95 protein-coding genes and 6 pseudogenes (1 of these 101 running past the window's edge) are annotated in these 115,343 nt (G+C 43.6%); 58 read left to right on the top strand and 43 right to left on the bottom strand.

What is annotated here, in order from left to right:
* Positions 1-449: 449 nt before the first annotated feature.
* Entirely contained in the window at positions 450-986 is a 537-nt protein-coding gene (locus LYNGBM3L_RS28110) for an NADPH-dependent FMN reductase (protein ID WP_008189403.1), read from the top strand.
* A 425-nt stretch (positions 987-1,411) separates the two neighbouring features.
* Here LYNGBM3L_RS28110 and LYNGBM3L_RS28115 read toward each other — a convergent pair whose 3' ends face one another.
* The gene (locus tag LYNGBM3L_RS28115) at positions 1,412-2,113 is read right to left on the bottom strand and encodes a Crp/Fnr family transcriptional regulator (protein ID WP_008189404.1); all 702 of its coding nucleotides are present in this window, start codon (positions 2,111-2,113) and stop codon (positions 1,412-1,414) included.
* A 70-nt stretch (positions 2,114-2,183) separates the two neighbouring features.
* Here LYNGBM3L_RS28115 and LYNGBM3L_RS28120 point away from each other — a divergent pair, with 70 nt between their 5' ends.
* From LYNGBM3L_RS28120 to trpE, 3 genes are all read left to right on the top strand, one after another.
* Positions 2,184-3,128 carry a DALR anticodon-binding domain-containing protein gene (locus LYNGBM3L_RS28120; protein ID WP_161603198.1) on the top strand — a complete coding sequence of 315 codons (945 nt, stop codon included), beginning with the start codon at positions 2,184-2,186 and terminating at the stop codon, positions 3,126-3,128.
* A gap of 1,066 nt (positions 3,129-4,194) precedes the next feature.
* A complete protein-coding gene (locus LYNGBM3L_RS28125) occupies positions 4,195-4,623 on the top strand; it encodes a photosystem I reaction center subunit II PsaD (protein WP_008189408.1) in 429 nt (142 codons plus the stop codon).
* 94 nt (positions 4,624-4,717) lie between these two features.
* Positions 4,718-6,250 carry an anthranilate synthase component I gene (trpE, locus tag LYNGBM3L_RS28130; RefSeq protein WP_008189413.1) on the top strand — a complete coding sequence of 511 codons (1,533 nt, stop codon included), beginning with the start codon at positions 4,718-4,720 and terminating at the stop codon, positions 6,248-6,250.
* A 78-nt stretch (positions 6,251-6,328) separates the two neighbouring features.
* Here trpE and LYNGBM3L_RS28135 read toward each other — a convergent pair whose 3' ends face one another.
* From LYNGBM3L_RS28135 to LYNGBM3L_RS49570, 4 genes and pseudogenes are all read right to left on the bottom strand, one after another.
* Positions 6,329-6,571, bottom strand: a complete 243-nt coding sequence (locus LYNGBM3L_RS28135) for a FeoA family protein (protein WP_008189415.1) — start codon at positions 6,569-6,571, stop codon at positions 6,329-6,331.
* 203 nt (positions 6,572-6,774) lie between these two features.
* Positions 6,775-7,137 (bottom strand): zinc ribbon domain-containing protein, encoded by a 363-nt coding sequence (locus LYNGBM3L_RS47965; RefSeq protein WP_229414748.1) that lies wholly within the window; start codon positions 7,135-7,137, stop codon positions 6,775-6,777.
* A gap of 121 nt (positions 7,138-7,258) precedes the next feature.
* Positions 7,259-7,723, bottom strand: a complete 465-nt coding sequence (locus tag LYNGBM3L_RS47970; protein ID WP_008189419.1) for a hypothetical protein — start codon at positions 7,721-7,723, stop codon at positions 7,259-7,261.
* 24 nt (positions 7,724-7,747) lie between these two features.
* A pseudogene (locus tag LYNGBM3L_RS49570) lies at positions 7,748-7,864 on the bottom strand (RNA-guided endonuclease TnpB family protein); the annotation flags it as partial.
* Between LYNGBM3L_RS49570 and LYNGBM3L_RS49055 the strand changes: the two are divergent.
* Entirely contained in the window at positions 7,849-7,983 is a 135-nt protein-coding gene (locus LYNGBM3L_RS49055) for a hypothetical protein (RefSeq protein ID WP_267872107.1), read from the top strand. The pseudogene LYNGBM3L_RS49570 and the gene LYNGBM3L_RS49055 sit on opposite strands and share 16 nt — an antisense overlap.
* Positions 7,984-8,004: 21 nt before the next feature.
* Here the strand turns inward: LYNGBM3L_RS49055 and LYNGBM3L_RS28145 are convergent, their stop codons facing one another.
* The gene (locus LYNGBM3L_RS28145; protein ID WP_008189421.1) at positions 8,005-8,484 is read right to left on the bottom strand and encodes a recombinase family protein; all 480 of its coding nucleotides are present in this window, start codon (positions 8,482-8,484) and stop codon (positions 8,005-8,007) included.
* 139 nt (positions 8,485-8,623) lie between these two features.
* Positions 8,624-9,115, bottom strand: a complete 492-nt coding sequence (locus tag LYNGBM3L_RS28150) for a photosystem I reaction center protein subunit XI (RefSeq protein WP_044495154.1) — start codon at positions 9,113-9,115, stop codon at positions 8,624-8,626.
* 912 nt (positions 9,116-10,027) lie between these two features.
* Here LYNGBM3L_RS28150 and LYNGBM3L_RS37275 point away from each other — a divergent pair.
* Positions 10,028-10,147: a photosystem I reaction center subunit VIII gene (locus tag LYNGBM3L_RS37275; protein ID WP_071986957.1), complete on the top strand. Its 120-nt coding sequence runs from the start codon at positions 10,028-10,030 to the stop codon at positions 10,145-10,147.
* Positions 10,148-10,299: 152 nt separating this feature from the next.
* On the opposite strand, the gene LYNGBM3L_RS34355 is transcribed toward LYNGBM3L_RS37275, so the two are convergent.
* Together LYNGBM3L_RS34355 and LYNGBM3L_RS28160 are read right to left on the bottom strand one after the other, a co-directional pair.
* Positions 10,300-11,637 carry a HEAT repeat domain-containing protein gene (locus tag LYNGBM3L_RS34355; protein ID WP_008189425.1) on the bottom strand — a complete coding sequence of 446 codons (1,338 nt, stop codon included), beginning with the start codon at positions 11,635-11,637 and terminating at the stop codon, positions 10,300-10,302.
* Between the two features lie 94 nt (positions 11,638-11,731).
* The gene (locus tag LYNGBM3L_RS28160; protein ID WP_008189427.1) at positions 11,732-12,136 is read right to left on the bottom strand and encodes an NIL domain-containing protein; all 405 of its coding nucleotides are present in this window, start codon (positions 12,134-12,136) and stop codon (positions 11,732-11,734) included.
* A 267-nt stretch (positions 12,137-12,403) separates the two neighbouring features.
* Here LYNGBM3L_RS28160 and LYNGBM3L_RS28165 point away from each other — a divergent pair, with 267 nt between their 5' ends.
* Positions 12,404-13,012 carry a thioredoxin family protein gene (locus tag LYNGBM3L_RS28165; protein WP_008189429.1) on the top strand — a complete coding sequence of 203 codons (609 nt, stop codon included), beginning with the start codon at positions 12,404-12,406 and terminating at the stop codon, positions 13,010-13,012.
* 192 nt (positions 13,013-13,204) lie between these two features.
* A complete protein-coding gene (locus LYNGBM3L_RS28170; protein ID WP_081431929.1) occupies positions 13,205-13,852 on the top strand; it encodes a DUF2062 domain-containing protein in 648 nt (215 codons plus the stop codon).
* 43 nt (positions 13,853-13,895) lie between these two features.
* Here LYNGBM3L_RS28170 and dndE read toward each other — a convergent pair whose 3' ends face one another.
* On the bottom strand, positions 13,896-14,291 hold the full coding sequence (dndE, locus tag LYNGBM3L_RS28175) for a DNA sulfur modification protein DndE (protein ID WP_008189434.1): 396 nt from the start codon (positions 14,289-14,291) through the stop codon (positions 13,896-13,898).
* Between the two features lie 390 nt (positions 14,292-14,681).
* On the opposite strand from dndE, the gene LYNGBM3L_RS28180 reads away from it, so the two are divergent.
* Both LYNGBM3L_RS28180 and LYNGBM3L_RS28185 read left to right on the top strand, forming a co-directional pair.
* Positions 14,682-15,494 (top strand): calcium-binding protein, encoded by an 813-nt coding sequence (locus tag LYNGBM3L_RS28180; RefSeq protein WP_008189435.1) that lies wholly within the window; start codon positions 14,682-14,684, stop codon positions 15,492-15,494.
* A gap of 87 nt (positions 15,495-15,581) precedes the next feature.
* On the top strand, positions 15,582-16,115 hold the full coding sequence (locus tag LYNGBM3L_RS28185; RefSeq protein ID WP_044495160.1) for a hypothetical protein: 534 nt from the start codon (positions 15,582-15,584) through the stop codon (positions 16,113-16,115).
* On the opposite strand, the gene dndD is transcribed toward LYNGBM3L_RS28185, so the two are convergent.
* The 3 genes from dndD to dndC form a co-directional block, all read right to left on the bottom strand.
* Entirely contained in the window at positions 16,105-18,105 is a 2,001-nt protein-coding gene (dndD, locus tag LYNGBM3L_RS28190; RefSeq protein ID WP_008189437.1) for a DNA sulfur modification protein DndD, read from the bottom strand. The two genes, LYNGBM3L_RS28185 and dndD, sit on opposite strands and share 11 nt — an antisense overlap.
* Positions 18,106-18,345: 240 nt before the next feature.
* On the bottom strand, positions 18,346-18,933 hold the full coding sequence (locus LYNGBM3L_RS28195) for a DUF924 family protein (protein ID WP_008189439.1): 588 nt from the start codon (positions 18,931-18,933) through the stop codon (positions 18,346-18,348).
* A gap of 21 nt (positions 18,934-18,954) precedes the next feature.
* Entirely contained in the window at positions 18,955-20,505 is a 1,551-nt protein-coding gene (gene dndC, locus LYNGBM3L_RS28200) for a DNA phosphorothioation system sulfurtransferase DndC (RefSeq protein ID WP_008189442.1), read from the bottom strand.
* Between the two features lie 702 nt (positions 20,506-21,207).
* On the opposite strand from dndC, the gene LYNGBM3L_RS28205 reads away from it, so the two are divergent.
* The gene (locus LYNGBM3L_RS28205; protein WP_008189444.1) at positions 21,208-22,809 is read left to right on the top strand and encodes a DGQHR domain-containing protein; all 1,602 of its coding nucleotides are present in this window, start codon (positions 21,208-21,210) and stop codon (positions 22,807-22,809) included.
* A 73-nt stretch (positions 22,810-22,882) separates the two neighbouring features.
* Complete coding sequence (locus tag LYNGBM3L_RS44490; RefSeq protein WP_154659945.1) at positions 22,883-23,038, top strand: hypothetical protein; 156 nt, start codon at positions 22,883-22,885, stop codon at positions 23,036-23,038.
* Positions 23,039-23,567: 529 nt separating this feature from the next.
* Here LYNGBM3L_RS44490 and LYNGBM3L_RS28210 read toward each other — a convergent pair.
* Together LYNGBM3L_RS28210 and LYNGBM3L_RS42005 are read right to left on the bottom strand one after the other, a co-directional pair.
* Positions 23,568-24,047 carry a DNA phosphorothioation-associated protein 4 gene (locus LYNGBM3L_RS28210; RefSeq protein WP_008189451.1) on the bottom strand — a complete coding sequence of 160 codons (480 nt, stop codon included), beginning with the start codon at positions 24,045-24,047 and terminating at the stop codon, positions 23,568-23,570.
* Positions 24,048-24,756: 709 nt separating this feature from the next.
* The gene (locus LYNGBM3L_RS42005; RefSeq protein WP_131827203.1) at positions 24,757-24,945 is read right to left on the bottom strand and encodes a hypothetical protein; all 189 of its coding nucleotides are present in this window, start codon (positions 24,943-24,945) and stop codon (positions 24,757-24,759) included.
* A gap of 406 nt (positions 24,946-25,351) precedes the next feature.
* Here LYNGBM3L_RS42005 and LYNGBM3L_RS28215 point away from each other — a divergent pair, with 406 nt between their 5' ends.
* Entirely contained in the window at positions 25,352-25,627 is a 276-nt protein-coding gene (locus tag LYNGBM3L_RS28215; RefSeq protein WP_008189453.1) for a hypothetical protein, read from the top strand.
* Positions 25,628-25,657: 30 nt separating this feature from the next.
* Positions 25,658-26,626 (top strand): Rpn family recombination-promoting nuclease/putative transposase, encoded by a 969-nt coding sequence (locus LYNGBM3L_RS28220; protein ID WP_008189454.1) that lies wholly within the window; start codon positions 25,658-25,660, stop codon positions 26,624-26,626.
* 218 nt (positions 26,627-26,844) lie between these two features.
* Here the strand turns inward: LYNGBM3L_RS28220 and LYNGBM3L_RS28225 are convergent, their stop codons facing one another.
* Positions 26,845-27,324 carry a DNA phosphorothioation-associated protein 4 gene (locus tag LYNGBM3L_RS28225; protein ID WP_008189456.1) on the bottom strand — a complete coding sequence of 160 codons (480 nt, stop codon included), beginning with the start codon at positions 27,322-27,324 and terminating at the stop codon, positions 26,845-26,847.
* 320 nt (positions 27,325-27,644) lie between these two features.
* On the opposite strand from LYNGBM3L_RS28225, the gene LYNGBM3L_RS28230 reads away from it, so the two are divergent.
* The 4 genes from LYNGBM3L_RS28230 to LYNGBM3L_RS28245 all read left to right on the top strand — a co-directional run bounded on the left by LYNGBM3L_RS28230 (position 27,645) and on the right by LYNGBM3L_RS28245 (position 30,798).
* Entirely contained in the window at positions 27,645-29,066 is a 1,422-nt protein-coding gene (locus LYNGBM3L_RS28230) for a DUF2252 domain-containing protein (RefSeq protein WP_131827205.1), read from the top strand.
* A gap of 171 nt (positions 29,067-29,237) precedes the next feature.
* Positions 29,238-29,555: a hypothetical protein gene (locus LYNGBM3L_RS28235; RefSeq protein ID WP_008189459.1), complete on the top strand. Its 318-nt coding sequence runs from the start codon at positions 29,238-29,240 to the stop codon at positions 29,553-29,555.
* Between the two features lie 120 nt (positions 29,556-29,675).
* On the top strand, positions 29,676-30,521 hold the full coding sequence (locus tag LYNGBM3L_RS28240) for a YdcF family protein (RefSeq protein WP_008189461.1): 846 nt from the start codon (positions 29,676-29,678) through the stop codon (positions 30,519-30,521).
* Positions 30,522-30,564: 43 nt separating this feature from the next.
* Positions 30,565-30,798 (top strand): hypothetical protein, encoded by a 234-nt coding sequence (locus tag LYNGBM3L_RS28245; RefSeq protein ID WP_044495218.1) that lies wholly within the window; start codon positions 30,565-30,567, stop codon positions 30,796-30,798.
* A 182-nt stretch (positions 30,799-30,980) separates the two neighbouring features.
* Here the strand turns inward: LYNGBM3L_RS28245 and LYNGBM3L_RS28250 are convergent, their stop codons facing one another.
* Both LYNGBM3L_RS28250 and LYNGBM3L_RS28255 read right to left on the bottom strand, forming a co-directional pair.
* Positions 30,981-31,208, bottom strand: a complete 228-nt coding sequence (locus tag LYNGBM3L_RS28250; protein ID WP_008189465.1) for a ferredoxin-thioredoxin reductase variable chain — start codon at positions 31,206-31,208, stop codon at positions 30,981-30,983.
* Between the two features lie 213 nt (positions 31,209-31,421).
* A complete protein-coding gene (locus LYNGBM3L_RS28255) occupies positions 31,422-33,416 on the bottom strand; it encodes a PP2C family protein-serine/threonine phosphatase (RefSeq protein WP_008189467.1) in 1,995 nt (664 codons plus the stop codon).
* A 536-nt stretch (positions 33,417-33,952) separates the two neighbouring features.
* Here LYNGBM3L_RS28255 and LYNGBM3L_RS28260 point away from each other — a divergent pair.
* From LYNGBM3L_RS28260 to LYNGBM3L_RS28270, 3 genes are all read left to right on the top strand, one after another.
* The gene (locus LYNGBM3L_RS28260; protein WP_044495164.1) at positions 33,953-34,384 is read left to right on the top strand and encodes an NfeD family protein; all 432 of its coding nucleotides are present in this window, start codon (positions 33,953-33,955) and stop codon (positions 34,382-34,384) included.
* Positions 34,385-34,691: 307 nt separating this feature from the next.
* Positions 34,692-35,684 (top strand): SPFH domain-containing protein, encoded by a 993-nt coding sequence (locus tag LYNGBM3L_RS28265; protein ID WP_008189472.1) that lies wholly within the window; start codon positions 34,692-34,694, stop codon positions 35,682-35,684.
* Positions 35,685-36,769: 1,085 nt separating this feature from the next.
* Positions 36,770-37,174, top strand: a complete 405-nt coding sequence (locus tag LYNGBM3L_RS28270; RefSeq protein WP_008189474.1) for a hypothetical protein — start codon at positions 36,770-36,772, stop codon at positions 37,172-37,174.
* 41 nt (positions 37,175-37,215) lie between these two features.
* On the opposite strand, the gene LYNGBM3L_RS28275 is transcribed toward LYNGBM3L_RS28270, so the two are convergent.
* The 3 genes from LYNGBM3L_RS28275 to LYNGBM3L_RS28285 are packed head-to-tail and all read right to left on the bottom strand — an operon-like array spanning position 37,216 to position 39,770.
* On the bottom strand, positions 37,216-38,406 hold the full coding sequence (locus tag LYNGBM3L_RS28275; RefSeq protein ID WP_044495167.1) for a TRC40/GET3/ArsA family transport-energizing ATPase: 1,191 nt from the start codon (positions 38,404-38,406) through the stop codon (positions 37,216-37,218).
* A 38-nt stretch (positions 38,407-38,444) separates the two neighbouring features.
* Positions 38,445-38,885 carry a C6orf136 family protein gene (locus LYNGBM3L_RS28280; RefSeq protein ID WP_008189478.1) on the bottom strand — a complete coding sequence of 147 codons (441 nt, stop codon included), beginning with the start codon at positions 38,883-38,885 and terminating at the stop codon, positions 38,445-38,447.
* 45 nt (positions 38,886-38,930) lie between these two features.
* Complete coding sequence (locus tag LYNGBM3L_RS28285; protein WP_008189480.1) at positions 38,931-39,770, bottom strand: DUF928 domain-containing protein; 840 nt, start codon at positions 39,768-39,770, stop codon at positions 38,931-38,933.
* 225 nt (positions 39,771-39,995) lie between these two features.
* Between LYNGBM3L_RS28285 and LYNGBM3L_RS28290 the strand changes: the two genes are divergently transcribed.
* The 3 genes from LYNGBM3L_RS28290 (at position 39,996) to LYNGBM3L_RS28300 (ending at position 45,469) form a co-directional block, all read left to right on the top strand.
* Positions 39,996-41,687, top strand: coding sequence for a transglutaminase-like domain-containing protein (locus tag LYNGBM3L_RS28290; RefSeq protein WP_131827206.1), 1,692 nt, complete (start codon positions 39,996-39,998; stop codon positions 41,685-41,687).
* A gap of 170 nt (positions 41,688-41,857) precedes the next feature.
* Entirely contained in the window at positions 41,858-42,631 is a 774-nt protein-coding gene (gene hisA, locus LYNGBM3L_RS28295; protein WP_008189482.1) for a 1-(5-phosphoribosyl)-5-[(5-phosphoribosylamino)methylideneamino]imidazole-4-carboxamide isomerase, read from the top strand.
* A gap of 546 nt (positions 42,632-43,177) precedes the next feature.
* Complete coding sequence (locus LYNGBM3L_RS28300; RefSeq protein ID WP_008189484.1) at positions 43,178-45,469, top strand: GumC family protein; 2,292 nt, start codon at positions 43,178-43,180, stop codon at positions 45,467-45,469.
* An 83-nt stretch (positions 45,470-45,552) separates the two neighbouring features.
* Here the strand turns inward: LYNGBM3L_RS28300 and LYNGBM3L_RS28305 are convergent, their stop codons facing one another.
* The 3 genes and pseudogenes from LYNGBM3L_RS28305 to LYNGBM3L_RS28320 all read right to left on the bottom strand — a co-directional run bounded on the left by LYNGBM3L_RS28305 (position 45,553) and on the right by LYNGBM3L_RS28320 (position 49,582).
* Positions 45,553-45,801, bottom strand: a complete 249-nt coding sequence (locus LYNGBM3L_RS28305; RefSeq protein ID WP_008189486.1) for a hypothetical protein — start codon at positions 45,799-45,801, stop codon at positions 45,553-45,555.
* Positions 45,802-46,398: 597 nt separating this feature from the next.
* A pseudogene (locus tag LYNGBM3L_RS28315) lies at positions 46,399-47,541 on the bottom strand (IS4 family transposase).
* Between the two features lie 325 nt (positions 47,542-47,866).
* Complete coding sequence (locus LYNGBM3L_RS28320) at positions 47,867-49,582, bottom strand: hypothetical protein (protein WP_008189495.1); 1,716 nt, start codon at positions 49,580-49,582, stop codon at positions 47,867-47,869.
* Positions 49,583-49,804: 222 nt separating this feature from the next.
* On the opposite strand from LYNGBM3L_RS28320, the gene LYNGBM3L_RS28325 reads away from it, so the two are divergent.
* Positions 49,805-51,460, top strand: a complete 1,656-nt coding sequence (locus LYNGBM3L_RS28325) for a glycosyltransferase family 39 protein (RefSeq protein WP_008189498.1) — start codon at positions 49,805-49,807, stop codon at positions 51,458-51,460.
* A 68-nt stretch (positions 51,461-51,528) separates the two neighbouring features.
* Here the strand turns inward: LYNGBM3L_RS28325 and LYNGBM3L_RS28330 are convergent, their stop codons facing one another.
* Complete coding sequence (locus LYNGBM3L_RS28330) at positions 51,529-53,133, bottom strand: glycosyltransferase family 39 protein (protein ID WP_008189500.1); 1,605 nt, start codon at positions 53,131-53,133, stop codon at positions 51,529-51,531.
* Between the two features lie 713 nt (positions 53,134-53,846).
* On the opposite strand from LYNGBM3L_RS28330, the pseudogene iscB reads away from it, so the two are divergent.
* From iscB to LYNGBM3L_RS28350, 3 genes and pseudogenes are all read left to right on the top strand, one after another.
* Positions 53,847-55,249: pseudogene (iscB, locus tag LYNGBM3L_RS28335) on the top strand (RNA-guided endonuclease IscB).
* Between the two features lie 333 nt (positions 55,250-55,582).
* Positions 55,583-55,909: a DUF4870 domain-containing protein gene (locus tag LYNGBM3L_RS28345; protein WP_044495225.1), complete on the top strand. Its 327-nt coding sequence runs from the start codon at positions 55,583-55,585 to the stop codon at positions 55,907-55,909.
* A 95-nt stretch (positions 55,910-56,004) separates the two neighbouring features.
* Entirely contained in the window at positions 56,005-58,005 is a 2,001-nt protein-coding gene (locus LYNGBM3L_RS28350; RefSeq protein WP_008189507.1) for an FAD-dependent oxidoreductase, read from the top strand.
* Positions 58,006-58,452: 447 nt separating this feature from the next.
* On the opposite strand, the gene tatC is transcribed toward LYNGBM3L_RS28350, so the two are convergent.
* On the bottom strand, positions 58,453-59,235 hold the full coding sequence (tatC, locus tag LYNGBM3L_RS28355) for a twin-arginine translocase subunit TatC (protein ID WP_008189509.1): 783 nt from the start codon (positions 59,233-59,235) through the stop codon (positions 58,453-58,455).
* Between the two features lie 72 nt (positions 59,236-59,307).
* Complete coding sequence (locus LYNGBM3L_RS28360) at positions 59,308-60,897, bottom strand: glycoside hydrolase family 57 protein (protein ID WP_008189510.1); 1,590 nt, start codon at positions 60,895-60,897, stop codon at positions 59,308-59,310.
* Between the two features lie 227 nt (positions 60,898-61,124).
* On the opposite strand from LYNGBM3L_RS28360, the gene LYNGBM3L_RS28365 reads away from it, so the two are divergent.
* A complete protein-coding gene (locus tag LYNGBM3L_RS28365) occupies positions 61,125-62,342 on the top strand; it encodes a histidine kinase (RefSeq protein WP_438941762.1) in 1,218 nt (405 codons plus the stop codon).
* Positions 62,343-62,483: 141 nt separating this feature from the next.
* Here LYNGBM3L_RS28365 and mutY read toward each other — a convergent pair.
* From mutY to LYNGBM3L_RS28380, 3 genes and pseudogenes are all read right to left on the bottom strand, one after another.
* Positions 62,484-63,558, bottom strand: a pseudogene (gene mutY / locus LYNGBM3L_RS50660) (A/G-specific adenine glycosylase).
* 82 nt (positions 63,559-63,640) lie between these two features.
* A complete protein-coding gene (locus tag LYNGBM3L_RS28375) occupies positions 63,641-63,988 on the bottom strand; it encodes a DUF760 domain-containing protein (RefSeq protein ID WP_008189517.1) in 348 nt (115 codons plus the stop codon).
* Positions 63,989-64,234: 246 nt separating this feature from the next.
* The gene (locus LYNGBM3L_RS28380) at positions 64,235-65,194 is read right to left on the bottom strand and encodes an RNA polymerase sigma factor, RpoD/SigA family (protein ID WP_008189520.1); all 960 of its coding nucleotides are present in this window, start codon (positions 65,192-65,194) and stop codon (positions 64,235-64,237) included.
* 159 nt (positions 65,195-65,353) lie between these two features.
* Here LYNGBM3L_RS28380 and LYNGBM3L_RS28385 point away from each other — a divergent pair, with 159 nt between their 5' ends.
* From LYNGBM3L_RS28385 to LYNGBM3L_RS28435, 14 genes and pseudogenes are all read left to right on the top strand, one after another.
* Positions 65,354-65,992, top strand: a complete 639-nt coding sequence (locus tag LYNGBM3L_RS28385) for a histidine phosphatase family protein (protein ID WP_008189522.1) — start codon at positions 65,354-65,356, stop codon at positions 65,990-65,992.
* A gap of 623 nt (positions 65,993-66,615) precedes the next feature.
* Positions 66,616-68,859: a sensor histidine kinase gene (locus tag LYNGBM3L_RS28390; protein WP_161603199.1), complete on the top strand. Its 2,244-nt coding sequence runs from the start codon at positions 66,616-66,618 to the stop codon at positions 68,857-68,859.
* Complete coding sequence (locus LYNGBM3L_RS28395) at positions 68,859-70,598, top strand: EAL domain-containing response regulator (RefSeq protein ID WP_008189527.1); 1,740 nt, start codon at positions 68,859-68,861, stop codon at positions 70,596-70,598. The genes LYNGBM3L_RS28390 and LYNGBM3L_RS28395 overlap by 1 nt, the downstream gene beginning before the upstream one ends.
* A gap of 42 nt (positions 70,599-70,640) precedes the next feature.
* Positions 70,641-70,766 carry a hypothetical protein gene (locus LYNGBM3L_RS49060; RefSeq protein WP_008189529.1) on the top strand — a complete coding sequence of 42 codons (126 nt, stop codon included), beginning with the start codon at positions 70,641-70,643 and terminating at the stop codon, positions 70,764-70,766.
* Positions 70,767-70,788: 22 nt separating this feature from the next.
* On the top strand, positions 70,789-70,986 hold the full coding sequence (locus tag LYNGBM3L_RS47985; protein WP_008189532.1) for a response regulator: 198 nt from the start codon (positions 70,789-70,791) through the stop codon (positions 70,984-70,986).
* Positions 70,987-71,502: 516 nt separating this feature from the next.
* Complete coding sequence (locus LYNGBM3L_RS39000) at positions 71,503-71,736, top strand: ATP-binding protein (RefSeq protein WP_161603200.1); 234 nt, start codon at positions 71,503-71,505, stop codon at positions 71,734-71,736.
* Between the two features lie 168 nt (positions 71,737-71,904).
* Entirely contained in the window at positions 71,905-72,672 is a 768-nt protein-coding gene (locus tag LYNGBM3L_RS28405; RefSeq protein WP_008189541.1) for a YebC/PmpR family DNA-binding transcriptional regulator, read from the top strand.
* A 91-nt stretch (positions 72,673-72,763) separates the two neighbouring features.
* Positions 72,764-73,675 (top strand): TRP family putative cation channel, encoded by a 912-nt coding sequence (locus LYNGBM3L_RS28410; protein WP_143764242.1) that lies wholly within the window; start codon positions 72,764-72,766, stop codon positions 73,673-73,675.
* Between the two features lie 392 nt (positions 73,676-74,067).
* The gene (locus tag LYNGBM3L_RS28415) at positions 74,068-75,126 is read left to right on the top strand and encodes a DUF4231 domain-containing protein (protein ID WP_008189544.1); all 1,059 of its coding nucleotides are present in this window, start codon (positions 74,068-74,070) and stop codon (positions 75,124-75,126) included.
* Between the two features lie 262 nt (positions 75,127-75,388).
* A complete protein-coding gene (locus tag LYNGBM3L_RS28420) occupies positions 75,389-79,534 on the top strand; it encodes a TIR domain-containing protein (protein WP_008189552.1) in 4,146 nt (1,381 codons plus the stop codon).
* 302 nt (positions 79,535-79,836) lie between these two features.
* Positions 79,837-79,998 (top strand): DUF29 family protein, encoded by a 162-nt coding sequence (locus tag LYNGBM3L_RS37280; RefSeq protein ID WP_008189554.1) that lies wholly within the window; start codon positions 79,837-79,839, stop codon positions 79,996-79,998.
* Between the two features lie 386 nt (positions 79,999-80,384).
* A pseudogene (locus LYNGBM3L_RS49995) lies at positions 80,385-80,659 on the top strand (DUF29 domain-containing protein); the annotation flags it as partial.
* Between the two features lie 163 nt (positions 80,660-80,822).
* A complete protein-coding gene (locus LYNGBM3L_RS28430; protein ID WP_008189558.1) occupies positions 80,823-81,398 on the top strand; it encodes a Uma2 family endonuclease in 576 nt (191 codons plus the stop codon).
* Positions 81,399-81,490: 92 nt separating this feature from the next.
* Entirely contained in the window at positions 81,491-82,735 is a 1,245-nt protein-coding gene (locus LYNGBM3L_RS28435; RefSeq protein WP_008189560.1) for an FAD-dependent hydroxylase, read from the top strand.
* A gap of 17 nt (positions 82,736-82,752) precedes the next feature.
* Here the strand turns inward: LYNGBM3L_RS28435 and LYNGBM3L_RS28440 are convergent, their stop codons facing one another.
* The gene (locus LYNGBM3L_RS28440; protein WP_008189561.1) at positions 82,753-83,376 is read right to left on the bottom strand and encodes a hypothetical protein; all 624 of its coding nucleotides are present in this window, start codon (positions 83,374-83,376) and stop codon (positions 82,753-82,755) included.
* A 419-nt stretch (positions 83,377-83,795) separates the two neighbouring features.
* Here LYNGBM3L_RS28440 and LYNGBM3L_RS28445 point away from each other — a divergent pair, with 419 nt between their 5' ends.
* Positions 83,796-85,274, top strand: a complete 1,479-nt coding sequence (locus LYNGBM3L_RS28445) for a leucyl aminopeptidase (protein WP_008189563.1) — start codon at positions 83,796-83,798, stop codon at positions 85,272-85,274.
* A 360-nt stretch (positions 85,275-85,634) separates the two neighbouring features.
* Here LYNGBM3L_RS28445 and LYNGBM3L_RS39010 read toward each other — a convergent pair whose 3' ends face one another.
* From LYNGBM3L_RS39010 to LYNGBM3L_RS28460, 4 genes are all read right to left on the bottom strand, one after another.
* The gene (locus tag LYNGBM3L_RS39010; protein WP_008189565.1) at positions 85,635-86,036 is read right to left on the bottom strand and encodes a helix-turn-helix domain-containing protein; all 402 of its coding nucleotides are present in this window, start codon (positions 86,034-86,036) and stop codon (positions 85,635-85,637) included.
* Positions 86,020-86,319 carry a type II toxin-antitoxin system HigB family toxin gene (locus LYNGBM3L_RS39015; protein WP_008189566.1) on the bottom strand — a complete coding sequence of 100 codons (300 nt, stop codon included), beginning with the start codon at positions 86,317-86,319 and terminating at the stop codon, positions 86,020-86,022. The genes LYNGBM3L_RS39010 and LYNGBM3L_RS39015 overlap by 17 nt, the downstream gene beginning before the upstream one ends.
* Before the next feature lie 26 nt (positions 86,320-86,345).
* Complete coding sequence (locus LYNGBM3L_RS49065) at positions 86,346-86,471, bottom strand: hypothetical protein (protein WP_267872108.1); 126 nt, start codon at positions 86,469-86,471, stop codon at positions 86,346-86,348.
* Positions 86,472-86,833: 362 nt separating this feature from the next.
* Positions 86,834-87,127, bottom strand: a complete 294-nt coding sequence (locus LYNGBM3L_RS28460) for a hypothetical protein (RefSeq protein ID WP_229414750.1) — start codon at positions 87,125-87,127, stop codon at positions 86,834-86,836.
* Positions 87,128-87,142: 15 nt separating this feature from the next.
* On the opposite strand from LYNGBM3L_RS28460, the gene LYNGBM3L_RS28465 reads away from it, so the two are divergent.
* Positions 87,143-88,867 carry an ABC transporter ATP-binding protein gene (locus LYNGBM3L_RS28465; RefSeq protein WP_008189569.1) on the top strand — a complete coding sequence of 575 codons (1,725 nt, stop codon included), beginning with the start codon at positions 87,143-87,145 and terminating at the stop codon, positions 88,865-88,867.
* A 10-nt stretch (positions 88,868-88,877) separates the two neighbouring features.
* Here the strand turns inward: LYNGBM3L_RS28465 and LYNGBM3L_RS49070 are convergent, their stop codons facing one another.
* Complete coding sequence (locus LYNGBM3L_RS49070) at positions 88,878-89,009, bottom strand: hypothetical protein (protein ID WP_267872109.1); 132 nt, start codon at positions 89,007-89,009, stop codon at positions 88,878-88,880.
* A gap of 278 nt (positions 89,010-89,287) precedes the next feature.
* Between LYNGBM3L_RS49070 and LYNGBM3L_RS28470 the strand changes: the two genes are divergently transcribed.
* From LYNGBM3L_RS28470 to LYNGBM3L_RS28480, 3 genes are all read left to right on the top strand, one after another.
* The gene (locus LYNGBM3L_RS28470) at positions 89,288-89,998 is read left to right on the top strand and encodes an ABC transporter ATP-binding protein (RefSeq protein WP_008189573.1); all 711 of its coding nucleotides are present in this window, start codon (positions 89,288-89,290) and stop codon (positions 89,996-89,998) included.
* Positions 89,999-90,356: 358 nt separating this feature from the next.
* Positions 90,357-92,723 (top strand): ABC transporter permease, encoded by a 2,367-nt coding sequence (locus LYNGBM3L_RS28475; protein ID WP_008189576.1) that lies wholly within the window; start codon positions 90,357-90,359, stop codon positions 92,721-92,723.
* 342 nt (positions 92,724-93,065) lie between these two features.
* On the top strand, positions 93,066-94,520 hold the full coding sequence (locus LYNGBM3L_RS28480) for an efflux RND transporter periplasmic adaptor subunit (RefSeq protein ID WP_008189577.1): 1,455 nt from the start codon (positions 93,066-93,068) through the stop codon (positions 94,518-94,520).
* Between the two features lie 394 nt (positions 94,521-94,914).
* Here LYNGBM3L_RS28480 and LYNGBM3L_RS28485 read toward each other — a convergent pair whose 3' ends face one another.
* The gene (locus tag LYNGBM3L_RS28485; RefSeq protein WP_044495179.1) at positions 94,915-95,289 is read right to left on the bottom strand and encodes a c-type cytochrome; all 375 of its coding nucleotides are present in this window, start codon (positions 95,287-95,289) and stop codon (positions 94,915-94,917) included.
* Positions 95,290-95,743: 454 nt separating this feature from the next.
* Between LYNGBM3L_RS28485 and petG the strand changes: the two genes are divergently transcribed.
* The gene (gene petG, locus LYNGBM3L_RS37295; protein WP_070395274.1) at positions 95,744-95,857 is read left to right on the top strand and encodes a cytochrome b6-f complex subunit V; all 114 of its coding nucleotides are present in this window, start codon (positions 95,744-95,746) and stop codon (positions 95,855-95,857) included.
* Between the two features lie 50 nt (positions 95,858-95,907).
* Here petG and rsmD read toward each other — a convergent pair whose 3' ends face one another.
* Both rsmD and hisH read right to left on the bottom strand, forming a co-directional pair.
* Positions 95,908-96,447 (bottom strand): 16S rRNA (guanine(966)-N(2))-methyltransferase RsmD, encoded by a 540-nt coding sequence (gene rsmD, locus LYNGBM3L_RS28490; RefSeq protein ID WP_008189583.1) that lies wholly within the window; start codon positions 96,445-96,447, stop codon positions 95,908-95,910.
* 73 nt (positions 96,448-96,520) lie between these two features.
* A complete protein-coding gene (hisH, locus tag LYNGBM3L_RS28495; RefSeq protein ID WP_008189584.1) occupies positions 96,521-97,177 on the bottom strand; it encodes an imidazole glycerol phosphate synthase subunit HisH in 657 nt (218 codons plus the stop codon).
* Positions 97,178-97,238: 61 nt separating this feature from the next.
* Here hisH and LYNGBM3L_RS28500 point away from each other — a divergent pair, with 61 nt between their 5' ends.
* Positions 97,239-97,748 (top strand): pyroglutamyl-peptidase I family protein, encoded by a 510-nt coding sequence (locus LYNGBM3L_RS28500; RefSeq protein ID WP_008189586.1) that lies wholly within the window; start codon positions 97,239-97,241, stop codon positions 97,746-97,748.
* An 84-nt stretch (positions 97,749-97,832) separates the two neighbouring features.
* A complete protein-coding gene (locus LYNGBM3L_RS44495; protein WP_044495181.1) occupies positions 97,833-98,051 on the top strand; it encodes a hypothetical protein in 219 nt (72 codons plus the stop codon).
* A gap of 499 nt (positions 98,052-98,550) precedes the next feature.
* Here the strand turns inward: LYNGBM3L_RS44495 and ylqF are convergent, their stop codons facing one another.
* Together ylqF and LYNGBM3L_RS28515 are read right to left on the bottom strand one after the other, a co-directional pair.
* Positions 98,551-99,417, bottom strand: a complete 867-nt coding sequence (gene ylqF, locus LYNGBM3L_RS28510; RefSeq protein WP_008189588.1) for a ribosome biogenesis GTPase YlqF — start codon at positions 99,415-99,417, stop codon at positions 98,551-98,553.
* Positions 99,418-99,558: 141 nt separating this feature from the next.
* The gene (locus LYNGBM3L_RS28515) at positions 99,559-99,975 is read right to left on the bottom strand and encodes a universal stress protein (protein WP_008189589.1); all 417 of its coding nucleotides are present in this window, start codon (positions 99,973-99,975) and stop codon (positions 99,559-99,561) included.
* A 191-nt stretch (positions 99,976-100,166) separates the two neighbouring features.
* Here LYNGBM3L_RS28515 and LYNGBM3L_RS28520 point away from each other — a divergent pair, with 191 nt between their 5' ends.
* Both LYNGBM3L_RS28520 and LYNGBM3L_RS28530 read left to right on the top strand, forming a co-directional pair.
* Positions 100,167-101,372, top strand: a complete 1,206-nt coding sequence (locus LYNGBM3L_RS28520; protein ID WP_008189591.1) for a phosphoglycerate kinase — start codon at positions 100,167-100,169, stop codon at positions 101,370-101,372.
* Between the two features lie 798 nt (positions 101,373-102,170).
* Positions 102,171-103,283, top strand: coding sequence for a ParA family protein (locus LYNGBM3L_RS28530; protein ID WP_008189595.1), 1,113 nt, complete (start codon positions 102,171-102,173; stop codon positions 103,281-103,283).
* A 132-nt stretch (positions 103,284-103,415) separates the two neighbouring features.
* Here LYNGBM3L_RS28530 and LYNGBM3L_RS47990 read toward each other — a convergent pair whose 3' ends face one another.
* Positions 103,416-107,537 (bottom strand): pentapeptide repeat-containing protein, encoded by a 4,122-nt coding sequence (locus tag LYNGBM3L_RS47990; RefSeq protein ID WP_008189597.1) that lies wholly within the window; start codon positions 107,535-107,537, stop codon positions 103,416-103,418.
* A gap of 281 nt (positions 107,538-107,818) precedes the next feature.
* Here LYNGBM3L_RS47990 and LYNGBM3L_RS28540 point away from each other — a divergent pair, with 281 nt between their 5' ends.
* Positions 107,819-109,117, top strand: a complete 1,299-nt coding sequence (locus LYNGBM3L_RS28540) for an MFS transporter (protein ID WP_008189599.1) — start codon at positions 107,819-107,821, stop codon at positions 109,115-109,117.
* Between the two features lie 719 nt (positions 109,118-109,836).
* Positions 109,837-111,846, top strand: a complete 2,010-nt coding sequence (gene nblS, locus LYNGBM3L_RS28545; protein WP_008189600.1) for a two-component system sensor histidine kinase NblS — start codon at positions 109,837-109,839, stop codon at positions 111,844-111,846.
* Between the two features lie 267 nt (positions 111,847-112,113).
* Here nblS and LYNGBM3L_RS28550 read toward each other — a convergent pair whose 3' ends face one another.
* On the bottom strand, positions 112,114-112,485 hold the full coding sequence (locus LYNGBM3L_RS28550; RefSeq protein WP_008189603.1) for a zinc ribbon domain-containing protein: 372 nt from the start codon (positions 112,483-112,485) through the stop codon (positions 112,114-112,116).
* A gap of 434 nt (positions 112,486-112,919) precedes the next feature.
* Here LYNGBM3L_RS28550 and LYNGBM3L_RS28555 point away from each other — a divergent pair, with 434 nt between their 5' ends.
* The 3 genes and pseudogenes from LYNGBM3L_RS28555 to LYNGBM3L_RS28565 form a co-directional block, all read left to right on the top strand.
* Positions 112,920-114,164 carry an RNA-guided endonuclease InsQ/TnpB family protein gene (locus tag LYNGBM3L_RS28555; protein ID WP_008189604.1) on the top strand — a complete coding sequence of 415 codons (1,245 nt, stop codon included), beginning with the start codon at positions 112,920-112,922 and terminating at the stop codon, positions 114,162-114,164.
* A gap of 17 nt (positions 114,165-114,181) precedes the next feature.
* Positions 114,182-114,730: a hypothetical protein gene (locus LYNGBM3L_RS28560; RefSeq protein WP_008189606.1), complete on the top strand. Its 549-nt coding sequence runs from the start codon at positions 114,182-114,184 to the stop codon at positions 114,728-114,730.
* 35 nt (positions 114,731-114,765) lie between these two features.
* A pseudogene (locus LYNGBM3L_RS28565) lies at positions 114,766-115,343 on the top strand (class I SAM-dependent methyltransferase); it runs 42 nt beyond the window's last position.

A 115,343-nucleotide genomic window follows, 5' to 3' on the forward strand; every position in this document is an offset into this window, starting at 1 on the left:
ATTTAATAATTAGATGCGGAAAGCCCACCTATGCCTTATCGGTCAAAGCATGATGGTCGAATTTATCGTTGCGGTCATGATCGACATACTCCGATCTGCTACAACAGGAGTTTGACAAAGTTGCTGCCAACTTGCTAGACTATACGTAGTCATAACGACTACGTATAAAATTGGCTTTCCTTGATAATTGGTAGCTTTCACGACAAAAAATCACAACTTAAGGTGCGACGCGAAGGTGCGACCCAAGGGCGCGAGCAATCCCTCGCGCCCTTGGAGGCGCGCACCTATAGCGAATTTAATTCTTAATGGGAAAGCGCACCTAACCTACTGAAACACTCAGCACTCAGCTTGGTTGACGGTTGACAGTCAACCAGACTAAGCACTCAGCAATCAGTACTCAGTACTAAGCACTCAGCAATCAGCACTATAGTTAAACAGAGGTTAGTGAGATGGTGAACATTGTTGGAATTAGTGGTAGTTTACGTCCTGAATCCTATAGCTATCAGGCTCTAGAGCATGCTATAGACCGAGTGAAAGCTAATGGTGTATCCACTGAAATCCTCGACTTGCGTCAGATGCAATTACCATTTTGCACTGGTGATAGTGACTATCCAGACTATCCAGATGTCACCCGATTACAGGAAACCGTGAAGCAAGCCGATGGCTTAATTCTGGCAACACCGGAATATCACGGTGGTGTGAGTGGTGTACTTAAAAATGCCCTAGATTTGATGAGTTTTGAACATCTCGAAGGGAAAGTTACCGGTTTGATTAGTGTATTGGGGGGTCAGTCTAATAGTAACGCTCTCAATGACCTACGGATAATTATGCGCTGGGTACATAGTTGGGTGATTCCAGAGCAGATTGCCATTGGTCAGGCTTGGAAAGCCTTTGGTGAAGATGGCAAGCTTTTGGATAAAAAACTCTCCGAGCGCTTCGATAAATTTGCTGAAAGTTTGGTAGCAAATACTCAGAAGTTAAGGTAAGCGCAAATCGGGTTAGGGACTTGGGTGTAAAAAAAAATACCAATTAAAGTAGGGTGGGCAAAGTATAGCAATTTCGGGCTTTGCCCGACGCGGGGCGCGTTCGCGCCCCGCGTGGCCTACGGCCAAACGCGAACGGAGCAGCCAGTAGCGCTGCATCGCTTTGTCCCTCAAATTTGGAAATTTGGAAACACCATTACACCCATTGCCATAAAAACATTTATATAAAAAAACTGGCTGTGTTGTGAAGGGTGTTACCCCTCACAGCACAACCAAGCTGATCATCAATTACGGCACAGGATGGCTGATTTGTGCGATCTGTTAGGTATATATTTATTAAAAAGGAATTTAGCATGGCTGTGTTGCCAGTTTGGCAGTAAATTAGATTTCCACTGCAATTACTCGAACACAAGCATCTACAAGTGTACCTAATTAGGAGTTATCTTAGGTACTGAGTCACCTGATAAGCAAATTAAATTATCCTTCTGAGTGTTGATGATTCCCCGTTGGCGAAGCTTTCCTATCAACCGAGTGACAGTCACGCGGGTGGAGCCAATGGCACTACCGATTTGTGCATGAGTTAAGGGAAATGGTAAGCAGTAACCTTGTTCACACGGTTCCCCGAACTCTTCAACCAATAATATGAGAAATCCCAAGAGCCGATCAATGGTTCGTCGCTGTCCTAAGGTACTCAGCCAGAGGAGTTTGCGTTGATGCTGAAGCCTAAATGCATCTAAGATCTCCCGTCGGAAGTGTGGCCAGTTGTCTAAGTCATCCCAGTACATCCATACCACAGCAGTTTGCTCAACGTGGGAGTAAGCCTGAAGTGTGAAGGGTGAAAGGGCAACAATTTCAAAGGGCTGACCGGCACCAATGAATCCTAAAAACGCTTCTTCCATATTCTGATGGGAGCATTGAGCTCCAGAAAAATTGGGGCTAGCGCTGACTTGAGAAGTACCCACCAAACGGATTGCCCCCCGCTCTACCAAATACAACAACCCAGGACGGGTAGGAATCCGCTCATCTTTGCTAAACGTCCTATAACGGTAGTGTTCCTGTCCCCAATCTAAGATCCTTTGCCAAGTTACAAAGGGTCGGGATGCCTCTAATGGGTCGGATGGTGAATACATAAGCTCCGAGCCTGATGGATACACAAGTTTATCTAGATCTTACATGGAGTCCAAAGTAACAAAAAATACCTTGAGAAGTAGCTCATGGCGCGTAAATTTGTCAGGTAATTCTGCTGCTCTGAGTACCCGATTACAACAACAGATATCGAGAGCAATAGTATATTCTGGTATTCCCCAGTTGATATTGGAAACGATTCCTTTAGAAAGGTGCTCAGATAATACTGGTGTAGCATATCGCTCAGCGATCGCTCTCAAGCTTTCTCGCGCCATGCAGCAAAGTCCTCTCGCCATTGCTCATCAGTTAACTGTATCTTTGCCAACCATAACTCAAGATGCTGGGAAACAAAACTTGATCGAATTCGAGGTTGAAGTAGCTCCCCCAGGCTGGATTAATTTTTGGCTGACAGATCAGGGGTTAGCAACTTGGTTACAAGATTGGATTCAACCTTCAACAGACACCCTGATTAGCTTTCGCCCTCAACAAGGTCAAAAGAATCTCTTGCCCTACTTAGAACTTACCACTCAGCACTCAGCACTCTTCTCACAAGATACTTCCAAGATCTTTAGAGTTCAGTATGCCCATGCTCGTTGCTGCTCACTCCTGGGCTTGGCTCATCGCCAGGGCTTAATCCAGATTCAGAGTATGGACTTGAAAACCTCTAAGGGACTCATAGTTGTGCCATATCCAATTCCCTGGTTAAAAGACGACTTAGGAAAAGGAACAAAGCAGCCGCTTATACAGTTGGTCCATCCAGCAGAAAGACTTTTGATTGGTCAAATCATGGACTTGACAGACTACTTTAGTGGAACTGAATCAAAGCATTGGCTAAAATTGGCAAGTTCTGTGAGCAATGCTTTTGAGCAGTTCTACCGTAGCTGTCGCATTTGGGGGGAGGTGAAACACCAGACCCCTAGGCTGGCTCAAGCAAGGTTAGGATTAGTGGGAGTAACTCAAGTAGTCTTGCGATCGCTTCTAGAAGACCAACTAGGTGTCCTTGCACCAGGTGAACTTTGACCGAAAAAAAAAATTTGCCAAAGGGGTTGACAAATCCAGAAAGTTTTCGGTATATTTACGGATGTGTGAGGAGCGAACCAGTCAGGGAACCGAGACGAAACACGGCCAGTCGTCGGTTCCCTTTCTGATTTAATTGCCGGATTTAATTTTCTGATTTAATTGGCCGAGGCAGATACCGCCAGTAGCAAAGCTGGCTTGATGCCCAAAGGCGGGCTCTTTGACAAAAAAAATGGGTCTCAAGCCCCGTCCTTCGTTCGACGGCTTTTAATAAAATTACTAGAATAGAAGAGTGGCCTAACACAGACAGGATTCGTCGGTACTGTCATAACCTCACGACGTAAAGCGATGTTAGCACCTGAGGCGCGAAAAACCTCATTAAAAACGTATGGATCCTAACAAATACCGCAAACCAGTAAAGTAAACCTTAAAAGATAAAAAGTACCGTGGGGCACACGGAAACTGAGGAAACTCAACGCTTAGGGAGATAAGCCCACTGGGGTTAGTTAAATTAGGCTAGGTATTTGGTTCTTAAACGGATATTTGGCTTAAGTATTGCCTTTGACGGATAGCTAATTTTAAGGCATGTCGAGGAACTAAGAATCCCCGTCCATAAGCGGGCGGAGAGTGTCAACTAAGCCAATAATTGACCATTACCAATAGCCAGGGCTGGGATTGATGAGGCTGGGATTGGTGATAAGCCCAAAATTACCAGATAGGCAAGTATAGGAGTATTTCAGTTAAAGAAAATTAAGGTTGGCAAAATTTCCACAACGATCAGGGTAGGGTGGTGTTGGTAGCCTCATGTCATTGCCTTGACGGGTAACTAGGGCTTATTTTGTGTGTTGTTGCTTGTTTTTGTTTGTAATAGCTCCTTTGTCATCAGCCGGAAGTCCCTTGGCAGAAGAAATCACAAATGACCAATCACTAAGACCAATCACTAAGACCAATGACTAAAATCACGAATAGCTAAAGAACTGTTACAGTTCTTGACAAAGTAGCCAGACAGGTATGAAGTCGATGATAGCATTCCCTTGAATGCCTTATTTATAGACACGAGAAAAAAACTATGGCAGAAGAACTGACGGGACAAACTCCCATATTTGGTGGTAGCACTGGCGGATTGCTGACCAAAGCTGAAGTTGAAGAAAAATACGCTATCACCTGGACAAGCTCAAAAGAGCAAGTGTTTGAAATGCCTACTGGTGGGGCTGCCATCATGAATGAAGGGGAAAACTTGCTCTACTTAGCTCGTAAGGAACAGTGTCTGGCATTGGGAACCCAACTGCGGACGAAATTTAAGCCCAAAATCGAAGACTATAAAATTTACCGGGTTTATCCCAATGGTGAAATCCAGTTTCTGCATCCTGCAGATGGGGTATTCCCAGAGAAAGTCAACGAAGGGCGTCCCTATGCAGGGAAAATAGACCGCAATATTGGCAGCAACCCAGAACCTGCAACTATCAAGTTCAGTGGGAAGGCAGCTTACGAGGTTTAATTAATCAGTGATAAGGTAAAGGGGAAAAAGTTGAACGTTGTGACCAACAGTTTCAGCTGTTTGCCGAATTTTCAACCTTGAGCTGAGAAAGACCATGATTTTCCCAGATTTTTCCCAATTTTCAACCGTAGCTCAACAAGGTAATTTTGTACCGGTAACCCAGGAGTGGGTGGCGGATTTAGAAACGCCAGTTTCTGCCTGGTATAAGGTCTGTGCTGGTCAACCCTACAGCTTCTTGTTGGAATCGGTAGAAGGTGGTGAAAATCTGGGACGTTACAGTTTACTTGGTTGTGACCCCCTGTGGGTATTGGAAACTAGGGGAAATCGCACGACTCAGACCAACCGGGATGGGTCAGTAACAGTATTTGAGGGAGACCCCTTTGAAACCTTAGGGAATTGTCTGAAATCCTATCAACCTGTAAATTTACCCCAATTGCCGCCAGGAATTGGGGGTTTGTTCGGTTTCTGGGGTTATGAGTTAATTCGTTTTTGTGAATCCCGTGTGCCAATTTATCCTCTACAGTCCAATGACTTGCCCGATGGATTGTGGATGCAAGTGGACAACCTGATTATTTTTGATCAGGTCAAGCGTAAGATTTGGGTGATCGCTTATGCTGATTTACGACAGGCCCAAGGAGATTTAGAGGCAGCCTATCAAAAAGCATGCGATCGCGTTCGTACTCTGGTCAACAAACTGCAAGGGCAGCTCTTAGGTAAGGACACAGTACTCCCATGGACACCTCCAAATAGTGGTACTCAAGAACTGTCTTATATAAGCAATACAGACAAGTCCCAGTTTTGCGCTAATGTCGAAAAAGCGAAAGACTATATCCGAGCTGGGGATATCTTTCAGGTCGTATTATCCCAGCGCCTCTCGACAGAATACAAAGGTGACCCTTTTGCCCTTTACCGTTCCCTAAGGCTGATTAATCCCTCCCCCTACATGGCTTATTTTAATTTTGGGGACTGGCAAATCATTGGATCTAGCCCAGAGGTAATGGTTAAGGCAACAGCTTCCCCAGAGGAAAAAATCCAGGCAACGTTACGACCAATTGCTGGAACTCGACGTCGGGGTCAAACTCCTCAAGAAGACGAAGCTCTAGCTCAGGAGTTACTCGAAGATCCAAAGGAAATTGCCGAACACATTATGTTGGTTGACCTGGGTCGGAATGACCTGGGTCGTGTGTGCAAGAGTGGTACAGTCAGAGTGGATCAACTGATGCTCATTGAGCGCTACTCCCACGTCATGCACATTGTTAGCAATGTAGTAGGGGAGCTGGATGCTAGTAAAACAGCTTGGGATTTACTGAAAGCTTGTTTCCCTGCGGGGACAGTGAGTGGAGCCCCCAAAATTCGGGCAATGGAAATCATTCAGGAACTGGAACCAGAACGTCGCGGGCCTTACTCGGGTGTCTATGGCTGGTACGATTTTGAAGGTCAGCTCAATAGTGCGATCGCAATCCGGACTATGGTAGTTCGCCCATGTGGTTCTGGTAAACATACCGTGTCAGTGCAAGCTGGTGCTGGCTTGGTAGCAGATTCTGACCCAGAAAAAGAATATCAAGAAACCCTCAATAAAGCTAGAGGCTTACTAGAGGCTATCCGCTGTTTAGACTTTGAGCAGTAAGCTATCAGCTAGGCGCGCCCCTGCAGGGAACGGGACGATAGCTTACTGCTAAAATCGCCCCTAACCGCTAACCGCTAACTATTCCTTCACAGGGTTAACTAGAATCATGCTAGCTTCTTGCCGTCGGATAGCTACTTCTGTGGTGGAACCAACTCGAATGTGCAACGGTCCCCCAAACCAGGCTGAGCGCAACACTTGTACCTGTCGATTAGGAATAATGCCAATTGCTTCTAGTCGATTGGCGAGACCTTCGACTTGCAAACCTATCTGAACTTTCTCGATAATGGCAAGCTTTCCAGGTTTTAATTCGGCTAAAGTCATTTAATTAATTAATAATTGGTTTGAGAAAATTCCGATACTTTTTAGCTACCAAAGTCTACCAAAGGCAGACCTTAGCTCGCCAATGCAAGGTGATTTCTCACCCAGGGTGTATCTACCAAAGCATGGCCGTAGGCCACGCTGCGCGAACGAAGAAATATTCCACGAGCGCCATTTAGATCTCGTTCGCGAAGCGTGACCTTTGGTCAATCCATCTTTTGGCCATCAATTCCTGACTTGATGATTTTACTCGCGCCGATCTTGACTAATTCACCCCTCCAGCTAACAGTTTTGCTGGTATAGGCTTCACAAACATCAACAACAGTTTTACCCGTTTCAAATGCTTTATGCTTGAGGAACTCTTTGAACCTGTAGTGAGCAAAGGAGAGCATATTGCGAACGGTCTTTGATCGAATCTTCCGATCTTGTCGTTTTGACATTTGAGATGTCTCAAAGGTTGGAAGTAAGATTACATCAAAGTTGTCTACCAGAAACCTAGCGGCTTTGTGATGCAACTCGTTGATTAAATTCTGTATTCTAATAACTATCGGTCTAGCCGCTTTTCTCATTCGACGTTTCTGCTTACCTTTTGCCTTACTGATTTTTGAGATCAGATTATCCAAGTGGTGGCATAAACGCTGAATTCTGGAAAAGTCACCATGGCCGATCTTGCCTACATAATTTTCACGCTCATAATGTCAAAAAAGTCCTGACACCGGTATCAAGAGCAACTACCTTACCTTGGTTCTCGGTTTTATTTCTAGTTACTTTGTGGGGAACTACCAGGTAATAGTCCCCATTGGTGCTAGTTAATCGACAGTCACAGATCTGATCCGGTAGTGTTTCAGCAAAGGTTAATTTACCTAATTTAGTGTGATAAATACCTTTGACTGAAACAGCCGACTTTGGAATGTAGCAAGACTGAAAAGGGTTCTTCCTAGAACGAAAACGAACTCGATTAATTTGCCCACTTTTATTGTACTTTTTTTTAGCTTCCTTTACCGCAGTGCAAGCATCCTTAATCCCTATAGATTTAATTTGATAAGGGACTTCCTTACACCATTCAGGGAGGCTATTTAAGATGTCAGTTTTGATGGCTTTCCAGTTAGCTTTAACCTCGCCATCCTTAAGTATTTCGACGGTTCTGTTAAACACATAACGGGACACTCCAAACCACTGGCGAATAGTTGCACGTTGATCAGCGTTTAGGAATAGTCGGATCTTCTTTGATTTTTGAACCGTACTTTCATTGTCCGTGGACTCTACAAGAGAAGACGTGAATGATGGACAGAAGATTGACCTTTGGTCATGGTTCGCGAGCGGCGGTAAGTTCTCATTCTAGACAACTTTTAGTGTCGTTGAGAACCACGAGTTTTCCACCGTTGAGACTGACCGGAGATGAAACCTTAGAGTAGTGCAGCCTTACTACAAAACCTTTACCCTATGCTGCATAATTTACCAACTATAAAGGCTGCACTACTCTTACGGTAACTTCTAACCAAGTATTCAAAGAGTTCAAACCCAAACCGGGTAAGTCTGTCTCTACAGGCAACAATAATTGTGAGCTTATCGCCCCGCATAAGTCGTTCCAGTATGGTTTTAAGCCCTTTGCGTTTGTAGTTGAGACCTGACTCGATGTCTTGGATGATTTCCGCTTCTGGGTACAGGGAATGCAGATCAGCGACCTGTCGATCAAGGTGATCCCACTGTTTTCTGCTGCTGAGGAGGCAGTAACAGATAGTAGCAGTTTGAGCCATGGGTACTTTTCCGAGGCTGAGTAAGCTTTCCGTGTCAAAGAGCCGGTAGCCGCTTGGGATTCGTTCACATTTGATCGTGCCATTGTCGGCATATTTCCGAAGAGTATTTTTGGAAAGTCCCGTCAGTTCGACCGCCTTACGGAGTGGTATTAGTGCCATCACTATAGTCTACCGAACCTTAGTAGATTTTGGTAGACTATATGACACTTTTAGTAACTGTCCACTAACCTTACTCTCTTGCTTAGCTATCGGCTTTCGCCGACCCTGCGCGATCAGAAACTCTTGTCTCCAGTCAGAGTTAAGAGGACCATACTCCACTAGCAATCTTTTGCAGTGGCGCTAGATGAGGTGTCAGGCATAGGAAATAGGCAAAAACTGCCCCGCCACAAGCACCAAGGAAGAAACCACTGGCAAATTCACTCCAGCCTTCTTTAGTTCCTAAGTCTTCTGGTGGATTGGGTGTGGTCAATGTTGCCTTAGGTTTGCCGGAGCCAGCCGCTCCATAAATAGATAAAGCAACTGTCAGAAGAGCCACTAAGCCAACTGTTGCCAGTAAACCAGCTGTGCTGGCATACTCTGTCCCACGCAACGGACCTAGTAAGGCAAACGGTCCATACAGAAAGTAGCCATGAGCCATACCAACTTCTAGACCCCGGCGATTGGCTGATAGCCCTTGACGGTAGGCTGGCAAGTTGTTGATGAAAGCTTTTGTGAAAGCAGAGGAATTAATTGGGGTGGCTAGATTACCCACTTGGGGATCTCCACCATGGTTAATTACATCCATCGTCATTGTAAATTTATCTCCTATCAAATCGGATAAACCCCTTGAGTAATCATACTTTAGGGGGGAGAAAAGGAACTGAAAGAATCAGCGCGAGTAATCGTCGCTGAGAAGCGCATCCTCTCGTAACGAATTATACGAGATATTGTTCTTTTTATTAACCTTTTTAGTCAATGGCAAAAATTTTAGCTTTAGTTCTTTACCGTAATATAACCTTTGTAAAACCATTGTAATCACCTAAAACCAAGGGTTTTGATGACTAACCCCCTTTCAGTCTCTTTGGTTTTTGTAACAAAAAGTAATTAATTTTTGTAAAGAATTTCGGTCAACTTTTGTTAAAAATCTTAATAATTATCCGACTGGCATAAACTTTCCAGTAATCTGAGCCATTGAAGAAACTGGGTCGTTGGTATAAGGGCAGGTTGGGATAACCCCTCCCATGCTACGAGGTGAAACGGGAAGTTAACCCAAATTGAATGGAGTTGTGTGCTTTTGTCTAGGTCAACGACAGGTGTTGATGTCAATAGAGGGATGGCAGACTGATTAGAATTGACTCTATCAAAGACTCAGCAAGGGCAGAAGCAATCATCAGGTTTTTGCCACAGGTTGTATGGGAAATTCCGAGGTAGATCTTGGTATTTCATAGTCCTGAAGCGTGATAGGATTAACTTGTCGAAAAAATCGATAGTAATCTACCCCTCTAGTAAGCGGGTATCTGCCGTGTTCCAGTCATCTGGATAACAGTGCTGGCTCTTTAAATATAGAGCAAAGCCCTGGCTCGGCAGTGTAAGACCGAGACTTACTTAGGTAGGTAGAGGCTTGCTTGAGATCAAACCGGCAACCAACACCATTCTTAATTGGGTTGGTGTGGTAAAAGGTTCAACTTGTTACTGTATTAATAGGCAAATAGGAAAATAAGATATGACAGGCGCATACGCAGCTTCTTTCTTACCAACGATGCTAGTCCCCTTCATAGGCTTAGTTATGCCTACTGTAGTTTTGGGACTTTTGTTTATCCACATTGAAAGCGACGCTGACTAAACAAGCTAGAAGTCCTGCAGGATACCAGCCCCCTTTTTTCAAGGGAGTATCGGTGAGAGTGGGACTCAATCATGGGGGTTGACTCCCGAGAAAGGGTGATCAATCCCCACATCCCTAGGGTTTTGGGCTATGCTTTTCGATTAGAGCACTCGTTAAGGCTTAGAGGGCTTTACAGTCTTCTGAGCAGGTTTGGGCTTAGGAGTTCGCCGATAACTCTTAAACTGACTAATCCCAGCACTGGCGGATTTAACCACATTACTATCTGGATCCCTTAATGCCCTTTCAAGCAAGGGTATAACTTTTTCAGATTTAATATTACTCAGGGCTTCAACAGCAGACTGTCGCACGGATGGTTGGGGATCTTGAATCAATTTGCCGATCAGCGGTATGGCCTGTTGAATTTCGGCTCTGAGTCCAAGACCCGCAGCAATTTTACCCAAGGCTGATGCAATTGAGCCCCGAATAAGGCTTTCAGGATGATTGATGTACTTACTTAACTGGGGAATATCCCTGGCTTGAGCATAATTTCCCAAAGCAGTTATGGTTTCATCCAAGTCCTGATCACTTTGGCTGGACTGATCAGTAATACTTGGGGTTTCTGTCAGCATTGTTTGCTCTGGCTGACTCGGCTCAGGCAACATTTCGTCCTTGACCACTGGTTGAGGCTCGTCTTGATTTGTTTCTGCCTCTTGTAATAATTCGACTAATTCATTACCAGTTTGCGCTGAAGTTTCCTCTGTTTCATCTAGGTTATTAACCTCGTCTGGTATTGGGGATTTATGAGCTTGTTCTAATTCAGCAATTTTTTGATGGGCTAACTCTAAATCAGCCTGATATTTCGCTTCCAAAGATTGCAGCTCTTGGCGAAAATTAGACTCAAGTTCTTCCTTTAACTGATGGGTAGCTTGTGTCAATTGTTCTTGATATTTTGCTTCCGAGGATTGGACAGTTTCCAGAAGACTAGCATCAAGTTGTTGCTTCAGCTCATTAGTGGTTTGGGTTAACTGAGCCTGATAATTTTCCTGTAAAGATTCGGCAGGAGCAGCAGCAGATTGCAGCTCTTGGCGAAAATTAGACTCAAGTTCTTCCTTTAACTGATGGGTAGCTTGTGTCAATTGTTCTTGATATCTTGCTTCCGAGGATTGGACAGTTTCCAGAAGACTAGCATCAAGTTGTTGCTTCAGCTCATTAGTGGTTTCGGTTAACTGAGCCTGATAATTTTCCTGTAAAGATTGGGCAGGAGGAGCAGGGCTAGACTCTAACTGCTGTTTGACTTCGGCAATTTTATGATTTAACTGCTCTCGATAACTTTCTTGCAGAGCTTGAGAACTTTGTTGTACCCTAGTCTCATACTTATTTTGAAAAACTTCTAATTTTCTGTCGGTTTGTTCGGATAGAAAATCCAGTTTATTTTGCAGTACAAAAAATACGATTGCCCCAACAACGGCTGCTGCAAGTATAGCTACAATAAGAATAATAATTGGGTTCATGAGGGCTCCTCTTGGGGTTGATATTTAGTTGATTTTATCTGAAAGTGTGCCTGAAGACAGGGTTGTTGGGCAATAGCTTAAGGCGTCTGAAATCTTAAAAATTTGTAGAAATGGCCTGAACAGGGCAAGTGGGGATACACTGCTCACAGACAATGCAACGCGATCGCTTAAACTTCAGTCTGAATGTCTCTGGCTCAAGAATCAGGGCTTGAGTGGGACAAACCCCAGTACATAAGCCACAATCGACACAACTATCCTCATCAATCAAAATCTCGCGACTTAGCAGGGAAACATCAATGTTTTGCGTCCGCATCCACTCAATCGCAGCATCCAACTCATCAATGTCGCCAGATAACTCTAGCACAAGTTTGCCGATTTGATTGGGAGCAACTTGGGCCCGGATAATATTGGCAGCCACATTAAAATCCTTTGCCAGTCGGTAAGCCACCGGCATCTGAATCGCCCGTCGGGGAAAGGTCAGGGTTACCCGTTTTTTCATTGTGATTTGTCAAACTTTATCAGTAGGCCAGTAAAAATAAACGTAACATTTGCACTTGTTTACAGTTCACTGTCAACAGTCAGCCGTCAACCGTCAACAAAAAACGTTTGAATCTAATCTACTTCTAAGTTACTCAGAAGTTACGCCCCAAACCCTACTATTGCTGGATTTATAACGAGAAACCGGGTTTTAAGGCTGTTGGTGCCTAAGTCTTGTTGTTGTAAAATGTAAACAATTATAAAGTTGTACCAAGAAAGTTGTAGCAAGATGGCTATTAATTCACCAGACTCAACTACACCATCATCCTCCCCTTCAGTACCCACTAGTGGCAGCCGGATCAGAAACTTTTTAATTGCCCTAGTAGCGATCGCACTGGGTATTGCCCTATTCTTGGGATTAAAAACTGAGACTAGTCTCGGTTCCTTGGAAGCCCAAGCCGAAGCATCTACCCCTCTAGAGGTTGCACTGAGCAATGGCAAGCCAACCTTGATGGAGTTTTATGCCAACTGGTGTACCAGCTGTCAAGCCATGGCAAAGGATTTGGGTGAAGTGAAACAGCAGTATAAAACCAAAGTCAATTTTGTCATGCTGAATGTGGATAACAGCAAGTGGTTACCAGAATTGGTCAAGTATCGAGTAGATGGTATTCCTCATTTTGTGTTTTTTGATGAAGCCAGCACAGTGATCGCCCAAACTATTGGAGAACAACCCCGTCAAGTACTCGAAGCTAACTTAGATGCAATAGTAACCCATGTGCCATTACCCTATAGCCAAGCTAGTGGTACGGTTTCGGATATTGACGATTCCCTATCAATTACAATAACGAATCAAGATGATCCTCGTAGCCATGGTAGTCAGGTAAAAGGCACAAGGTAAAAGGCACAAGGTAAAAGGCAACAAGCTTGCATAGAATTTATTGAGATTTTTGCAGCTTTATTTCCCCTTTTGGCCTTTGGCTTTAGCCCTTGAAGCTGATTTTCCGCTACAGTAAAGATTAGCTGCTGACTAATAATCTGCCCCAGAATAATCTGCCCCAGTTGCTAGAGGGTTGCTGATTGATTTGCGAAAATGTCTAGAAAATCCCTGTCAAGCTACCCACAGCCTTTACCCTCAGCCACCAAACCCCTTGAGCTAGGTAAACGAAAGTCGATCAGACCGAGGGGAACTTTTAGACGACGCCTAAAATACATATATTGGCGCTTAGTTCGTATGCAAGGAAAACCAGAAGCGATCGCACGAGGTTTAGCATGTGGTGTGTTTGCTGGGTTCTTTCCGCTGTTTGGTCTCCAGTTAATTATAGGGATTTTGCTGGCGGTACTATTGCGAGGTAACAAAATAGCTGCTACTGCTGGAACTTGGATTAGTAATCCCTTGACTTATGTACCGATTTTTGCATTCAACTTTCACGTCGGTGAATGGCTACTGAACCAGGATGAATTGGCTAATGTGAGTTTCCAATCTTGGCAGGAATTTACAGAATTGGGGTCAGAAATTATCCTAACCTTGTTCGTTGGTTGTTTCGCGGTTGGGTTGGTCTGTGCTGTGGTTAGTTATTGGTTGAGTGTGCAGCTGATCCATCGATTGCGGACAAATCGTTCCTTGCAGCATCAGAAAAAGCGATGTTCTCGAAGAGCCGCTACGGGAACGCACCGCATTGAGCACTATAGTTGTGAATCCTCAGTGCTGAGTACTGAGTCCAAGAGTGCTAAGTACTGAGTGCTAAGTAAGACTTCATACTTCACACTTTATCCTTCACACTTCATATTTCATCCTTGATAACAGCCACGGCAATCAAATCCTCAATTTTTTTAATAGTGGTATCCCCTGCTAAGTAACCAATACCTCTATGAAGGTGAAGGCGAAACTGATTCGCTAGGGTTTCTTGTTCCAAACTTAAGCCATCGTTATGGCAGCGTTGTTTGAGAGCAATCAGGAGCATATCAGCCATATCTCCTGCCATAACGCTCCAAGTGAGTTCGACGTTACTATCGGCAGGTATGGGAACCGGAGAGGGCATTGTCGGTTCGGCGAGGGAACGGCAGATTGCCCAGCGACAAAGAACATGCCACTGAGGGATTTTGGTTTGACGTTTGAGTTTAATCAGTTGGTCTTTGGCAGTTTGGGAAAGTGTGATCTGGTTTATTGGCGGTTGCATGAATAAATTAATGCTTAATTGCTTCAACTATTGATTCAAATATTGCTTCACCCTTTTTGGGAAAAGGTTAAAGGTGAAAGGTAGAAGGGAATTTACTTACCTTAAGTGATCGTCTTATCTGACGTTGATCTTTATTGAATCTTTACATTAATCTTCACCTAGTTAATTATACATTTAATCAAGCTCTATGGGTTTTCACCTAAAATTTTTTCAGTAGAATAAAAATTTTGCTGTTTACTACTACTCAACTAAAAAAGTGATCAATGTCTAATGCTGGCGCTGTAATTCTTGTCATGGGAATTAGTAGCGGCTAAAAGCTTTGCGCTCCTACAACGCCAGCTTGGGCGATGACTTGTAACATTCTCGAAACTGTTTCGCGTGCTTTTGATCATGAAAACAATCTTCGGTACACCGGGTGACGACATAATTTCAGCTAGCGGTGGTAACACTACTATTTTCGCTAGCACTGGCAAGGACGATCTTACCGTTTTCCAAGGGGGGAATAATACCATCTTCGCCAATGAAGGCAATCAGGGTGATCGGGTTAGCCTAGGTATGGGCAGCAATAATACTGTCTACACAGGCGTTGGCGATGATGTGATTACAGTCTTTGAAAGTAATGAGAATTTAATCTTTGCAGGGGAGGGGAATAACCAAATCAGCCTGGTTAAAAGTGACAACAATCAGATTTTTGTTGGTGCTGGGGATGACACAATTTTTACGGAAAGGGGGGATAATGAAATCTTTGCTGGTGAGGGGGATAACGTTATCACTACTCTCTTTGGTGACAATATCATCTACATGGGCACTGGGGATGACACAATTACTACTAAATTTGGTGATAATGTTATCTTCGCAGGAGAGGGAGATAACCTGATCGATGCTCAATCCGGTAACAATACGATCTACGCTGGCAGTGGTAATGACCAAATTACGACTGGCTTCGGTGATGATTTAATTTTTGCCGGAGTTGGCAATAATTTTATTAGTGCTGGCATCGGGAATGATACTGTTTTCGCTGGCAGTGGTATTGACGAGTTTTTGCTGTTAGAGGGTGAGGGAGCAGTTACTATTCATGGCTTCCAATCAGGTCAAGATGTCTTCCAAAATAATGAACTCAGTTTTACTGTTTCCGGAAATAATACCTTGGTATTTGCCCAAAGTGGTGATATTTTGGCAACCTTAATGGATGTACAACTATAGCCATCTGAATATCAAGATTCAGCTATCAGTACTCAGCAGTCACTAGAACTTTTTAGGGCAACTTGGCGTCTTTGATAGCAAATACCGATGGGATTTACCTCCATGTACATTCGTAAAACTGTCTTCGCCATTGCCCTATTGATTAGCCCGTTATTGATTACTGCTGGCTGCTATAATAATACAAAAGAGTTAGTTGAAGAACCACAGTTACTGTCAAAACCTCTTACCATCCAGCTAGTCCCAAATACAGACAAAGCAATTACTGCTGGGGAAACTGTCCAATTCGCTTTTAAAGCTGTTAGCGAGCCTGTCAATATCTTAGAGCCGATTCCGTTGAGAATGACTGTCTACCTACCAGATGGTAACCAAAAACAACTCATGGTCGATTTACAAAGTCCAGTTGTCTATTACCCTTGTGATCCTATACCAGGGGAAGACGATTCTTGTAACTATCCGAGGGTGGGTTTGGATCCTACTGCGGATCCTAGTCAGCCCTATCAACCAGGCCCTAGCATTACCTTGGAGCAAGAAGGAGAATACAGGATTACGTTAGACCCTGTCCCAGAAGCACTCCAAGACAAATTGCATGCAAAGTCAACAACATTTATGGTCATGCCGTGACCTGTTCTGAGTAGAAGTAACCCGATTCCACGGTTGTCCGATGTTTTGCTGGGTCATAATTTAGCAAATACTGTTGTGCGATCGCATCAGCGTCTCGTAATTGTTTAGCTTCGACCTTACCAATTTCGGTATCTGTAGACAGCAGAATCACCTGATGGGAGGCGGCGGGGAAGTAACGTTCCACTAGGTTGCTACGATGGGATGAGTCCAATCGTCCGAGGGGGGTATCAATGGCTACGGGTAGATTACGTCCAGAAACACGGGCGAGTCCCCACAATAATGCGATCGCTAATAATTGCTTTTCCCCAGCGGATAGACGATGTTTCGGTACAAGTTTTCCTTGTAGGTCGTACAGGGATAAGCTGAAGTTGTTGGTGTCGATGGCAACTCGATGGACTAGGTCAGATTTATGGAGGAGATAGAGGAAGCATTCGGTTACCTCATGCTCTAATTTATTCAGTTTTCTTAGAGTTAACTGTTCCCGGAAAACCTTAAGGCTCTGTTGGACTTTAGCAGATGCTGTAAGCATATGCTGATCATTTTTGCGGTCAATGGTTTCTTCACCATACCTGGCTAAGTCTTTTTTAGTTTGTGCGATCGCATATCCTAATTTATCGCAGCGGCGTTTGGCGATTTCGTAAGCTGCTTGAGCTTGAGCCAATTCCGTTTGTGCCTGTTTTAGTGCATCTTCGAGTTCTTGATAGGATTCCGGAGGAGCAGCTGTTGCTAGTTGTCTTTTAGTGGCATTAATATCTGCTTCCAGATTTTGGCGCTTAACTAATTGCTCTTCAGCTAATTGCTTTTGAGTTGGTTGGTAGTAAGTCAGGAGATTAGTTAGGGAATGAAACATTTCTTCCTCAGCTCCTAACCAAGCGTCTTTACCCTCTCCAGCCTCTTGCTCTATTTGTTGATTTTCTTTTCCCAAGAACGCTTTAATTTTATCAAATTTTTTAGCAGGCAACTTCAGAGCAGTCAATAAATCTATCAGACGTTGATCACGCTGTTGTAAAATATCTCTAGCTAGTTTTGCCTGTGATGCCCGCGATTCTTTTTCTGCTTGAGCTTGAGCTTGGGTGAGTAGGGGTTCAATTAACGATAGAGGCAAAATACCAGCTGCTAATTCCCTCATCTGTTCACGAATTTGTTCAGCTTTAGTATTGTAGTTATGGAGTTGACTCTCTAGTTGGTTCCGTTGGGCTGCAATTTTGCCACCATCACAGACAAATTTATCAAACGCTTGTTGCTGTTTTTCTCTGGTTTGTTCTAGCTGCTCTTGAGTAATCGCTAACTCTTGTTTAGCTAGTTCATAGTCTGATTGTTGAGAGGAGAGCTTTTTTTCGATATCTTCTAAATTAGACAGTTGCTGTTGATTCGCCATAGATTTACGTTTGCGCGTCACTAAAATATCAAGGTCAATGGCTAAGCGGTCAGCAAGTTCTAGACCAAGTAATGATCGAATCGCTTCCACAACAACCGGGGGTGGTGCTTCCACTTCTGCTAGTTCTTTAACCTGTTCCCCATCAAAAAGAAATAGGTTTGATATTCCTAAGGGCAAGAGATTTTCAATGTACTCGTCCCAAGTATTGGTTAGGGCAGAATCCAGCCAGTCTCCCTCTAAAATGCCTAAGTTATCCTTACCATCTTTCGGTTTTTTTGTCCAATTGCGTACAATCCGATACTCCATGGGCTGGTCGTTCTCGATATGTTCAAAAACTAATTCCACTCGGGTGTTGTCAATAGGTAAGGCATTGCGATTGACTGACTGAGTTAGAAAGTCGCTATAACTCAAATTGCCACGGGTGGAACATTGAGCGCGGTGTCCATATAAAGCCAGACGAATCGCATCCATCATAGTGGTTTTGCCACCACCATTCATACCACCGACTAGAATAATAGGTCGAGAGTTATCATCCCTTTTTGGACAGAGATTGATTACCTGACGCCCGAGATAGGGTCCAAAGTTTTCTAGGACAAGTTCAAGGAAAATCACCAGTTTCTCAAGTACGAAGTTGATTACAAAGTTTATACATAGATCGAGAACCACAAAATAATAACTGTTTATTGGCCTTTATAGCATTTTTTCAATAGGTGAGGTACCTTTGGAATTATAGAGATTAGGTAATAGGGAACATAGAAAAAATCCTGTGTACCTCATAACTATGATAAACGCTATATTTGCTGTTAATCGTCGAAAGTGAAACCGTTCAGAGTTAACGTTCGATAATTAACCCTAAAATGATGAACCGGGCAGCTTTATAAATTCCTCCTCTTCTGGAGTATTAATCCGACCAAGGATTTTATTACGATGGGGAAAGCGACCAAAACGTTCAATCACTTCTAGATGACGATAGGCATAATTAATTGTACTGGCACTATCGGGATCATCCTTAAGAGTCGAGAATAATTCAACACAGTAGCGCTGATGTTCGAGATTTTCGCTATGCTCAAAGGGTAAGTAGATAAACCACCGCTGAACTGGTAAGAGTTCTTTGTCAAAGCCTCGATCAACAGCATACTGGGCAGTAGACAAGGCTTTGGAGTCAGTGGCAAAAGCTTGGGGTTGACCCCGAAACATATTACGAGGAAACTGATCGAATAGGATAATTAGCGCTAGGCAGCTATAGGGTGATGTTTGCCAGTTATCTAACTCCCCAGCCACCGCTTGTTGATAGATGTCGAGGAAACGCGATCGCATTTCTTGGTCAAAGTCTGGATTCTTAGTAAACCAGACTTTGCGGGATTTACCATAATCTGCGTCATCCGGCTTACCAAACCAAAAATTTAATATCTGATTAGATCTATCCAAAGCCTTGATCATAAGTTACTCTAGTTTGAATGATTACGAATTGTGGACTGGAAATTTCAAGTTTGCCCAAGCCAGCTGCTTGACAGTGTCAACATCCCCTTCATCAGCAGCTGTTTTTAAATCTCGTTTCAAGTGAGCATTAGCGATCGCATCTTCTTTAGACCGAGAACTAGTGTCAAAGCACCGCTCCAAAGCCTCATAGATCCCAATACGACGAGACCTAGTCACATACTGGCGTTCTGTGTCTAGCAGTTTTGCCATTAGTTCGAGATGCATAGCATCATTGTCACAGATTTCTTCTAAGACCTGCCACTCATCACCACCAAGCAAACGATTTTCAGCGCCAGGACGGATGTCTTTGAAGGGTTCGCCAGTAACTTCTTCATAGATGCGGGGCAAACTATCATCAAATTCGTGTTTTTCTTCTAGCCAGATGCGACGAATCTCACTAAGTTCCTCTTTACTAATCAACGTGATGTCCCCCATATTTTCTGGACAATTCTGACGAACGTCAGTTTCAACAGTAAGCAATCTCCTCAGCCAATACTCCCGTGCTTCTTTGGTATAAGGACCAGGAATCGGCTCAACAGATATTTGTCCATCTAAATTCCGTTCATACAGTTGGACATTACCATTGCTACGTCTAAAATCTCGTCGCTCACGGTTTTCTCCAGGCTCCAACTCCTTGCGCAAATCCAGTAGAGGTTCCAGCCATTCCTTTTCTTCGTCATTATCAATCATTGCTGTCAGGGATTTATCCTGACTCACCAGTGTACAAACCCAGCAACCAAAACGAGAGCTACCACAACTAGGAGTAGAGGTATCCACAACTAATGGACATTCGTTATCAGCACTAGCCCCTCGATACATAGCAAATAAGTCTTTATTGCTGTATTCCCAGGGGTTTTGCCATTGCATGAGATAGAGCCAAACCTCATCATTTTGCCAATCTTCAATGGGGCTATAAACCAAGGAGTTTGGTAAATTCATATTAGGAGTTAGACGAGCACGTACTCGTTTAGCTTCCATTTTTTTCATCCGTCTTGCCCGTTGTTGGCTTTCAGCTTTGCGAGTGCCTAAAACAACAATAGCCTCTCCACTAGATCGGATAACATTCCGAATAAAACGGTTAGAGGGTTTAATTTTCAAACGTTCAGTACACCAGCGAAATTTACCCCGTGGAGCTGGGTAACCTTTACCAATTAAACTTACCCAGTAGGTTTCTTTAACCTCCGGTTGTAAGAGATGGGGTTCAAAGGGCAATCCTTGAGCTTCAGCTGCCAACTTAATCTGTTTTAGGGAATTGCGAACCCAAGCTGAAACAATGGGATTCTCTACTAACGTGTCTGTAGTGATGACATAGATAGTCTTAGTTCGCTGTTCTGGTGGCAGAGCTGCGATCGCATTCCATACCAGCTGTAGAGTTGCGGTGCTATCCTTGCCACCACTATACCCTATAACCCAGGGAATTGCATCCAAGCAGTATAACTGTTGAATTTCAGTGGTTAGAGCAGTAATCTCTTCCACCAGCTCAGCCACAGTGCGATTTTTTGGCTTATTTTCTGAGAGTTTGACCTGATTCATCTGACTTCACGGGAGTAGGGAAACCCCCTCTAGGCAAGAGCGGGGTGCTGACTCTCTGCTAAGACAAGGCTTGACAGATTAGTCCTTTTTTCGAGCTTATCCCAAGTTTTGAATAAAATTTCTTGACAGTGGATCTAACGTTTTTCTTCCTAAAATGGTATGATTAATAGTTTTACTCTATCGAAGCCCGAGTATAGGGAAATAAGCTAATTTGATCCTTAAAAACTTGTGCTAGTCTTAAAAATATTTATCGTAAGCATATGCGCTACGCGCACGCTACGCGAACAGCCATCAGCGGTCAGCCGTCAGCTAAAGGCTCATGCTACGGGAACAGCTTATAGCAATTCTCTATGCCATGAGGTACAAAGGGATCCCCCTAAATCCCCCTTATCAAGGGGGACTTTGAGGTTGAAAAGCGTACCTCATAAATCCTAGAAACGCTATATTTTATTCAAAAGCACCGATTGCGCTACGGGCACGCTGTGCGAACAGTAGCGTGGCACAGGCTTCGACGCTGGGAGGTAGCGCATTAGCTGATAGCTGATAGCTGATAGCTGATAGCTAAATGCTGATAGCTGATAGCTGATAGCTGATAGCTGATAGCTAAATGCTGATAGCTGATAGCTGATAGCTGATAGCTGATAGCTGAATGCTTACTATTTATCGATAGCTTCTACAACGCAGCATTATGGGTTTAAAACTATGGTGATCAAAAGTGCAAATCATCCCAATGACCTGGCCAAGCAAATTCTTGAACAAGAAAACCAAGATCGACAGGCGCTGGCGTTATTGCTCGATAGGCATCTGGCTAGAAACGATCAAATCTTGGTGCAGAAAACTCACATGGGCACTACAGAGGCATTTATTGGCTCAGTCACTCTGGAATGGTTAGCGATTCGGGTTCGCTACGCTTCCCAACTGCCGCTATTTCAGCAAAAGTTTGATCAACAAACGAACAATATCGTCAGAGATGCCGATACTATAGAAGCGCTTCAGCAGCGTCCTCTTGATTGGTCACGTCAAGCTGCTCTGGCTCAATATCTAGCAGCCCGCAAAACTCACAAGTTTCCCCCAGTCCTGGTAGTGCTTAGCTCTGGCTGGGTAGATAATGCCCAGGCTGCTCACTGGGATAAGAATCAACGCGCTCTCCAGTCGGCAGCTGAGTTCACCAGTTTAGATAAAGATGGCACAGTCGGACTGCTTGATGTTTCAGACCATGTTTCAATTTTTGCCTTAGACGGTCAGCATCGACTGATGGGAATCCAGGCTCTGATGGAATTGATTAAAATCGGTACGCTCCAGAAATATAGCAAAGGCAAAAAGCCAATCGGCTCCCTGATTACAGTTGATGACTTGATGGAGGAGTATCACATCTCGCCAGGTTATCTGCAAAGTCTAGCCACAGAAAAAATTGGTATTGAGTTCATTCCTGCTGTGGTTCAGGGAGAAACTCGTGAAGAAGCACGGCGACGCATCCGCTCGATCTTTGCTCACGTTAACCTGATGGCAGTAAGGTTGAGCAAAGGACAACTAGCGTTGCTCAATGAAGACGATGGCTTCTCAATCGTTGCTAGAAAAATTGCCATGAGTCATCCTCTGCTGAGGGAGATGGAAAATCGTAATCCTCGGGTTAATTGGGATAGTGCTACGGTTTCAGCTAAGTCAACAGTCTTGACTACTTTACAAGCTCTCAAACATATATCTGAGCTGTATTTGGGCTACCAATTCCCTCACTGGAAACCTTGTGAGAAAGGTCTAATTCCCATGCGTCCTGAAGATGAAGAGCTAGAGATGGGAACTAAGACATTGACAGAGCTTTTCGACTATCTAGCTAGTTTACCCAGCTATCAAAAGCTCGAACATGGAAAAGAAACACCTCAACTGCGTCGGTTTAACCATGAAAGGGGTGGAGGAGAAGGAAACATGCTATTCCGTCCAGTAGGACAAATCGCCCTAGTTCAAGCTTTGGGTATTCTAGTATTTAACCAGGATTTCTCTCTCAAAACCATCTTCGAGAAACTTCAAAAATACGATGGTTCGGGTGGCTTTAGTCAGATAGATCACCCACAATCCCCTTGGTACGGCATTTTGTATGAGCCAAATCGAAAGCGAGTACTAGTTTCTGGACGAGAGTTAGCCTGCAAAGTGATGTTATATCTTTTGGGTGGTGTTACAGAGCGTATGGAACGTGCTCAACTGCGCATAGCTGTAGCTAATGCCAGGAGTGTTAGCAAAGATCAAGCGATCAGCTTTGAGGGCAAGTTTGTGAAACCGAAGGAGGTAGGATTACCACCTCAGTTGTAACGGAATTACTAGACTTCTTGCAGAAGTCGGGAACAGGGAACAGCGATGCAGCGCGGTCTTGGGGGTTTCCCCCATGAGCGACTGCATCAAGACGGGAACAGGGAACAGTGGACAAGAATTGACCCAAAGCGATGCAGAGGTGCGACCCGTGGCGAATTTAATTCGCCTACGGAAAGCGCACCATTACGGTCTTGGGGAGGCAGCGCGGTCTTGGGGGTTCCCCCCATGAGCGACTGCCGTGGTTTCCCCCAGGAGCGACTGCATCAAGAACACTATCAGAACAATACTTTTGCAAGAGGTCTACTAAAATTAGCAATTACATCCCTGACAAATCCATTGCCGGGTGCATCTCATATTTGCTATTTGACCTGATGGGTGGAACGGGCATCAGGGGTGGAACGAGCATCAGGGGTGGAACCGGCATCTTGCCCGTTTCAATTCCCGGGCAGCAACCCAACACTGCTGAAGAGGCAGAAAATCACGGCGAGCTCTTGGGTGGTGCGTTACGGGCAGCAACCTAACACTGGCGCTCGGTGTTGAACATGATGGCAAGCCCGCCCCTAACGCACCCTACTGGACTGGCACAGCTAAAATAGTGCAATAGCTTTTTCAGCTAAACCCTTGTTAAAACTAGATCATGGTATTTTTATAAAGCAACATTTAAGGTGTGCCAGTCCACTACGCACCTACTGATTGCTGACAGCTGACGGCTGACAGCTGACGGCTGACGGCTGATAGCTGATAGCTGAATGCTGACATTACAAAAATCGACTCAAATCAAACTCCTGTTGCTCATTTTCTATAGATTCTTTCTTCTTATACCTATCAGTATTTAAAATTAACAAAAGTCGCTCGGAATAGTCTACTGCTCCCCGCAACTCATTGCGCAAAATATCAAGCCCTCCATTGGCATACTCCTCAAAAATATAGATGCGTTTTTCCTCAGACTCTTTATCGATAGAAGAGAGAATTTTAGTATCTTTAATCTCAGCGATCGCAATTAATTTAATTACTACCTCATATCCCCTTGAGACAAAAATTTCCAATCCAATCGGACCAGGTTCTCGTTTAGAAATTACCTTCAGGGGCGATCGCTTTTTACGCTTTACTCCTAAAGCAGCTGCAAACACCATCACATCAGCATAAGTCTGAAACGGTCCGGTTTTTCCATCGGAAGCGGTTAGGTCTTTCACCAAAGCCGCCTTATCTTTAGCAACCCTGATTCTGTTTCCAGCCATTGTCTTGGTGTCTAGTTTTATTGACACTCCCCGGTCTAAAGACACGGGGATTCTTAGTTCAACGAGCTGCCTTAAACCGCTATATCTTAATTTTTGACGTCGCCAAAAATTAAGCAATACTTAAACCGAAAACCCGTCAAGACCAAGAATTCAGTTCAATTTACAGCAGACCCAGCGGGCAATTCTTCCTAAGCGTTTAGCGAATTACTGGGAGTGCCTTAAAAAGTCTGTTTCCTCCCTTTTCACTCGGTTTCGGCGTGCCGGAGACGAAACCTTAGAAGAGTGGAGCCTTAATCAAAAAGGTTAAAACTTTTTACTCATAGCCGACTAACTATAAAGGCTCCACTCTTCTTACGGTAACTTCTAACCCCGCCGTACCGTTCTTTTCTCAAAATGTGCAAAGTAATGGTTCACACACCAACGGTTGATTGATGCTTGGGTTTTTAAGGAGGACTTTCCCTACCCTCCGGGCATTACTACTTTCAGGTCATGCAGTGGCGGGTCTCTCTCCCGGTTGCGCCTCGGTTTTTCAGCCTGTACCCATATTTAAAGTATACTCTAGTGCTAGACAATCGTCAACAGGCGGCGCTATTGCCGCTATTCCCTTTCATCCCCGCTCGCTTTGTGACGGGGTTTTCAGCGGTTAGACTTCTATAAATCTTATGCACAAGGCTAAGCGCAAAAAGCTTAACGTGTGCTAGTCCATTTATTATAGCAATTCTACGACTTGTGAGGTACAAATATCTGAGGTGCGACCCGTGGCGAATTTAATTCTTAATACGGAAAGCGCACCTAAGGTTTTAGGGAGCAGGGACTTCGGAGCAGGAAGCAGGGAGCCTCGGAGCAGGTAAGAGAGAAGAGGCAAGAGCCAATAGTCAAACCATTCTGTGTACCTCATGAGTCCTAGAAACGCTTTATACCTTATCGGCGTTGCTGATTCTGGGTATGGTTTCGCCCCCCTAGCGCCCCAATTTTGATGCTGTTGGCGAAATATAAGTTAACATCAATCAGCCGGATTAAGCCATAGTAAGCGTTAAAAAACTATCAGACATTTTCAGGGCTGATCACGGAATACCAAGTCTGTAAGTATTCAGCCGTCAGCCGTCAGCCGTCAGCTAAAAGCTCACGCTACTTGAGGTGCCGTCAGCTGAAGTAACTCAGCATTATTCCAATGCTTACCTGTTTTCTTCAAAAGCACCTCAAGAAGCGTGCGCGTAGCGCATTAGCTGATAGCTGATTGCTGACGGCTGAATGCTTACCCAAGTCAATAAGCCGGTTTAGTCTAGTAACGCCTACAGCTTCCGTTGCCTCAACCCAACCTACCCCATGTACTCAAGTCAGTCAACCAGGGCTATTTGCCTGTGCCACCTATTACCCATTACCTATTACCCATTACCTATTACCCATTACCTATTACCTATTACCCATTACCTATTACCCATTACCCATTACCCATTAACCATTACCCATTACCCATTACCTATTACCCATTACCTATTACCTATTACCCATTACCTATTACCCATTACCTATTACCCATTACCCATTACCCATTACCCATTACCTATTACCCAAGCTAAAATATATGTAGTCATACCAGCACACCAACCATGGCTACCAGACATATACGCTTTGATTGGGCCATCAAAAGACTACTGCGCAATAAAGCCAATTATGTAGTCTTGGAAGGGTTTTTAAGCGAGTTATTACATACACAGATCAAAATCCAAACTCTTCTCGAAAGTGAAGGCAATCAACAGACAGAGGAAGATAAAAGCAACCGTGTCGATATTCTGGCGGAAACCGAAAACTCCGAGTTAGTCCTGATCGAAGTGCAAAACAACTCCCAACTCGATTATTTTCATCGGATGCTCTACGGTGTTTCCCAGCTAGTCACCGAATATCTTGAACAAGGGGAAGAGTACGGTAAAATTCGGAAAATATACTCAGTGAATATCGTCTACTTTAACCTCGGTAAGGGAGATGACTATATTTATCGTCTGCGCTCGGAGTTCATGGGAGTGAATCAAGGAGATATCCTGGAACCTACCCTAGCTCAAGAAAGAAAATATACTATTGAAAAAGTAGCAGATATCTTTCCAGAATACTACCTGCTGAAAGTAAAGAACTTTAAGGGGACAGCGAAAAACCACCTAGACGAATGGATCTATTTTCTCAAAAACAGTGAGATCAAGGATGAATTTGGAGCATTAGGCATGGTGGAAGCCAAGGAAACCTTAAGAGTCAATAATCTCTCCGACCAAGAAAGAGCGGCATACAAGCGTTATATGGATAACAAAAGTTACGAAGCAAGTATCTTGAGTACCCAAGAATTTGAGGCGCAATGGCAAATCGAACAGATTGAACAGGCAAAAATTCGAGGTAGGGAAGAAGGAAAAAGAAGCTTACTATTAGGACAGTTGGAGCGCCGTTTCCCAGAAATAGCCTCACAACTGAGTGCAGCTATCGTTGGGTTGAATTCCCAGGAATTAGATAATTTAGCAGATGCCATGTGGGATTTTCAGACTAGCGCTGATTTGCTTGACTGGCTACAGGAACATTCAGGGTTTGCTGAATAAGTCTGTACTCGGTGCAGGTAGTCGGTGCTAAATTCAAAATTCAAAATTCAAAATTCAGAATTCAAAATGAGTGAAGTAAGCCCAATTACGCACCGGACATTTGATTTTGCGGTACACGTCAGTTCGGGATAAGCTGCGTAGCAGCTTACCATCTCAGCTGTAACGGAATTAGTGACAGCGCCTACAGTTCCCTATCCCGTAAGTGTAGGCGCTAGCTGTCACAAAAATCGACTCAAATCAAACTCCTGTTGATCATTTGCTATAGATTCTTTCTTCTTATACCTATCAGTATTTAAAAGTAACAAAAGTCGCTCGGAATAGTCTACTGCTCCCCGCAACTCATTGCGCAAAATATCAAGTCCTCCATTCGCATACTCCTCAAAAATATAGATGCGTTTTTCCTCAGACTCTTTATCGATAGAGGAAAGAATTTTTGTATCCTTAATCTCAGCGATCGCAATTAATTTAATTACCACCTCATATCCCCTTGACACAAAAATTTCCAGTCCAATCGGACCAGGCTCTCGTTTAGAAATTACTTTCAGGGGCGATCGCTTTTTACGCTTTACTCCTAAAGCAGCTGCAAACACCATCACATCAGCATAAGTCTGAAACGGTCCGGTTTTTCCATCGGAAGCGGTTAGGTCTTTCACCAAAGCCGCCTTATCTTTAGCAACCCTGATTCTGTTTCCAGCCATTGTCTTGGTATCTAATTTTAGTAAATCTTATGCACAATCCTAAGCGCAAAAAGCGTAAAGTGCGGTAATCTATGGATTATACCATATTTATCCCTGAAAACTCCCTTACCTAGCAATAAGCCAACCTTTTACGAACTATGAAACCCAGTAAGCTGTCAAGAAAACTAAACATGAAGAAACGTAAACGAATAGCCTCTTTAGGGATCTTAAATGAATTGTGATAATTTTTGATGCCATATTGCCTGTTCCCAGATCCGCTGTTCCCTGTTCCCTTTGCTATTAGAGATCTATTGCTTGATGTTTCATAGAGTAAGGTAATAATGATGAAGACTTGTAAACAACCAGTTTATGTGAGTGCGATCGCAATCCTACTTTTACTGACTAACCTATCCTGTTCCTCCCCCGACCGACAAGACCCCCCAATGAAAACCAAGGATCGTGCAACGGTAGTCGTGAAAACGATTGAGGAGGCAAACACTGGCATTTCCAAGCAAGATCGAGAAACTAAATATTGCAAAATGGCTTGTTCTAAATTTGTCTTCTACCGTGGCACTAACCAACTATTTTGGAAAGATTTCGCTGGGGATAATCGCCTCAAGGATTTTGGAAATGCCAAAACCAAGATTTGGTTATCGGGGGATATGCATGCCGAGAACTTTGGGGCATATGATAATAATCGAGGGGAAATCGTTTACTCACTCGATGACTTTGATGATGGAATTATTGCCGATTACCAATATGATGTCTGGCGCATGGCAGCTAGTTTAGCATTGGTCGGTCGTCAGAATGGTTTGTCTGCTGAGGAACAGAACAACGGGATTGATGCCTTTAGTGAGTCCTATCTTGATACTATGGCCTCCTATCGCGGTAATGATCGTGAACTGGAGACTTACTTCACTAAAGACAATACTTATGGGAAGTTGGATGACTTCCTAGAAGGAGTCGAAGCCAGCGAAAGCCGCCAAAAAATGTTGAAAAAATGGACAGAACTGGACCCAAATCAGCGTCGCTTCAATCTATCCAAGGTTAAGTTAGGCAAACCTACTGCTTCCGAGCGACAGGATATTGAGAATGCGATCGCAGATTATCAGAAAACCTTGACAAAAAAGTTTAAATATGATAAAAACTACTTCCGAGTCAAAGATATTGCGCAACGTTTACTGGCTGGCACTGGTTCCTTAGGAATACCACGCTATTATCTCCTGATTGAGGGTGAGACCTCTTCCCAGGATGATGACCGGATCTTGGACATTAAATTCCAATCTTCCCCTACTGCCTATGATTACCTGAGTCAGCAGGAACGGGAAAAGTATGATAAAAATTTTAACAATGAGGGTCAACGTCATGCTTTAGCCTATCGAGCCTTAACCAAGCACACCGATAATCACCTGGGCTGGATGAAACTTGGGGATGGGTATTACTCAGTGCGAGAGCGATCGCCATTTAAGGAAACCTTTGATATCACTGAGCTAACCAAAGAGAAACGTTTTGTTAAGCTAGCTGAACAATGGGGTCAAGTGTTAGCAACAGCTCACGCCCGAGCTGACAAAGATTTTGATGCTGCCTTAGTGCCTTATTCCATAGACAAACAGGTGGATGAGTTGACTGACGGTCGCCACAAGGAGTTTCGGCAATTGGTAAGGGAAGTGGCTTTGACTTATGCTGATCAAGTTGAGAAAGACTATGGTTACTTTCTCGAAAAGCTGAAACCCAATAGCTGCTCTAGCGGCACTTGTGACTAATCGTTTTAGTTTAATTGGCTTTGGTAAAATATAATGCGTTGATATGGCACAGGGGGAAGGTTAAATAACAGGATAAGCGGCAAAGGGATGGTCGCGAGCTAGTCCCTATAACCTATAACCTCTAACCTCTAACCTAGAAACAAAACAGCTACATACCTTATATTTAATCACATGAACGGTAAGAAAGACGGTTTTTTAAGCGGGCTTCAAATTTTGGTGTTTTTTATCTTAGCCCTTGCCTTTCTGGGATACCCAATCGAATTCAGCTTACTATTTGGTGGCATTGGCGCTTTCGCCGGTGGTTTGATAGTTGACTGGTGGCACCACCCAGACAAACCCAGGGACTCACAACCCCAGCAAGCAGAGTATACCGAGGAAGGTAGTTCTGACTTAACGGGCATCCGTTTAGCTGTACAAGAACGACAAGCTAGAGAAAAGAGCCGCTCAGAAGGGTCACTCAATCCTATTAGTAGATTTTTTAGACGTTAAGCAAGAGTAATTAATTATTGCTTATTGGTCAAAAGAAAATACCAAGAGATTTAAGCTAGGGCTAATCTAGAAGAACTTGCTTTGGATTGAGTACTTTCCGACTTAGAACTAAAATCTAACATGTTTCTATTTCTCTCAAAGCTATTGCCACTCTTTCTGTATCCCTTGGGCCTGGCTTGTGTGCTACTGGTAGTAGCTTTAGTAATGTCGTGGCGCAACCCTCGCTGGGTTCCGATACCGGTGGCTTTAGCATTAATTGTGTTGTTGGTCTCAAGTAATACTTGGGTGACTAACAGCTTAATACGCTCTCTGGAGTGGCAATATATTCCTAATTCAGAATTACCTGAGGCTGATGCGATTGTGATCTTGGGGGGAGCGACTAAACCACCTTTTCCACCACGACCTACTCCAGAAGTGGATGAAGCAGGCGATCGCGTTCTCTATGGTGCTCAGCTATACCGTGAAGGGAAAGCTCCCTGGGTGATTCCTGCTGGTGGTCGGATTGTTTGGGGTTCCAGTAGTAATAACTCTAGCCAACGACTTTCTTCCGAGTCTGGTCAATCCTCACAACGGTTGGCTCCTGAATCAGAAGACATGGCACAGATTCTAGAAGACCTGGGTGTTCCAAGAGCCGCTATCATTCAAGAGTCTAGGTCTTTAAACACTCACCAAAATGCGGTCAATGTGCGGAAAATTTTGGATCAGCGGGATTTTCCCAAGGTATTATTGGTAACTTCAGCCATCCATATGCCTCGTTCTGTCCTAGTGTTCCGGCGTCAGGGTATTGATGTGATCCCAGCACCAACAGATTTTCTAGTGTCCCAACATGAACTGGATGAACCTAGCAGCAGTAGTCAAGCTGCTTTGCTACATTCTCTGCCAAATGCTGAGCAATTGTCTAGGATTACCCGTGCTATCAAGGAATACATTGGTATAGTCGCTTATCGCATTCGTGGTTGGGTATGACATTATTGCTGAAATATTATCCTTGATTATTTGCCTAGTTACTATGCCAGAAGAATTCCAACGGATTGTCCCAGCACCACCACCAGCAGCCGATATGTTTGCCACTTACCAGCTAGCTTATGACTTTAGCCAGGAAGTAGAGCATCGACAAGAATTTGAAGACTATTGCCAGTGGTATTATTTTACAGCACAAAGCCATCAAGAGGAATTAGAAAAAATGCGCGGTGACATCAACATTTTTCGTTGGTTCAGTCGCCGCAACTCAGAGGTAGATTAGACTACAAGTCTAGCTTATTATCTTAAAAGATGGTTTAACTAATTAAAGTAAACACGGATAGTAATAGATATCAATAGATACAGTAAGAATCTAACTTAATCCTATCCGTGCAGACCTGTTTAAAAATCCCTGTGATGGTGATTATGATTGGTTTCTATAGTATTAGCTAATAATATAGCCGCCTAGGGGATAATTTCTAGTTCATCTTCACGGAAGTGAACTTTTTTAAATTTTTTGTCAAATTTGACTTGTATTGGTAAATTGGCGCTGACGGGCCTACCTTGCCACTCAGAAATTATTCCGGTAACTTCCCCTTCGAGACCTTTAATATCAAAAGGTTTATTTCTGTGTTCGGGATGGGTATATACCACAACTGATTCTTTGACTCGGACGCGATCGCCAACTTTCATATAAGTAACTCTAACTATTATACGGACATCCCTTACCTAAGCTAGGGTGGGCTCAGGCAACCTTCTTATTGTCTCACAGAGTGGGTTGTTTACATTTAGCACAGTTGTGAGCATCAACAAAATTTAGGTTTATTGGAATTGCTTCCCTGGTCTGATGCCGGTGATTATCGGTGAAAATTATAATGTAAGGTTTTTTCACCCTTAGTTTCACCCTTAGTTGTCTGGGAGCTCCTGCTCGGTAGGTGAAGACTGTGGTAGATTTGGATCGGGTGATGGTAAAAAGCGATCGCGCATTTTCTGGAAGCCCTCAGGAGCTAGTATCCATTGGGTAGTCAGTAAAATAGCCCCAGCACCAACTAGTATACCGACTACCCCCAGCAGCCCAAACAAGGCTCTTATCCAATCCCGGTATGAGCGGGTGGTTTCGGGTTTATTATCATTGGTTGTGGTTATTTCCGCTGGTAGTGATGGAGTCAGAGCGGTTTGCTGCCCCAGATTAACCACCTGTAGTTCTTTAGAGCTAGAGATGTCTCCCAAATTTAGCACTGTCGGATATTGGGGAGAGACAGCACAGTATGTTAGCACCACCGAAATGTCATCTTGACCATTATGTTTAAAGGCCAGGTCAATTAAAGACTCAGCCGCCGATTCCACGGAAAGTCGGTGGCTATTGACTTTTTCGGGTAAATCTCGACCAAATTTTTCAATCAAGTTGTTGTTGCTCAAGCCATCGGAACACAGCAGCAGCAAGCCATCTTCTTCCAAAATAAAGCGTCGCACAGTGGGACGAAGTAATTCAGCCTCCTTTGTCCCTAAGGCTTGAGTGAGTGCTTGTGCATCAGATCGCTGCAACGCTTGTCGATAAAGACTACGACCAAGCTTGACCTCCCGAGTAGCCACATCATCATCCACAGTTAGCTGCTGGCAATAGTCGGGAGTAAGCCAGTAAGCACGACTATCTCCTACACTAGCGATATAGATTTCGTGACCATTGGTTTTCCCTTCTGGTGTATTCACCATTTGGGGTAGTTGTAGCGCTAGGGTTAAGGTGGTAGCCATGCGACGCCGGGATTCTCGTTCTTGTTGATCGTTGCGAGAAGAAATCATGTTATTAGCAACCCGGATAATTGCTGATAGATTCTCAGTTACCAGTTCTGGTGTCATCAGCTCCGGATCTTCGTTCAACTCAGCCAGTAATGCCCGAACCTGTAATTTAATCGACTGTAGTGCTAACTGACTAGCAATTTCCCCCCCTTCGTGACCACCAATGCCATCACAAATAATCGACAGGTGGGGAATCAAGGGGTCTTGGGGTTGCTCTGGGTGCTTAATCAAGTCAGCCTTAGTGGGATAGCAACTGTCTTCATTGTGGCTGTGACTTGAACCAGTTGCGGTGATACCAGCAATCTGTAACCGCAACGGGTGCTGAGCAGCTTGCTCAAGTAATAGGTGATTAAGTTGGGATGCGATCGCACTTAAGGAGGGGTGTTCAGTTTGCAGGTGTTGGGCAATAGCTTGTAGCGGATCCGCCACAGAAACTGAAGCTGTGCGACACCAAGCTTCCCAGCACTCTCCTAGCTGTTTAAGACTAGCATCCACAGAGGGTTCACTCACAGAAGTCGGTTCGGCAGGGGAGTCTCGGGAAACCAATGTATCAAATCCCCTATCCTCTAGACCATTAGACGGTACAACTGGTGATAGACTCGTATCAGCCATTGTATCGCGATATAATTCCCGCAGTCGCAGCCGCCACCCTTCAACTCGCAAATTAGTTGGCACTAACAGGCTAGAAGCCACACCCAATTCTGATAAGGGTATCCATAATTCCCAAATTTGCCAAAGCCAATAGACTTGACGCACTGCGGTAGCAGAAGTCCACATCGACTCCATTGAGGGATATAAGTTGCCATTGGCATCAATGGGGGCATTTTCTAGCAAAATGACTACATCTTGACCAGGTGTAGACAGAAAATTCCGTTGCTGTGGCAACTGGCATATCCCATAAACCTCTGGCACATGGAGGCAGTGGGGATACAAGCGTAGGTAAGGAAGGATATGGCCGTTGATTTGTTCGGGAAAATCCGGTGGCAGTTCTGGCTGCATATCCTGCCAAATTTGCGGGGCAACTACCTGGTAGCGGTCTGCCACTTGTTCTCCAACTGGTAGCTCTACGGCAGCAGAACCAACTGCCCAAAGATAACGATCCACGGCTAATACCTATGAAGTTAATTTACGGCTATACGGTCAAATTCTAGACGGCTGAGATAAATTAGCATTGGTCCGCGCTTATGCCCCACGTCCCCACTTGCATGTCGGCGTGGGATGAATGGCAGACAAGAACTTTGATACTTTGTGATCATCTATAATGAACATAGTAGGGTAATCAAATTAAGAGCTAACCGCCACCTACTACCTAAAAATAGAACTTTTTTGTATTGTTCCGGCGCGGAGGGGCATCTCGTGTCGTAAATATTGCTTGCCGAACGCGCCCCGCGTGGCCTACGGCCTTGTATCCGTTCCCGTTGGGTGGAGTTGGCAAGAAGCCTACACTGACTCGGCGAGTTCAGTTTAGGAGTATGTCACAAGAGGGGTTGTTTGAGCTTTTAAACATTTTCTCTCAAAGTTGTCTAGTAGATTCAAGAAAATTAACATAACTCAGCAACCTATATCTTTGTCTGACGTCAGACAAAATAAATTAGAGTTACCCGCAACTACTTACCCCATACCCTGTATATTATGAGCCGATGGTAAGTTCCTCGATGCTTTGGCTAATTGCCGGGTCAATGCTGTGCTTAGTCGAGCTGTTTGTGCCAACAGCATTTGTTGCTTTCATGATGGGCATCAGTGCTTTGGTCGTAGCATTTGTGATCTCGATTTTGCCCATATCTTATACCCTACAAGTGGGGTTATGGTTGCTGCTTTCCACTGCCTCAGTCTTTTTATCCCGTCGCCTGATGCCCCCTGCTAGAGTGGGCAAAAATTTGGATGCGATGGAAGCTCAAACCTTGACAGAAATTCTGCCAGGGCAAACTGGGCGGGTACTCTATGAAGGCAACTCATGGCGTGCCCGTTGTGAAGACTATGCAGATGCGATCGCACCCAACCAAAAAGTCTACGTAGTGCGTAGGGAAGGCACTACCCTGATTGTTGTGCCTCATCACCTATTGCATGACTGAAGTTGATCGACCAAGGGTGCTCTGCCAGGTTCAGGGGATAGTGATGGGTTAATAGGGTGATGGGGTAATAGAGTCAACGGTAGATTTATTACTCCCCCTAGTGACTAGTTGTTGGGAGTCTCCCTTCTAACCCAGTCCACTGTTTTTTGACAAAAGATAGGTTAAAAAGTCAGGTTGGGCAGATGGGAATAGAGTCAGCTTCAAGCACTTGAGAATCAGACTAAATCAGTTTTCTGCCCTCCCCCACCCATCCGCTCCCCCTCTAACAACAAATTTGTAAAACACTACCAGAAATGGAGGAAAGAGCGTGTCACAGTGGTTTTTGCTTGTGTTTTTAGCTTTGGGCGGTTCAGGTCTTTTCGGTTCCGTCAAGATTATTAATCAAGGAAACCAAGCCTTAGTGGAACGATTGGGAAAATATAGTGGCAAAAAACTCGAACCTGGGCTCAACTTTGTCATTCCCGTGATTGAGCGGGTGGTTTTCCAGCAAACCATTCGGGAAAAAGTCCTTGATGTGCCACCTCAGCCTTGTATCACCTCCGATAATGTTTCCATTACCGTTGACGCTGTGGTGTACTGGCGGATCATGGATATGGAGAAAGCCTACTATAAGGTTGAAGACCTGCGCTCCGCCATGCAGAATTTGGTGCTGACCCAGATTCGAGCTGAAATGGGGAAACTGGAACTGGATCAAACCTTTACTGCTCGCTCTCAAATCAATGAAACCCTACTGCGGGAATTAGACATTTCCACTGATCCTTGGGGAGTTAAAGTCACCCGGGTGGAACTGCGGGACATTGTGCCATCTCAGGCAGTGCAGGACTCAATGGAGTTACAGATGTCCGCAGAACGGCGTAAACGGGCGGCAATTTTGACCTCTGAAGGGGAACGAGAATCTGCGGTTAACACTGCCAGAGGTAAGGCCGAGGCACTAGAGTTAGATGCTGGAGCCCGTAAAAAAGCTGCGATTATGGACGCTGAAGCCCAACAACAGGCAATAGTTCTGAAAGCTCAGGCAGAACGACAGCAGCAGGTTCTCAAGGCACAAGCCACTGCTGAGGCTCTCAAAATTGTGGCTAAGACTCTTGATAATGACCCGAATGCTCGTGATGCCCTCCAGTTTTTACTGGCTCAGAATTATATCGATATGGGTATGCAAGTTGGTACTAGCGAGAGTAGTAAAGTGATGTTTATGGATCCTCGCAGCATTCCGGCAACCATTGAAGGGATGCGTTCGATTGTCGGTGATGGAGACAAAGTTAACCCCAATTCCCTAGGTATTGACATGAATCAAAGGTAAATTTCAGTGTCAATTACCCATACCTAAACGGGGAGCACCGTTTAGGTGGGGCTTTTGCCTAAACCTAAAAAATCTGCCAATGAAGCAAATCGATAGCTGTTAAGACAGCCAAGGGATATAGGAGTCTATTGACAGCGGTTTTAGCCAACGAAGTTTTAACCCGTTGGCGGTGGTATAACCACAGAATACGTGACATACTCCCACACTGAACCGATAGGTCAGTGTGGGCTTCTTGCCAACTCCGCCCATTGGTTAGGATACAAGGCCGTAGGCCACGCGGGGCGCGTTCGGCAAGCTTTATTAACGATACGGTCAGAAGTTACCGCAAGAATAGGGCAGCCTTTATGGTTAGTCGGCTATGGGTAAAGAGTTAAAACTTTATGATTAAGGCAAGAGACGAAACCTTAGATCAGGTCGCCTTTATAACAATAGTTTTAAACCTTTTCTGCATAACCTACAACCCAAAAAGGCGACCTTATCTTACGGTAACTTCAAACCCTATTCTAAGGTTTCGTCTCCGGGATGCCCCTCCGCACCGGAACCATACAAAAAAGTTCAATTTTGAGGCACGTAGGTGGCGGTTAGCTCTTAATTTGTCTTCCCTACTATTTTCATTATAGCATTTTTCAACCTATGCAATACAGTTCCTGTCCGCTCTTTAGCCTCACACTCATGGGGTAGCATTGAGATGTGAGGCTAAAGAGCGGATGAAGCTAAATATTAGCTCAGTATTCTAGCCTACAAACAAGGTGTCTCTAAACTTATAGCCAGTGGTGGCGATATGCCCTAGGCATTTGCCCTATAAGCAATCACTCTCTTGGTGCGGGTTCTCTACTGCTTTTAACAAGCGCTGGGTTCCACCCCATGTTTCATTTGGCTTCCTGATGGGGTGACAACCCAGTTGGATAGATAAGTAATAGATGCACCCTGACTAATTCCCTCAGCTAAGAGCAGAGTATATCCTCTGTAAGTGGCTGAGGTTTTTTTGTGTTGATATCAGTTTTTACAAAAGATTTATGATATAAATATTTATAATAGTTAACATTAAATAACAATAGACTACCTAGAGGCAGGAAAAATTAACTATGGGACTCTTAGGCAATTTGTTCAACTCTCAGACCAAGTACGTTGATGAAGACAGCCAGGACATGGAACAGTCCATAGAAGCTAACCAGTCCCAAGAGTATTTCTTGGACACAGATGAAGCAAAGACCATGGGAAACATTGACTACATGCGCACCCCTGTTAAGGTCAAGAAATCCTTTCCCAAGACCAAGACTGCTGTTTTAAGCGGTGAAGTGGTAGAGCAGACCTCCGCTACGGATAAAGTCACCCTTTCCCAAAATCAGACACCTATGGCCACTTCTGAGACTGCTTCCCAGTCTGGAACTAAATTAGAACAAAACGGTCAGGTAAGCTCTCAACCCCGTCGCCCTGACTCAAGCCTGGATCCGTTCCTCAAAATGGCTCAGGAGCTCAGAAAGGGTTAATTTACTGCTGTGTAGATTGACTCCAACTCTACAGGGCTTGATCAGATATTAACTGCACCAGCGGCAAATTTGATTTTGAGATAATCCTCTTCCATCTTGGCTCCTGAAGGTTTCAGGGCAGCTAAAGCTTGGGGGAGGACTAAATTGCGGCGATGGTTACCAATGCGAACATTCAATTCATCTCCTGTTTGAGTAAGCTGTATTTTGTCTTTGGGGATACCAGGTAGGTACAGTTCTAGGCTGTACTCATTTTTATGCTGTATTACTCTAATGGTGTTTTCTTGGTAATACACTTGAGTGGGATCTTCTGAACCATACAGAGTTTCTTTGAGACGCTCCAACGCTTCAATACCGCACATCTCTTGGGAATAGAGGGGAACTTCTTTAATGGGTAAAGGCCGGAAATTGTCGTGAATTTCTTGGCGGTACTGTTGCTGATTTTCTTTCCAGCGTTGGAAAAATGGGTCAGTTACTTGGTCAGGAATAATCCGATTGGCAACAACTAGATCAGTGGCAACGTTGTATAGGCTTAAGTAAGCATGAGCTCGTAAGGACTCCTTAATCACCATTCTCTCAGGATTAGTAACCAGACGCACTGATGTTTGTTGGTTGTCAGTGAGTACCTTCTCTAGGGCTTCAATTTGTTCATAAAACTCATAGGGAGCATCCATGACCTCTTTATCTGGTAAAGAAAAGCCAGCAATGGGTTTGAATAACGGTTCAACCAAAGGTCTCAGAGCAACTGACATACTTTGTAGTGGCTTATAAAAACGGCGCATATACCAGCCACTGACTTCTGGTAAGCTCAGTAACCGTAGCGCAGTACCAGTGGGAGCTGAGTCAATAACCAGAACATCGAACTCGTCTTCATCGTAGTGACGTTTCATGCGGACGAGACCGAAAATTTCATCCATACCAGGAAGAACGGCTAATTCTTCTGCCTGTACCCCATCTAAGCCCCTAGCTTGCAGCACTTGGGTAATGTAACGCTTAACCGCTCCCCAGTTTCCTTCCAATTCCATCAGAGCGTCAAGTTCTGCTCCCCAAAGGTTGGGGCGAACTAATCGGGGGTCGTGACTGAGTTCAATATCAAAACTATCTGCTAGGGAGTGAGCTGGGTCAGTACTCAGAACTAGGGTTTTGTAGCCTAACTCGGCGCAACGCAAGCCAGTAGCAGCGGCTACAGAGGTTTTTCCTACTCCTCCTTTACCGGTCATCAAAATTACGCGCATGGTATGCTCCAGCTGTTCTGAGAAAAGTTTAGATTTATTTACTTTACATTACTGTACAAAAGCTGCTTAAGTACGTCCAGGCGTGAACAGTCCCAATAATCTATATGAGAAACAATTAATCCCTCAGCATTCAGCTTTAACTCGCTCCAGCCAGGAATAGTCATTCGCGGTTTCCAGGGTAATGGCGTAGTCCAGCTCAGAGTCCAGCGGGTTTTTATTGTATCTCCTGACTGGGAAATGTTTTGCAAATCTAGATGGGGCTCAAGGAACCAGCGATTGATAAAGGCAATCATTTGTTTGTAACGCTCAAGCCCGCGAAACTGGTTGAGGGGGTCTTTAAAATAGACGTCTGAGGCGTAGATGCTATAAGTTTGGTCAGCTGGGAACCTTTGATAGTCTTGTTGGATAATTTGGGCTATGGACTGACGAATCTCTTGTCGGTCACGGTCTTCAGTGTTATTATACCGATTTGTATTCATACGTTGTATTCATACAGGTATTAATAACCTAATATATTTCGTTATTTAGTTGTGAGTCGTACTGGCATGTTCAAACAAGGCTTTTTCAGCAATTGCACCTAACCCGACCGAATCCAGAAGTTTGTTCCAAGCTTCTGCCAAGTTCTCGTCATTGGGGCGCTGCCTTCGCAATTCTACCAGAGTCGTTAATGTTTCGTACCAAAGCCGATCATTTGCGTAGATCACAACACGCTGTTGGGGGGTTGCTTGTTTTAAACGCTCCGCTAGGTTTGGAGCTTCTTCAACTCGCTTGACCCCACCATCAATATAGATATTGTTTGACGAGTCGCCGGGATCAATCAATCTTACCTGCCAGTCATAGTTCTGATTAACTTCTAAGGGAGGTAGGTTAACAAAGGTAGGAAGCGTTATACTCCTAATTCCATGATTTACCGTATCCGGTAAGGGATACTTGACTGAGTAAACCTCCTTTTCATAGGCATCTTTCAGCACAAACTTTAAATATAGCCCTGATGCTGATTCTATACAGGGCATATACCAAGAGAAAGTGGGGTATTCAGCAACCGTTGTTCCCATCCCAGAACTGGGAACCAACGCTACAGGATTTTTCAGGTTTGATTTCTGGCATTTGGTAGCCTTAGTTCCTCCAGGACCCCTAGTTCCTCCAGGACGTCCGAGATCAGAGGGTGTACCATTTCCGTCGTCTGAAGGTGGATCATATTCAGATAAATAACTTTCCCAGTGGTTCGGTATCTTCTCAATCAGTTCCCTGCCTAGGGAAGAACTCGCCTGAGCTTGTACCTGGGCTGGAAGATTGACTGCCAGACTGAAAGCCAAAGCAACCGTTAAGAGCGTAAATTTTGATGAACGTGTTAACCAAGCCATGATAAAACTATTCCCTGGTAGAGCCAAGTTTCTCTTAAGTAAGCAGGATAAGTAACAAGTATGGCATAACAACAGCCCTTCGAGGCACCCGTAACCCCTATAAGAGGATCAGGTTTTCATACCTTACCTGCCTCATTTTAACAATAACTTCAGGTATTTGAGACATCGCCACTATAAGCTTATAATCTTGTCGAAATCTTCATCTGTTCTTCATCTGATTTACTCATGATTATGAATTCAGCTTCATTTTTGAAAGAGCGACAAAAATTCGACAAAACTATCAGACCAATTGGAGCATATGCCTTGCAAGGTATAGCATTTTGGAGAGAAAAAATAATTGCTATCGACTCGATAAAGGGCTATCTCTTAGAAATTGATCCCTTCACAGATAACACAAGGATTTTGAATCCAGAACGGGACTCAGATTTGGTCGGTGTGAGTGGTTTAGCCCTGGCAGGAGAAACCCTATGGTTAACGCTACAAGATAGTGTCTATTTTTGCCATATCAATGATAATTTAACCCTACAACACTTTGTTGATTTGCCTTACACCGCTAACGGAATCGCTGTTAAAGATTCAACTGTTTATGTTACCTGTAAAAAAGTTGGATATATTATTATTTATAGCAGCAATACAGGTCATGATATTACCCGGTTGCGTTCTCCCGGAGTTGGCATTGAACATATAACAATCCGCGATGAAGAACTGTGGGTATCGGATGACCAAGAACAGACAGTTTACTGTCTTGATCGAGCAACTGGCGAAATTCAGTTCAGTGTACTCACCCCCTTTGAAAATCCTACTGGCTTAGCGTTTTGTACTGACCCCCAGACGGGAGACGATACCCTCTATGTTGCTTATGCAACTGAGGAGGCTTACATCCGGGATAACCCTAACGCTGATCCTAATTATGAATTGCAGTATCGCGATCGCACTTTTATTCATCCGTTACACTTTACCTACAATCCGGAAGGTCGCTATGCACTCTCCAATGGCTATTTAATCGAAATGTCCTATGTCGAGGAACTTGACCCCCTCAAGGATATCGAGTTGAATGATTTGGAATGGCGAATTGCCTTGCCATCGGAAACTGACCGACAAAAGGTCTCAAAAGTCGAACCTGTGGGTATACCCTTTACTATAGACGTTCAAGATGGTCAGCAAGTTGCCGTTTTTAAGTTTGACAACCTCAAGCCAGGGGAACGCCATATCTTTGGTTGGAAGGCACTCCTAGAAGTCTGGAGTATCAAGTACCGCCTGACACCACGGGATATGGAGGGGTTGCCTGAGTTACCGCCAGAATTTCAGAACCGTTATTTGGTCGATGATGACAAGTTAGCCATGGATACAGAAATCATCCGCCGTTCGGCTAAAGAAGCAATTGGTAGCGAAACGAATCTGTTGCGGCAAATCTACAGTATTCGCAATTATGTCTACGACAAACTTTCCTACCACGTGACCCCTAAAATAGATACTCCAGACATTGTGCTACGAAGGGGTGTGGGGTCTTGCGGGGAGTATTTGGGAGTATTGCTAGCTTTGGCACGCCTTAATGGGATCGCGTGCCGCACTGTTGGTCGTTACAAATGCCCTCCCCATCCTGACCAAATCGGTATTCCTTTGGTACCAGATTTTAATCATGTTTGGATGGAATTTTATATCCCAGGAATCGGCTGGCTACCCATGGAATCCAGTGCTGATGATACGGTTGAAGGGGGTCCTTATCCCACTCGGTTTTTGATGGGTCTTGCCTGGTACCATATAGAGATCGGTAAAGGAATTAAGTTTGAAATCCTGAAGAGCCAAGGGGTGCCTGTGAAAAAGGAAGATATTTCCATTGGTGAGTTAGCCATTAATCATGTGCGGTTTAAGATTGTGGCAGAATTGCCCAGTGGTAGTGCTTCAATCGAACAATAAGGACTACTGCTGGCAAGGGTAGCCGGAAAGAAGTGGGTTGGAGGGGATCTAAGACCAAATCAAGGACGTAACTCCTAGACTTGGGCTACCCCCGTGATTTCAGAAGCGTACACCATACCTGCTGGGATTGGTGTGCGGTAGTTCACTATAGGTTAGGGGGAAATTGAGTCATGGATGTTATTCCAGCTATAGACTTACTTGAAGAAAAATGTGTGCGGTTAGTCCAGGGAGACTACCAGCGTGCGCAAGTATTTAACGATAACCCAGTCGAGGTAGCGAAACAATGGGTTGAACAAGGTGCATCACGGCTGCATGTGGTTGATTTGGATGGCGCAAAACTGGGTACGCCAGTGAACACTAAGGCAATCGAAGCAATTGTGCAGGCGGTACCTGTGCCAGTGCAAGTCGGTGGTGGATTACGCTCCCGCTCCGGAGTGACTCAACTGTTGACTCTAGGCGTCGATAGAGTCATTATAGGGACGGCAGCGGTGGAAGACCCTTCCCTAGTAGAACAGCTTTGCACTAAATTCCCAGGGAAGATTGTAGTTGGTATTGATGCTCGTCAGGGATGGGTGGCCACTCACGGTTGGTTAGAAACCTCAGAAATTGCAGCAATTGACCTAGCTGAGCAAATGACTCAGCTGGGAGTAACTACGATTATTTACACCGACATTCACCGGGATGGAACTCTGTCTGGACCAAACCTAGACGCTCTAAGAGAACTAGCAAGCCATATCTCGATCCCCGTGATTGCTTCTGGGGGTGTCAGTTCAATCACTGACCTATTGAGTCTACTGACCCTCGAACCTCTAGGGGTTAGGGGTGTAATTGTTGGTCGTGCGCTTTACACCGGAGATATGTCTCTCAAAGAAGCTATTCAAGCAGTCGGTCCTGGAAGGTTACAAGATATCCCTCTAGATATGGGCTTTTCTAGCTTTGGTTGATCACTCGTCAATGGAAAAATGGAAAATTGATCTGATTCGAGCCAAATACCCCATGATCAGTTTTTCATTCTCAGGGGTAATATTTTAAGATAATAATTTGTCTAATTGCTTCCTGATTACACTGTAAAAGTTTAGTAAAGGGGGAAAGGGCAAGGAATTCCAACCATTGACCTTTTCCTTTTTATATTTATAACTGAAATTAAAGACAATACTACTAAACTCAATTGCCTTCTTCAAGTGTTATTTAGCTAGGCAGGAGGACAAGGTAATGGGGAGATAGGTAGATAGTGCTACCTATGAATGTAACTTGGTACCAGTAAACACCATTCCCCTAACTTAACCATTCCTTCATTTTATCCGGATATTTGATAAGTTTTGCGTAAAATTTTCCAGTTCTAGTGTCAAAAACTAGTTTGTTAACACAAACTAACTACAGAGCTGATGGTTAGTGGCAACTACTGAAGGTATGATAGGGGAGCGATTAGCCATAGGTTCAGTTACTCTTGAACATAACTTAAACCAATAAATAAAAAGGCACATATAGAGATGGGCAATAAATCAGAGCTTTTCCCACAGGGGAATGGTAAATATATCCACTCACAGCCCGTCATCTACCACACTAGAAACTCAAAATACTATCAGGATGGGCGTAAGCTAGAGGAGATTTGGACGATCATACGGCGTCGCTTTTTAGTGGCTGCTGGTGTAGCAATTACGATAACAGCTAGTATTTTTGTATGGACCTCTAATCAGAAACCTCTGTATGAAGGCAAGTTCCGGCTGCGTCTGGAGCCTCTGACAGCACAGGATCATGAAAATCAATCGATACCAGGTTTTGAAACCTTGGCTTATAAAACCCAAATGCTGGTACTGCGTAGTGAAAAACTCATCACTCCCGTGATTGAGGAAATAAACAAGCGCTATGGCAAAACTAGCTACAAGTCTTTAGTCAAGAATAATCACCTGAGGATCAAACATATTGAAGGAACTAGTGTCTTAGAAGTTCGTTACCGGGATAGTGATCCTCAAAAAGTTCACTTTGTTTTAAAGCAGCTTGCCGATAATTATATCAAGTACTCCCGCCAACAAGAAGCAAGTTACCATCATAAGGACCTTGAGCTAGCAAATAGAGAGTTGCCTCAAGTACGCCAAGAAGTAGACAGACTGGAGGAAGAACTGCTGAAGTTGGAGCTAGGGTACAAGTTGATCGATTATGATAATCAAAAACAGCAGCTTTCAACTCAGATTAGCCAGATTAAGCAACAGCAATTAGATACTCACATCCAGCTTAAGGAAGCTCAGTCCTTCTACCAGATCATCTCTCAAAAGCTAGGACTGTCATCAAATCAGGTCAAGGACTCTCGCGCCTCGGAGTTAGCTCTGGCTCAAGTGAATTTGGCTGAAAACCCTTACTACCAAAAGATGCTCAACCACCTAGAAGAGGTTGAGGCTGAGATCGCTATCGAGTCAAGCCGCTATACTCCAGACAGTCCAACCATCAAGACCCTACAGCAGCAAAAGTATAATTTCTTATCCCTGTTACGCTCTGAAGCTGAACAGGTACTAGGGATCAAACTAACAAATACAGATGTTCCTAAGATATCACCCAATTCAATTCACCAGCAGCTCACTCAACAACTGGTAGATCGGAGCATCCAAATATCAGTTTTGCAAGCACGACAACAAGCTCTTGCTGAGGAAGAAGAAAGTCTTGAGCAAGACATGAAACAGATGTTGGTGATAGATCCAACCTACACCAGTTTACGGCAAAAACTTAGAGATAAAACCCAACGATTAGACACTCTGTTGGAGCTTAAGGAAAGCTTCCAGCCTTATTCTTGGGAACTTATTCTCAAACCCAAACAGCCTCAATATCCGATTCCGCAACATCAGGAACTTCAGATTATTTTGGGAGCGATCGCAGGTATATTACTGGGTGCAGGAACAGGGTGGTTGATGGAGCGCTTAGACCATGTGTTCCACTCTCCCGACGAACTTAAACATCATACCCAATTGCCTCTTCTTGGTGTTATTCCTTACCATCCAGCACTTAAGGCAACCAAGTCATCAAGCTGCAAAGGTATACCTTTTGTTCCAAGCTTCCCTAAGAATCAGAAAAATAACTCAACGCCAAAACTGCAGCAAGCTTCTCCCTTTTTAGAGGCGTTTCGGTTCCTCCATCGCAATATTGGCTTACTCGGCTGCGATAAGCCAATCCAATCTATTGTGATTAGCTCAGCTAGACCAGCAGACGGTAAATCTACCGTTGCTGTCCACCTAGCTATAGTGGCTGCTGCTATGGGTCGGCGGGTGCTACTGGTGGATACAGATCTGCGCCGTCCCCGGGTACATAAAATTTTTGGTTTGAACAATCAACTTGGTTTGAGTGACGTCCTTAGTAAGGGGATCAAAGCTAACCGAGCCATCCAGCAAGTGCCCCTGTGGGATCATCTTCATGTGCTAACTGCTGGTTCCCCAGCACATGATCCGATTCGGTTACTATCTGCGCCAAAGATGGGAACTTTGATGGAGCATTTTAATGCTGTTTTTGATTTAGTTATTTATGATACACCTCCCGTGATCGGACTTGCCGATAGCCGCCTTCTAGCAGCTAACACGGATGGTATGGTCTTCGTAGGCAGATTAAACAAGACTGACCGCTCAGTTCTAATGCAAGCCTTGGATGAACTCAAAACCTCTAGGACTAATCTTTTAGGTATTGTTGCTAATGATGTTGAGAACTACGCAACTAGCTCCTATTATCACCATCAGGACTACTATACAACCGATTCAGCAACCATGAAGGTGAAAAAGCTTCTAGATCAGAACATGAGATGATATGAAGTCCAGTTAATAACTTTTAATATGCTTGATTGCTTTTTGTTAATGGTTAATGGTTAATTGACCATTAATCATTATAGTTAGTGATCAGTAGCTGGGGATGAAAATACGTATGTTAACAGGACTAGCATCACCCTTGACACCATCAAGGTTAGTGTGAACAGGACTAGGGAAACCTCGACAGTTAAGCGTAACCGTTTACCCTTACGATACAAACGTTTATCCGCTACAGGGTGAGCAGTTTTAGAAAAGAGTGTTAATGGTTGATGAGGCTGATAAGGATTCCAGAATACATGGGCACCTAAATTCTGATCGGCACAGGGTTTCATAGTTCAAAATTCGAGGTAGTGTGTTGAGAGCGAACCAGCGTTTACGCCCTGTGGTGTAAACGTTAGTAGTAAAACTGAGATAGTTCCTGTCTCAGTCTTGATAGTGATGCTCAACCCTGTCCAAATTGCTTTGGACGGGCTTGTCGTATTCAACCAAGGCTTACGTATTTGTTTTAGAGTAATGCGAGAGGCAGAGAAGGGGGTAGAGGGGGAGGAAGATGATTTTGTTTGGTTATTTTGTCTTTCTTCCAAGTCCACCTTGTCTTCCTTGTCTTCCTTTTCCTGTATTAGATACAGAGCAATGGTTTAGCCCTGGGATAGGTAGGGTTTTGATGGCTGAATTTGGTAATGCCTGCTACAATATAAGAATTGACTTTAACAACAATTTAGGGCATCTAATTAAAATCTTGAACCCAGTCGTTTCAGATAAGTTGAGGGGTTTGACCCCCTAATTGATTGAGTTTTGTTATTTGGGTTAGCTTGATTGGGTGAAAAAGGGGATGCGATCGCGTAGCGGCTCTGTAAGAGCATCGCTTTTTAAAGTGATGATGAAAATCAAGAGTTAGTGTCATACCACTGGGGGGGCGACGAAAATAGTTATAAAGCAGACAGGACAAGCGATTTAGCTCTCATTCCTCGTAAATAATACTTCCATTTATTACGATTAAGTCTCATTAATTCTCGTACTAAATTAATACACTCATCGCTAAAACTGACCCAATTTTGAGCATATAATCCTATATAAAAACTACTGTGTCGTCGTTGTGAACGGCCATCTTCTTTTACTCTGCCGATATATTTTTGAATTCCTTTTAGTTTAATTTGCTGTCCTTGAATGGTAGCAGAAGTATAGGCTATTGATATCAATAAAATTAGCGAAATCAACCGATCACCATAGACATTAGTGTCTTCTAAATTATAGCCTCCTGTTTTAAAATCTCTAAACATTTCTTCAATGCCAAACCGTTTCTTATAAGCAGCAATCGCCAATTATAAGGAATTTAAATTTGTCATAATGAACCATCCTTCTTTGGGGATAAATCCGGAAATATTACGCTTCCATTTGCATGCAACGTTAAAAGTGCTAAATCCCTTTATTTTAGTTATTTTTACTCCTTTAATAAAGAATGAAGTTCCTGGTATTAACCCAAGATTTGATAACTCAATCCAAATTTTCTTTTTGACTTCAATAAACTCATTTTTTTTGAGACGTAAACAAAAGTATACAGACTTTTCTGACAACCATTTCGCTAGCTTAACAGAACAAAATTCTCTATCTCCCAATAGGCAAATTTTATAATCTTTAAAAATGGGAATTATTGTTGATAGATGACTGCTCTGTTCTTTAAGATTACTGCTACCTAATTTTGGCATCAAAGTAAAGTATATTGGCAATGCTCTTTTATCCCAAATCAGGCTAGTTACTAAAAGATTTATTTTACCCCAATTTGTACGGTCAATTGCTATATAAACTAGTTCATCTGTTTCAAAGTATGTTTCTAGTATACTAGCTATGATAGGAAACCAAATAGTTTCAAATCTTAGATTTGGTAAAGACAAAAAGCGCTGAATTCTTTTTCTTATACTTTCAAATTTTATTCCAAGAGGTAAAGCATTTGCTAACTTTTCTATGCTAACTCTTTTGATTGATTGTACAAGCATCACTAAAATATTTAATAAAATAAAATTACGATACTTTAGTTGAATTTTAAGATGCTTTTGATAGAATAAGGGTAACATTTGCAACAGATAGGTCTTATTGACAATTTGAGACCTATCTTTTTCTATCACAGATCGTTACACTCTTGACGTATCAATCGTTTCAAGCCATATCGTCGCCCCCCCAGGTCATACCAAGTAGCGTTCAGGGCTGGGATCACATGAATTACTAGGGTTTCCCAAATTACCCATTTAGTAGGTAGGCATGATTAAACCGACTAATGGAACTAAATGATGTCAAGTTTTGTAAAACATCTAGAAATTCAATCTATGCCCTTGAGCCAGCATGTTTAGATAGATTTGTTTATATATAGTTACATAGCTGTATTGATTTGGGCTTACCTATTTAACTGTTACTAGTTATCGCTATACATTCGGTATCCAAAACCACAACCTTCTCTGTCTCGAAAACAGAACAGGAATCGATTACGTTAACAATTGCCGGAACAATGGCTTGTTTGAGTCGAGCTTGAGCTTCTGCTGCTACTGGTTGATACTGCATAATCCAGCGATTTTCAGCTATATATTGGGGATTAAATGCTTTCTTATCTAACAACCAAAAATCAATTTTGTACTGCCTAATAAACTGTTTAACTTCAGCTAAGTTTGGACTGTACTGGGCTTGAATTAAATCAATCGCTCTGTTGCGAAATTGGTTGTAATAGTTAGTATGATAGGGAATACCGTATTCTCTACTGACTAAGATTGACCGTCCAGAAAAGGTTGGCAAGAAATCGGCTTCCTTTGATAGTGAGGCAATTAGGATATCCTTTGATTGTTTAGCAAAGAATTCATAGAGGCCATGTTGCCTCCCAAGCTCATAGTTGGTTTTGGGGAAATTATGGAAACCAAGAGGAGACAAGATTAGAGCCATTCCCACGAGTGTAACGATCGCTCGTCCCAACACTGGTTTCCCTGGAATTAGAGGGAAGGCTACCGTCTGGCAAGCTTGAATAATAGCATCAAGTAATAGAGTTATAGCGATCGCAGCAGCTAAGACTAGCACAATTCGCAGACTATGCTTACTGTAACGGCTGGGTAGATGCAGTCGGAAAAGGACACCATGAGCCATAACGAACATGCCAACGGATACTAGAGCCAGTTGAGTCAGGAGTACCGTTTCCCCTTTGACTTTCTTCACTAACGGTAGCCATGAGGGAAATCGTAACAGGATAGGCAATAGTAAACCAGCACAGACAGCTATAGGTAAACGCTTTCTTCGGGGAAATAGACCACTGCGAGCATCTTCCAACCAGAAATGCCATGGGTTGTGATCGAAAAAGGCAACTCGCCCTCCTGGTTGGAATTCTGGCATTGTTTTGGCTTGCTGTGCGCTGATAATTGGACCATAGTCAGAAGTGGTCAAAGCATAGGGCAACAGGACGATGAATGCCACACCTAACCCAGCTGCACAAAACCAATAGTCATTCTTCTGGGAGGATAGTCTGATTTTACCCTCTCGCCAACGCAACAGTTTCAGCACCAGGACGCCACAACACAGGAAAACGCACTGAGGATAAAATAAACCCTGGAGGGTGATCACTACTAGACAGGGGATCAATGAGCGCCGTGATAGGTAGTATAAAAATGCTAGCAGCAGGGGATAAATGAACGCCCTAGGGGTTGCTGATACTAAATCATCGAGCATCCATAGGGTTTGATTTAGGAGCAAAGACGCAATAAATCCTGCGGCTGGGATGGGCAGCATTTGTAGACAAAGCCCGAAACAGTAACTAGTGGTAATCAACCCTAGCACCATCGGTAGTAGTTTATTCAATAAGAGGGGATTAATCCCAACAAATGCTATCAGCCGATAGAGGGTAGTATAGCCAGCAGGTGCTACAGATTGGAAGTAATTGGCAATCAGATCATCGGGAAATAAGCTGGGATCAAAAAACCGTTGCATCCAAAATACATGCTGTCTGGCATCATCTTGTACAATGTATTGATTACTAAAGGCTTCTTCGAGGGCAATCAGGCTGTAAACCATAGCAAATGCTAGGCTCAAGCTAAACCAAAATATTACTTGGTTTTTAGGGGGATTCGAGGCTGGGGGATTCATACTTTTTTGTGTTTGGGTAGAGATACTTAAAATGGGATAATGGAGTGACGATTATCGGTAAGTTTCTAGATTAAGTATTATTGTTAACAGTGAAATATTATCGTTAACAGTAATCAGGAAACGGTCAATAAAAAGCGATCAAGTACAATATCCAAATTAAACGAATACGAATCAATTACCTTTGTACTTTCCTGTATACTTTTCGGTGTACTTTTTTGTGTGATGGAAACCAAAAGATTAAAGCTAGGGAAATTACCTCAACCTCCCTTGCGACTATTATGCATTACCCTACTGCTCTTAGGTATAGTCTTTCGCTTAGCCAATCTCGACAGCAAAGTCTACTGGGGGGATGAAACTTTCAGCTCCTCTAGAATTGCTGGCTATTCAGCGGAAGAAATTATCGGGGATATCTACACAGGTCAAGTGATTAGCGCTACAGAATTACAAAAATACCAGACCCCTAATTCTGACCGTAGCCTCGCCAATACCTTACGAATTATAGGGGAAGAAGCGCCACAACACCCGCCAGTTTACTATATTTTAGCCCGATTCTGGGAACAATGGCTTGGTAATTCCCTAGCACTCAAGCGCACTTTACCTGCTTTGATTAGCTTGCTGGGATTACCCTGCCTCTACTGGTTGTGCTTAGAACTATTTGGGACATCCTTGACCCCATGGCTTGCCGTGTCCCTATTCGCTGTTTCACCAATCCATATTTTGTATGCCCAGGAAGTTCGGGAATATAGTCTGTGGACTGTGAGTGTCTTGCTATCGAGTGCTTCCCTATTACGAGCGATGCGAGTCAACAGTAGGGTGAGTTGGTGCATTTATGCCCTTTCTGTAGCGCTATCTTTCTACTCTCATTTATTTTCAGCACCGATTATCCTAGGTCACGGCATTTATGTCCTGATCATCGCAGGTTGGCAAAGGCGTCAACAAGTAATTGCTTACATCTCAGCGGTCACAGCAGCACTGCTGATATTTTCACCTTGGTTAGCTGTTTTCTTGGAAAACGAACCCAGAGCTAGCAAGGAATGGGGATGGGTGATTAAAGAATTACCCCCCCTGGATCTGGGTCGATATTGGCTGAAGAATCTACTCTACGGCTTTTTTGATGTACCCCTAGGGAAGGAGTACCCGTTTGACCTAACCTTTAGCTACACCCAGCCTAGAACTTACCTAGTGCTACCAATTGTGGGGCTAGTGATTTATGGGCTATATTTTCTCTGTCGCTATACTCCAAAACAAGTTTGGCTATTTGTTTTGCTCCTGATGGGATTTACTAGTCTACCCCTAGTGCTACCAGATGTGATTTCAGGAGGCATGCGCTCAACGATTGCTCGATATCAACTCCCAACCTACATCGGGATTCAACTCACTATTTCCTATTTACTCTCCACGAAACTCAGTAAGTTTTCGATTGGTATTTGGCAAAAACGTTTATGGCGATTGACTACAGTTATATTAGTCTCTTGTGGTGTGATCTCTGGTGTGCTGATTGTTCAAGCTGAAACCTGGTGGACGAAGTACAGTGATTACTATAATGCAGACGTTGCTAATATTATTAATCAGTCTCCTGCTCCCCTTGTACTAAGCGATAGTACTCACAATCGAATTCTATCCCTGAGCCATAAGCTTGACCCCAAGGTTCAATTACAACTCATCAAAAAAATCAAAAACGTTTCAGAAATACCTGAAGAAAAATTACCAAAAGTATCAGCTGAATTTACTGATATTTTTGTATTGGAAAATATTCCATCACCATCATTGCTACGCCCCAGTATGGAAAAACATAATAACTATAAGTTCAATCTGATATACGAAGGAAATATTGGCTTTAAAAAACGAAAAGTTCTGTTGTGGAAAAAAAATGATTAGATTGATTAGTCATTAGTCATGAGTGATTGGTCATTGGTCAAGTTGGTTTGACCTTTTGACTTTTGGTTTCACTGCACTAGCTTCCAGAGATGCTTGCGTTTATGAGCTGGTTTAACGTCATAGGGTGACTCATGTTCAAATTTTTGTCGCAGTTTTGGAGAAGGTCTATATAAGAAGACGTCACTGAAACTGGAAAAAACTGTTGGAGAATCCTTAGTTTTGATTAACTGTAAGGTCACGTTTGGCTCAAGTAAATAACTCAGAGACACTAATCGCATGATATCACTACTAATCACCAAGGGACGATTGGCTTCATTAATAATATGAGCTTCCTCAGGAGTGTAATAGTTACTGTATTTATGCCACCACGTTTCTGCTTGAGAACTAATGGCACAAGAAAGCACACCTGCTGAAATAACTGTAATAGCAACTAATCGCCATAGTTGTTGTCCTTTTATTGTATTAGCATTTAGGGGATTAATTTTTTTAGCAAGGAGGTAAGCAACAGCAAGTTGTATACCCAAGTAACAAGGAATAAAATAGCGAGCCATGCTGGAACGCTGTCCTCCTAAAATTAAATCTTGAGCAATGGGAAACATTCCGACAACGGCGATCATAGTCAAGATAAATAACCAAACCCGCTGCTGACTATGACGAAACATAAAATATATAGAATAGCCTACGATAATTACAATCAGGATATCGAAGTAAATGAGTAAATGGTCGTAGTTAAACTTTAGGTCTCGACCTGATCGCACATCAAATAAGGGATTGTTATAGCCAATCTGGATATCGAAAAACACAGAACTAAGATTGATAAGCCAGCGGGTGATAAGTTTACCGAGTGGAGTCTCTTTATCCGCCCAATCCCCCAATTCAATACCGTTTTCAATGACCAATCTTAACCAAGGAATAAAGGCGATAATCCCGAAAAGCGAAGCTAATTCATACCTAACGACTTGTTTACTAAAACGAAATTTTTCGGTGAAAATAACATAGATACCATGTCCAATAAAAACTAATCCAGAAAGCAAATAGCTGTACAGATTTAGAGAAACTGTTATGGCATAGATAACCCAACTCATCAGTGTGCTAAGACGCATCGCCCTCAGCAAGGCTATGCTGGAAAGCAATGTGGTCAATGTCCACAAGCTATATTGTCGAGCTTCCTGGGCATACAACACATGGAATGGAGAGACACACAGCAATGCGATCGCAATCCATCCCGTTAAGGGAGACTCGAACAACTCCAAACAAAGCCAATAAATGCACGGCAAAGTCAACAGACTAATCAAGGCAGGTAAACTTCTCATCACCGTTACGGAATAACCGAACAATTTTGCCCAAAAGTGAGCCATCACAAAATATAACGGTGAATGTTGTGGCTCATGTAACGCTAACCCTTGGATCGTGTCACCTACATCTTTGTTATCATTAGGACGCTGATACTGCTGTAAATCTTTAACATTAATTTGACGACCATCAATTTCTTCGATAATTTCTGCTTTGGTATAGCCAGAAATTCGCAAGGATGTATAGGCTTCATCAATCCAATAGACTTTTTTGTCAATATTGACTAATCGAAAAACTATCCCCAGGAGTAAGATAATAAGAATTAAATACTTAGACCATTGACCAGATGTAGGTCGATGAAATTTTAGATGATTTCCCATGACTTATCGGGGTAGGGGTTATTAATTGGTGGCCTTTGAGCAGAGGTTAAGGATTGGATAAGCTTTGGGAAAATTAAGTTAGCCGTTTCAGGCAACACCAAATAGTAAAGCTTACCCCTCAGCAGCAGTATGGCAAGACTAAATTCATGGCCAGCACTTTCAAACCGTAGCCGAATCGTGATTTAAGACTGAAACTTGGAATTTAGGCAAGGGAGCAGTGAAAGCAATACCAAAGGCGGGATATGACGACTGGTAGTTATGCCTTAGTTAGAAAGATTATCAGCCAACGACACAGGATTAGCCATCGTATTGATCAGTAATTTACATATCTTGACATAAATTCGTTCTGTTCAATGAATTCTAGCAACTTACCTGTATTATGGAAGATAAAATCCATAAAAGTAACCCTGGGGAAGCATAGGATGATTTATCGGATGAATGACGTCAACAACTCACCGCTAAGTCTTGTCAGACTATAGCGGGAGCTTGTGAAAGCTCATAGTTGACCAGACTAAGACCTAGTAATGGTCTACGTTATTCGAGTCATAACACCTGTAGATGCGTGCCAGTCTTCAGCTCTGTTGTTAACAATTAAACATCTGTAGTGAGTTAAGGAAGTGTTGTTAACCTGAAAAGCTCTTATAACATTGTCGTTCGCGCAAGCGTGTGCTTTGCACAGGCAAACTTTACCCACTTGTGGAGTGTTCAAAGTAATGCGAGTGTTCGTGCTAGATAAAAACAAACAACCATTAGATCCATGCCATCCAGCACGGGCTAGGGAGTTACTTAAAAAAGGGAGGGCTAAAGTCTTTAAGCGTTATCCATTTACTATCATCCGGCAAGACAGGGATGTTGATAATTCTGTTACTCATCCACACAGAATCAAGATAGACCCTGGATCTAAAACAACCGGGATTGCCATCGTTCAGAAAAAAACTGGACGGGTCACAAGCGCCTTGGAAGTTAATCACAGAGGACAGAATATCAAAAACTCTCTGGAATCCAGAAGAGCTTTAAGGCGAGGTAGGCGAAATAGAAAGACTCGTTACCGCAAACCTCGGTTTCTCAATCGAAAACGCCCAGAAGGGTGGCTGGCTCCATCGCTAATGAGTCGAGTATTTAATATTGAGACTTGGGTAAGACGGCTAAGGAAGCTGTGCCCAATAACCACCATATCTCAAGAATTAGTCCGGTTTGATACTCAAAAAATGCAAAACCCAGAAATATCGGGTGTAGAGTATCAACACGGTGAACTGTTTGGGTTTGAGGTGAAAGAATATCTGCTTGCCAAGTGGGGTCATAGCTGTGTTTACTGTGGAGCAGAGAACGTCCCCTTGGAGGTTGAACACATTACTCCAACATCTAAAGGAGGGACTAATAGAGTCAGCAACCTAACCTTGGCTTGTCGGCCTTGTAACCAGAAGAAAGGTAGCGATCCGATTGAGAAATTTTTACGTAAAAAGCCGGAACTTCTAAAGAAAATACTGGCCAAGGCTAAATCCCCCTTGAAAGATGCAGCAGCAGTTAACTCAACTCGCTGGGAAGTATGGAGGAGGCTGCAACTGACTGGATTACCTGTTGACACAGGTTCTGGTGGTCTGACTAAGTTCAATCGTCAAACCAGAGAGATTGAGAAAACGGGAGCATCCCAATTTGGCACGTTAGCTCTTTTTAGGGGGCTGAAACCCTTGAAATATCGTTGCTTTGGGTAATATTGTTTCCAAAATGGGATGCTCCCGAGAAAACCCATTGGACTGATGCTGCTTGTGTGGGTAAATCCACTCCTCAGACATTACTACTAAATGGAGTGAAACCGCTAATAGTTACAGCTAAAGGTCACGGGGTGCGCCAAAGATGTCGTCCAAATAAATATGGCTTTCCAAAGGCTCATGCACCTGCCGCTAAGTTTTTCAAAGGTTTCCAAACGGGCGATATTGTTAAAGCTGATATCAAGGGAGGGAAGTATGCCGGTCAATACACAGGACGAATAGCAATTCGCCATCGTCCTAGTTTTGCACTCTCTACTCCAGAAAAGAAAATTGATGTACATCCAAAGTATTTACGAACAATTTTCAAGGCTGACGGCTATGAATACGCGAGTCAAATTAATCAATGATTCGCGCTTGGCCATAGGCCACGCTACGCGAACGCTGGCCGTAGGCCACGCTACGCGAACAATTTATTCTCCTGCGGGAATTCCCCGGAGACGAAACCTTAGATAGTGGAGCCTTTAGAGTCAGTGGGCTATGCAGAAAAGGCTTAAATCTTTTTTAATAGCGATGCAGCGCGGTCTTGGGGAGGCAGTGCGGTCTTGGGGGTCTCCCCCATGAGCAACTGCCGTGGTTTCCCCCATGAGCGACTGCATCAAGACAAGGCTCCACTATCTTACGGTAACTTTAAACCCGCTAAAACTGACGTTTATAACGGGAGTCCCCTTCCCGTATTTAAGATGGATCAACGAAAGCTTTTATCACTGTTATGTCATGGCTCAATATTTTTTAGCTCTCTGGTGGTCTCTATTGCCATCCCGATAGTCATTTTTTTGGTCACCGAAGACTCAGTGGTCAAAGAAAATGCGAAAGAAGCTCTGAATTTTCACATTTGCCTTTATATATATGGGGTGATTTGTCTGATACTGACTGTGGTGATTATTGGGATTCCGCTGCTAATTATATTAGGGCTTGTCAGTCTAATTATGTCCATAATTGCCTTAGTCAAGGTGCTGGAAAATCCTAATCAGCCCTATCGCTATCCGTTTATTTTTCGGGTGCTTTGACATGCCATGGCATAATTGATACAACGTTTGGGAGATGACAGTATTGATAAGTTAGGGTAATTTATCGTCAAAGATTTTACTGACTATTCCGAATCATGAAGCGATCGCTTGTCCGTATTTCCGTATTCATATCATTACTAGGGTTTACTCCATCTCCTGGTATAGCAGCTCCCCCTAGAACTCCAGACCAAACCGAATCGTGTGAAATCTTAGTGATTGGAGGTGGATTGGCTGGTGCGGCGGCTGCCTATGAAGGCTTATTGGCAGGGCAAACGGTGTGCTTGACTGAGATTACCGACTGGGTAGGGGGACAAATTTCTGCCCAGGGAACCTCTGCTCTGGATGAACGACCCACTCAGCGATCGCGTTTATTCTATCCTAAGGGCTATCTAGAATTACGCGATCGCATCAAACGCTACTACCGTCAACTCAATCCTGGGGACTGCTGGGTAAGTGAATCCTGTTTTCTACCCCGTGATGCTCACCAAATCCTGTTTAATATTTTACGAAAGGCGGCCAAACGGGGAAAAGGGAGATTAAAATGGTTTCCCTCTACTGTAGTTAAGGAACTAGAGATTAGCGCCGATGGCAAAACTATTGACAGTGTGATTGCTATTCAACACAAAAGTACTGCTGATGCTCCTGGCCTGAACACTTTTCCCCTATCTCAAACCATTGAAGATTGGTATAGCTACGAGAATTCCTCCCGCTTTGAGAAAAGCATTTTGCGCATTGTCCCCCAACAGACCCAAGACAATAGTTCTAATTGGTATATTATCGACGCAACAGAAACTGGTGAAATTATTGCCCTAGCTGACGTTCCCTACCAGTTGGGGATTGACTCCCGCTCCTACCTAAACCCTTCCGCATCTAGTGCTACTGACGACCCCTATTGCACCCAAGGCTTTACCTACACCTTTGCCATGGAGCAAACCAAGGAGCCTCAAACCCAAGAAATGCCTTCGTTTTACCCGCAATACCAACCCTACTACAGCTATGAATTACAACGGCTAGCGGACTTTGAAGGAGTATTCACCTATCGGCGAATTTGGAGTTCTAAGCGGGGTAAACGGATCCGATGGGGGGTTACTGCTCCTACTCCAGGAGATATTTCCATGCAAAACTGGACATGGGGTAATGATTATCGTCCTGGCACTTCAGAAGATAATCTAGTGTACACCCGTCGCCAATTACGAACCAGTGGTCAACTGGCTCCTGGTGGCTGGATGGGAGGCTTGCGCACGGAAAGTCTACGGAAAGGAGAAGAAAATGCTCTCGGTTATTACTATTGGCTAGTGGCAGGGACTACCGACTCCCAGCTTGGGGATGGGGTAAAAGAGCCTCATCCCAATCACCGCTATCTAACCGGGTTAGATTCTCCGATGGGGACAATGCATGGGTTGTCTAAGTATCCCTATATCAGGGAAGGAAGGCGGATTATTGGACGCCCTTCCTTTGGCTATCCTCAAGGCTTTACTATATCTGAAGTGGATATTTCCCGCCGTGACTACCAGGATGAGTATTATCGGCAGACCCTTTCACCAGACGAATATCGCCGCTTGTGGGCAGTACTGGCTGGATTAGAAGCACCCTCTGTGATTCAAGGTAAAATCCAGCCAGATCAAGTCAGCCAACGCAGTCGCTCTACTATCTATCCTGATTCTGTGGGTATTGGTCACTATGCCATCGACTTTCATCCTTGTATGACCTTAAGTCCAGCAGAAACCCCAGGAAACACCGAGCGTCAAGGGGAACGGCGGGGAGCAGGTCAAGCCTATCCGTTCCAAATTCCCCTGCGAGCGATAATTCCCCAGAAAATTGACAACCTATTAGTAGCAGGTAAAAGTATTGCTACCAGTCACATTGCCGCTGCTGCTTATCGCGTGCATTCCTTTGAATGGTCATCCGGTGCTGCTGCTGGTACAACCGCTGCTTTTTCCTTAGAAACTGGGATAGCACCTTACCAGCTTGTACAAGAACCCCTCTTCCAACAAACCCAACTCCAAGCTCTACGCCAGCAGTTAGAAAAAAACGGTAATCCCACCGCTTTCCCAGACACGTCCATTTTTAATCAAAATTGGGAGGATTGGCGTTAAAGGGACACAGTTTACTAATAGTAATTATCTTTAGTAGGCTACGTTTTTACATACATTGATAATGGCTCTTCCATAGATATTATGCTAAATAACCGCCCAAATCAATTATCGCCTTACTGGGCAATTATTTGACTTTATAAACAGTTTTTTTAACTGTTAAAGTAATTCCCAGTAAAGCTTTCAGCATAAGGGAAATTAAAATTAGCATCAACTTGTAACAAAGAGCATTTATTATCTGTTTCTCAATAGTAATAAGTCATGATTGTGCCATGACTTATTACTATGATGAATTAGCGACAATAATGCTAAAGATAGTTAGTTAGTTAGTAATTGGTCATTGGTAATTAGACTACTATTCCCTATTCCCTATTCCCAGAAGGTATTTGTAGCCAACATTCAATAGCCCGATGGTAGTTTTGATAGCGGGTTGATTAACCTGACTTAATATTATTTGCCGACCAACTTCACCATTCCAATCCCACCAAAATATAGACCAAGTACAGCACCCCCCAGTAAACTTTGAGTGAGAGGATCTGTCGAAGGAGTCAGCACTGCTCCCAAGATAGCTGCTCCTAGGACAACCGTGCGCCAACCAGAAAGCATTTGCTTGGAAGAAACAATTCCAAAAAATCCCAGTAACATTTGAATAACTGGGATTTGAAATGCCAAGCCAGTACTAAACATCAACAGTAAGACAAATTCAAAATACTTATCAATTGACCACAACTGCTCTACTACATCTGCTCCGTAACTGATAAAGAAATTCAGAGCAGCAGGAATTAGAGCAATGTAGGCAAATACCAAGCCTAGGAAAAACAGAACCGTTGAGCCTAAAACCACAGGTCCAATGAAGCGTCGCTCCCGGCGAGTCAACCCTGGTAAAACAAATAGAAGGATTTGGTAAAGAATAAAAGGACTAGCCACCAGTAAGCCACTATAGCCAGCCACTTTCAAGGACACAAAAAAGTATTCCCCTGGAGCCAGTTGCAGAAACTTGACCCCCCTAGCTGGAATTTCCAGCAACTGAACAATCGGCTTAACTGCGACAAAGCAGCCAGCCATGGACAAAAATACAGCAATCAGCGAGTAAAAAATCCGCTTTCGCAACTCCTCTAAATGGTCGAACAGAGACATCTCGACATCATTAGGTACCTCGTCGAGATAGGTCTCAGGGTCTTTGAGAGTATCCAAACTTTCCTGGGGAGGAGTATCTAACTCAGAAGGCGTCATGGATTTTGATTGGCTTAGGGAACGTTCACTATTGTATCTTCTTGTATCTTCCAACGATTGTGTGGGGATAATTCAAACTCGACGATAAACGCGATAGTTAATCTTGGGAAAGATATTGTCAATCTCCTCGACCTTCTCCAGCCAGCCTGCATCAATCTTGCCCAGCTTGATATCATCGTAAAGCTTATTAAACCGCATCAAATGCGATCGCGTTCGTCTAACTGCATAAGGAACCATTGTCTCGGTGCGCATAATAAATGCCCAGTCTGACGATTGCGCTAGTAGTAACTCTCGCGCTGCTTGATTTAATGCCTTCCACTCCAACTCGTCTGTAGCTTCCAACTTTGACAGCTCAATCATCCGTTCTGTGGCTTTGTGCAGATGAGGGTAAATCCAGGTATTGGTTTCATTGAGCCAGTATTCATGGAACCCCTGATACCCCCAGCTAGATTGAGAAGGCTTACAGACTTGTTGGATCGGATGATTCCGCAAATAATCTGCCAAATGAGTCATTTCATAGGTGTTCTGGTCATACCACGACTTACGGAGCAAGACATCCAGAAACCAAGGACCTTCGTACCACCAGTGACCAAATAACTCTGCGTCATAGGGAGACACCACAATTGGAGAACGCTCTATTATTGCTGCTAGATGTTTAACCTGCTGCTGGCGATTAAACATGAAATTTCCAGCATGTTCCGCAGCTTTGTCTTTTGCCCAATACGGATCATACAGTTGCTTTTCCCCTAATCCTGTACCACGGTCTGTAATTTTGTGATACTTTATACCCGTATTCTTCCGCTTTCCATGGGGCATAATATAAGGTTTAATGTAATTATAATCTGCTTCCCAGCCTAAATCCTTGTAAAATTCCCGATATACTGGATCCCCTGGATACCCGACTTCCGAGGACCACACCTGCTGGGATGACTCATGGTCACGACCAAATGCAGCAACTCCTGTCTCAGTATAAATGGGGGCATAGGTACCAAAACGTGGTCGGGGACGAGCGTAGAGAATACCATGACTATCCATCATAAAATAGCGCAAACCAGCATCTGCTAGCATCTCCTCCATCCCTTCGTAGTAAGCGCATTCCGGTAACCAGATGCCCTTGGGCGGACAGCCAAAGTTTTGCTCATAATGTTCACAAGCCACCCGAATTTGAGCCCAAACTGCTTGGGGATACATCTTCATCAGAGGAAAATAGCCATGGGTAGCACCGCAGGTGATAATTTCCAGGTTATTACTGTCTAAAAATTTTTTAAATCCCTTGACTAAATCCCTTTCATAGTGTATCCATGTTTGGCGAATAGTGCTGAACTCTTGAACATAATGTTGGGCTAGGTAACGGATATGACCATTATGCTGATTATGCTCAACCTCCTTCTTGGCTAGTTCTTCGAGCAGTGACAGATGGCGCTCATAACGTTCTTGTAGTAGTGGATCCCGTAGCATTGACACTAAAGTTGGTGTCATACTCATGGTTATTTTGAAGTCAATCCCATCCCGCTTTAATCCCTCAAAAACATGTAGTAGGGGAATATAGGTTTCAGTAATGGCTTCAAATAGCCACTCTTCTTCTAGAACATAATCACTTTCTGGATGCCTAACAAACGGTAAATGGGCGTGAAGGACAAGAGCAACGTAGCCAATAGCCATGATCAAGTAGCAGCCGTGGATAGGTTTTTAAAGGAGAACTGACGCAATCCGCGATAATGTTACATTATTTTAAGATTTTAGTCTCAAATAGACCGGGAAAGTGGCAGAAAAGGGCTGGTTAGTACCGAGACTATAAAATAATAAAATAGATATTAAATTGTAAGGAAGCACACATCACCAACAAAAAATAACAAATCTTAGTCTTATTCCAGCCTTATTGGTTAAGAGTGCTAACACCAAATTGCATGCAGGCAGCTACACAAACACACACGAACTCCCCAACCTTTCTACAACTGCTGCTGTTTGTCGATGAACGTCCCGGTTCCCGTAAACAGCTCCAGTCTATCCACCATTATCTGGAAACTCTCAAGACAGAGTATCCCTTTGAACTAAAGGTTGTGGATGTTGGGGAACAACCCTATCTAGCTGAACATTTTAAGCTAGTAGCAACCCCAGCACTGATTAAGATTAATCCGAAACCCAAACAAACCCTTGCAGGTAGTAATCTAGTTGCCCAGCTGAAGAGCTGGTGGCCCCGCTGGCAACGCTCTATAGAAGAAAACCAAACCCAACTTACCCAAGGATTCCCTTTACAACCAACTGTTCGCTCATCTAACTCCTCGGCTGAGACATCACCAGAGACAGCTGGTTCCCTAGCTTGTGCCTTGGAACTGATTCGACTATCCGACGAACTATTTCGCCTGAAGAAAGATAGAGAAGAATTGCTTGAGCAGCTGCAATTTAAAGACCAAGTCATATCGATGTTAGCTCACGACTTGCGTAGTCCTTTGACAGCAGTATCCATTGCGTTGGACACCCTACAGCTAGAGCAACCAGTAGCCCAGAATGTTAGAAAACCTGGGCTGACGCCACAGCTAAAGGAACGGCTATTTGAGCAAGCTCGTAATCAATTGCGCACTATCAACCGGATGGTGGTGGATCTGCTGCAAGCTAGGAAGGGAAGTAATGCTGAATTCAACATCCGACCTCATAAACTGAATTTGGGCAGACTTTGCCAAGACGTTCTAGTTCAGATGCACGAACAGTTTCAGCTCAAAGCTCAACTTGTGCAAACCGACATCCCGCAAGACTTGCCTCCTGTCTACGGCGATGAAGAATTGGTGCGTCAGGTGCTAATTAACCTGCTGGATAATGCCATTAAGTATACTCCCAAAGGGGGGAAAATTGCTGTCTCTACCATCCACCGTACTACCCAGAAAGTTCAAGTCAGCGTTTGCGATGATGGTCCTGGTATACCACAAGAAAATCGCGATCGCATTTTTGAAGACCACTTCCGCCTTAAACGAGACGAAGCTATAGAAGGCTATGGGTTGGGCTTAGCCCTATGTCAAAAGATTATCCGTGCCCACTATGGTCGCATTTGGGTTGATTCACCTATCAAGGGTGGCAGCTGTTTTAACTTCACCTTACCGATTTATCGATAGCAAATGGGGTTGAAGGTTGAAGTTTGTTCCCGTAGCGTGGCCTATTGGCCAAGTTTGAAGTTTGTTCCCGTAGCGTGGCCTATTGGCCAAGGTTGAAGGTTGAAAGCGCTTTAGCAGTTGAACCGATCAGGTAATCGCTGTTCAGTCTTGAGAGCGCAAAGCCGCAATAATTTGAGTATTGGCTTTGGGGAAGGGGAACTGATCTACTTCATCTAAGGTGACCCAGCGAATCTCATCACATTCAATGGGTTGCGGAACACCACTGAGATGGCGACAGTGGTGTACACTTAGCACAACACGAAAGTGGCTGTAGGCGTGATTGATTGTGATCAGGTGTTCACCAACCTCAATCTCAATGCCCAATTCTTCCTGAATTTCGCGTTTAATACATTCCGGAACAGTTTCACCAAGCTCAATTTTGCCACCAGGAAACTCCCAAAGACCACCCAATAAGCCTTTTGCAGGTCGGCGGTCGATTAGAATTTGTCCCTGGTCGTTCCAGATTACAGCAACACCGATATTTTTTGTGGGTAGGGGAGAAGATGGTTCTCGCATAGGTATTTCAGATTGAATACCATGATTGTAAGCCTGACAGTAAGATTTCCAGGGACAATCAGGGCAATTGGGAGTTTTCCGAGTACAGATAGTTGCTCCCAAATCCATTATTCCGTAGGTTTTACTCTCGAGGATGTTGATGATCCAGTAAGGCTTCTGATCGCTTCCATAATTGTTGAGTGGCTTTGGCAGGTGGTATCGACAATGCTACCAATCGTGCTAGTACTCGTTTAACATTACCATCGAGAATAGCCACTGGCTGATTGAAGGCAGCGCTGAGAATACCACCTGCTGTTGTTCTACCAATCCCTGATAATGCTAAGACCTGACTCAGCTGTTGGGGAAAAACACCACCATGAGACTGCATAATTACTTTAGCGCAGGCGTGCAAGTTGCGAGCACGGGAGTAATATCCCAGACCTTCCCAAGCTTTGAGGACTTGCTGTAAGTCAGCAGATGCTAGATGTTCGAGGGTGGGAAATTGCTCCATCCAGCGGTGATAGTAGGGAATGACCGTTTTGACCTGGGTCTGCTGTAGCATAATTTCAGACACCCAGATGCTATAGGGTTCCCAACTTCGTCGCCAAGGTAAATCTCGACCAGCTCTGGCATACCAGTCCAAGAGTGATCTTCTTTGTTCCTCAATAATGGAAACCGACAGACTCAGGTGATGTCTGCCGATATTCGATTGGGCATTTTCTCTCAAAAATCTATAGATTCAGCCCTTTTAGGCCAAGGTTTGACTAATTTTCCTCCACAGATTGAGATTCAGCTATTTGCAAAGATTTGTCAAAAACCATACGTTGTTCAGCGTTCCTAAGGAAATAGCCGCTAACCATGGCTGAAGCCAAAAGGCGACCTAGATTCTCACGGCTAGTACTGATAGTTACACCAAAGTCTTGGGAAGGCAAGTTTCCCAACATTCCCATAATATTGTTTTCCATCACCTGATAGACTTCCGAAGACGTTGGTCTAGACAGCTGGGTAATGGTTTCTGGACTCATCGATTGAACATACTGCCAGAGTAAATTATTGTCAGAATCTTTATCAAAGAACTCAGGAACATGATTGGGATTGGATGCGTTATTCACCGTTTTACCTCCTAGCGATGGCTAATTCCGGTTTTTCTACTAGAGTCGGCAGCCAATGATGATGTTTATCTGTTTAGCTCTACTGCTTCGTATTTCTAATTACTTTAACAGGCAAATGACCATGGCAAAGTGGGTGGAACCGAACCATCTAGGATCTGATTTTCTCACCTATTAGTCATTGGTGATTGTGAGTCATGACTCATGAGTCATGACTCATGACTCATGACTAAACCGACTCAGCACAAATTAACTAGCTGGGATATATTCCCGCATATCCCCTTGACGCTTACGAAGTTTAGCGATCGCTTCTCGTTCGATTTGTCGCACTCGTTCACGGCTGATGTTGAGGTGTTGACCAATTTTGGCTAATGTCATCGGTTCGACCTCTGCCAAGCCATAACGGAGTCTCAACACCTGCCTCTGCTGCGGTGTCAAATCATCCATGAATTTCTCTAAGTCTAGCTGCATTAACGATTGATTCACAAAGTCTTCTGGTCCAGGACCGGTGTCTTCGAGCAACTCAACCAATTCTGTATCTTTGTTATCCCCCACTCGCAACTCCAAAGAGAGGGGTTGACGTGCTTGCTCGAAGTACTCTCGCAATTGATCAGGTGTGAGGTTCAACTCAATTGCCAATTCTGAGATAGTAGCTGTTCGTCCCAGCTTTTGGGAAAGTTGGCGCTGGGCTTTTTTGATTTTGTTTAACTTCTCAGTAATATGGATAGGAAGGCGAATCGTGCGCCCTTTTTCTGCGATCGCACGAGTAATTGCCTGCCTTATCCACCAGTAGGCGTAGGTAGAAAAACGATAGCCTTTGGTAGGGTCAAATTTTTCTACACCCCGCTGCAAGCCGATGGTTCCCTCTTGAATCAAGTCCAGCAACTCGAGATTACGCTTAATGTATTTCTTTGCCACTGCCACCACCAATCGCAAATTGGCTTCCACCATCTTGCGTTTAGCGGATTCACCAACAGCGATGCTAGACTTTAACTGAGAATCCGTTAGGCAAGATGCTGTTGCCCACTCAGAAAACGTAGGTTCACGACCCAGCTGTTGGACAAGGGACTCTTTGACTTCCTTTAAGGTTGTTAACTGCTTAACCTTTTTCCCGTAAGAAATTTCCTGCTCATGGGTCAGTAATGGTACACGACCAATTTCCTTTAAATAGGTACGAACTAAATCTGTAGAGTCCTGAGCGGTTTTCATTGAATTCGATGGCGTTATCAGTGAGATTTAAATTAAGAAAATTAAAGCAGACCCTGCTGGTTTTCCAAACCAGATGATAAGCTTTGTGGGATTCCAGTTAAATCATTTTCATAAAATTAACATAACTTAACTAAATTCCCGAAGAGGGTGTAAGGTAACATGACCCAAACTGTTTGGATTGCCAGACACGGAAACCGCCTTGACTTTGTTAACCCCGAATGGTTCAACAAGGCAGAGCGACCCTATGATCCACCCCTTTCAATAGATGGTGAACTGCAAGCAGCGCAACTGGGTCAACGCCTTGTAGGAAAAGGAATTCGGCATATATTCGCCTCACCGTTTTTACGAACTGTCCAAACGGCTAACCAAGTCGCAGAAATTCTGGATTTACCCATTAAGCTAGAGTTGGGTTTAAGTGAATGGCTCAATCCTGAGTGGATGGCAACTGAACCAGAAAGACTGCCTAATGAAGTATTGCACAAGCAGTTTCAGCGAATTGACACCAGTTATACTTCCTGTGTAATCCCTGAATATCCAGAAACAAGTGTTGCTTTACTGAAACGAACAGGTGAAACTGCACAACGTATCACCGCTCAATTTTCAGAAGACTTACTACTGGTTGGTCACGGACCATCAGTAGTTGGAACCACTCAGGGACTAGTCGGTGCCACACAAGACATTAAAGCATCCTTGTGCTGTTTAGTTAAACTAGTGCGCCAAGAAAAACAGTGGGTGATGGAACTGAATGGAGATACCTCTCACCTGAGTAAGACAGAAGATGTCATCCGGTTTAATTGAAGGGTATAAGCTTCCATAACATACGAAGGTTTTTTTGTCAATAGTCTACAGCCATAGTCTCCTTTGACTCATCATCTCACACTTCCCTTCGCCCAAGGGGCGACAGTGGCGCGAACGGGTAAGACCTAGGGCTAATTTAGCTGAGGGACGCTAATGACCCATAACTAATCACCAAAGACCAATGATACACTAACTGTTCGTGAATTTACAGGTGTCAAGATAGACAAACTAGCTAAGACACCGTAGTTTCCACGAGGGCTAGAAATTAAGACTGTGCAACAATTTAGGCATCTAGTGGTGGTATAACATCTTACCATCACCTAAGGTTGGGCGGCGAGTGTTGCCCCTATTTTCTTGGTATGGGCATGAATCGACGCCTTGCAATGGTCAGTGGTCAATGGTCAGTTGCATGCATGTAATTAGCACTTAGCCCATAGCTAAAAGCTAGTAGGTGCAAAACAACTGACAATGGACAACTGACCTCAAATCCCCGGGATTGGTGGGGATGGGCTGAAAATTATCGTACAGCGTGGAGTTGATGGCGGTTGAATCTATGTCCAGTCTAGGCTAGACAGTTCCGCTCTTAGCTAATTTTATTGGTTATGTTACCTGAGCATACACCCATGGAATCGAGCACTGGACATCAAAGAGTGGACTATCACCTCTTGAAAGTCCAAGCGGAAATGATTAACCAGATTGCCCAGGTTACAAGGGGGACGTTAGTCCTCAATGAATTGCTACCCACCATAGCTAATCAATTACATCAAATCTTGCAAGTGAGTGGCTGTTTAATGTTTCCCACTCACCACCCTCCAGCTATGGCAACTCATCAAGTTAGCTTTCCCATTACCCAATCAGTGGAGAGTACAGGCGAGCCATGTCTGATCGAGGTATTTCGCCACCTCTTTCAGAGTTATCACTCCTGGCTAGCTCAGGGCAAACCGTTGATTATTCCTGAATCCCAGGGAAAACTCCCACCAGAACTGAAGGAATTAACCTATCCATGTGACCTCCGTACCATCATGATGGTGCCACTGCTGCATGGGCAGTCTTGTCTAGGTAGTATCACCTTGTATCAGTGCGATCACGAACGAGAATGGACAGTCCAAGAAATTGCCTTTATCCGAGGGATCGCCGATCATTTTGCCATTGCCCTAACCCACCAAGAACTTGAGCAACTCTATCAAAAACAAAGCCAAGAACTTAAACAAAAAGAGTCTGCACTAAAAGTAAGCGAGGCTAGAAACCGAGCCCTCTTAGAAGCGATACCAGATGTAATCTTTCGTGTCAATCGGGATGGCTTTTACTTGGATTGGAAAGCGGCCATTGAAAACCCTGTGCTGTTTCTCACCAATAACTGTATTGGGAAACATTTACATAACTGTTTACCCACTGAGGTAGCAGGATTAATTTGGGAGCATGTGGAAATAGCCCTAGAAAGTGATGAGATCCAAGTTATTGAGTCCCCAATCAGACAAGATGGTAAACTCCGCTACTTTGAGGCTCGTATTGTTAAAAGTGGGTTAGATGAAGTTGCTGTTATTGTCCAGGATATCACTGAGCGTATTGAAGCACGACTCACCCTAGCACAAGTCAATGATGCTTTGGAAGTCAGAGTTCAACAACGTACCGCTGCTCTGAGGAAAGCGAACCAAGCACTCAAGGGGGAGATTATTGAGCGCCAGAAGGCAGAAGAGCAGTTGCGGCAGAGTGAAGAGCGGTTTCGTAATGTTGTAGAAATTAGTAGCAATTGGATGTGGGAGATGGATGAAAATGCTGTCTATACCTACGCTAGTCCCAAAGTCTGGGACTTACTCGGTTATGAACCATCAGAAGTAGTTGGCAAAACTCCCTTTGACTTAATGTCACAGGAAGAGGCAAAACGTGTGATGGAAATTTTGGCTTCCTTTACCGTTTTAAAACACCCCTTTAGCAACTTGGAAAATACCAGAATTCACAAAAATCGTCAGTTAGTGGTTCTGGAAACCAGTGGTGTACCAATTTTTGATCGTATTGGCAAGTTTTGTGGTTATCGAGGGGTTGATAGAGATATCACTAAACGGAAAGAAACGGAAGTAGAAATTATAAATGCACTGGCTAAAGAGAAACAACTTGGGGAGCTAAAATCCCGGTTTATTACCATGACATCTCACGAATTTCGTACCCCTCTAACCACGATTTATTCATCAGCAGAGTTACTGGAACATTACGGAACAAAATGGTCAGAATATAAAATAAATAATCACCTACATCGCATTCAAAACATGGTTCAACATATGACCAGACTTTTGAATGATATATTGCTGATTGGCAAGGTAGAATCTGGTAAAATAGAGTTAAAATTAACCCCGATAGACTTGGAAAGTTTTTGCACCGATTTAATTTATCAAATCCAGCTTAATGACCGAAATTATCACACAATAAAATTTACTTATAGCTTAGAAAAGTTTGAAAATAAATTAGGTAGTAATCATGGAAGAAATAATGCGGCTAGTTCGTTCTCATCCGCCCGACCGTATATGGATGAAAAATTGCTTAGGCAAATTTTGGAGAATTTGCTGAGTAATGCACTGAAGTATTCTCCCAAAGGTAGCACGGTTGAGATTAAACTCACTTGCTCTGCCAATCAGGCTATCTTTAAAATCAGCGATCAAGGTATTGGTATTCCTGAAGAAGACCAAGGACTACTCTTTGAGACCTTCTATCGAGGTACGAATGTCGGTACAATTACCGGCACTGGCTTAGGACTGGCAATTGTCAAAAAGTGTCTCGATATCTACCAAGGTCAAATTGATCTAGAAAGTGAGGTAACTGTCGGTACAACGTTTACTGTAACCCTGCCAATATATTACGTGCTATCAAATTAATGATGAGAAAAATATTAGTTATTGAAGATGAAGAGTTTGTCCGGGAAAACATTATAGAACTCCTGGACGCTGAAGGGTTTGATGTCATTGGAGCAGAAAATGGTCGTGTTGGTGTTAATTTAGCTAAAGGAACTATCCCAGATTTAATTATCTGTGATGTCATGATGCCGGAAATGGACGGTTACAGTGTCTTAACATCCCTGCGTCAAGACTCAATGATGGCAACAGTTCCCTTTATTTTTTTAACCGCAAAGGCGGCTAAAAATGATTTTCGTCAGGGTATGGAACTAGGGGCAGACGACTATATTACCAAACCCTTTACCAGAGCAGAGCTCCTAGGGTCAATTGCCAGTAGACTCAAAAAAAAAGCTGCTGTTCATAAGCATTACAATACTGAACTTCAGGAAGCTAAAAATAAACTCAATTACTTGATCCACCATGACAGCTTGACAAACCTACCTAATCGCCTGTCGTTGCGAGAACGGTTTAAGCAAGTAAAACAACACATCGACGATAATCAAAAACTGGTTACCTTTCTGTGTTTGGGTTTAGATCGGTTTAATCAAGTTAACAATAATCTGGGTCATTTTTGGGGAGATTACTTACTAAAATTTGTGGCTGAAAACCTCACTAATTGTGTGGATATTCAGGGTACAGTTGCTCGTTTAAATGGCGATAAATTTGCCGTTATTATAGCCACAGCTCAACACAAAAAAGATGTCATAAATGTTGTCAAAAGCATTCTTGAGAGCCTCTATCAAACCATCGTTCTGGATGATCAAGAAGTTTTTATAACCGCCAGTATTGGTATTGCAATTTATCCCCGTGATGGTGAAGACGTTGAACAATTACTCAATCATGCCAACCAGGCGATGCTTCAGGCAAAGCGTCACGGTGGTGATCAATATCAGTTTTACACCAGTGCCTTGAATGTCAATTCTTCAAATCATCTTACCTTGCAGAGTAGCTTACGCTATGCTTTGGAACGGGAAGAATTCCAGGTTTACTATCAACCCCAAATCAGTCTCGAGACAGGAAAAATTGTTGGTGCTGAAGCTCTATTACGTTGGCATCATCCAGAACTTGGTTTGATTCCACCAGCAAAATTTATTCCGATTGCGGAAGAAACGGGTCTAATTCTATCCATTGGAGAATGGATATTACAGCAGGCTTGTCAGCAAGCTAAAGTCTGGCAAAATGATGGATATACCTCTTTTCGTATAGCAGTAAATATATCAGGTCGTCAATTTAATAAACCGGAATTTTACCATAATTTAGTCAAGATTTTGCAGTCAACTGAGTTAACCTATCGAACTCTAGAACTAGAACTAACTGAAAGTATACTAGTAAAAAACACTGAGACGGCTATTCGTCAGTTAAATGATCTAAAAAACCTAGGCTTAGAAATTGCAATTGATGATTTTGGTACCGGATATTCTTCATTAAGCTATTTACAACAATTTCCCTTTGACGTTCTCAAAATTGATCAGTGCTTTGTCCGTAATATTGTGCAGAAACCTAACCAGGCTGCTATTACTAAGGCTATTATACAAATGGCAAAAAGTTTAAATCTACAACTGATTGCTGAAGGAGTAGAAACTCAAGAAGAATTGGATTTTATTTATTCTCATAAATGTGATCGAGTTCAGGGTCATTTGATTAGTAGGGCTTTACCAGCGTCGGAATTTAAACGTTTACTCAATAGCGGTATTGGCTTCCCACTACCTCAAGTCAATTAGATTAGTTTCACAAAGCGCAAAAAAATGGTAAGAACAAAAATTATGTTAATTGAAGATGAACCTTCAGTACGAGAAAATATACTGGAGTTACTGGAAGCTAAATATTTTGAGGAGATTGCTGGTAGGAATGGTCGGATTAGTATCGAGTTAGACCATTATAAACGCTAAATTTATTATTTAAGATGTTATAATGCCAAAAATTGATGGCTATAAGGTATTGCATGCGTTGCGCAAACATCCTGCTACGGCAACCATTCCTTTTATGTTTCTCACAGCTAGAGCTGAAAAAACTGATCAGCGCCAAGGAATGGAATTAGGAGCAGATGATTATCTGACCAAGCCATTTACTAGAGTAGAACTACTAGGAGCAATTACTACTCGATTGTAAAAGCAAGCTGCCCTTGAGTTGCAAAAAGATAAAAAACTGGATGATTTGCGCAGCCATATTAAACTGTCTTTGCTCTATGAAATGGATAAACCCCTAAATCGGATTCTGGATATTTCCAAACTAATCATGGAGAAATGGTAGAGTTTGGAACGATATCAAATTAAGACTATGGCAGAAGATATCCATCAGTCTGCTGAACGGTTATTAAGGTTAATTCAGAACTTTTGACTTTATGCAGAGCTTGAAATGAACGCTACAGATTCCAAAAAATAATAAAATCTGCGAAAGACTACCAGTAAATTACCTAATCCGGTTCTGGCTAATTTGATTCAGAATATTGCTCAAAAAACAGGACGGGTTGCGGATTTGCAATTAGATTGGGAAGAGGCTACTATTGCTATGTCGCCAAACCGACTTAATAAAATGTTGGAAGAGTTAATTAATAATGCCTTTAAATTATCATAAGAGGGAACACCTGTTTGGGGAAATAGCTATTCAGAAAATAATACCTTGATCTTGTCAGTCCACGACAAGGGGCAAGGGATATCTGAAGCTGAAATGGCCGAATTGAAAGCTGACTTACAATGTAAAGGTAACTTTTACGAACAACAAGGCTCAGGGTTGGGGCTGCTGATTGCTAAACGTCTAGCTGAGTTACACGGTGGTAAATTAAGAATAGATAGTACACTAGGAGAACAAACTACAGTGCAAGTAATGCTACCCCTAATCTCCAAAGGGCTAATCCCTTGACCAAAAACCATTTAGGATATAGCATTTACCATGGACTTTCTTTCCTTCAGTTGGTAGCTATCCTAGGAGAGAGAATAGTCTATTTTAGGAGATGACTTGGGTAGGTTATATGCTTAAACCAAGAAGTGGAGGTATTTTGTAACTTGGGTAGTAATTAACTTAACCGTTATGGCAGGACATAGTAAATGGGCAAATATTAAGCGTCAGAAAGCGAGGGTGGACGCAGTTAAAGGTAAGACCTTTGCTAAAATATCTCGGGAGATTATAGTAGCTGCTCGCAATGGCATCCCGGATCCGGAGGGTAATTTTCAGCTGCGGCAAGCGGTGGAAAAGGCTAAGGCAGCAGGGATTCCCAATGAGAACATTGAAAGAGCGATCGCAAAAGGAGCCGGTACCCTAGGCAATGAGAGTGACAATCTTGAAGAGATTCGCTATGAGGGTTATGGTCCAGGAGGCGTTGCTATCTTGATAGAAGCTTTTACTGATAATCGGAATCGGACAGCAGCTGACCTGCGTTCAGGATTTACTAAGAATGGTGGTAATCTGGGTGAAACAGGCTGCGTTAGCTGGATGTTTGAGCAAAAGGGTGTCGTTACGCTTACGGGTGATATCACAGAGGACCATTTGTTTGAAGCATCCCTTGAAGGGGGAGCTCAAACTTATGAGTTGAACGAAGATTCTGAAGGTGTAACGGCTGAGGTATTTACAGAAGTTAGCAACCTGGAAAACCTGAGTCAAATCTTGAAAAATCAGGGCTTTGAGGTCAGTGAGGCGCAGTTGCGCTGGATTCCTAGTAATACGGTGGAAGTGACTGACCCAGATCTGGCGCGGACGCTTTTAAAATTAATGGATGCTCTGGAAGACTTGGAGGATGTACAAAATGTTACCGCCAATTTCGAGATGTCTGATCAGCTGATGTCCCTCAGCATGATCTAGCAGATAGAATATTATAAACCACTATAGGTGATTTTAAATGTTTCTATCTGCCAAGACAAAGCAAAAGCGAACAGATCACCAAAAGGTCTTAATGGCTAGATGCGCAGGCATCGCTCCCCCCCGATTGCGCAAGAGGAGGGTTTTAGCTAAGTCCGGTGCTTTGTCCCAGGATGGATACAAGCCAAACCATCTCATCTTCAAGCAGTTCTTAAATAACCAGCCTCTCAAACTCACGTTCAAGAATGGGCAAACGGCTTGTGCGATTCAAGTGGATCATCCTGTGGACTTGTCTGCTGCCCTGAACCAAATCGGTCTTCACGGCTCCCGTCCGGTTTTAGTGGTAGTCGGGGGGGCAAGTAAGATGAGTGATCAGAGTATGGCTCGTTTGCGCTTGTTGTTTGTCAATGTACTAGCTCCCATTGCTGAAACCCTCGGAGCATGTGTGGTGGATGGCGGTACCGATACTGGGGTGATGCAGATGATGGGGCAAGCTCGTGCTGAGATTGCTGGCACCTTTCCCTTAGTAGGTATTGCCCCAGTGGGCAAGATTGCGCTTCCTGATGCACCCCCCTCGTATTCTGGTGAAACATCACTGGAGCCACATCATACTCATTTTGTGCTGATTCCTGGGTCTACCTGGGGTGATGAATCCCCCTGGTTGGCTCGTATAGCTACTACCCTGGCAGACGGAAAGCCATCAGTCACAGTAATGGCTAACGGTGGGGCGATTACCTTGCTAGACTTATTTGAAAACAAGAAAGCTGGACGACCATTGGTAGTTCTTGGCGGCAGTGGTCGGTTGGCAGATGAAATTACTATGGCAGTAAGCTATCCAGAACAAGAAGCACGAGAATCTGTTACGGAACTATTACAACCAAATCACTTACAACAAAATCACTTGACCTGTTATGACCTCTCACAACCATTCAGTGAATTGACTAAAATCATCATGGAGGGACTGACGAGACAGTCAAGGTACACATTGACACTCCCCGTCCGCTGAAGAACGGGGATTCTTGGCTCTACGACTCGTCTTGCTATCCCTTGCCGGAGCCAGGAAAAGTAGAGGACAAATCTCCCCGAGCGTTTAGATCATTGACCTAGGTTTCGGTGTGCCCCACCGTACCTTTTTTATATGGATAGACAGATACTTTTTCTTATCTAATTTTTTCATAGACGTTAAAGCCGTTAGACCAAATTACGCAATACGTATCTAATACATATTTTTTACGTTGTCTACTTATGATTAGATAATACCTATCTAAATATTAGTTTATTACTTATGTTTTTATTATAGCACATGGAAAAGCCGTCCTACAAGGACGGGGCGCGATTACCCAAAATTTTTGGTAAAAAGCACATAGACTAAAGCACATAGACTGCACATAGACTGTCATGACGTCAGAAGTTGAGGCTACATACTCCCCTGGGCCAAGCCCAACCCTCAAACGTGCTTGGGAACGTCAGCGTACCTATAGCAAAAATGCCACAGCGGCTCAGAAACGTTTCTTCTTGCTGCGGATAGGGATTCTGATATTGAGTGTGTTGGCTACTTTGCTAGCTGTGCTCCACTCAATGTTTATAGAACGCCTCGGTGAGTCACACCACACGGTCAAAGTGATTCACTATGTTCTTCTACTAGTGCCAATTGCTCTAAGTGTACTACTAGCAGGTGCAGTTAAGTTCGACAAAGGTGGCAATTGGATTCTGTTACGGGGTAGTGCCGAGGCAATTAAAAGGGAAATTTACTGTTACCGTGCCCAAGTTGGGGAATATAGTGATAACACGTCCCGGGATGCTAAGCTGGCACGTAAGGTCAAGGTGATTAGTCAAAGGCTAAAGGGAACTACAGTTCACCACACTAGTTTTAGCCCCTACGAAGGGGAAGTTTCCCGGAGAAAACGCTCATCCTTAAGCAAGGACAAGAAACGTCAGGAAGCTCAACAGCATAATCAAGATGATAAGTTTTCTGACCTAACCCCTGAAAACTACCTAGTCTGGCGAGTGGAAGACCAGTTTAAGTGGTACCGAAAGCGAACTAGGAAACTTGATATACAATTGCATGGCTACCAGTGGGGAGTATATATCTTGGGCGGTGTGGGTTCATTTCTGGTGGCGCTGGGTGAAGACATCTGGGTGGCGGTCAGTACAGCCTTTGCTGCGGCATTTTCCAGTTTCCTGGAATTGAAACGGGTTGAGACAACGCTGATTGCCTACAACCAAGCAGCTGATGATTTGTACGATATAAGCACTTGGTGGCATGGTCTGTCAGACGAGGAAAAATTGGAGAAATTTGAGTTATTGGTGATCAGTACAGAGAAAACCATCCAAAGCGAAAATGTAGGCTGGGTGCAAGAGATGAATGATGCACTAGCAGAACTTTATGGTGAAACCCAGGAGTCGGAGGATCAGGGAAAAAACCCGTCTCCGTCTAAGACAGTGGATACTAAATGAGATCTTTTATAATATCATATACGTGCTTGACAGACTGGCTTTATTGTGGTAATTGTTCAGCCCATGGGCAGAGCATCTGAGGTGACACCTAAATCCTGACCATTGTTCACCTGCTCCCCATTCGTTATATCCGTTACCCATCCGTTACCCATCCGTCACCCCTATTTCCTTCTCACAACTCTTCAAGCTTGCTCGATTTACGAAATCCAGGGTGTTACAAGTGTAGTGTTAAGTAGATCTCCTCACTTAGACCCCTGGACAAATGACTACATTTTTCGATGCCTTTATCTCCTACGGACGTGCTGACAGCAAAGCCTTTGCTACTAAACTTGAAGGTAGACTAACACAATTGGGCTTAACTGTCTGGTTTGACCAGAAGGACATTCCGCCTGCTGTCGATTGGCAGCATCAGATTGATAATGGCATTGAGAGAACTCATAACTTCATTTTTATCATTTCCCCCCATTCCGTTAATTCAAAATACTGCCTCAAAGAAATTGAACTGGCTATTAAATACAATAAACGCATTATTCCTTTAGTGCATGTTAAATCCCCTCGGGAGAAAATTCCTACGATTATCCGTAAACTGAACTGGATCTATTTCCAAGATAAAATCAACGATTTTGAAGCCTCCTTTAAACAATTAATGAATTCTATCCGTAAGCATGCTGATTATGTAGAACAGCATACTCGGTTTTTAGTTAAAGCTCTGGAGTGGGACAGAAATCAACAACAAACTAACCACCTGTTAATCCAGTCAGAACGGATTCAAGCTGAATCTTGGTTAAAGGTACGGTTTCAAAAAGATCAGGCTCCTTGTGTGCCAACGGATTTACATTGTGAGTTTATTTGTGAAAGCATCAAAAATGCCAATAATTTAATGACCCAAGTGTTTATATCTTATTCTGATAAAGATCAAGATATAAAGGATAAACTTGGCAAAACCCTGATGCGGGAAGGAATCACAATCTGGAAACCTGAAACGGATATTAAAACCGGTATAGACTTCCAAGCGGCAATCAACCAAGGAATTGAGGAAGCTGATAATGTCATTTACTTAATTTCACCCAATTCGATTCAATCAAAATACTGTCAGCAAGAGCTTGAACACGCCTTTGCTCACAATAAACGGATTATATCCCTACTGATTGAAGACACGGAAATTGACCAAATACCACCGAAAATTCGCTCATTACAATTCCTGGATTTTACTAAGTCTAACCATGAAGCAAACTACCGCTTCATGGCTGCTCAATTATTAAAAGAATTAAATCAAGATGCTCTCTATTACGAAGAGCATAAGCTTTTGTTAGTCAAAGCGCTAAAATGGCTGATCCAAAACCGCAATTCTAGCATTTTATTGCGGGGTCACAATTTAAACTATTACGAAAACTGGCTGAACGTAAATCGGCAACGCCTGGAACATCCACCACTAGGATTACATGAAGAATTTATTGCGGCTAGCACGAATCAACCAACGGAATCTTATCTAGACGTTTTTATTTCTTATTCCCGTACTGATTCAGATTTGGCTAGAAAGTTAAATGAGGCATTGCAGTTACAGGGAAAAACGACTTGGTTTGACCAAGAAAGTATTCCTCCAGGGAGTGATTTTGAGAAGGAAATCGAACGGGGAATTGAACAGTCTGATAATTTCTTATTTATTATTTCCCCTGCTTCGGTAAATTCACCCTATTGTGCTGGGGAGGTAGACTATGCTCAGAGATTAAATAAACGGTTTGTGACTGTGCTTTCTATACAGGTACCAGCAAAAATGCTACATCCTGGATTAGCTAGCATCCAGTGGATTGATTTCAACAGGCATGGTGGAGATTTTTATCCCAATTTAAGTGAATTGGTCAGAACCCTTGATACTGACCGAGAGCATGTGCGCAGTCACACCAAATGGTTGCAGCGAGCTAGGGAATGGCAGCAGTCTAACCAAGATACAGATTTGCTGTTGCGTGGCAGCGAATTTTCTATTGCCCAACAATGGTTGCTTGATGCCGAGACCAATGATAAACAGCCGACTGCGACATCTTTACACAAGGAATATATTGCTAAAAGTCGGGATGCCATATCGATTTTGAGAAAACAGGAAAAGCGTCGATTAGTCATCTTACGGTTGTCCCTTACTTTGATGAGTGCAGCATTTGCAGCAGCTGTTGGCTTTGGCTTGGTTGCTTTCATGCAATGGAAACGAGCAGAAACGGTAAGCGTTGGTCACATTAATGCTCTGAGTCGATATTCACTGGCTCTGAGAAAATCACATCAGGAATTTGATGCCCTGATCGAAGCAATCAGGGCTGCACGGCAACTGCAAAAACAGAGACGCAGTGTAAAACCTGAAACTGAGAGTCTGGTTAGGACAGCATTGCACGGAGCAGTGTCTTGGGTTAGAGAATACAACCGTTTGGTAGGCCATGACAGTTGGGTGACTAGTGTTAGTTTTAGCCCTGACGGTAATCTGATTGCTTCTGCTAGTAAAGACCATACTGTCAAACTTTGGAGCCGCAACGGTAAGGCACTCCAAACCTTGAAGGGACATAACGGTACCGTTTGGAATGTGAGTTTCAGCCCAGATGGCAAGACTATTGCTACAGCTAGTCAGGATAAGACGGTCAAACTGTGGAGCTTAGACGGGAAAAACCTCAAAACGTTTAAAGGACATCAGCGTGGAGTGCGGAGCGTCAGTTTCAGTCCCGATGGCAGGATGCTGGCTACGGCTAGTAACGATAATACTGTCAAGCTGTGGAGCCTCAATGGCAAGCAACTCCAAACGTTTGAGGGGATTGCGGCTGGATATCGCAGCATCAGCTTTAGTCCGGATGGCAAAATTCTGGCTTCTGCTGGAAGTAACAACACTATCAAACTCTGGCACCTGGACGGCAGAAGTATGGCAACGTTCAAGGGGCATAAGGCTGAGGTTTATAGCGTCAGTTTCTCACCCCAAGGCAAGATGATTGCTTCTGCTAGTGAGGATAAGACTATCAAACTCTGGAGCCTTGATGGTCGGGAACTGAAGACTTTTCCAAAGAAATTAGCTGGAGTCAGAAGCGTCAGGTTCAGCCCGGATGGCAAAACCCTCGCCTCTGCTAGTCGGGATAAAAGCGTTAAACTCTGGAGCCTTGATGGCTCGGAACTCCAAACCTTGCGAGGGCATCAGGCTGGGGCTTATGACCTTAGCTTTAGCCCAGATGGCAAGACTCTGGCTAGTGCTAGTGAAGATAAAACGATTAAACTCTGGCGCTTAGATGCCAAAACACCTCGCACCTTCAAGGGTCATAGGAGTAATGTCTGGAGTGTTAGTTTTAGCCCAGATGGCAAAACCTTGGCTAGTGCTAGTGAAGATAAAACTGCTAAACTATGGCATTTAGATTATACCTGTAGCAAGCAAGGATTAGGGGAGAGAAGGTCTAGTAAAACTATCAATGTGCTGGATTTTTGTTTGACTCCAAATGTTCTAGAAAACCACAGGGATGCAGTTTTTAGTGTTAGTTTTAGCCCGGATGGCAAAACTATTGCTACGGGTAGCCGGGATAGTACGGTTAGACTTTGGAGTAAGGATGGTAAAAAAATCCAAACACTCCAGGGGCATCGGGCTCGAGTCTTTAGCGTTAGTTTCAGCCCTGACAGTCAGACTATTGTATCTGGCAGTTGGGATCAAGCTGTCAAGCTTTGGAGTTTTAAAGGAAGAGAAAGCCAAAACTTGAAAAAGCTTAGGGCTGCGGTTAGAAGTGTTAATTTTAGTCCCGATGGTCTGATGATTGCTGCTGGTAGTGATGATAATACTATCAAGCTTTGGAGTCGGGGAAATTTATGTAATGGTGAATTAAAATCAGCAAAATTAAAAGCAGCAAACTTAAAAGCAGCAGTTGGATCAGACCATAACACAAATTTTTTGCCTTTTTGCTTAACTCCTACTATCCTCAAAGGTCATGATGATGTGATCTGGAGTGTCAGTTTTAGTCCCGACAGTCAGATGCTTGTCTCTGGTAGTGAGGACGAAACGGTTAAACTTTGGAGTAGAGACGGTAAAGAAATCCGAACTCTCAAAGGGCATCAGGGTAAGGTGTTTAGCGTTAGTTTCAGCCCAGATGGCAAGATGATTGCTTCGGCTAGTGGTGACAAAACGGTTAAACTCTGGAATTTGAAGGGGCAAGAAATTGAAACTCTGATTGGACATAATGATGGCGTTTTTAGCCTCAGTTTCAGTCCCGATGGCAAAATCCTGGCTTCATCTGACTCCAGTGGCAATGTGATTATGTGGAATATGGATATAAGTTTAGATTTCAATGACCTTCTGAGTCGGGCTTGTGATTGGGTAGGGGATTATCTCAAGCACAATGCTGAAATCGATGAAAGCGATCGCACTCTTTGTTATGGCATTAAACCCAAATCAAAATAGATTGGATTAATCAAAGGCAAGAGCCAAGAGGCAAGAGTTGGGTGCATCTCAAACTCGTAAATCTATGAGTAAAGTAAGTGTGGGGAGTGTGGGAAGTGTGGGGAGGGTGGGGAGATAGGGAGATAGGGAGATAGGGAGATGGGGGATATTTTTATTAAGGGGAATTGTAATAACATGATCTTAGCATTCTATTATCCTGAGTGTTTTTGCATGCATTGAGATGCACCCCAACAGTTAATCAACTATAGAGAGATTTTGGGTAATTTTAAAACTCAATTGGGTATAGAAAGGGAGAGATACTTGTGGAAAAAGCATACACAAAAGACTTTAATTACTGGACACAACAAACAGCACAGCTGTTGCGAGAAGGTCGTTGGCAAGAGATTGACTTAGAAAATCTGATTGAGGAGGTTGAAGACTTGGGCAAGAGTGAAAGGCGGGGAATTACCAAAAAATTTGGGTAATCGCGCCCCGTCCTTATAGGACGGCTTTTTTTTAAATTAAGACTTGACGGTTTTCTCGCATCGTGTTAATATAGATGAATAAAAAAAAATAATGTTCTAGATAAACATGATCTTAAAATAAGTAGATGATGTAAAAAATAAGCTAAGAGATAAGCCTATTGCATAATCAAATCTAACGATTTGGATATCTACGAAAACATCATAAGATCAAGAAAAAGTTTATCTAACTTGTTAACTAGATTAGGTACGGTGGGGCACACCGAAACCTGGGTCATAGACCAAGTACGCTTGTGAAGAGGAGACCTCTATTTTTTCTGGCTCCGGCCTGGTTAAACAAGTCACCCCGTTGAAGCAAGAATCCCCGTCCTTCCAGGGCGGGGAGTGTCAATAGCCAATTGATTCGCCTGCTGTTACATTTGCTCAAGTGGCAATACCAGCATCAGCGTCGCTCGGATAGCTGGCTGGATTCGATTACTGACGCATTGAAGATAGTCCGAGTCTCAGGAGCTATCCAGCCCAGCAGCTGGAACAAAGCTATCAGCGGGCTCGCCGTAAGGCAGCCCAGCAAACCGGAATGCCTGTTTCGGTTTTCCCAGAGGCTTGCCCCTATTCTCTTGAATTGGCCTTAGATCAGGATTGGTTACCAGAAGCTGAAAATTAAAGCCTATTTTATGATAAAATAGGGAATATTGAATTAATTGATATTGGGGTGAGTTAAACCATAACTTGGAATGAAAAAATCAAGGCACTAGAGGCATGGGTTGATAAATTGTAAAAGAATAACTCCTCATACAATTAAGCTGTGTTTTTAAAGTTAAGTTATCATGACCCTGATCAAAACTAAGCGCTTTAGCCTAGCTGACTATCATCGCTTGATTGATAATGGTTTTCTAACAGAAGATGACCGGGTGGAGTTGATTCGGGGAGAGTTAATACAAATGGTGGCGAAGGGTACCTCCCACTCGGTTTGCAACACTAAGTTATGGCGAGAGTTGGACAGACTAGTAGGCGACCGTGGGGTAGTAAGGGGACAGGAACCAATCATCCTATCCAACGACAGTGAACCGGAACCGGATGTTGCGATCGCATGGGGTCAGGCAGATGACTACTTGCCAAATCACCCTTATCCAAAGGATATATTGCTGGTTATTGAGGTGTCAGATTCAACCCTGGAGTATGACCAGACCGTAAAGCTATCTTTATATTCAGAAAACCAAGTTCAGGATTACTGGATTGTTAACCTGGTGGCTGGTCAACTAGAGTGCTATACTCAGCCCTATCAAGATACTCAAAGAAATTTCGGCTATCGGGTCAAACGGGTGGTGTTGCCCAATGAAACGGTTACCATTCCTGGTCTTGGAGATTTGTGCCTAGAGTTAAGTCGTGTGTTTCCAGGTTGAGCAAAATTGGATCAGTTGATGGGTTGATCTAAAAGCGTCACAATGAAAAAGAGTATATATTACTATTTACCGAGACATTTACGACTATAGTTATGGCGCTGGAACTGCTGATTCAAACTACCTCAGCAACCCATCAAAGTTTTGATTACGACCTAGCCATTGTGGGTGGTGGCATTACTGGTTCTACCCTGGCCTGTGCGTTGAAACATTCTGGGTTGAGCGTATTACTCATAGAAGCTAAACCGAAGTCAGTGGCAGCTGCCAGGATACAAGCCTATGCCTTGTCTATCCTCTCAGGGCGTATTTTCGCAGGTATTGGGGTTTGGGATAAAATCCTGCCGCAGATTAGCACATTTCGGCAGATCAAGCTTTCCGATGCTAACCATTCCGGTGTGGTAAATTTTTCCCCTTCAGATTTAGGTACCAACGCCCTAGGGTATGTGGGAGAACACCGTCCGGTGCTAACGTCGTTGCAAGAATTTTTGACAGATTGCCCCAATGTTGACTGGCTGTGTCCAGCAGAAGTAGTGGATGTAGACTATCAGGAGTCTGGGGTGGAGATTACTGTCAAGGAGGGTGATACTCAGCATCGAATCAGGACAAGGCTCTTGGTGGCGGCTGATGGAGCGCGATCGCAAATTCGGACTAGGGCTAGGATTACGACTCGTGGCTGGAAATACTGGCAATCTTGTGTGACTGCCCGGATTAAAACTGAAAAGCCCCATAATAATACGGCTTTTGAACGCTTCTGGCCTAGTGGTCCGATGGGGGTGCTGCCCTTATCAGAGAATCGCTGCCAGGTGGTGTGGACAGCACCCCATGCTGAAGCCAAAGCTTTAAAAGAACTAGACGAAGATCAGTTTCTCGCTAAGCTGGAATACTACACTGGTGGTCTGTTGGGTCGCTTGGAGTTGGAATGCGATCGCTATTTGTTTCCAGTGCAGTTGATGCAGAGCGATCGCTATATTCAGTCAAGATTAGCACTAATTGGTGATGCTGCCCATTGCTGCCATCCTGTCGGTGGTCAAGGACTAAACCTTGGGATTCGCGATGCTGCTGCCCTTGCCCAAGTCTTGACTGAAGCACACCAAGCAGGGGAAGATATTGGAGCCATAGAGGTTCTTAAGCGCTATGAAAACTGGCGCAAGCAAGAGAATCTTGTCATCTTAGGGTTTACCGATACCCTAGATCGGATGTTTTCCAACAACTGGTTACCAATAGTGGCGATACGCCGTCTCGGGTTATGGATGCTGCGCCGGATTCGTCCAGTCAAGATTTATGCTTTGAAGTTGATGACTGGTTTAAGGGGAAATATTCCTCAAGTTGCTCAACAATAGAGCAGTGACTCTCTTACTCAATTACTGCTAGAGAGCGCTGCGATCAGAATTCTGGTTAAGGGTTCTAAATCCGTTGGTACCCGGTAGAGAGTCAATTGTTGGGTGATTAATTTATCTTGACGGTGCAGAATACCAAACTGCCAGATTGTTCCAGTTGAAACGGCTCCAAATAGTTGTGGCTGTTGCTCAACCGATGCGCATTTCTCCCACTGATCGAGAGCGATCAGTTCGACTGCCATCTGAGTGAAACCATTGGTAAGATCCTCTTGCTTTGCCTCAACTACTAACAGATTAGTCGTTGTCCTCAGCAAATAGTCCAACGCGCCTTGAAGCTGATTGCTGACCTTGATTGAATACTCAATTCGCAATTGCGCCCTTGTGTAGTGAATTAAATCTGCCATCACAGGTGCAATTAACATCTCCCGCCGGGATTGTTCGTTGCTCAGATCCAGGTAAGGTAAGATTTCTTCGAGGCGTGATTGGCGCTCCTGCAATCGATCTAACTCACCCTGATATTGCCGCAAATCCAATAAGGTACGTTCTAGTGAATAGCCATATTCTGCCAAGATTTCATCCGTCGGAGTTTTGAGTTTGGCTATTTCACTGAAGCTATAAGAACGGTTGGGGTCGAGCAGAGGCATAGGATGGAAACCAGAAATCAGCAATTAAGGGGAAATATTCCTCAAGTGGCTCTACAATCAAGCATCGCTTAAGTCAATAGAACACTTCTTTCTAGTTTGGCTTACCTCGTCAAGCCAGTAAGACCTCGACAAAAATGTTTAGTTTCGTATAGCGTTGTCGAGGATTTACTTTTTGTGTGTTAACTGACTCGATATTTTGAGCCATAAACGTCTCGATCCGGAACAAGTTTATTGATAGTTTATGATTATCAATTCTAAATATAACACAGATAGAATGTTTTTTTCGTTAATCGTCAGATAAAATTTCAACAATCTTTACACTAACTAACCGCCACACCCCCTCACCCCATTACCAGTCAATATTTGTTATGGTATTGGTTCAAAAACTATTCATTGTAATTACCTAGACAGAAAAAAATATGGAAATTCGCGGAACCGATACACTAAGGTTAGACTGGACTGGTGATGCTTTAGCCATTGGGTTATTTGAGGATGCTGTAGACCTGACTGGTGATTTAGCCGAGTTGGATCAGAAACTGACTGGTACGATTACAGAATTGATCGAGGAAACAGAATTTAAGGGTAGCACTAGTAGTTCTGCTGTCACCCGTGTCGGATCCGGTAGCCCAATCCGTAAAATTATCCTGGTAGGATTGGGTAAAGCTGATGACCTGAGCTTAGATACACTGCGCCGTGGAAGTGCCACAATTGCCCGGACTGCGAAACAGCAAAAGATTACAACTCTTGGAATTAGCTTACCGGTGGTTAATGATGACCCCATAGCAACGGCACAAGGGATCACTGAGGGGATAATCCTGGCTCTACACCAAGACAATCGCTTTAAGTCGGAATCCGAGGATAAGGGCGCAAAGCTGGAACAGATTGATTTACTGGCATTGGCTGGGCAAGAAGCAGGGATTGATAAGGCTCAGAAAATCTGTGAAGGTGTAATTTTGGCACGAGAGTTGGTAGCAGCACCAGCTAATGAGGTGACACCAATTAGTTTGGCTCAGACAGCAGAGGAGCTGGCCTCAGAGTATGGTTTTTCCCTGGAAATCTTGGACAGGGAAGCCTGTGAAGAACTGGGAATGGGTGCTTTTCTTGGGGTTGCCAAAGCCTCAGATCTGCCTCCCAAGTTTATTCATATGACCTATAAACCTGATGGTACTCCAAAACGCAAATTAGCGATTGTGGGTAAGGGCTTAACCTTTGACTCCGGTGGCTTGAATCTTAAAGGTGCTGGTAGTGGCATCGAGACTATGAAAATGGATATGGGGGGGGCGGCGGCTACCTTGGGGACTGCTAAGGCAATTGGCCAGTTGAAGCCGGATGTCGAGGTTCACTTTATCAGTGCGGCCACGGAAAATATGATTAGTGGTCATGCCATGCACCCAGGGGATATTCTTACTGCTTCTAATGGTAAGACGATTGAGGTCAATAATACGGATGCCGAAGGAAGACTAACCCTAGCAGATGCTTTAGTGTTTGCGGAAAAATTAGAGGTGGATGCGATCGCAGATTTAGCTACCTTGACTGGTGCCTGTGTTGTAGCATTGGGAAATGATATTGCTGGTTTATGGACCACTGATGAAACAATAGCGCAACAGTTTAAAGATGCGGCAGAAGCGGCTGGTGAAAAATTATGGCAGATGCCCATGGAAGAGAAGTACTTTGAGGGATTAAAGTCTCAAATTGCTGATTTCAAAAATACTGGACCCCGTGCAGCTGGTTCGATTACGGCAGCCTTGTTCTTGAAGCAATTTGTTAAGGAAACGCCTTGGGTACATATCGATATTGCTGGAACAGTTTGGACTGATAAAGAAAATGGTTGTAATAATTCTGGTGCGACTGGCTTTCCAGTTCGTACTTTAGTGAATTGGGTATTGAGTGAGACTTAAGGTAATAGGTAATGGGGAATGGGTAATAAGTAATCGGTAACTGACCCAACTATACTTAATATCATTACTTAAGATCATTCCTTAGTTTAGCAACCCCCTAGTAAGGCACGGCGGAAATAAAGATACCTTTCAAAAAGAGCGAAACACTTATATAATAAGTATGCAATAATTTTGAATTTTAACTTCCGCCCAGCATTACTAGCTATGGGTTTTTAAGGAAAGCCATTGGCTGAGCTAGATAATTTTATGATTTTATGGAACAGGGAATAGGTAATAGTTAAAAACTCCTGTGTACCTGATAAGTATGGAAAACTCTATACATCGAATCGAAATGAAGTTTTAGCAATTGGTGAGCGCTTTTCACATAAACAAACTGGAATCAACTTGAAAAAAAACTCCCAAGGTTTTGGCTTGATATTTGCTAATTTCTCGCTTTCCATTAACGATGTCATCAACGGTTTTTTTAGAGCCAATAATTCCCACTAAATCCGCTGGTTTTATGTCTTTTTGATCCATTAAAAAAAGTAACATAGACTGAGGCTCAGATCTAATCCCTGGTGAGTAATAGTCTTGTTCAAATTTTTCAATTAATGTAATCAGCAATTCATAAATTTCATCTTCTTCTGGTGTTCGTTTAGGTCGGTGCATCAACTCTTCTACAAAAGCTAAAGCTTTTTCATTCTCTTCTTCTGTTTTAATCATTTTAGGTTGATATTTAATTAACAGTTTTTTGTATGGCTTTTGATTAAAAGTAAGGGTCATTCTTCCAGTTATTATAGTCGTATTCTGCGTGATTCAGAATATACTTGATGTAAATTAAATGCTTTTCATAATCTATACTTACAATTAAGCGGTACTTATTCCCCTTAATATTAAAAACTGTAAAATTTCCTACTGCTTCAGCTTTTCTAAAAACTGATTGTACCTCAACTAAGTTAGACCAAGTAGCCTGATTGGCAATCTTATACCAGTTATCGAGAGCATCATGGCAATCAGCGTGTTTTTCACTAAATTCCCGCAAACGTCGATAGCTGATCACATGCATTTGATATCCTCTTTGGTGCCCTGAACCTAGACACAACTCTGATTTCCTGTCTTGATGCAATAGCGAGTGGGGGAAACCACGGCAATAGCGAGTGGGGGGAACCCCCAAGACCGTAATGGTGCGTTTTCCGCATTAAGAATGAAATTCGCCACGGGTCGCACCTCTGCATCGCTTTATTTTGAAACCAAAGGGAATAGAGCTATTCCAAGTTATGTTAACTAGCCCAATCAACTTTTGCGTAATCGGATTGCCTTGAATGGGACTGGTCTTGAACTGGGGCAATAAAAATGATTGATAACGCCCAAATTTATTAAACCTGGGAAATCCATATTATCTGGTGTTAAATGCTTCTATGGTCTTGTGCAGTGGTTTAATCACATCCTGAGTTACCTGAGAGTGAAATGCTTTTTGGGGCTTGAAGCTCGAAGACAGATAAAATTATTATTTTTAAGGCCACAGTAGTTCTGACTTTGAATACCAACCAATGATCAGCATATCACAATAATGGTCATGGTCACAGAGAACGTAGTGCGTTCGCGAAGCGTGGCCTACGGCCAATCGCGAAGCGTGACATGCACGGGCTTTGCCCGACGCTGCGCGAACGGTCAATCGCATTTTGGGAAGTCTGTAGGGTGGGCATTGCTGGGCAAATCCCAAACCACTTCCAACGAAGCCTAGCCACCAATGCCCACCAACTAAGGTTTTTCATTCCCAACTGTTTGAGCCATGGTTTGAACCATCTCAGGCCAATGGGGTGCTTGTCACCATCAGCTAACCGTAAGTGATAGGTTAAAACAGAAGCCATCATTCTCCCGATTGACACTTGAAACCTCACTCTAGTTACTGGCAACTGCGACCTTACCTTCGTTCCCAACGCTTAACTCTGGCTCAGACATTGGTTTGTACATTAGTATTCACCGTCTGCTGGCCCCTACTCCTTTGGCTATCTGAGCCCTTTTTTGCTGTGGTCGGACAGGGAAAACTGGTCAGGAGTCTTCAGCTAGCTGGGTTAGCTGCTGTTGTATTTCTGACCCAGAAAATAGCGCAGTACTGTTTATATACCCTATCAGCAAAAGCTTCACTACAGATTGCCCTCCATTTACGCCAAAACGTTTTTAACCATTTGCAGCGCCTCAGTATTGGTTACTTTGAAGCTGCTAGAACTGGTGACCTTACCTACCGACTCACCGAAGATCTCGATCGGATTGGGGAGGTGATTTACAAAATTGTTCGTGATTTTATTCCTTGTGTCTTGCAACTGATTGTAGTACTAACTGCTGTCATCTATATTAATCCAGAACTGACCTTAGCCATAGTAATTATTGCACCATTGATGGGCTTGTTGATTGGTTGGTTTGGGGAACAGATCCGGAAATTCTCCCATCGCAGCCAAAATCGGATATCGGATTTGTCCGCAATGCTGACGGAAGTGTTTAGCGGGATTCGATTAATCCAAGCTTTTGCCGCAGAAGACCATACCCTCGAAAAATTTAGCCAAGAAGCGGAAAACAACCGCAAAGCCAAGTATGCTGCTGAACGCCTCAGAGCAATTCAGTTTCCCATAGTTGGTTTTCTAGAAGCGTTGTGCTTCTTATTACTATTATTGTTGGGAGCATGGCAAATTGCTGAGGGTAACCTCACGGCTTCCAAGTTTGTAAGCTACGGTATCGGTGTTGCCATGTTGATTGATCCGATCAACATCTTAACCCAAAACTATAATGAGTTCAAACAGGGAGAAGCATCCATAGACCGCATCTTTGAACTATTTGCCCTTGAGCCAACGGTAATGGAAAAGCCAAGCGCTATAGTTTTACCCCCAGCGACGGGTAGGGTGGAATACTGTAATGTCAGCTTTGCTTATCAACCTGGTGAGCCTGTACTGAGAAATTTGAATTTAGAAATTGCTCCGGGAGATGCGATCGCATTAGTCGGCGCTTCGGGTGCTGGTAAAACTACTTTGGTTAATCTCCTGCCCCGCTTCTATGATCCACAATCTGGGGAAATCCTGATTGATGGGATCAATATTCAAGATATTACCCTCAATAGTCTACGGCGTCAGATTGGCATTGTTCCCCAGGATACCACTCTCTTTTCAGGTACTATTGCTCAGAATATTGCCTTTGGTCAATTAAAACCTGACTTTAAAGCTGTTCAGGAAGCGGCTAAGATTGCCAATGCTCACCAATTCATTATTAAACTATCCCAAGGATATCACACTTGGGTAGGGGAGAGGGGAATTAATTTATCGGGAGGGCAACGACAACGGATTGCGATCGCACGAGCGGTACTGCTCGATCCTAGAATCTTGATTCTCGATGAAGCTACCTCCGCTTTAGACTCAGAATCAGAAGCCTTAGTACAAGAAGCCTTAGAACGGATTATGAAAGACCGCACTGTTTTTATTATTGCTCACCGATTAGCAACAGTGCGCCGTGCTGATCGGATTCTGGTAGTAGAACAAGGACGAATTGTTGAATCGGGAAACCATGAAGTACTGTTAGAAAAAGGTGGTCGTTATGCTCGGTTTTATGCTCAGCAATTTAATTGATTTAATTGCTCTAGTAAAGGGAACAGGGAACAGCGGAATCGGGAATCGGGAATCGGGAATCGGGAATCGGGAATCGGGAATCGGGAATCGGGAATCGGGAATCGGGAATCGGGAATCGGGAATAGTAGACAATAATTGTCACAATTTATTTAGGATTTATATCTAGTCATTACTCTTGAAATAATCAATCATGAATTATAGCAATTTGCAGATATTTTGATTATCAAAATTGAACAAAAAATATTGATTAAATTTTTCAATTGGCAATAATAAATCACTTATATTGAATGCTAAATAGTTTTTCCCTGTTCCCTGTTCCCTGTTCCCTGTTCCCTATTCCCTGTTCCCTGTTCCCTGTTCCCTGTTCCCTGTTCCCTAAAAACTTAGAAATATTTACTTAGTAAAGTCGCCAACCGCTATATGAACAATGAACCTATTTTCAAAGTGCGTGACGTGACTAAAACCTATCAGATGGGGGAGGTGAATGTTCAGGCACTAAAATCAGTTACTATTGACCTCTATGGAGGAGAATTTGTAGTATTGCTTGGTCCGTCTGGAAGTGGCAAGTCCACTCTGCTGAATATTCTCGGAGGACTTGATGTTCCCTCCTTCGGACAAGTCAAATTCTATAATCGTGATTTATCAAGTGCTGATGATCGTGCTCTTACCCGCTTCCGTCGGGAGTGCGTGGGTTTTGTGTTCCAATTCTACAATTTGATTCCCAGCTTGACGGCTCAGGAAAATGTTGCTCTGGTGACGGAAATTGCTCCTCGTCCGATGCGTCCTCGGGAAGCTTTGGGACTAGTGGGACTCGACCATCGCCTTAACCATTTTCCGGCTCAATTATCTGGGGGTGAACAACAACGGGTTGCGATCGCTCGTGCTATTGCCAAACGTCCTCAAGTGCTCCTATGTGATGAACCAACCGGAGCGTTAGACTTTCAGACCGGTAAGCTAGTATTGAATGTATTGGAGCGAGTCAATCAGGAATTGGGAACAACTACTGCTGTAATTACTCACAATGCTGGAATTGCGGCTATGGCAGATCGGGTGATTACCATGCGTAGTGGTGAGATTATTAGTGTACATGGTAATCAGACTAAGATTGCTCCTGAGGATTTAGAGTGGTAAGTCAACGATTGAGTATATTAAGAATTGAATCAAATTACCTAGCTCGATAGAAAACCGGAGGTATAAAAGAACTAGAGGGAGTCACAAAGTAAAAGACTTCCCAAGGAGTTGAGCTATGATAGCAATATTATTAACAACTTTCTTAGTTTGCTGTCTGTTCGGCTTGACATTAGTTTGTGAAGCTTTGTTTTATACAGAAGAAGAGCAGTTATAAAAAATCGAGCGTTGCTTAATAATGGAATGATTTTAAGAGTTTTTAGGTGCGCTTTCCGTATTAAGAATTAAATTCGCCACGGGTCGCACCTGTAGAATGGGCATCTTGCCTGTTCCTGACATTTTCGGTTGGTCTTAGACTTCCATGAATTCCCTAGACCGTAAACTCTTACGTGACCTATGGCAATTACGAGGTCAGGTGATTGCGATCGCATTAGTAGTAGCCTGTGGCATTGCTAGCTTCGTCCTAGCCAGGAGTGCCTATAGCTCTTTGCGACTAATCCAAGACACATATTACAACCGCTACCATTTTGCCCAAGTTTTCGCTTCCCTCAAACGCGCCCCAGAAAGCCTCAAATCCCAAATTGGTGCTATTCCCGGTATTGCCCAAACCCAAACTCGGATTGTGGTTGATGTCACCCTTGATGTGCCTGGTTTAACAGAACCAGCCACAGGAAGACTAATCTCAATTCCTGAGCGTCGTAAGTCCAAACTCAACGACTTATTTATTCGTCAAGGTCGCTATATTGAACCAGGACGAGGAGATGAAGTACTTGTCAGTGAAGCCTTCGCCCAAGCCAATCAACTCAACTTGGGTGATACCATGGGTGCCATTATTAATGGACGTTGGGAAAAATTGCGAATAGTAGGAATTGCCCTATCACCAGAATACGTTTATGAAGTGCGAGGTGCTGGAGAAATCTTCCCAGATAATCGGCGATTTGGAGTGGTTTGGATAGGTCGGGAAGCCTTGGGTAAAGCCTTCGACCTTGATGGTGCCTTTAACGATGTCAGCCTTTCCTTAATTCCAGGGGCTCAAGAAAGGGAAATTATTAGCCGTTTGGATCGATTACTGGAACGCTACGGTGGGTTAGGTGCTTATGGAAGGGAAGATCAGCTATCCCATCAAATTCTAGCAGATGAACTCAGCAGTTTGGAAGTCTCTGCTACTTTTATGCCTTCGATTTTTTTAGCGATCGCATCTTTCCTACTGCATGTTGTCCTCTCTCGCCTAATCGGAACCCAACGGGAGCAAATTGCTGTGCTCAAAGCCTTTGGTTACAGTAACCTAACCATCGGTATCCATTATCTTAAATTTGTCCTTGCCATTGTCAGTGTAGGAGGTATCCTTGGCACCCTAGTTGGTCTTTGGCTCGGCAATGGACTAACCCAACTTTATGCTGAATTTTTTCGCTTTCCCCTACTACGCTATGACGTCAGCTCAGACTTAGTCGCCACCGCCATCTTAGTCAGCTTTACCGCAGCAGCAATTGGTGGACTAATGGCGGTACGTCGGGCAATTTCCCTTCCTCCAGCCCAAGCCATGCGTCCCGAACCCCCAGCTCAATTCAAACCTATCATTATTGAACGGCTAGGTCTACAGCAGTTTTTATCCCCTGCCGGTGGTATTATCCTCCGTAATTTGGAACGCAAGCCCATCCAAGCCTTCCTATCCATTATGGGAATAGCTGTTGCTGTAGCAATTCTCCTGACTGGGTTGTACATCGGAGATGCACTGACATACCTGATGGATTTTCAATTCCGCCAAGTACAACGGGAAGATCTCACCATTATCTTTAATCAACCCCGTCCCGCACGTACCCGTTACGAAATCACTCACTTACCAGGAGTGATTCGTTCCGAACCATTCCGCATCGTACCAGTACGTTTACGCTTTGACCATCATACCTATCGCAGTGCTTTAACTGGAATCGACCCAGCCGGAGAATTCCGCCGTCTGCTAGACAAGAATTGGTACACCGTGCATCTACCCCCAGACGGAGTTGTCATGACTACCAAACTAGCCGAAATCCTAGGTGTTACTCCTGGAGATACCCTAACCGTGGAAGTCCTGGAAGGAAGCCGTCCCGTGCGTCAAGTTCCTGTAGTCGGCTTGGTGGATGAACTCTTCGGTGTCTCAGCATATATGGATATCCATGCCCTCAACCGACTGATGCGAGAAGGACAAACTATTTCTGGTGCTTACCTCTCCGTTGATCCTCACCTTGCTAGTCAGCTTTACTATCGCCTCAAACGTCTACCGGCCATTACCGGTATTGCCACCCGTGAAGCCAACCTAGAAAGCTTTGAGGAAATTAGTGCTAAACTTCTGCGAGTCTTCACAGCAGTACTAGTAATTTTTGCCTGCATTATTACCTTCAGCGTAGTCTATAACTCAGCACGGATTGCCCTATCAGAAAGAGGACGAGAATTAGCCAGTCTCAGGATTATGGGATTCACTCGTGCTGAAATTGCCTTTATTCTCCTAGGTGAACAAGTTATTCTTACCCTACTCGCCCTTCCAATTGGTTTTGGACTCGGATACGGTTTAGCTGCTTTAATGTCTGTTGCCTATAATTCTGAACTTTACCGTTTTCCCTTAATTATTACTAAAGATACCTATGCTTTTACATTTGTTATCGTAATAGTAGCAGCATTATGTTCTGGGTTAATTATCCGCAGAAAGCTGAATCGTCTGGACTTAATCGCTGTTTTGAAAACCAGGGAATAAGCATCAACATGGTGATAGTTACATCAGTGCGGAGCCTGCTGATTCCTTTGTATTCAGCTTAGTTTGCATGTTGTAACTAAGGGTGCATCTCACTTTTAGAAATGTTGCGTAGGGTGCGTTAGGGGCGGGCTAGCCCTGATTTTCCGCCTCTTCGTTCCTGGTTGAAACAGCCCGCCCCGTAACGCACCATCAGGTCAAACAGCTTTTAGGAGATGCACCCGTAACTAACACAAGCTATGGAACAGTAAAAAAGTAATAGCAGTAATTAAATAGTAGTAATTAAATAGTAGTAATTAAATACTGTTGCGATCGCAAAATCAATTCCGCGATTTTAGACACTTCATGAAGCACCTTCCTCAACGGCTAACTTACCTTATGGTTGGAGTTGGCATCATCACAGTAGTTGTCCTAGCATTTCGTCCTGCACCGATTCGGGTTGATCTAGCCGAAGTTAAACGCAGTAGTTTGCAAGTAACAGTGGATGGAGAGGGAAAGACCCGTATCCGCTCCCGCTTCGTAGTTTCAGCTCCTGTTGCCGGTCGGCTGGCGAGGATTAAACTAGATGAAGGAGATAAAATTAAACAAGGGGCAATAATTGCCCAAATTGACCGCCTTCCTCTAGATGCAGACGTCCGAGAAGCTCAAGCACGGCTAAGGCAATGGCAAGCAGAGCGTGATGGGGTAGCAACCAAGCGACCAAAACCAGAAGCTTTATTCCAGGCTCAAGCCCGGATCCGGTCAGCAGCAGCCCAACAGCAAGAAGCTCAAGCTCGGGTCCAGCAAGCATTAGCAGCACTAGAGCAAGCAAAACGCGATCGCCAACGCTCCCAACAGTTATACATTGATGGCGCAATCTCTCGTAAAGACCTCGAAACAGCTCAATTGTTAGAAACTACCTGCCAGAGGGAATTAGAAGCAGCACGACGGGAAGTGGACAGTGTGGCCGCTGAAGTAGTAGCAGCCAAAGAAGCCCGTGCCATTCTCCAAGCCGAACAGAGAGACCCTGACTATTTACTTGATGTCTACAATGCTCGCATTGCCAGTGTTCAAGCTGAACTTGCCAAGCTAGCCGATGAAGCAGCCCGTGCCGAAATTCATTCCCCAATTGATGGTTATGTCCTACGAGTCCTAGAAGAAAGTGCTCGATATGTAGAAGCCGGAACTCCCCTGTTGGAACTAGGAAATCCTGCCGACCTAGAGATTGTCGTTGATTTGCTTTCTACTGATGCGGTCAAAGTCAAGCCAGGAGCAAAAATGTTCATTGAACATTGGGGGGGAGAGCGCACCCTAAACGCTCAGGTGAAGTACGTCGAACCCTCAGGTTTTACCAAAATTTCAGCTCTTGGGGTAGAAGAACAGCGAGTGAATGCGATCGCTAATTTTGTAGATTCCCCAATTCCTTTAGGTGATCGCTACCGAGTAGAAACACGGATTGTAGTTTGGGAAAGCTCAGATGTGCTAGTCGTTCCCTTAAGTGCCATTTTCCGCTGCGACTCACAACAAAATAGCTCCTTGGACCCGATTGCACAAAATAGGGATGATTTGTCCGTGTCTGCAACAGGGGGAACACAGGGAAGTAACCAATTTTCAGATCATCAAGGGAGTATCCAGCGCTCCAACTTCCAGACTTGGTGTACGTTTGTGGTGGAAAACAACCAAGCGAAGAAACGTCAGATTATAATTAGTCAGCGCAGTAATCTTGAAGCAGTGATTCAACAAGGACTTCGAGAAGGAGAAATAGTCATCTTGCATCCCACTGAGCAAATTCAGGAAGGAAAACAAGTTGCACCCCGTTGACTAGCTATCCGTTGACTAGCTATAATATATAATTCGAATTTGAGATGTGAAACTTAATTGATAGCAAAAGCGATGGGCGTTGCTGAATTCAGGTATAACTTCAAGTTAGTGATCGCTAAATCAAAAATCAATTAGCAACGCCAAAAATGCTATAAGTCAAGCAACAGTTAACTGGCATATTTTTTATTCAACCTTCAACCTTCAACCTTCAACCTTCAACCTTCAACCTTCAACCTTCAACCTTCAACCTTCAACCTTCAACCTTCAACCTTCAACCTTCAACCTTCAACCTTCAACCTTCAACCTTCAACCTTCAACCTTCAACCTTCAACCTTCAACCTTCAACCTTCAACCTTCAACCTTCAACCTTCAACCTTCAACCTTCAACCTTTAGTTACAATTGTTCCAGGTAACTCAACAGGTCTGCCATATCTCTAGTTTGAGGTTGAAACTTAGGCATTGGTGGTGTTCTACCACTAATCACTTGCTGAATCAGACTCACGTCAGACTTTCTCTTAGAGATACTCACTAGACTTGGTCCTACATGACCATCCCCTTTGGCTCCATGACACCCGGCACAGTTGATTTGAAAAATGGCATCACCTCGGACTGGATCACCGTTGAGGGACAAAACCTTTTGTACATAAGGATCCCAATCCTGCATCATGGGAATTCCGATCAGGCTAAGACTTATAGCAAGCAAAGCGACTAGTACTATCAAGGTGACTCGCCGCACTAGAACTCTAGGTTGGACAAGCTGGTTTTCCAATGGGTCTCCTGTCAAGTTGACTATCAATAAAGCGCTTGTAATCTCGATAAAACTGAACCATTGATTAAGTTGTGTTAAGCAATGATAAGTAAATACTTAGACTAAGTATTATTTTTGTTTATAAACATAGCTTAAAATTTATGGAGTCATTAATCAAGATCTTGTCGTGTATTTGTATTATATGCTACACTATGTCTTAACCATATACCTGATACTAGCGGAATAGATCGATGGTATACATTTTGGTATATAAGCTGGGATATAGGTAAAAGTATTCAACCCAAGTCAGGGCTTAGGTCATGAGGTCAGAACCTCCTGAGTGTGACTGAGCAATCTCAACCCATGGAACTCAGGATGGTTGATAAATAACTGTTTCACCACCAGCAGCACCCTAAGGTTGATCAGAGCTAGTAATATGAGAAACAGGTAAAAAAACTTAATTAGGAGACTTAGTGTGGTAGAACCGTTGCTTGTTGGGATTGTCCTTGGCTTAATACCTGTTACTCTATTGGGACTGTTTTTTGCTGCCTATATGCAATACCAACGGGGTAATCAACTTGGGGGTTAGTTTTTCCTTCCCAGAGCTGATCAACCACTGACCATTACCAAACCCCTGACCTAAACCAATGGGCAATAGAAGGTCAAGGCAGTATTGCCATAGACCTTCTGGCGACAAATTTCTAAATTGGGGATTGGTTTTGGTTGCCAGTAGTTAGAGCTATGCTCAACAGCTAACTCACCATGGGTGTCGAGGAGCTGGTATTGAGCGATCGCATCTAACACTGGCTGGTACAAATCACTAGCGTAGGGGGGGTCAAAATAAATGTGGTCAAACTGCTGAGGAGCCAAGGTTTTCAATCGCCTGACCACATCCCCTTGCAACACCCGAAATTCTTGCTGCGGCTGAGCCATCTGTTGCCAGTTCTGACGAATAATTGAACAAGCTTTTGCCCATTTGTCAATCCCTACCACCAAAGCAGCTCCCCGACACAGAGCCTCAGCCCCCATTGAACCACTACCAGCACATAAATCCAGCCATCGGCAATTCCCTACACTGCCTTGCCAAATATTAAATACTGCCTCCCGCACCCGTGCTGGTGTCGGGCGGGTAATTTGTCCTGGCAAAGTTTTCAGTTGGCGATTGCCGTAAATTCTCATCCAAACACAGGACAGTGGGGAGCGTGCTGATTACATCAGTAGTAGTAGCATAATTTTAGAATAAGAATAATTTTCAGGCTTTGGTGACAAGTGTACGATCATGGCAGTAACTCTTGACCTGAGCCACGAAATTAGACAAAATTTGCAGTCCTGTAGTAGAAGACTTTTCCGGGTGAAACTGTACTGCTACGACATTATTGTAAGCGATCGCAGCCGTCACGGTTTGACTCCCATGAGTAGTAGTTGCGGCTCGAATCATAGGGTCAACTGGGTCAACATAATAAGAATGGACAAAATAGACTCGCGGATTGCCTGATAAATGCTGCCAAAGGGTACAATCCGGTTGAGTAAACTCTAGCTGGTTCCAACCCATATGGGGAATCGTAATACTTGGTTCTCGACGAAAGCGCCGCACTGTCCCAGGCACAATCCCTAATCCAGGTTCTGTGCCTTCTTCACTTGCCTCAAACAGAATTTGTAAACCTAGACAAATACCTAAAAAGGGTTTACCGCTGGCAATGGCTTGTTTAATCGGTTGCTCCAGGTTACGCGATCGCAAATGTTGTATCGCTGGGTCAAACGCCCCCACTCCCGGTAGTACCACCGCATCCGCCTGTTCTATATCTGCTGCTAAATCTGTCACTTTGGTAGTTGCACCAGCTTTCTGTAACCCTTTACAGGCAGAGTGCAGGTTCCCCATGTCGTAGTCTACAACCGCAATTACTGGCATTAACCTGCTTTCCCTTACATTGAACTATTGAAGCTCTTTTTATTCTAATTGGTTCTGTTGGATGAACAAAAAAATCCTCTTGACATCCTTTCAAACCTGGTTACCCGATCAGGTATCTAACTCCTCTGATGATTTATTAGGGAAAATTGCTCAAACCAATGATTTATCTGCTTCCCTGACTTTTCTAAGACAGTTGCCCGTCGATATTGCCGAAGCTAGTGCTCAGGTAATTGCCACAATTGATCAAATACAACCCGATGGGATTATTTGTTGTGGAATGGCGAGTAAGCGGCACAAATTAACTGTGGAATCCTGTGCTACTCGTGAAGATGCCTGCCTTCAAACCCCAGTGAACTTAGAGCAACTAATAGCTGCCTTGAGTGGATGTGAGATTAGCCATGATGCTGGTAAATTTGTCTGCGAAGGACTCTATTACGAAGTGTTGAAGTATCTTGGAGAGCATCACCTCAATACTTCTTGTATCTTTGTTCATGTCCCTGTGCTGAATCCAGAGAATTTGCCTGGTATCTTGGCTGATTTTAGGATAATTTTGGAACAAATGGCACAATAGACTTTGCCGCATTTGTCGGTAACTTCAGATCCGGGAACTTCCGATCAGCACAGAATAATTGAGAAAAACACTATCACGAAAGCAATGCAGCGCCTTAATGAGAGGGTTTCCCCCACTCGCGCTTTGCATCAAGACAATACATTGACAAGAAGCCTAATCAAGACAACCTTCAACCTTCAACCTTCAACCTTCAACCTTCAACCTTCAACCTTCAACCTTCAACCTTCAACCTTCAACCTGCCAACCTTCAACCTGCCAACCTTCAAATTTAAACAAATACAAACTCTTGTTAAGAAATATTGATGCTTATAGCAGTATATATTAATACAGGTAAACAGAGCTTACGCAATTCAGCCATCGACACACTACCTGTATGGGTTAAAGGGTAACTGTTAACACCACCTGTAGAGTTCTTGCGTAAGCCCTGCATCAGCTGTTTCGGTGCTCAATATTGATTATAGGACTGATTGAAAAACTTTTCCCTCGGCAATATTACTGAAGTTGGTTACGCTAATTAGCTCAAGTCATCTGTCTTAAGTTAGGGTTAGCTCCTCAAGTCCCTTCCTGGCTTAAGTTCTGATCTTGATTTTTCAATAAATATTGACAATATTGGTTCAATCAGACTATAATTATCAGATTTATAGAAAAAGATATCCACAGGGAACTTAGGCTCGCGCTCTACGACTCCCGCTGTGCTACTCGCTCTGTGCGACGCTCACTAGCTAGTACTCACTAGTAGAATCGCGCTTGTAATTGTACTTGTGTAGATGCTGTAGATGCTAAGCAATTACATTGGTGGTACTTAGGGTAGTACTTCTGGTGGTACTTCCAATGCAATTGCTCCGAGTAAACCCTTACGAAAATCCCCCAATAGTTGCCGCGCTGTACGTTCGATGTTTCCCTGATAGCGATAGTCGGCTAAACCATGTAAGTAATCTTCAGCGGTCAATGGGTTTGGGTCTAGTTGGTACCGCTTTTCTAAAGAAGACTTTAATAAAAGAGTGTACTCCTTCATCTTATCTAAATCTTTCAGGAATGCAACCAGTGCTGTTGCTACCCGTTGGTTGTCGTAAGATGCTTCACCAATGTCATCACAGATAGCTAACTTGAGCGCCTGCTGCTGATTGTTTAACTTGGCAGGAATAACACCAGGAGCATCAAGTAGTTCAAGTTGGTCAGAAATACGTATCCAACGCAATTGGCGTGTCACACCGGGACGACGAGCACTCTCTACCACACGACGTCCCAAAAGTCGATTAATTAAAGCAGATTTACCGACATTGGGAAATCCAATTACCACAGCTCGGACAGGACGAGGTCGCATTCCCCGTGAGCGCCTACGTCGATTGATTTCCTCCCCAGCTGTCTGGGCTGCTTTAGCCACAGCGCGGATACCCTTACCCTGTTGAGCATTAGTGAAATAGGGGATATCCCCTTGCTTTTGAAACCACGATTCCCAAAGTTGGCGCATCCTTGGGTCAATCATATCCACCCGGTTGATCACTAACACCCGAGTTTTATTACCCACCCACTGGTCGGTTTGAGGATGATTGGTCGAGAGGGGAATCCGAGCATCCCGCACCTCTAATACCACATCCACTCGCTTCAACTGTTCCTTGAGTTCTCGCTCGGCTTTGGCAATGTGTCCGGGATACCACTGGATTGTCATTAGTCATTAGCCATTAGTCATTAGTCATTAGCCATTAGTCATTGGTCATTAGTCATTGGTCATTCGTTAATTGAAAATTGACCATTGACAATTGACAATTAACGGGCAAGCAATTTTAGTGAACCAATGACTAAGCACAACTTATGGGACAATCAATACTGGGCAAGGGGACAAATTAATCACTCGATCGGCCACGCTATTAGGTATACCTTCCTCTGTCAAGCCTGGCCCCCGAGAGCCCATCACAATTAAATTTGCCCCAATTTCGTCAGCCACATCGCAGATCACGAAGGCAGGCTTTCCTTCCCGCTCCACGGTTTTGGCTTCAATGCCTTCCTGAGCAAATAATGCTTTGGCACCGTTAAGCAGTTCTTTTACTGCCTCAGGGGATGTCATTGCCTCGGGAGCAGCTGCTGTAGCCTGGCCAGGGTCAGGTTTTTCAACCACTGACAGCAGATATAGATTGCTGCTGTACTTTTTCACTATGTTCCCAACAACCTCAGCAGCTTCACGGCTTTCTCGACTTGAGTCAATTGGAAATACAACGGTATTGAACATATCACAGATTTCCTCCAGGATCCGGACTCCGGTAAAATGTGAACGGTCTTAACAAAAGAATACCTTTTGTCCTGGTCATTCAGCTGGTGACTTACCAGTTAATGTACAGCGAACTCTCTGAGGTCAAATCATCCGGCAACACGGCTGATAGTCAGGGATTAGCAGGCAATAGCAATTAGGAGATTAATACTGTGTCCAAGAAAAGTGTAGCCAATTTAAGTGAATCAGATTTAGCCGGAAAAACGGTATTGGTCAGAGCAGACCTGAATGTACCCCTGGATGACAATGGCACCATCACCGATGATACTCGCATTCGTGCTGCTTTACCCACTGTTCAAGATTTACTTAAGAAAGGGGCAAAGGTAATCCTGTGTAGCCACTTGGGACGACCCAAGGGACAAGTGAAGGAAAGCTTGCGTCTAACCCCCGTTGCTGAGCGTCTTTCAGAACTGCTGGGTCAACCAGTGACCATGTGTAAAGACTGTGTTGGAGACGAGGTGGCTGCCCAAGTTGGTGCTTTGGAAAATGGTCAGGTGGCTTTACTGGAAAATCTCCGCTTCCACGCTGGAGAGGAAAAGAATGACCCAGAATTCACCAAACAGTTGGCATCCCTTGCTGATTTGTATGTCAATGATGCTTTTGGCACAGCCCACCGGGCTCATGCCTCTACTGAGGGAGTCACCCATTACCTGAGTCCTTCTGTAGCTGGGTACTTGATTGAGAAGGAACTGCAGTATTTACAAAACGCTGTAGAAAATCCTGAAAAGCCTCTAGCTGCAATTATTGGTGGCTCTAAGGTGTCCAGTAAGATTGGGGTGATTGACACTCTACTCGAAAAGGTCGATAAACTGCTAATTGGCGGTGGGATGATTTTTACCTTCTACAAGGCCCGTGGTATGAGTGTGGGTAAGTCCCTGGTGGAAGACGATAAGCTGGATTTGGCGAAATCTCTAGAAGCTAAGGCAAAAGAGCGCGGTGTAGAATTGCTGTTGCCCACCGATGTGGTCATCGCAGATAATTTTGCCCCTGATGCTAATTCCCAGACTGTCAGTATTGAAGCTATTCCTGATGGCTGGATGGGTTTGGATATTGGTCCAGATTCTGTGAAGGTGTTTCAGGAGGCTTTGGCAGATTGCAAAACTGTAATCTGGAATGGTCCGATGGGAGTGTTTGAGTTTGATCAGTTCGCTAAGGGGACAGAAGCGATCGCAAACTCTATGGCTGAGCTGACCAAGACAGGTGCATCTACCATCATTGGTGGTGGTGACTCAGTAGCTGCCGTCGAAAAAGTTGGTGTTGCTGACCAAATGAGCCACATTTCCACCGGTGGTGGTGCCAGCCTTGAGTTACTCGAAGGCAAGGTTTTACCTGGAATTGCTGCTTTAAATGATGCCTAACTAGAGTTTTTTAAAGCATTGTTTTAAATCCTAGTTTTACATAGGGAGATAGCATTGCTGTCTCCCTATTTAGCATTGTCTTGATGGGAAGATTGTTTGGTTTACGATCAATCAGCATTGGTTTTTATGATCTATTTGGAAATCGTAAGCATTCAGCCGTCAGCCGTCAGTGGTCAGCTGATTTTATTCAAAAGCACCAATCAATAGCCTGGCTACAGGGGACCATGTCACTTATGCAGAACATTTGTACTAAATCTCTAGCCCCCTCATGGGTTTAAGCTTGCTCTGATGCTACATAGTTCATTTGTTCTGCAACTTTGACCTGCTCCCTGATTTAGGATTGCTATAGCTTTGCGAAAACAATATCAGAAACAATTTTATCGGCTGGAATTCAAAATACAAACGTACCAGTATGCTCCTGAATAGTTTTGTCAGTCAACCAGGGTTGGTATTAGTAAAACTGCTGCTGGTCTACCTTATGCATATGATAGGCAAGTGGATGACTATCGATAAAGTCCTTCACAGCTTGATTGTTGGCTGCACGGATTAAAAACCGCCCGCGATCGACACAGGGGGAGAGCGACGAACTGAAATGCTCAGAAGTTGTTGAGCAGGGTTGTGCGTACAACTACGTTAGAGGTATCATATTTTTATTCTTTACCTTTAAATTAAATTTTGAGGAATTAATTTGCATTCGTGTTGAAAAGTTTAGATCAAGGCTAGATCTGTCAATTGGCTAGGATATCAATCTACCTAGTTTGGGCTTTCTGGGCTTGAGCCGATGCGATTGTCTAAAGGGTGCTGGGCGAAAGCCCAATCGCTCACCTCAGAAAACGATTGGCGGTGCAGAAGTTGGAGTTTTTGGGTAAGAAATTAAAAATGGCAATTTTAATCTCTTTATTTAATCACAAGGGTGGCGTAAGCAAAACAACTACAACTTTTAATTTGGGATGGGCTTTAACTGACATAGGGAAAAAAGTCTTGATCGTAGATGGCGATCCACAGTGTAATCTTACCGGAACAGTATTAGGCTTTAGTGGACAGTCAGATTTCGAGAGTTTTTACGAAAATAATCCAAAATCCAACTTAAGTACTTGTCTTGAACCAGCTTTTCAAGGGACACAAAAGCCACTGGAGCCAGCCAATATTATCAAAACTTCCAAAAAGAATTTATATTTGTTGGCTGGACATCTAGACTTAGCCGAAAGTGAAGCACAGTTAGCTGTTGCACTTTCAACAGGAGCCGCCATTCCTGCATTGAAAAACTTACCAGGCTCAGTTAACCACCTTATAACTATAACCGCTCACGAGAATGATATAGACATTGTCTTGATTGACATGAGTCCCAGCGTAGGCGCACTAAATCAGTGTTTTTTAATGGGTAGTAACTACTTTATTGTTCCTACTTTTCCAGATTATTTTTGCGACCAAGCAATACTTTCACTATCTCGTGTAATACCAAAGTGGAATAAGTCAGTAGAGTTGTTTCGAGATAAAGATCTAGCATATTCTGTACCTAGCGATCCTCCTAAATTTATGGGAATTATTTACCAGCGTTTTCGTCCGCGTAGTGGTAGCCCTGCTGCTTCTTTTCAGCGATGGATAGACCGGATAAAAGTAACAGTTAACGACCAACTCGCTCCGGCTTTATCGAAGGTGGGTATGACAATTTCTGAAGATGAATTTAAGGCTTCTAATCCAGGTGACACTCCATATAATTTAGCCAACATTCCCGACTTTAATTCATTAATTGCACAATCTCAAAAGCACAATGTTCCTGTATTTGCATTATCTGACATTCAAATAGAGCAGTCGGGTAAAGTCTTAGAAACTATGAAAAATAATCGTCAGAATTTCGATAATACTTTCAAGCAGCTTGCGAAAACAGTGGTTAATCTCATAAAAAGTTGAGGTTACTGCGGCTATAGACCTAACTTCGAGCAGTATCTGGATGAGTTGGTGTGAGGGTGCATGGCCACAGGCCCATAGCTGATAGCTGATAGCTGATAGCTGATAGCTGATAGCTGATAGCTTAAATTAAATCTATTCCCAACCTTGCAATTGATTCATCCAAGCTGTAATCTGATCGCGGCGAGTTTCAAAGGTAGAGGCAATCCAGATAAACCCAATTCCGACAAACAGCGCTACCACCCATTTATAAAATGGATAATCAAAGCTAAAAATCAGTAGTTGGTAGATCGCATTAATTAAAAATGTTCCAGTCCCAACATAAAGAAATGCTCTTACTTTCATCGCTAATCCAGCAAAAATTAGCACTACACTAATTCCCCCAGTTAATAACCCAAGCCATTGAGCAGTCCAAAAGGAAACTAAACAAATAATACTAGTCCCGATTAACCGGAGATTGTGACGTATTTGTTTTTGGGGGGGTTCACTTAGATAGGGATCGACTTGGGCAATATAGAGTAAGGATAAACTCAAGGGGAGAACATACCAAAGAGCAGCAGTTAAGTGTAGTTGTCCAAACCAACGGAGCAACATCCAGTCAATTACTACTACACTGATAAAGGTAAACCGAATTTGCTGATTAACAATAGCGAGAATAATATAGAAAGCTGCGATAATCACCAAACTAGCTAAATTACCGCTATAGGGATTTTCTGCAATGGCAATCAAGGGGATTAAGAAAGCAGCGATTTGCCAAGGACGTTTTGACCAACCCCAATTTTCCCAAGGTAGGAAATACAGAAAGTAAGCGACTAAGGATGCGATCGCACCTTTCCAAGGCACTAATGGTCCGGATAACAGACGCGCCACAGGGGTATTTATCCAATACAGCCGCATCCCCCATGCTTCAGCAAAACCTAAATAAACCCAGATTTCTCCAAGCTGGCGATTGGAGCGATTCCGTCCTTGAGAAATAGCATAGATAACTAAAAACGCGCCAGTACTAAATCCCAGCATCATCCCGGATTCAATCGACTCAGTTGTTGCTGCTATTAACAAACAACTACTCCATACCCAATGGAGATGGGAAATAACCTTTAGTTCTTTGGGGGTAAAATGTAGATATCCTTTCAGCCAAGGAGACAATACCCGATAGGCGTACATGATACTAGTCCCAAGCACTGCCATTATAATCAATCCATCCCCTTTTGCTCCTCCTCCTAACTGAGATAATTGATAAAATAACAGTTGATAGGCAGAAACCGATACCCCAAATAGCGCAAGGTAAATTAGAGGTTTAAATTCTGCAAGGCGACGCCCTACCCCAATGGCAATTGTTGCTAGGGCAAAAGAGTATAAACCAGTCCAATTGGTAAAGCTTCCCCAACTTAAGACCGGTCCTAAGCTACCGTATAGTAGGGGAATAATATGCCAGCTACTAGGTATTTTGTAGAGATTAGATCGGCGTCGCCACCAATCTCCTAAAAGTTGAGCAATTAGTCCTAATACTGTATTGGCAACGGCTAAATTGATCAGTGGATGGTCTAATAAGCCCAGGGCTTCTGTAGTTAACAGTTCCACACTCCAACCCATCCCATAAATAGCCCAGTTGGATGGATAAGGAAAACTGCGATACGCGATCGCTCCTAAGGTCACTGCATTTACAATGAGCATAAACCATGTTGGTGACCCAAACCCAATGTAGACTATCAGAGAATAACAAGTCAGCAGAATTAGCTGAAAAATAAACAGTGCGATCGCCCACCCATCCATTGCTTGTGCATACAGTTTTGGGAGGTTAGTTTGTTGAAGGTTAGTTTGTTGAAGGTTAGTTTGTTGAAGGTTAGTTTGTTGAAGGTTAGTTTGTTGAAGGTTGGCTTTTTGAAGGTTGGTTTGTTGATTTGAAGTTTTAAATTGTGATTGGTTATCCTGTATCTTGCTAACACGAAGTAACCAGCTTCGCGATAACCATAAGGTTAAAATAGCGATCGCTCCAACAACCCACCAATCTTGTCCGGACGGTTGGGGAAAGCTAGGGATGCCATCCCAAAGCAAGAATCCGATTAAGCTGATGCCGCATCCTACGGTAATTGCTGCTGATGTTAATTGCTTTAAATAGCGGGTGTTAACCAACATCAGTGCTGTAGCGGACGCTAAACTGATTAACCGCATTCCTGGTATTCCTAGGATCAGCAATTGGGATAAGATGACAGCAACTACACTCAACTGGATTACAAACTTGTCTTGAGGGGGTTGCCAACTGCGATAACCACGTGCTAATCCAGTCAGAGATAATGGAGTGATTAGCCACAACAGACCCCATGCTCTCAGGTAACTATCTGGGTTAATGTCGTAGGCACTATAGTTGACACACAATAATAGATAACTCAGACCAGCTAAACTTAAACCTAAGTGCCAAGCACTCTCTCGCCAGATCTTGACATAGTCAGAAGTAGCGGGCATCTTTAAACTCAAGCTCCATTCTGCTACCATCAGGGCTAATAAAATTGCTGAAAAGCCCCCTAGATGTAGGTTGGGAAAAAGATAGTTAATGGCACTGATAACGGTTGCGATCGCAGTACTGTGGGTTAGGTAGACCCTTAAGCGCAGATGAGGCTTAATCCCTAACCTATCCCGTCGCTGAGTCACAATCCCTAAAGTTATAGCAGAATTAATACCATTAATCGTGAGTAATAGGGGATTGGAAAAACACAGAGTAGTCAGATTAACTCCTATTCCTAGAGCAATGACTTCTGCAAATTCTGCCAGATCATGTTTTTTGCGCTGATATAACCAATCTGCTAACCCAACAATTAAAACCAGATAGGGAAACAGTACTAAACTCAACAATACATAGGGAGTTTCTTGGGAATGGGTTAACGTAGTTGCTGTTTCCAGTAGCCAGGTTTGTATTGATGGGGGAATCAATCGCCATGAAAGCCAAACCATCTGTAAACCAATGGCTAACATGGCGGCTAAATCGGAACGTCGCCAAAATTTTAGTAAACGATTGACAAATAACCAGACCCCCAGCCCACTGACAATCATGGCTTGCCAAGGAAACTCAGCTGCTACACAAACTAACCAACCCACCACCAGCAAGCTACCCCCTAACCAAATCATAGGGAGACGGGGAGACGGGGAGACCGGGAGAGATGGTGCCTGAGGCTTTTGGTATAGCCAGTAGAGAAACCAACCACACATCCCAATCGCTAACCCCAGTTGTTCAATATCGACACCTATGACAAAAATTGCTCTAAATAGCAGGATGCCGATGCCATAAACTAAGATGCGGAAGCCAGCAACATCAAAAATAATCGCTGAATTTTTCTTTCTGGATTCTATATATAAGGTAGCGATGGTGCTACCGATGCCCAAATAAACTGCTCCTATGGGAAATCCAGGGATACCCCAACCCCAGTTTAGGTAACTCAGACCTAAATAATTAATAATCGGTAAGGGGAATGATTGTTGTTGTCGTAATCGTAAAAATCCGTTCCCGTAGCCGCGACCTAAGAGTATCGAACTTAGTACTATCGCACTTAGTGCTACTGTCGCCACTGCTACCACTAGCCAATTTAAGGGATGACGCCACAAGCCAAAGCCATCCATTGCCCAAAAATTGACTGGGATCAGCAACAGACTGACAACTCGCAAGGTTTGGGCTGTTAACGGTAAATTCCCTTGTTTCGTTGTCCAAGCACTAATCCCCCAAAAGCTCAAGGTATAGGCCAGCAATACTCCATACTGTCCAGCAGCTGGGAAATTGTCCCATTGACTAGCAGCCAGTACCCCAGAGGATACCACCACCATAAACATACCCAGAAACAGCAACCAGCGGACACTGAATTCTGCTTGAAGGGATTGCCACATTTGAGCAATCCAGTTGGGTTTCTTAGGTTTGGGTGTCTCCGGTGCAAAGTCATTACTAGCTAAAGGTGACACTAGTTGAGGCGCTGGTTTCGCGACTGATAAAGCAGAAACCTTTGGAGTTACACTAGGTTCTGGTAAAGCACAGGTAAGATGTTCTCGACACAACCGTTTAACAAAGGTTTCCTGAAGCAAACCCAAACGTAACCAAGCATCTAATCCCTCTAAAAGAGCGGGATGGGATGCTTTAGTTTTAAATATGATGTCGATGCTAGTCTCAGAAAGTAAACCTAACTCTTGCCATAGGGCTAAAGCTTCTAACAGTTTAGACTGAGAAGTATTGGTCTTGAGGGCAATAGTGATAGAACCCTCCCGTGGCGATGACATAAGCAATATTCCTAGTTAAATAGGAATGCAAGGGGGGCTGATTTAGGATACAGGTAGTTACTATTGTCCACTAAAGAGCCGGAACCTTGCTAGATACCACATTCCACCCTGTCAACTGTCACAATAGAATCTTAAGGTTGGCAGTTATGACCCTATTAAGCCTTGATTATCAGCACTATTGCACGTCTTGATCAATAGTCGTTAACATAATGCTTCCTGATTAATTATTGCGATTACCCTATACTATTTACTTAGATGTAAAGAATTGTAAATGCTGCTCAATGGCTCAACCCCTCAACCTTTTAACCTTACCGAAATTGCTCAATAAATTATTATCTTTGCTCCCAGCATTAAGGCAGGAGATTTGGATTCTGGCAACCGGTCGATTGTTATTGCACATCGGTCAAGGGTTTACTTTAGTTTATGCCTCGATTTTTTTTGTTAATCAGATTGGTTTATCCGCCACCCAAGTTGGGATGGCTCTAGGGAGTTCTTCAATTTCTGGAGTATTAGGACGCTTGATTTCAGGGACTTTGGCTGATTCCAAGTTTTGGGGACGCAAGAAAACTTTGCTACTCTCGGCAGCTGTTTCTGCTCTAGCAAGTCTTTGTTTAGCGTTTACCTATAATTTCCCAACTCTGGTTATTGCTAACTTACTGATGGGTTTAGGGATTGGTCTATATTGGCCGCCTACTGAGGCAGTTGTCACCGATCTAACCACTCCTGTTCAGCGTAATGAAGCCTTTTCAGTTACTCGTTTAGCTGATAGCTTAGGACTAGGATTGGGAGTTATTGGGGCAGGGCAGTTAATTGCTGCTTCTGGCAGTTACCGTACTTTATTTGTGCTCAAAAGTATTTTTTATGTGATTTTCTTCGTTGTCATTTATTTAGCGATCGCAGAAACAAATAACGTTCAAGAGGTGCCTCAATCCCCTACCCAATCCTGGAAACAAGCACTAAGCGATCGCTTTTTGATGATTTGGTTACTAGGGAATACTCTCTTCACTACCTATGATGCTCAACTCAATAGCATTATGCCCCTCTATTTTGCCAATTTTGTTCCAGGAGGAGGAACAGAAACCGGATTAGCTCCAGAAACGATTAGTCTTATTTTCTTCTGGCATGTCGCCTTTGGTGCCATTTTTCAACTACCTGTTGCCCGCTTTCTAAACCAGTTTCAACGCACCAATGTTCTGATGGTTTCTTTACTACTGTGGTGTGGAGGATTTGTGTTAGTTTGGCTCACAGGAGTTGTTTATAAGTTGGCAGTTATTCCAGCACTTTGTGCTTTGTTACTATTAGCTTTTGCTAAGGTAATTTATCTCCCTTCTGCCTCTTCTTTGGTGGGGGATTTAGCTCCACAATCGTTGCGAGGAGTTTACTTTTCCCTTGAATCTCAGTGTTGGGCAGTAGGTTACTTTATTGGACCGTCTTTAGGAGGTTGGGCATTGGATCAATCTCCAGAATTTACCAGTGGTTTTTGGTTAGTGACTGCTAGCAGTGTGGGCTTAGGTCTTGGGATTTTGTCCTATCTGGGCAAGAAGAGTCATGAGGTGATAGGTGTTAGGCATCAGGCTTGAGGCAAATGGTGTTATAGCAGAAGTCAGAAGTCAGAAGTCAGAAGTCAGAAGTAAAACTATTGCTATACTTAGCTTTGAGACTTTTGTCATGTCCTAACTGCCCTGGCGACTGCTATAAGTGTAATCTTGCCAACTAATTGAGTATTCAAGCAGCATAATTAAGTGTTTATGCATCAAAATAATAAAATTCTGCTTTATTAATGAAGTTTTAAAATTTAATAGTGAAGCATTAAGCATCATATTGCTTGGGTTAGGATTAGGCTTGATGTCCTAAAACCCGACACCTATGACCTATGACCTATGACCTATCACCTATCATCTGTAAGCATTCAGCAGTCAGGCGTCAGCCGTCAGCTTATTTTATTCAAAGGTGCGCTTGACCCATTAAGAATTAAATTCGCCACGGGTCGCACCTAAAAGTACCGATTGCGCTACTTGAGGTGCTGCGTGAACAGTAGCGTGGCACAGGCTTATAACCTGTGACTTTCCTCATAAACTGTTCGCTTAGCGTGGCCTAAGGACAATGGCTGATAGCTGATAGCTGATAGCTGATAGCTGATAGCTGATAGCTTACTATCATCTTTATTTTCCCATCAAGAGGTCAGGTTTTCTGGCCTTATAATTGGAGGATAGCCAAAAGTAGATGCTTTGATTGTGGCAAAGCATCTACCTTTGGAAGGAGTGTTGTTGTCTTCCCTGTTGAGAGAGTTGAACTGACCTTGCTAGCTTTGCTAAAAACCCTTATCGACATTATCAGGCATTGGTGGTCGGAGTTTACCCTCCAGACCAAGCTAATGGCAGCAGCCACTCTGGTTGTCTCATTGCTCATGAGTGGCTTGACCTTCTGGGCGGTGAATACGATTCAGCAGGATGCTAGGATGAACGACACTCGCTTTGGTCGTGATCTCGGTCTCTTGCTGGCTGCCAACGTTGAACCTCATGTTGCGGCAAATAATTTCGACGAACTAGCTCGCTTTTCCAGCCGCTTCTACACTAGCACCTCCAGTGTGCGTTACATTATCTATGCTGACGAGGATGGGGAAATAATCTTTGGTATTCCTTTCTCCGCAGCAGAAGTAAAGAATTCTTTAACCATTAAGCGTCGGATTGAGCTACCCGAGGGCGACGCCAAAAACTCTGATCAGCCCATGGCACGGCAGCACCTGACTCCTGATGGTCAAGTCACTGATGTGTTTGTTCCCTTAATTGACGAAAACAAATACTTAGGGGTTTTGGCTGTGGGCATTAACCCTAACCCTACGGTGGTGGTTTCTTCCAATTTAACAAGAAATGTTACCATTGCTGTGTTTATCTCGATCTGGGTGATGGTGATTTTAGGTGCAGTGGGGAACGCCTTGACTATCACTAAGCCCATTAAAGAACTACTAGTAGGGGTGAGAAATATTGCTGCTGGTAATTTCAAGCAGCGGATTGAGATGCCTTTGGGAGTAGAACTGAGGGAATTGGTGTCTAGCTTCAATGACATGGCAGAGCGTTTAGAACGCTATGAGGAGCAAAATATTGAAGAACTTACCGCAGAAAAAGCTAAGTTAGAGACTCTAGTTTCCACAATTGCCGATGGTGCTGTACTGATTGATACCAATTTTCAGGTAATGTTAGTCAACCCGACAGCACGGCGGATTTTTGGTTGGGAGGAGCAAGACATTGTCGGTAAAAATGTCCTATACCATCTCCCTGATGTGGTCACAATGGAACTAACACGACCGCTGTATCAAATGGCTACAGCGGATAAACAGACAGAAACAGAACGGGAATCCCGCGAAGGTGAAGAGTTTCGTATTACTCTGACCAAACCGGTCTCTCGCACCGTTCGCATTCTCCTAAGTAAGGTACTCAACCAATACCGGGAAAATATTAAGGGAATTGCTATCACTGTTCAGGATATCACCCGTGAGGTGGAGCTTAATCAGGCAAAAAGCAATTTCATCAGCAATGTTTCCCACGAACTCAGAACACCTCTATTTAACATTAAATCATTTATCGAAACCCTCCACGACTACGACGAAAAACTTAGCGAAGCTAAGCGCAAGGAGTTTCTTGACACGGCTAATCGGGAAACTGACCGACTAACCCGTCTAGTTAACGATGTCCTAGATTTATCACGGCTGGAATCTTGTCGAATTTATCAACTCGAACCCTTTGACATTGTTCGACCTATAGAGCAAACCCTGCGCACTTATCAGCTCAACGCTCGTGACCAAACTATTGAACTGGCTCAGGAGATTGAACCAGATTTACCACCAGTTATGGGTCACTACGATTTGTTGCTCCAAGTCTTGGCTAATTTAGTGGGCAACTCTTTGAAATTCACTGAGTCTGGTGGACGAGTGGTAATTCGTGCTTATCAATTAGAACCCGAACTCAATACCAAAGAAGGAAAAGACAGGGTGCGAATTGAAATCTCGGATACGGGAATTGGCATTGCTCCAGAAGACCAACAGGCGATTTTTGACCGATTTTTCCGGGTAGAAAACCGAGTTCATACCCTGGAAGGGACGGGATTGGGGCTTTCAATTGTCAGAAACATTATCGAAAGACATCATAGCCGAGTAAACTTAGTCAGTGAAGTGGGAGTTGGGACAACATTCTGGTTTGATTTAGAGGTGTGTGAAGAACAAAAAATTACGGTTAAAGAACATTTGCAAGTAGACACCTCACAGACCATACCAACCGACTCACCCGCTACTAGTAATCTGTCAATTTCGTAGCGCTTAGTACTATCATGTCTAGTCAATTAAATTTTGACGGAGTACTAGCTTGTAGGGTGGGCAAAAACAGTTTGTTTCTTTTGATTATTCTAAATAATATTACTTTGCCCACCCTACTTTAATTGGTATTTTTTTTACACGCAAGTCCCTTACCTCTTTTATTCAAAAGCACCTCAAGTAGCGTGCCCATAGCCCATAAGCTGATACGCGACACGCTGATAGCTGAATGCTTACGTCAATTCAATTTTGACGGAGTACTAGTTGACTTTAACTAGTGGCCATCAGGGCTAGCAAAAAGCTAGCAGCGATTAATACCAATAGACCTAGTAAGGCTGGGTTCCTTTGACCCCAAAGCCTGACGGATTCAAGTAAGCCACGCTGGGGATTATAAATCTGCTCAGGCTCTGAGGTACTTTCGGAACTATCCTCGTAAAGGGTACACTGCTTAGCATAGGGACGTTGGGGAAAGGTGCAGGTATCATCAGCATGATAGGTACAGGTTTCACACAAGGGGGTATTTCCTGTGGTTTGGTGTAAGGTAATCCCCGGATGACCATAGGCTTTAAGGATTGCTCCACAATGGGGACAGGTAATCACCTTGCTATTGATAGGTTGATGGCATTTGGGACAATTGATCATTAGTCATTAGTCATTTCTCAATAGTCATTTCTTAATCTTAACCATCTTCCACATCCAGCTGATTTCCCTTCTTTGCCTCTTTAGCGTTTAACAAAACTCGCGGAATTCCCCACCCTCTTCCAGGGTGTTGAAGTTACCGTAAGTAGAGGGTCGCCTTTATGGTTGGTCGGCTATGGGAAAAAGGGTTAAAACTGTTTGATTAAGGCTCCACTCTACTTTGGCGCGCGTCTCTAGGATGGATAGCGAGACAGAAAATTTATTTTATCCCTTGACACCTTACTGTGAAATACATATAATATTAAGCATGGTCGAGTTTGAAGTTACCGTAAGAATAAAGAAGCCTTAATCACAAAGATTTAACCCTTTTATGCATAGCCGACTAACCATAAAGGCTTCTTTATTCTAAGGTTTCATCTCCAACAAGTTTGAGTGCAATGAAACATAAAGCCGTCAAAGTTAGAATTTATCCCACACAAGAGCAAATTCAAGTGTTAGCTCAGCATTTTGGATGCGCTCGTTGGTGGTGGAACTATGCTTTGAATCAGTGCATAGAAACCTACAAAGAAACTGGCAAGGGGCTAAAACAATCTGCACTCAACTCTATGTTGCCAAAGCTCAAAAAACAAAAAGAGACTGAATGGCTAAAAGATTGTTACTCTCAGGTTTTGCAATCCGTGAGTCTCAATCTTAGTCGTGCATATCAAAATTTCTTTGAGGGTAGGGCTGAATATCCTAGGTTCAAATCATATCATCATCGCCAATCAATTCAGTATCCCCAGAACGTAAAACAAGTTGGCAACTACTTGAAGTTCCCTGGAAGATTAGGCATTATCAAAGCAATAATCCATCGACCACTAGATGGAGAAATGAAAACTGTAACCGTTAGCAAGACTCCATCTGGAAAATATTATGCTTCTGTGTTAATGGAATATGAGCCGGATGATTTGCAGCCTTCCACAAAAGGAAATGTGATCGGAATTGATTTGGGTATTAAGGATTTTGCTATTACCTACGATGGCGAAAAAACTTCCAAGTTTGGGAATCCAAAGCACTTAGCCAAGTCCGAAAAGAAACTGACTAAAAAACAGCGTATCGCTGCCCGAAAGAAAAAAGGCAGCAATGGACGCAAAAAGGCCAGAAAGATTGTAGCCAAGGTATACGAACGGATTGGAAATGTCCGCCAAGACTACCTGCATAAACTATCTAGAAAGATAGTTGACAACAACCAAGTGGTGGTAGTCGAGAACCTAAATGTCAAGGGCATGGTATGCGCTACGCGCACGCTACGCGAACGTAACCATAAATTAGCTAAAGCAATATCTGATCTGGGTTGGGGAACCTTTGTAAACTTCCTGTCTTATAAGTGCGAAAAAGAAGGAAAGGTATTAGTTGAAATAAACCGATGGTTTCCTAGTTCCAAAACCTGCTCTAATTGTCATTACCGAATCAAGGAGTTGCCACTGGATGTCAGGGCTTGGACTTGTCCAAGTTGTGGAACTCACCACGACAGAGATGGTAATGCGGCAAAGAATATTAGAGCAGAAGGGATCAGAATGCTATCCTCCTCTGGGACGGGGGAGGTCAACGCCAGTGGAGAAGAAGTAAGACCAAGACGTGGACGCCCGTCCAAGTTAAGGCATTCTTCCGTGAAGCTGGAAGCCCCGACTTCAACGAAGTAAGTCGGGGTAGTTCACTCATGTCCCCCTACTTAATTATTTGCCCCGGTATCCATGAGCCCCAACTGACCCAGGATTTTTTAGCAAGTTTGGATCTATCAAGTCCCTGGACTGAGAAAGTCTTAATTTTTCCAGCTCAGGACTACCCAGCTTACTCTGCTATTCATATTTTAGAGTTCTTGCAACGTCACATTGGTTTGGTCAAGACTCCCATAGTCTTGATCGGTTTCAGTGCTGGGGTAGTGGGTGCGATCGCAGCAGCTTGGGGTTGGCAGCTACTGGGAGGTTCCATCCAAGCATTGATCGCTATTGATGGCTGGGGTGTGCCTCTGTATGGCAATTTTCCCATCCACCGGATTAGTCACGATTACTTTACCCACTGGAGTTCAGCGCTATTGGGGGCAGGGGAAGACAGTTTCTATGCAACACCCGCAATAGGCCATTTGGACTTGTGGCGTAGCCCTTGTCAGTGCCAAGGCTGGTGGGTTCAGGTGCCATTAGGTGAGCAACCCCCACATCGAACTTATCTAACTGCGGCTGAGTTTATTATCGAGTTATTAGCTAGATAGTAAAATTTGCTTCAGTATCACCAGGTTGAACTATTGTGGAAGATCACGAAAGAGTAACAATTGCTGAGTATCAAGCAACAGCAGAATCTTTCCGGGAAGGCACCTGGAATCATGATGTGTCTCAAAATCGCAACGCCTTGGTGGATGCTATGCCCCGCAATCCAGGCAAGATTCTGGATTAGGAGGTGGTCCTGGTAGAGACTTGGTTGTTTTTAAAGACCAAGGTCATCAAGTGATTGGTCTCGATGCTACACCAGCATTTGTGAAGATGGCGCAACAGGTTTCAGGATGCGAGGTTTGGCAGCAATCGTTTCTGAACCTCAAGCTGCCACCAAAGAGCTTTGATGGGATCTTTGCCAATGCATCCCTGATTCATATTCCCCGTGCTGCGATGGTTAGGGTACTTAAGGATTTAAAGCGATCGCTTGTTAGCAATGGTGCCATAGTTATGTCAATGATTCGTGGTGATCATGAGGGTTATAGTGTTCGTCCAACCGGCTATCGCTATGTTGTAGGTTGGGAATATCAAAGCTTGGCTCGCTGTGTTGAACAAGCAGGATTTGAGATTTTTGATCATTACTACCGCCCACCTGGTTTACCCTGTGAGCAGCAA

This window comes from Moorena producens 3L (assembly GCF_000211815.1).
GTDB classification, from domain to species: Bacteria; Cyanobacteriota; Cyanobacteriia; order Cyanobacteriales; family Coleofasciculaceae; genus Moorena; species Moorena producens.

What these genes read in the sequence shown, in the direction of transcription:
- LYNGBM3L_RS28110 (WP_008189403.1), top strand. Translation starts at nt 450, where the DNA reads ATGGTGAACATTGTTGGAATTAGTGGTAGTTTACGTCCTGAATCCTAT.
- LYNGBM3L_RS28115 (WP_008189404.1), bottom strand. Translation starts at nt 2,113, where the DNA reads ATGTATTCACCATCCGACCCATTAGAGGCATCCCGACCCTTTGTAACT.
- LYNGBM3L_RS28125 (WP_008189408.1), top strand. Translation starts at nt 4,195, where the DNA reads ATGGCAGAAGAACTGACGGGACAAACTCCCATATTTGGTGGTAGCACT.
- trpE (WP_008189413.1), top strand. Translation starts at nt 4,718, where the DNA reads ATGATTTTCCCAGATTTTTCCCAATTTTCAACCGTAGCTCAACAAGGT.
- LYNGBM3L_RS28135 (WP_008189415.1), bottom strand. Translation starts at nt 6,571, where the DNA reads ATGACTTTAGCCGAATTAAAACCTGGAAAGCTTGCCATTATCGAGAAA.
- LYNGBM3L_RS47965 (WP_229414748.1), bottom strand. Translation starts at nt 7,137, where the DNA reads ATGAGAAAAGCGGCTAGACCGATAGTTATTAGAATACAGAATTTAATC.
- LYNGBM3L_RS49055 (WP_267872107.1), top strand. Translation starts at nt 7,849, where the DNA reads ATGATGGACAGAAGATTGACCTTTGGTCATGGTTCGCGAGCGGCGGTA.
- LYNGBM3L_RS28145 (WP_008189421.1), bottom strand. Translation starts at nt 8,484, where the DNA reads ATGGCACTAATACCACTCCGTAAGGCGGTCGAACTGACGGGACTTTCC.
- LYNGBM3L_RS28150 (WP_044495154.1), bottom strand. Translation starts at nt 9,115, where the DNA reads ATGACGATGGATGTAATTAACCATGGTGGAGATCCCCAAGTGGGTAAT.
- LYNGBM3L_RS37275 (WP_071986957.1), top strand. Translation starts at nt 10,028, where the DNA reads ATGACAGGCGCATACGCAGCTTCTTTCTTACCAACGATGCTAGTCCCC.
- LYNGBM3L_RS34355 (WP_008189425.1), bottom strand. Translation starts at nt 11,637, where the DNA reads ATGAACCCAATTATTATTCTTATTGTAGCTATACTTGCAGCAGCCGTT.
- LYNGBM3L_RS28160 (WP_008189427.1), bottom strand. Translation starts at nt 12,136, where the DNA reads ATGAAAAAACGGGTAACCCTGACCTTTCCCCGACGGGCGATTCAGATG.
- LYNGBM3L_RS28165 (WP_008189429.1), top strand. Translation starts at nt 12,404, where the DNA reads ATGGCTATTAATTCACCAGACTCAACTACACCATCATCCTCCCCTTCA.
- LYNGBM3L_RS28170 (WP_081431929.1), top strand. Translation starts at nt 13,205, where the DNA reads ATGTCTAGAAAATCCCTGTCAAGCTACCCACAGCCTTTACCCTCAGCC.
- dndE (WP_008189434.1), bottom strand. Translation starts at nt 14,291, where the DNA reads ATGCAACCGCCAATAAACCAGATCACACTTTCCCAAACTGCCAAAGAC.
- LYNGBM3L_RS28180 (WP_008189435.1), top strand. Translation starts at nt 14,682, where the DNA reads ATGAAAACAATCTTCGGTACACCGGGTGACGACATAATTTCAGCTAGC.
- LYNGBM3L_RS28185 (WP_044495160.1), top strand. Translation starts at nt 15,582, where the DNA reads ATGGGATTTACCTCCATGTACATTCGTAAAACTGTCTTCGCCATTGCC.
- LYNGBM3L_RS28195 (WP_008189439.1), bottom strand. Translation starts at nt 18,933, where the DNA reads ATGATCAAGGCTTTGGATAGATCTAATCAGATATTAAATTTTTGGTTT.
- dndC (WP_008189442.1), bottom strand. Translation starts at nt 20,505, where the DNA reads ATGAATCAGGTCAAACTCTCAGAAAATAAGCCAAAAAATCGCACTGTG.
- LYNGBM3L_RS28205 (WP_008189444.1), top strand. Translation starts at nt 21,208, where the DNA reads ATGGTGATCAAAAGTGCAAATCATCCCAATGACCTGGCCAAGCAAATT.
- LYNGBM3L_RS44490 (WP_154659945.1), top strand. Translation starts at nt 22,883, where the DNA reads ATGAGCGACTGCATCAAGACGGGAACAGGGAACAGTGGACAAGAATTG.
- LYNGBM3L_RS28210 (WP_008189451.1), bottom strand. Translation starts at nt 24,047, where the DNA reads ATGGCTGGAAACAGAATCAGGGTTGCTAAAGATAAGGCGGCTTTGGTG.
- LYNGBM3L_RS42005 (WP_131827203.1), bottom strand. Translation starts at nt 24,945, where the DNA reads ATGAGGTACACAGAATGGTTTGACTATTGGCTCTTGCCTCTTCTCTCT.
- LYNGBM3L_RS28220 (WP_008189454.1), top strand. Translation starts at nt 25,658, where the DNA reads ATGGCTACCAGACATATACGCTTTGATTGGGCCATCAAAAGACTACTG.
- LYNGBM3L_RS28225 (WP_008189456.1), bottom strand. Translation starts at nt 27,324, where the DNA reads ATGGCTGGAAACAGAATCAGGGTTGCTAAAGATAAGGCGGCTTTGGTG.
- LYNGBM3L_RS28230 (WP_131827205.1), top strand. Translation starts at nt 27,645, where the DNA reads ATGATGAAGACTTGTAAACAACCAGTTTATGTGAGTGCGATCGCAATC.
- LYNGBM3L_RS28235 (WP_008189459.1), top strand. Translation starts at nt 29,238, where the DNA reads ATGAACGGTAAGAAAGACGGTTTTTTAAGCGGGCTTCAAATTTTGGTG.
- LYNGBM3L_RS28240 (WP_008189461.1), top strand. Translation starts at nt 29,676, where the DNA reads ATGTTTCTATTTCTCTCAAAGCTATTGCCACTCTTTCTGTATCCCTTG.
- LYNGBM3L_RS28245 (WP_044495218.1), top strand. Translation starts at nt 30,565, where the DNA reads ATGCCAGAAGAATTCCAACGGATTGTCCCAGCACCACCACCAGCAGCC.
- LYNGBM3L_RS28250 (WP_008189465.1), bottom strand. Translation starts at nt 31,208, where the DNA reads ATGAAAGTTGGCGATCGCGTCCGAGTCAAAGAATCAGTTGTGGTATAT.
- LYNGBM3L_RS28260 (WP_044495164.1), top strand. Translation starts at nt 33,953, where the DNA reads ATGGTAAGTTCCTCGATGCTTTGGCTAATTGCCGGGTCAATGCTGTGC.
- LYNGBM3L_RS28270 (WP_008189474.1), top strand. Translation starts at nt 36,770, where the DNA reads ATGGGACTCTTAGGCAATTTGTTCAACTCTCAGACCAAGTACGTTGAT.
- LYNGBM3L_RS28275 (WP_044495167.1), bottom strand. Translation starts at nt 38,406, where the DNA reads ATGCGCGTAATTTTGATGACCGGTAAAGGAGGAGTAGGAAAAACCTCT.
- LYNGBM3L_RS28280 (WP_008189478.1), bottom strand. Translation starts at nt 38,885, where the DNA reads ATGAATACAAATCGGTATAATAACACTGAAGACCGTGACCGACAAGAG.
- LYNGBM3L_RS28285 (WP_008189480.1), bottom strand. Translation starts at nt 39,770, where the DNA reads ATGGCTTGGTTAACACGTTCATCAAAATTTACGCTCTTAACGGTTGCT.
- LYNGBM3L_RS28290 (WP_131827206.1), top strand. Translation starts at nt 39,996, where the DNA reads ATGATTATGAATTCAGCTTCATTTTTGAAAGAGCGACAAAAATTCGAC.
- hisA (WP_008189482.1), top strand. Translation starts at nt 41,858, where the DNA reads ATGGATGTTATTCCAGCTATAGACTTACTTGAAGAAAAATGTGTGCGG.
- LYNGBM3L_RS28300 (WP_008189484.1), top strand. Translation starts at nt 43,178, where the DNA reads ATGGGCAATAAATCAGAGCTTTTCCCACAGGGGAATGGTAAATATATC.
- LYNGBM3L_RS28305 (WP_008189486.1), bottom strand. Translation starts at nt 45,801, where the DNA reads ATGAAACCCTGTGCCGATCAGAATTTAGGTGCCCATGTATTCTGGAAT.
- LYNGBM3L_RS28320 (WP_008189495.1), bottom strand. Translation starts at nt 49,582, where the DNA reads ATGAATCCCCCAGCCTCGAATCCCCCTAAAAACCAAGTAATATTTTGG.
- LYNGBM3L_RS28325 (WP_008189498.1), top strand. Translation starts at nt 49,805, where the DNA reads ATGGAAACCAAAAGATTAAAGCTAGGGAAATTACCTCAACCTCCCTTG.
- LYNGBM3L_RS28330 (WP_008189500.1), bottom strand. Translation starts at nt 53,133, where the DNA reads ATGGGAAATCATCTAAAATTTCATCGACCTACATCTGGTCAATGGTCT.
- LYNGBM3L_RS28345 (WP_044495225.1), top strand. Translation starts at nt 55,583, where the DNA reads ATGGATCAACGAAAGCTTTTATCACTGTTATGTCATGGCTCAATATTT.
- LYNGBM3L_RS28350 (WP_008189507.1), top strand. Translation starts at nt 56,005, where the DNA reads ATGAAGCGATCGCTTGTCCGTATTTCCGTATTCATATCATTACTAGGG.
- tatC (WP_008189509.1), bottom strand. Translation starts at nt 59,235, where the DNA reads ATGACGCCTTCTGAGTTAGATACTCCTCCCCAGGAAAGTTTGGATACT.
- LYNGBM3L_RS28360 (WP_008189510.1), bottom strand. Translation starts at nt 60,897, where the DNA reads ATGGCTATTGGCTACGTTGCTCTTGTCCTTCACGCCCATTTACCGTTT.
- LYNGBM3L_RS28380 (WP_008189520.1), bottom strand. Translation starts at nt 65,194, where the DNA reads ATGAAAACCGCTCAGGACTCTACAGATTTAGTTCGTACCTATTTAAAG.
- LYNGBM3L_RS28385 (WP_008189522.1), top strand. Translation starts at nt 65,354, where the DNA reads ATGACCCAAACTGTTTGGATTGCCAGACACGGAAACCGCCTTGACTTT.
- LYNGBM3L_RS28390 (WP_161603199.1), top strand. Translation starts at nt 66,616, where the DNA reads ATGGAATCGAGCACTGGACATCAAAGAGTGGACTATCACCTCTTGAAA.
- LYNGBM3L_RS28395 (WP_008189527.1), top strand. Translation starts at nt 68,859, where the DNA reads ATGATGAGAAAAATATTAGTTATTGAAGATGAAGAGTTTGTCCGGGAA.
- LYNGBM3L_RS49060 (WP_008189529.1), top strand. Translation starts at nt 70,641, where the DNA reads ATGTTAATTGAAGATGAACCTTCAGTACGAGAAAATATACTGGAGTTA.
- LYNGBM3L_RS47985 (WP_008189532.1), top strand. Translation starts at nt 70,789, where the DNA reads ATGCCAAAAATTGATGGCTATAAGGTATTGCATGCGTTGCGCAAACAT.
- LYNGBM3L_RS28405 (WP_008189541.1), top strand. Translation starts at nt 71,905, where the DNA reads ATGGCAGGACATAGTAAATGGGCAAATATTAAGCGTCAGAAAGCGAGG.
- LYNGBM3L_RS28410 (WP_143764242.1), top strand. Translation starts at nt 72,764, where the DNA reads ATGGCTAGATGCGCAGGCATCGCTCCCCCCCGATTGCGCAAGAGGAGG.
- LYNGBM3L_RS28415 (WP_008189544.1), top strand. Translation starts at nt 74,068, where the DNA reads ATGACGTCAGAAGTTGAGGCTACATACTCCCCTGGGCCAAGCCCAACC.
- LYNGBM3L_RS28420 (WP_008189552.1), top strand. Translation starts at nt 75,389, where the DNA reads ATGACTACATTTTTCGATGCCTTTATCTCCTACGGACGTGCTGACAGC.
- LYNGBM3L_RS28430 (WP_008189558.1), top strand. Translation starts at nt 80,823, where the DNA reads ATGACCCTGATCAAAACTAAGCGCTTTAGCCTAGCTGACTATCATCGC.
- LYNGBM3L_RS28435 (WP_008189560.1), top strand. Translation starts at nt 81,491, where the DNA reads ATGGCGCTGGAACTGCTGATTCAAACTACCTCAGCAACCCATCAAAGT.
- LYNGBM3L_RS28440 (WP_008189561.1), bottom strand. Translation starts at nt 83,376, where the DNA reads ATGCCTCTGCTCGACCCCAACCGTTCTTATAGCTTCAGTGAAATAGCC.
- LYNGBM3L_RS28445 (WP_008189563.1), top strand. Translation starts at nt 83,796, where the DNA reads ATGGAAATTCGCGGAACCGATACACTAAGGTTAGACTGGACTGGTGAT.
- LYNGBM3L_RS39010 (WP_008189565.1), bottom strand. Translation starts at nt 86,036, where the DNA reads ATGACCCTTACTTTTAATCAAAAGCCATACAAAAAACTGTTAATTAAA.
- LYNGBM3L_RS39015 (WP_008189566.1), bottom strand. Translation starts at nt 86,319, where the DNA reads ATGCATGTGATCAGCTATCGACGTTTGCGGGAATTTAGTGAAAAACAC.
- LYNGBM3L_RS28460 (WP_229414750.1), bottom strand. Translation starts at nt 87,127, where the DNA reads ATGATGGCTTCTGTTTTAACCTATCACTTACGGTTAGCTGATGGTGAC.
- LYNGBM3L_RS28470 (WP_008189573.1), top strand. Translation starts at nt 89,288, where the DNA reads ATGAACAATGAACCTATTTTCAAAGTGCGTGACGTGACTAAAACCTAT.
- LYNGBM3L_RS28475 (WP_008189576.1), top strand. Translation starts at nt 90,357, where the DNA reads ATGAATTCCCTAGACCGTAAACTCTTACGTGACCTATGGCAATTACGA.
- LYNGBM3L_RS28480 (WP_008189577.1), top strand. Translation starts at nt 93,066, where the DNA reads ATGAAGCACCTTCCTCAACGGCTAACTTACCTTATGGTTGGAGTTGGC.
- rsmD (WP_008189583.1), bottom strand. Translation starts at nt 96,447, where the DNA reads ATGAGAATTTACGGCAATCGCCAACTGAAAACTTTGCCAGGACAAATT.
- hisH (WP_008189584.1), bottom strand. Translation starts at nt 97,177, where the DNA reads ATGCCAGTAATTGCGGTTGTAGACTACGACATGGGGAACCTGCACTCT.
- LYNGBM3L_RS28500 (WP_008189586.1), top strand. Translation starts at nt 97,239, where the DNA reads ATGAACAAAAAAATCCTCTTGACATCCTTTCAAACCTGGTTACCCGAT.
- LYNGBM3L_RS44495 (WP_044495181.1), top strand. Translation starts at nt 97,833, where the DNA reads ATGCAGCGCCTTAATGAGAGGGTTTCCCCCACTCGCGCTTTGCATCAA.
- ylqF (WP_008189588.1), bottom strand. Translation starts at nt 99,417, where the DNA reads ATGACAATCCAGTGGTATCCCGGACACATTGCCAAAGCCGAGCGAGAA.
- LYNGBM3L_RS28515 (WP_008189589.1), bottom strand. Translation starts at nt 99,975, where the DNA reads ATGTTCAATACCGTTGTATTTCCAATTGACTCAAGTCGAGAAAGCCGT.
- LYNGBM3L_RS47990 (WP_008189597.1), bottom strand. Translation starts at nt 107,537, where the DNA reads ATGTCATCGCCACGGGAGGGTTCTATCACTATTGCCCTCAAGACCAAT.
- LYNGBM3L_RS28540 (WP_008189599.1), top strand. Translation starts at nt 107,819, where the DNA reads ATGGCTCAACCCCTCAACCTTTTAACCTTACCGAAATTGCTCAATAAA.
- LYNGBM3L_RS28550 (WP_008189603.1), bottom strand. Translation starts at nt 112,485, where the DNA reads ATGATCAATTGTCCCAAATGCCATCAACCTATCAATAGCAAGGTGATT.
- LYNGBM3L_RS28555 (WP_008189604.1), top strand. Translation starts at nt 112,920, where the DNA reads ATGAAACATAAAGCCGTCAAAGTTAGAATTTATCCCACACAAGAGCAA.
- LYNGBM3L_RS28560 (WP_008189606.1), top strand. Translation starts at nt 114,182, where the DNA reads ATGTCCCCCTACTTAATTATTTGCCCCGGTATCCATGAGCCCCAACTG.